Source organism: Alphaproteobacteria bacterium, assembly GCA_033344895.1.
GTDB lineage: Bacteria > Pseudomonadota > Alphaproteobacteria > UBA8366 > Aestuariispiraceae > Pacificispira.
This window is the reverse complement of sequence record JAWPMN010000001.1, coordinates 3,608,852-3,724,194: the sequence shown is the minus strand read 5'-3', so window position 1 is coordinate 3,724,194 and position 115,343 is coordinate 3,608,852. Positions and strand designations below refer to the sequence as shown.

General features: G+C 61.3%; 82 protein-coding genes, 1 tRNA gene and 2 pseudogenes (2 of these 85 running past the window's edge). 28 read left to right on the top strand and 57 right to left on the bottom strand.

Annotated elements, in window-relative coordinates; all coding sequences use genetic code 11:
* A protein-coding gene (gene gcvA / locus R8L07_17810; protein MDW3207397.1) for a transcriptional regulator GcvA crosses the window boundary here: on the top strand, positions 1 to 112 show its final stretch. The gene continues 824 nt to the left of window position 1, outside the view; the window shows 112 of its 936 coding nt (coding positions 825-936); its start codon lies beyond the left edge, outside the window; its stop codon occupies positions 110 to 112.
* 115 nt (positions 113 to 227) lie between these two features.
* Complete coding sequence (locus tag R8L07_17805; protein ID MDW3207396.1) at positions 228 to 887, top strand: NAD(P)H-dependent oxidoreductase; 660 nt, start codon at positions 228 to 230, stop codon at positions 885 to 887.
* Between the two features lie 83 nt (positions 888 to 970).
* On the opposite strand, the gene R8L07_17800 is transcribed toward R8L07_17805, so the two are convergent.
* The 5 genes from R8L07_17800 to R8L07_17780 all read right to left on the bottom strand — a co-directional run bounded on the left by R8L07_17800 (position 971) and on the right by R8L07_17780 (position 8,510).
* The gene (locus R8L07_17800; GenBank protein MDW3207395.1) at positions 971 to 3,421 is read right to left on the bottom strand and encodes an FAD-dependent oxidoreductase; all 2,451 of its coding nucleotides are present in this window, start codon (positions 3,419 to 3,421) and stop codon (positions 971 to 973) included.
* A complete protein-coding gene (locus tag R8L07_17795; protein MDW3207394.1) occupies positions 3,418 to 4,314 on the bottom strand; it encodes a phosphotransferase in 897 nt (298 codons plus the stop codon). The genes R8L07_17800 and R8L07_17795 overlap by 4 nt, the downstream gene beginning before the upstream one ends.
* Before the next feature lie 19 nt (positions 4,315 to 4,333).
* Entirely contained in the window at positions 4,334 to 6,337 is a 2,004-nt protein-coding gene (locus R8L07_17790; GenBank protein ID MDW3207393.1) for an ABC transporter permease subunit, read from the bottom strand.
* Positions 6,334 to 7,368 carry a betaine/proline/choline family ABC transporter ATP-binding protein gene (locus tag R8L07_17785; GenBank protein ID MDW3207392.1) on the bottom strand — a complete coding sequence of 345 codons (1,035 nt, stop codon included), beginning with the start codon at positions 7,366 to 7,368 and terminating at the stop codon, positions 6,334 to 6,336. The genes R8L07_17790 and R8L07_17785 overlap by 4 nt, the downstream gene beginning before the upstream one ends.
* 188 nt (positions 7,369 to 7,556) lie before the next feature.
* On the bottom strand, positions 7,557 to 8,510 hold the full coding sequence (locus R8L07_17780) for an ABC transporter substrate-binding protein (protein MDW3207391.1): 954 nt from the start codon (positions 8,508 to 8,510) through the stop codon (positions 7,557 to 7,559).
* A gap of 264 nt (positions 8,511 to 8,774) precedes the next feature.
* Here R8L07_17780 and R8L07_17775 point away from each other — a divergent pair, with 264 nt between their 5' ends.
* Both R8L07_17775 and R8L07_17770 read left to right on the top strand, forming a co-directional pair.
* Positions 8,775 to 9,542: a DeoR/GlpR family DNA-binding transcription regulator gene (locus tag R8L07_17775; GenBank protein MDW3207390.1), complete on the top strand. Its 768-nt coding sequence runs from the start codon at positions 8,775 to 8,777 to the stop codon at positions 9,540 to 9,542.
* Positions 9,543 to 9,549: 7 nt separating this feature from the next.
* Positions 9,550 to 10,332, top strand: coding sequence for an inositol monophosphatase family protein (locus R8L07_17770; GenBank protein ID MDW3207389.1), 783 nt, complete (start codon positions 9,550 to 9,552; stop codon positions 10,330 to 10,332).
* A gap of 45 nt (positions 10,333 to 10,377) precedes the next feature.
* Here R8L07_17770 and R8L07_17765 read toward each other — a convergent pair whose 3' ends face one another.
* Positions 10,378 to 11,355, bottom strand: coding sequence for a GlxA family transcriptional regulator (locus tag R8L07_17765; protein MDW3207388.1), 978 nt, complete (start codon positions 11,353 to 11,355; stop codon positions 10,378 to 10,380).
* Positions 11,356 to 11,447: 92 nt separating this feature from the next.
* Here R8L07_17765 and R8L07_17760 point away from each other — a divergent pair, with 92 nt between their 5' ends.
* Entirely contained in the window at positions 11,448 to 12,233 is a 786-nt protein-coding gene (locus tag R8L07_17760; GenBank protein MDW3207387.1) for a hypothetical protein, read from the top strand.
* A 2-nt stretch (positions 12,234 to 12,235) separates the two neighbouring features.
* The gene (locus R8L07_17755; protein ID MDW3207386.1) at positions 12,236 to 12,769 is read left to right on the top strand and encodes an SRPBCC domain-containing protein; all 534 of its coding nucleotides are present in this window, start codon (positions 12,236 to 12,238) and stop codon (positions 12,767 to 12,769) included.
* A gap of 67 nt (positions 12,770 to 12,836) precedes the next feature.
* On the opposite strand, the gene R8L07_17750 is transcribed toward R8L07_17755, so the two are convergent.
* From R8L07_17750 to R8L07_17740, 3 genes are all read right to left on the bottom strand, one after another.
* On the bottom strand, positions 12,837 to 17,276 hold the full coding sequence (locus R8L07_17750) for a translocation/assembly module TamB domain-containing protein (GenBank protein MDW3207385.1): 4,440 nt from the start codon (positions 17,274 to 17,276) through the stop codon (positions 12,837 to 12,839).
* On the bottom strand, positions 17,276 to 19,075 hold the full coding sequence (locus R8L07_17745) for a BamA/TamA family outer membrane protein (protein MDW3207384.1): 1,800 nt from the start codon (positions 19,073 to 19,075) through the stop codon (positions 17,276 to 17,278). Before R8L07_17745 ends, R8L07_17750 begins: the two co-directional genes overlap by 1 nt.
* A 356-nt stretch (positions 19,076 to 19,431) precedes the next feature.
* Positions 19,432 to 21,723: an arginine/lysine/ornithine decarboxylase gene (locus R8L07_17740; GenBank protein ID MDW3207383.1), complete on the bottom strand. Its 2,292-nt coding sequence runs from the start codon at positions 21,721 to 21,723 to the stop codon at positions 19,432 to 19,434.
* Between the two features lie 356 nt (positions 21,724 to 22,079).
* Here R8L07_17740 and R8L07_17735 point away from each other — a divergent pair, with 356 nt between their 5' ends.
* A complete protein-coding gene (locus R8L07_17735) occupies positions 22,080 to 22,625 on the top strand; it encodes a GFA family protein (protein ID MDW3207382.1) in 546 nt (181 codons plus the stop codon).
* A gap of 191 nt (positions 22,626 to 22,816) precedes the next feature.
* Positions 22,817 to 24,148 (top strand): mechanosensitive ion channel, encoded by a 1,332-nt coding sequence (locus tag R8L07_17730; protein ID MDW3207381.1) that lies wholly within the window; start codon positions 22,817 to 22,819, stop codon positions 24,146 to 24,148.
* A gap of 128 nt (positions 24,149 to 24,276) precedes the next feature.
* On the opposite strand, the gene R8L07_17725 is transcribed toward R8L07_17730, so the two are convergent.
* Positions 24,277 to 24,351 (bottom strand) — tRNA-Asn (locus R8L07_17725).
* A 252-nt stretch (positions 24,352 to 24,603) separates the two neighbouring features.
* On the opposite strand from R8L07_17725, the gene R8L07_17720 reads away from it, so the two are divergent.
* The gene (locus tag R8L07_17720; GenBank protein ID MDW3207380.1) at positions 24,604 to 25,344 is read left to right on the top strand and encodes a protein phosphatase CheZ; all 741 of its coding nucleotides are present in this window, start codon (positions 24,604 to 24,606) and stop codon (positions 25,342 to 25,344) included.
* A 74-nt stretch (positions 25,345 to 25,418) separates the two neighbouring features.
* Here R8L07_17720 and R8L07_17715 read toward each other — a convergent pair whose 3' ends face one another.
* The 6 genes from R8L07_17715 to R8L07_17690 form a co-directional block, all read right to left on the bottom strand.
* Positions 25,419 to 25,790, bottom strand: coding sequence for a helix-turn-helix transcriptional regulator (locus R8L07_17715; protein ID MDW3207379.1), 372 nt, complete (start codon positions 25,788 to 25,790; stop codon positions 25,419 to 25,421).
* A gap of 50 nt (positions 25,791 to 25,840) precedes the next feature.
* Positions 25,841 to 26,008, bottom strand: coding sequence for a cbb3-type cytochrome oxidase assembly protein CcoS (gene ccoS, locus R8L07_17710; GenBank protein ID MDW3207378.1), 168 nt, complete (start codon positions 26,006 to 26,008; stop codon positions 25,841 to 25,843).
* Entirely contained in the window at positions 26,005 to 28,341 is a 2,337-nt protein-coding gene (locus R8L07_17705; protein MDW3207377.1) for a heavy metal translocating P-type ATPase, read from the bottom strand. Before R8L07_17705 ends, ccoS begins: the two co-directional genes overlap by 4 nt.
* Positions 28,338 to 28,859: a FixH family protein gene (locus R8L07_17700; protein ID MDW3207376.1), complete on the bottom strand. Its 522-nt coding sequence runs from the start codon at positions 28,857 to 28,859 to the stop codon at positions 28,338 to 28,340. Before R8L07_17700 ends, R8L07_17705 begins: the two co-directional genes overlap by 4 nt.
* Entirely contained in the window at positions 28,856 to 30,355 is a 1,500-nt protein-coding gene (gene ccoG, locus R8L07_17695; protein MDW3207375.1) for a cytochrome c oxidase accessory protein CcoG, read from the bottom strand. Before ccoG ends, R8L07_17700 begins: the two co-directional genes overlap by 4 nt.
* 155 nt (positions 30,356 to 30,510) lie before the next feature.
* Complete coding sequence (locus R8L07_17690) at positions 30,511 to 31,185, bottom strand: hypothetical protein (protein ID MDW3207374.1); 675 nt, start codon at positions 31,183 to 31,185, stop codon at positions 30,511 to 30,513.
* 138 nt (positions 31,186 to 31,323) lie between these two features.
* Between R8L07_17690 and R8L07_17685 the strand changes: the two genes are divergently transcribed.
* Positions 31,324 to 31,989 (top strand): class I SAM-dependent methyltransferase, encoded by a 666-nt coding sequence (locus R8L07_17685; GenBank protein MDW3207373.1) that lies wholly within the window; start codon positions 31,324 to 31,326, stop codon positions 31,987 to 31,989.
* On the opposite strand, the gene R8L07_17680 is transcribed toward R8L07_17685, so the two are convergent.
* On the bottom strand, positions 31,990 to 32,463 hold the full coding sequence (locus tag R8L07_17680; protein ID MDW3207372.1) for a DUF192 domain-containing protein: 474 nt from the start codon (positions 32,461 to 32,463) through the stop codon (positions 31,990 to 31,992). It lies immediately after the preceding gene.
* A gap of 44 nt (positions 32,464 to 32,507) precedes the next feature.
* Complete coding sequence (locus R8L07_17675) at positions 32,508 to 33,635, bottom strand: acetoin utilization protein AcuC (protein ID MDW3207371.1); 1,128 nt, start codon at positions 33,633 to 33,635, stop codon at positions 32,508 to 32,510.
* Between the two features lie 137 nt (positions 33,636 to 33,772).
* On the opposite strand from R8L07_17675, the gene R8L07_17670 reads away from it, so the two are divergent.
* The gene (locus R8L07_17670; protein ID MDW3207370.1) at positions 33,773 to 34,435 is read left to right on the top strand and encodes a peroxiredoxin; all 663 of its coding nucleotides are present in this window, start codon (positions 33,773 to 33,775) and stop codon (positions 34,433 to 34,435) included.
* A 135-nt stretch (positions 34,436 to 34,570) separates the two neighbouring features.
* The gene (gene trmFO / locus R8L07_17665; GenBank protein MDW3207369.1) at positions 34,571 to 35,956 is read left to right on the top strand and encodes a methylenetetrahydrofolate--tRNA-(uracil(54)-C(5))-methyltransferase (FADH(2)-oxidizing) TrmFO; all 1,386 of its coding nucleotides are present in this window, start codon (positions 34,571 to 34,573) and stop codon (positions 35,954 to 35,956) included.
* A gap of 2 nt (positions 35,957 to 35,958) precedes the next feature.
* Here trmFO and R8L07_17660 read toward each other — a convergent pair whose 3' ends face one another.
* Together R8L07_17660 and R8L07_17655 are read right to left on the bottom strand one after the other, a co-directional pair.
* Entirely contained in the window at positions 35,959 to 36,822 is an 864-nt protein-coding gene (locus tag R8L07_17660; protein ID MDW3207368.1) for a squalene/phytoene synthase family protein, read from the bottom strand.
* Entirely contained in the window at positions 36,819 to 37,760 is a 942-nt protein-coding gene (locus R8L07_17655; GenBank protein MDW3207367.1) for a squalene/phytoene synthase family protein, read from the bottom strand. Before R8L07_17655 ends, R8L07_17660 begins: the two co-directional genes overlap by 4 nt.
* Positions 37,761 to 37,896: 136 nt before the next feature.
* On the opposite strand from R8L07_17655, the gene R8L07_17650 reads away from it, so the two are divergent.
* A complete protein-coding gene (locus R8L07_17650) occupies positions 37,897 to 39,447 on the top strand; it encodes a PAS domain-containing sensor histidine kinase (protein MDW3207366.1) in 1,551 nt (516 codons plus the stop codon).
* Here the strand turns inward: R8L07_17650 and R8L07_17645 are convergent.
* Genes R8L07_17645 through yajC form a run of 4 tightly spaced genes read right to left on the bottom strand, consistent with a single transcriptional unit; the run spans position 39,444 to position 42,858 of the window.
* Positions 39,444 to 39,818: an Mth938-like domain-containing protein gene (locus tag R8L07_17645; GenBank protein ID MDW3207365.1), complete on the bottom strand. Its 375-nt coding sequence runs from the start codon at positions 39,816 to 39,818 to the stop codon at positions 39,444 to 39,446. The two genes, R8L07_17650 and R8L07_17645, sit on opposite strands and share 4 nt — an antisense overlap.
* 43 nt (positions 39,819 to 39,861) lie before the next feature.
* On the bottom strand, positions 39,862 to 40,788 hold the full coding sequence (gene secF / locus R8L07_17640) for a protein translocase subunit SecF (GenBank protein MDW3207364.1): 927 nt from the start codon (positions 40,786 to 40,788) through the stop codon (positions 39,862 to 39,864).
* Between the two features lie 3 nt (positions 40,789 to 40,791).
* On the bottom strand, positions 40,792 to 42,402 hold the full coding sequence (secD, locus tag R8L07_17635; protein MDW3207363.1) for a protein translocase subunit SecD: 1,611 nt from the start codon (positions 42,400 to 42,402) through the stop codon (positions 40,792 to 40,794).
* A 51-nt stretch (positions 42,403 to 42,453) separates the two neighbouring features.
* Entirely contained in the window at positions 42,454 to 42,858 is a 405-nt protein-coding gene (yajC, locus tag R8L07_17630; GenBank protein MDW3207362.1) for a preprotein translocase subunit YajC, read from the bottom strand.
* A 207-nt stretch (positions 42,859 to 43,065) separates the two neighbouring features.
* On the opposite strand from yajC, the gene R8L07_17625 reads away from it, so the two are divergent.
* The 3 genes from R8L07_17625 to ggt all read left to right on the top strand — a co-directional run bounded on the left by R8L07_17625 (position 43,066) and on the right by ggt (position 46,234).
* Entirely contained in the window at positions 43,066 to 43,920 is an 855-nt protein-coding gene (locus tag R8L07_17625) for an ATP-binding protein (protein ID MDW3207361.1), read from the top strand.
* A 141-nt stretch (positions 43,921 to 44,061) separates the two neighbouring features.
* Positions 44,062 to 44,310 carry a hypothetical protein gene (locus tag R8L07_17620; GenBank protein MDW3207360.1) on the top strand — a complete coding sequence of 83 codons (249 nt, stop codon included), beginning with the start codon at positions 44,062 to 44,064 and terminating at the stop codon, positions 44,308 to 44,310.
* Positions 44,300 to 46,234, top strand: a complete 1,935-nt coding sequence (gene ggt / locus R8L07_17615; GenBank protein MDW3207359.1) for a gamma-glutamyltransferase — start codon at positions 44,300 to 44,302, stop codon at positions 46,232 to 46,234. Before R8L07_17620 ends, ggt begins: the two co-directional genes overlap by 11 nt.
* Here ggt and R8L07_17610 read toward each other — a convergent pair.
* From R8L07_17610 to R8L07_17590, 5 genes and pseudogenes are all read right to left on the bottom strand, one after another.
* A complete protein-coding gene (locus tag R8L07_17610) occupies positions 46,231 to 47,076 on the bottom strand; it encodes a hypothetical protein (protein MDW3207358.1) in 846 nt (281 codons plus the stop codon). The genes ggt and R8L07_17610 overlap by 4 nt on opposite strands.
* Positions 47,077 to 47,300: 224 nt before the next feature.
* Positions 47,301 to 58,787, bottom strand: a complete 11,487-nt coding sequence (locus tag R8L07_17605; GenBank protein ID MDW3207357.1) for a S8 family serine peptidase — start codon at positions 58,785 to 58,787, stop codon at positions 47,301 to 47,303.
* A gap of 48 nt (positions 58,788 to 58,835) precedes the next feature.
* Positions 58,836 to 62,860 (bottom strand): annotated as a pseudogene (locus R8L07_17600) (S8 family serine peptidase).
* A 620-nt stretch (positions 62,861 to 63,480) separates the two neighbouring features.
* Complete coding sequence (locus R8L07_17595; protein ID MDW3207356.1) at positions 63,481 to 64,821, bottom strand: aminotransferase class III-fold pyridoxal phosphate-dependent enzyme; 1,341 nt, start codon at positions 64,819 to 64,821, stop codon at positions 63,481 to 63,483.
* Positions 64,818 to 65,657: a carbon-nitrogen hydrolase gene (locus R8L07_17590; protein ID MDW3207355.1), complete on the bottom strand. Its 840-nt coding sequence runs from the start codon at positions 65,655 to 65,657 to the stop codon at positions 64,818 to 64,820. The genes R8L07_17595 and R8L07_17590 overlap by 4 nt, the downstream gene beginning before the upstream one ends.
* 122 nt (positions 65,658 to 65,779) lie before the next feature.
* Between R8L07_17590 and R8L07_17585 the strand changes: the two genes are divergently transcribed.
* On the top strand, positions 65,780 to 66,727 hold the full coding sequence (locus R8L07_17585; protein MDW3207354.1) for a LysR substrate-binding domain-containing protein: 948 nt from the start codon (positions 65,780 to 65,782) through the stop codon (positions 66,725 to 66,727).
* An 87-nt stretch (positions 66,728 to 66,814) separates the two neighbouring features.
* On the opposite strand, the gene R8L07_17580 is transcribed toward R8L07_17585, so the two are convergent.
* From R8L07_17580 to R8L07_17560, 5 genes are all read right to left on the bottom strand, one after another.
* Positions 66,815 to 67,630, bottom strand: a complete 816-nt coding sequence (locus tag R8L07_17580) for an FCD domain-containing protein (protein MDW3207353.1) — start codon at positions 67,628 to 67,630, stop codon at positions 66,815 to 66,817.
* Complete coding sequence (locus tag R8L07_17575) at positions 67,596 to 68,564, bottom strand: ATP-binding cassette domain-containing protein (protein ID MDW3207352.1); 969 nt, start codon at positions 68,562 to 68,564, stop codon at positions 67,596 to 67,598. The genes R8L07_17580 and R8L07_17575 overlap by 35 nt, the downstream gene beginning before the upstream one ends.
* On the bottom strand, positions 68,561 to 70,426 hold the full coding sequence (locus R8L07_17570) for a dipeptide/oligopeptide/nickel ABC transporter permease/ATP-binding protein (protein MDW3207351.1): 1,866 nt from the start codon (positions 70,424 to 70,426) through the stop codon (positions 68,561 to 68,563). Before R8L07_17570 ends, R8L07_17575 begins: the two co-directional genes overlap by 4 nt.
* A gap of 10 nt (positions 70,427 to 70,436) precedes the next feature.
* On the bottom strand, positions 70,437 to 71,384 hold the full coding sequence (locus tag R8L07_17565) for an ABC transporter permease (GenBank protein MDW3207350.1): 948 nt from the start codon (positions 71,382 to 71,384) through the stop codon (positions 70,437 to 70,439).
* 87 nt (positions 71,385 to 71,471) lie between these two features.
* Positions 71,472 to 73,034 carry an ABC transporter substrate-binding protein gene (locus R8L07_17560; GenBank protein ID MDW3207349.1) on the bottom strand — a complete coding sequence of 521 codons (1,563 nt, stop codon included), beginning with the start codon at positions 73,032 to 73,034 and terminating at the stop codon, positions 71,472 to 71,474.
* 116 nt (positions 73,035 to 73,150) lie between these two features.
* On the opposite strand from R8L07_17560, the gene R8L07_17555 reads away from it, so the two are divergent.
* Together R8L07_17555 and R8L07_17550 are read left to right on the top strand one after the other, a co-directional pair.
* Positions 73,151 to 73,819 carry a DUF1028 domain-containing protein gene (locus R8L07_17555; GenBank protein MDW3207348.1) on the top strand — a complete coding sequence of 223 codons (669 nt, stop codon included), beginning with the start codon at positions 73,151 to 73,153 and terminating at the stop codon, positions 73,817 to 73,819.
* Positions 73,813 to 75,051 (top strand): M20 family metallo-hydrolase, encoded by a 1,239-nt coding sequence (locus R8L07_17550; protein MDW3207347.1) that lies wholly within the window; start codon positions 73,813 to 73,815, stop codon positions 75,049 to 75,051. The genes R8L07_17555 and R8L07_17550 overlap by 7 nt, the downstream gene beginning before the upstream one ends.
* 133 nt (positions 75,052 to 75,184) lie before the next feature.
* Here the strand turns inward: R8L07_17550 and R8L07_17545 are convergent, their stop codons facing one another.
* The 11 genes from R8L07_17545 to R8L07_17495 all read right to left on the bottom strand — a co-directional run bounded on the left by R8L07_17545 (position 75,185) and on the right by R8L07_17495 (position 89,230).
* Complete coding sequence (locus R8L07_17545; protein ID MDW3207346.1) at positions 75,185 to 75,802, bottom strand: DUF6655 family protein; 618 nt, start codon at positions 75,800 to 75,802, stop codon at positions 75,185 to 75,187.
* 107 nt (positions 75,803 to 75,909) lie between these two features.
* Positions 75,910 to 77,244, bottom strand: coding sequence for a glucose-6-phosphate isomerase (locus tag R8L07_17540; GenBank protein ID MDW3207345.1), 1,335 nt, complete (start codon positions 77,242 to 77,244; stop codon positions 75,910 to 75,912).
* Between the two features lie 15 nt (positions 77,245 to 77,259).
* Positions 77,260 to 78,153 carry a UTP--glucose-1-phosphate uridylyltransferase gene (locus R8L07_17535; protein ID MDW3207344.1) on the bottom strand — a complete coding sequence of 298 codons (894 nt, stop codon included), beginning with the start codon at positions 78,151 to 78,153 and terminating at the stop codon, positions 77,260 to 77,262.
* A 42-nt stretch (positions 78,154 to 78,195) separates the two neighbouring features.
* On the bottom strand, positions 78,196 to 79,596 hold the full coding sequence (locus R8L07_17530; protein MDW3207343.1) for a phosphomannomutase/phosphoglucomutase: 1,401 nt from the start codon (positions 79,594 to 79,596) through the stop codon (positions 78,196 to 78,198).
* Positions 79,597 to 79,626: 30 nt separating this feature from the next.
* Positions 79,627 to 82,044 (bottom strand): phosphoenolpyruvate synthase, encoded by a 2,418-nt coding sequence (ppsA, locus tag R8L07_17525; GenBank protein MDW3207342.1) that lies wholly within the window; start codon positions 82,042 to 82,044, stop codon positions 79,627 to 79,629.
* Positions 82,045 to 82,206: 162 nt separating this feature from the next.
* On the bottom strand, positions 82,207 to 83,118 hold the full coding sequence (locus R8L07_17520; protein ID MDW3207341.1) for a hypothetical protein: 912 nt from the start codon (positions 83,116 to 83,118) through the stop codon (positions 82,207 to 82,209).
* 1 nt (position 83,119) lies between these two features.
* The gene (locus R8L07_17515) at positions 83,120 to 83,662 is read right to left on the bottom strand and encodes a sigma-70 family RNA polymerase sigma factor (GenBank protein ID MDW3207340.1); all 543 of its coding nucleotides are present in this window, start codon (positions 83,660 to 83,662) and stop codon (positions 83,120 to 83,122) included.
* A 175-nt stretch (positions 83,663 to 83,837) separates the two neighbouring features.
* Positions 83,838 to 85,925 (bottom strand): glucans biosynthesis glucosyltransferase MdoH, encoded by a 2,088-nt coding sequence (gene mdoH / locus R8L07_17510; protein ID MDW3207339.1) that lies wholly within the window; start codon positions 85,923 to 85,925, stop codon positions 83,838 to 83,840.
* A 42-nt stretch (positions 85,926 to 85,967) separates the two neighbouring features.
* Positions 85,968 to 86,414, bottom strand: a complete 447-nt coding sequence (locus R8L07_17505; GenBank protein MDW3207338.1) for a hypothetical protein — start codon at positions 86,412 to 86,414, stop codon at positions 85,968 to 85,970.
* 382 nt (positions 86,415 to 86,796) lie between these two features.
* Positions 86,797 to 87,993, bottom strand: a complete 1,197-nt coding sequence (locus tag R8L07_17500; protein MDW3207337.1) for a sugar-transfer associated ATP-grasp domain-containing protein — start codon at positions 87,991 to 87,993, stop codon at positions 86,797 to 86,799.
* A complete protein-coding gene (locus tag R8L07_17495; protein ID MDW3207336.1) occupies positions 87,983 to 89,230 on the bottom strand; it encodes a hypothetical protein in 1,248 nt (415 codons plus the stop codon). The genes R8L07_17500 and R8L07_17495 overlap by 11 nt, the downstream gene beginning before the upstream one ends.
* A 302-nt stretch (positions 89,231 to 89,532) precedes the next feature.
* Here R8L07_17495 and gmd point away from each other — a divergent pair.
* The 5 genes and pseudogenes from gmd to R8L07_17470 all read left to right on the top strand — a co-directional run bounded on the left by gmd (position 89,533) and on the right by R8L07_17470 (position 95,565).
* A pseudogene (gene gmd / locus R8L07_17490) lies at positions 89,533 to 90,543 on the top strand (GDP-mannose 4,6-dehydratase).
* 49 nt (positions 90,544 to 90,592) lie between these two features.
* Positions 90,593 to 91,564, top strand: coding sequence for a GDP-L-fucose synthase (locus tag R8L07_17485; protein ID MDW3207335.1), 972 nt, complete (start codon positions 90,593 to 90,595; stop codon positions 91,562 to 91,564).
* Entirely contained in the window at positions 91,551 to 93,086 is a 1,536-nt protein-coding gene (locus tag R8L07_17480) for a lipopolysaccharide biosynthesis protein (GenBank protein MDW3207334.1), read from the top strand. Before R8L07_17485 ends, R8L07_17480 begins: the two co-directional genes overlap by 14 nt.
* A complete protein-coding gene (locus tag R8L07_17475) occupies positions 93,083 to 94,318 on the top strand; it encodes a polysaccharide pyruvyl transferase family protein (GenBank protein ID MDW3207333.1) in 1,236 nt (411 codons plus the stop codon). Before R8L07_17480 ends, R8L07_17475 begins: the two co-directional genes overlap by 4 nt.
* On the top strand, positions 94,315 to 95,565 hold the full coding sequence (locus R8L07_17470) for a glycosyltransferase (GenBank protein MDW3207332.1): 1,251 nt from the start codon (positions 94,315 to 94,317) through the stop codon (positions 95,563 to 95,565). Before R8L07_17475 ends, R8L07_17470 begins: the two co-directional genes overlap by 4 nt.
* 6 nt (positions 95,566 to 95,571) lie before the next feature.
* Here R8L07_17470 and R8L07_17465 read toward each other — a convergent pair whose 3' ends face one another.
* The 12 genes from R8L07_17465 to R8L07_17410 all read right to left on the bottom strand — a co-directional run bounded on the left by R8L07_17465 (position 95,572) and on the right by R8L07_17410 (position 111,750).
* Positions 95,572 to 96,816 (bottom strand): glycosyl hydrolase family 28-related protein, encoded by a 1,245-nt coding sequence (locus tag R8L07_17465; protein ID MDW3207331.1) that lies wholly within the window; start codon positions 96,814 to 96,816, stop codon positions 95,572 to 95,574.
* Positions 96,813 to 98,081, bottom strand: a complete 1,269-nt coding sequence (locus tag R8L07_17460) for a glycosyltransferase family 4 protein (GenBank protein ID MDW3207330.1) — start codon at positions 98,079 to 98,081, stop codon at positions 96,813 to 96,815. Before R8L07_17460 ends, R8L07_17465 begins: the two co-directional genes overlap by 4 nt.
* Positions 98,078 to 99,481, bottom strand: a complete 1,404-nt coding sequence (locus tag R8L07_17455; GenBank protein ID MDW3207329.1) for a hypothetical protein — start codon at positions 99,479 to 99,481, stop codon at positions 98,078 to 98,080. The genes R8L07_17460 and R8L07_17455 overlap by 4 nt, the downstream gene beginning before the upstream one ends.
* Positions 99,481 to 100,743 (bottom strand): glycosyltransferase, encoded by a 1,263-nt coding sequence (locus tag R8L07_17450; GenBank protein MDW3207328.1) that lies wholly within the window; start codon positions 100,741 to 100,743, stop codon positions 99,481 to 99,483. Before R8L07_17450 ends, R8L07_17455 begins: the two co-directional genes overlap by 1 nt.
* Positions 100,733 to 102,220 carry an undecaprenyl-phosphate glucose phosphotransferase gene (locus R8L07_17445; GenBank protein ID MDW3207327.1) on the bottom strand — a complete coding sequence of 496 codons (1,488 nt, stop codon included), beginning with the start codon at positions 102,218 to 102,220 and terminating at the stop codon, positions 100,733 to 100,735. Before R8L07_17445 ends, R8L07_17450 begins: the two co-directional genes overlap by 11 nt.
* A gap of 39 nt (positions 102,221 to 102,259) precedes the next feature.
* Positions 102,260 to 103,570: a glycosyltransferase gene (locus R8L07_17440; protein MDW3207326.1), complete on the bottom strand. Its 1,311-nt coding sequence runs from the start codon at positions 103,568 to 103,570 to the stop codon at positions 102,260 to 102,262.
* Positions 103,560 to 104,798, bottom strand: a complete 1,239-nt coding sequence (locus R8L07_17435; protein MDW3207325.1) for a glycosyltransferase family 4 protein — start codon at positions 104,796 to 104,798, stop codon at positions 103,560 to 103,562. The genes R8L07_17440 and R8L07_17435 overlap by 11 nt, the downstream gene beginning before the upstream one ends.
* Before the next feature lie 9 nt (positions 104,799 to 104,807).
* Complete coding sequence (locus R8L07_17430; protein ID MDW3207324.1) at positions 104,808 to 107,069, bottom strand: polysaccharide biosynthesis tyrosine autokinase; 2,262 nt, start codon at positions 107,067 to 107,069, stop codon at positions 104,808 to 104,810.
* Between the two features lie 68 nt (positions 107,070 to 107,137).
* On the bottom strand, positions 107,138 to 107,725 hold the full coding sequence (locus tag R8L07_17425; GenBank protein ID MDW3207323.1) for a polysaccharide biosynthesis/export family protein: 588 nt from the start codon (positions 107,723 to 107,725) through the stop codon (positions 107,138 to 107,140).
* Between the two features lie 18 nt (positions 107,726 to 107,743).
* Positions 107,744 to 108,748 (bottom strand): UDP-glucose 4-epimerase GalE, encoded by a 1,005-nt coding sequence (galE, locus tag R8L07_17420; GenBank protein ID MDW3207322.1) that lies wholly within the window; start codon positions 108,746 to 108,748, stop codon positions 107,744 to 107,746.
* A gap of 4 nt (positions 108,749 to 108,752) precedes the next feature.
* Positions 108,753 to 110,228 (bottom strand): mannose-1-phosphate guanylyltransferase/mannose-6-phosphate isomerase, encoded by a 1,476-nt coding sequence (locus R8L07_17415; GenBank protein MDW3207321.1) that lies wholly within the window; start codon positions 110,226 to 110,228, stop codon positions 108,753 to 108,755.
* 220 nt (positions 110,229 to 110,448) lie between these two features.
* Entirely contained in the window at positions 110,449 to 111,750 is a 1,302-nt protein-coding gene (locus R8L07_17410; GenBank protein ID MDW3207320.1) for an outer membrane beta-barrel protein, read from the bottom strand.
* Between the two features lie 544 nt (positions 111,751 to 112,294).
* Here R8L07_17410 and R8L07_17405 point away from each other — a divergent pair.
* From R8L07_17405 to R8L07_17390, 4 genes are all read left to right on the top strand, one after another.
* Positions 112,295 to 112,795, top strand: coding sequence for a hypothetical protein (locus tag R8L07_17405; GenBank protein MDW3207319.1), 501 nt, complete (start codon positions 112,295 to 112,297; stop codon positions 112,793 to 112,795).
* Positions 112,782 to 113,549, top strand: coding sequence for a response regulator transcription factor (locus R8L07_17400; protein MDW3207318.1), 768 nt, complete (start codon positions 112,782 to 112,784; stop codon positions 113,547 to 113,549). The genes R8L07_17405 and R8L07_17400 overlap by 14 nt, the downstream gene beginning before the upstream one ends.
* A gap of 6 nt (positions 113,550 to 113,555) precedes the next feature.
* On the top strand, positions 113,556 to 115,043 hold the full coding sequence (locus R8L07_17395; GenBank protein MDW3207317.1) for a HAMP domain-containing sensor histidine kinase: 1,488 nt from the start codon (positions 113,556 to 113,558) through the stop codon (positions 115,041 to 115,043).
* A 103-nt stretch (positions 115,044 to 115,146) separates the two neighbouring features.
* Positions 115,147 to 115,343 carry the 5' portion of a DUF4168 domain-containing protein gene (locus R8L07_17390; protein ID MDW3207316.1) on the top strand. The gene runs 160 nt beyond the window's last position, so only the first 197 of its 357 coding nucleotides appear in the window; its start codon is at positions 115,147 to 115,149; the stop codon falls past the right edge of the window.

Genomic DNA, 115,343 nt, shown 5'->3' with positions numbered 1-115,343 from the left:
ACAGGACCGAGCCGATCTTCCCGCCTATGTCGCTTTCCGGGAATGGCTCCTGGAGGAAGCCGACCTGTTTCGCGACAGTCGAGCCGGACGCCTTCTGGATTCCGCTCTCTGACGGATGGCCCATAGCTGAAGTAGCTTCACCCATTCCCTGCAGACTCCTCGTTTGTTCCCTCTCTGCTTCGGACCGAGATTTCCCTTACGAAATCTCGTGAAAAGGAGAGTGCGATATGACGACCCTGCTGCATCTGGACGCCAGCCCCCGAACCGAACGATCCCTGACACGCACCTTGTCCGCCGCCTTTGTCAGTTCGTGGATGAAGAGGCGACCGGACGACCGGGTAATCCGACGCGATGTCGGGTTGCAACCGCCCCCTGCCTTGACGGAAGAATGGATCGCCGCGGCGTTTACGGCTCCTTCGGAACGCAGTCTGGCCCAGCAGCGGACACTCGCTCTCTCGGACACCCTGATCGACGAACTGGAGCAGGCGGACGTCGTCATACTGGGCACGCCGATGCACAATTACGGCATGCCGACCGCCCTGAAAGCCTGGGTGGATCACGTGGTCCGGATCGGCAGGACCTTCTCTTTCGATCTGGCGCGCGGCGATGCACCGCTTCGCCCCATCATGGCTGGAAAGCAGTTGGCCCTGCTGACATCGGCCGGAGAGTTCGGCTTCGAGCCCGGCGGTATGCGGGAGACCATGAACCATCTCGACACGCATATTCAGGCAATCCAGCATTATCTGGGAATCGCGGAGTGTCACCACATCGCCGTCGAGTATCAGGAATTCGGAGACGACCGTCACGAAAGGTCAGTGGTCGCCGCCAAGGCCTCCATCGTGACCACGGTAAACACGATTGCGGCGCGACTGAAGATCGCGGCCTGAGCAGAAAGCCGCCACGTCGATAAAACGTGGCGGCTCTTTCAAAGATGGTGCTGCGGCCCTAAGCGGGCTGCCGCTCTTGCCTCCTATGCCTTAACCTTGGCCATGTCCGGATCATAGAGCGGTTTGAGATGAAGCGTGGCCGGGACCTTCTGGGCCGCGACTTCCAGTTCGTACTCGCCGGATTTCAGGAAATCCGGATCCACACCGCCCTTGTTACGAACATATCCGTAGCCGATCGAACACCCCACCGTATGGCCATAGCCGGCACTGGTCAGCCAGCCGACGCGTTCCCCGTTGCGCAGTATCGTCTCCCGACCCAGAAGGGTAATCGAAGGATCATCGACCGTGAAACAGGCCAGACTCTTGCGGACGCCTTCCCGCTTTTGCGCCTCGATGGCGGCGCGTCCCCGGAAATCAATGTTCGACTTGAGCTTCACCGCCCATCCCAGGCCGGCCTCGACAGGCGTGTGATCCGGTCCGATATCGCTGCCCCAGGCGCGATATCCCTTTTCCAGGCGCAGGGTTTCAATGGCCCGGTAGCCCGCATTGCGTAGACTGTGCACACGGCCAGCCGCATGCAGGGCTTCGTAGACCGACACCGCATACTCGACCGGCATATGCAGTTCCCAGCCCAGTTCGCCGACATAGGTGACGCGCAGCGCAAGAACGGGACAGCCGGCAATGCCGATCCGCTTCGCAGTCCCGAACTTGAACCCCTCGTTCGACACATCGTCCCGGGTCACGGCCGCAAGAATGTCGCGGGCGCGCGGGCCCATCAGCGACAGAACCGCATTGGACGACGTAATGTCGAACAGTTGCGCATTGGCCCCTACGGGGATGTTGCGGTTGATCCAGTCGAAGTCGTGCGTCGCAAACCCGGTCCCCGTGACGATGTAATAGCTGTCGGTCCCGGTACGGGCGATCGTCAGGTCGCATTCGATGCCGCCATGGTCGTTCAGCATCTGCGTGTAGGTCAGCGACCCGACCGGCTTGTCGATGCGGTTGGCACAGATCCAGTCCAGTGCGCGACCGGCGTCAGGCCCCTTCAGTTCGAATTTGGCAAAGCTTGTCTGGTCGAACAGGACCGCGTCTTCCCGCGCGGCCTTGTGCTCCCGGCCGACGGCGTCGAACCAGTTGGGGCGCTGAAAGCTGTATTCGTCCTTTGGGGTCTCCTCCGCATCCCGGTCGGCGTACCAGTTCGGCCGTTCCCATCCCAGTTTTTCACCGAAACAGGCACCGTCCTTCTGAAGAATGTCATAGAGCGGCGACCGGCGGCACGGCCGGCCGCTATCGTGTTCTTCCGACGGCCAGGCGATCGTGTAGTGCTTGCCATAGGCCTCCAGCGTGCGGGTGCGCACCCAGTCCGTGTCGAAATGCGGACGGCCGAACCGTCGAATATCGACCGGCCACAGGTCATAGGGCGGCTCCCCGGCATGGACCCATTCCGCAAGGGCCTGGCCGGCGCCTCCGCCCGCGGCGATGCCAAAGGCGTTGAAGCCTGCCCCGACATAGAAGTTCCGCAGTTCCGGCGCCTCCCCCAGGATGAAGTTGCCGTCCGGGGTAAAGCTTTCCGGTCCGTTCAGCAGCTGTTTGACGCCGGCGGTTTCCAGGGCCGGCACGCGTCCCAGCGCCAGCTCCATCAACTGTTCGAAATGGTCAAAGTTCGAGTCGAGCAACGAATAGTGGAAGCCATCGGGAATCCCATCGACCGCCCAGGGGATCGGATTGGGTTCATAGCCGCCCATCACCAGGCCGCCGACTTCTTCCTTGTAGTAGGTCAGTCGATCCGGATCGCGCAGCGTCGGCATGTCGGACGTAACACCGTCGATCTGTTCGGTGACCATGTACTGATGCTCGACCGAAACCAGCGGCACGTTGACGCCGACACTTGCCGCAAGAGTGCGGGTCCATTGCCCGGCACAACAGATCACCTTCTCGCAGTCGATCCGGCCGGCGCTGGTCTCCACACCCGTGATGCGGCCATCCTCTACGACAATGGCATTTACGCCGACATCCTCGACAATGGTCACGCCCGCATTCCGCGCGCCGCGGGCCAGGGCCTGGGTGATATCCGACGGGTTCGCCTGTCCGTCGGTCGGCAGATAGGCCGCGCCGACGACATCGTCGACATTCATCAACGGCCAGAGGTCCTGCGCTTCCTTCGGGGTCAGCAGATGCATTTCCAGGCCGAAGGACCGCGCGGTCGTGGCCTGCCGCTTGACCTCGGTCCAACGCTCCTCGTTACAGGCCAGACGCAGCCCACCATTCATCTTCCAGCCGGTCGACAGGCCGGTCTCCGCTTCCAGTCGGTTGTACAGATCGACGGAATTGCCCAGCAATTGGGTGATGTTGGCATTGGAGCGCAGCTGACCGACCAGCCCGGCCGCATGGAATGTCGTGCCGGAGGTCAGCTTGTGACGCTCCAGCAGTACTGTGTCCGTCCAGCCAAGCTTGCCCAGGTGATAGGCCGTCGAACAGCCGACAATGCCACCGCCGATAATGACCGTCCGCGCGGATTGAGGAAGTCCCGTCATTTCTGTTTTCCTTGAACTTGAACCGACCGGAAGGTCGCCAGGGCGGCGTTGAGCCGCGAAAGGTTCTCTGAGGTGTAGGCGGAATAGTCGAAGTCGATTTCCGAATGTATCTCGGAGACCATGCTCCACATGGTCTCGCGCAGCAGGGAGGCGCATTTCATCGCCTCGTACCGGCGGCACAGATCCGGCGTCGGGTCCTCCCCGAGATAGAGCCGCAGGAGCTCCCTTTCCTGGTCGCCCTCAATACCGTTGTTGGAGGCAAGGCCGCCGAGATCGAACAGCGGGCTGTTGAACCCCGCATAGTCCCAGTCGATCAGCCAGATCCGGTCGCCGTCGTCGATGAAGTTGCCGCACAGCAGATCGTTGTGGCCGAACACCACGTCGACCGGCCCCACGGCGCGCTCCAGATCCGCGGACGTACGTAGCAGATCGTCCAGCTTTTCGGTATGGCGGCTGCCGCCGTCGCGCAAGGTGGCGGCATAATCGCGAATGACATGGAAGACCCAGAACATCAGGACCGGGCCGCGCACGGCCGCCGGCATCTCCTGATGGCAGCGCCGGATCAGCGGCACGATGCGGGAAAGGGTCGCCGGGTTCCGAACGTCCTCCTCCGTCAGCGTACGCCCCTCGACGAAATCGATCACAAGGGCACCGGGTTCGTAATGCCGTAGGGCCGGCGACAGGCCGATCGCTTCCGCGGCGCGACTGGCGGCCAGTTCGTTGAACCGCATCACCTGGTGAACCGGGATGTCGTTGCCGACCCGTACGACGTATTTCCGCCCGGCATCCTCCACCACGAAATTGACATTGGTGATCCCGCCACCGAGAGGCTGGGGATCGACGGGCCCGGTCCAGAAGGACAGTCGGCTGGCCTTGGTCAAGGCATCGGTCATGCTTCGGTCCCCCTGCATCTCAGTTCAACCCCAGCCGTTTCCGGGCCCGGACAGCACCGGCGGAGATCAGCCGGTCGGCAATGATGGCAATGAAGGCAACGGACAGGCCCGCCACGACCCCGCGCCCGGTATCCGCCTTGGTCAGGGCGATGTAGACTTCCTGGCCCAGGTCCCGCGTACCGACCAGGGCGGTAATCACCAGCATCGACAGGGCCAACATGATGGTCTGATTGATGCCCAACATGATTTCCGGCATGGCCAACGGCAGCTTGATGCGGGTCAGCAATTGGCGACGCGTGCAGCCGGACACGATCCCAGCCTCCAGAAGTTCCGGCGGAATCGAACGGATACCGTGCGAGGCATAACGGACCGCCGGTGCCAGGGCATAGAGGATCACGGCAATCATCGCCGAGAAATCCCCGACCCGGAACAGCATCACCACGGGTATCAGATAGACGAAACTGGGCAGCGTCTGAAGCGTATCGATCCCGGCCTGAACAACGCGATTTGCGCGGTCGTTCTGGGCAGAGAGAATTCCCAGCGGAATGCCGATCAGACAGGCGATGACGACGGAAACGCCGCAGAGATAGACGGTGATCATCGCCTTCGCCCAAAGACCGTTGCTCAGGATAAAGGCGGTCAGTGCAAAGCACAGGCAGGCGAGGCGGAGGCCGCCCAGCTGCCACCCCGCCAGCGTGAGGATGAACAAGACCCAGGGCCAGGGCAGTTCTAGCAGAAGCCTTTTGACCGGCACCATGAAGTGGATCAGGGCAAAGGTCTTCACCGCTTCGATCTGATCGAAGAAGTTGACGTTCAACCAGCCGACCAGATCCTCCCAGATCTTTCCGGTCGTGATCTGGGCCGCTTCCGGATAGCTTTGAACCGCCGGCGCGATCAGTCCCAGAAGCCCTGTTCCCACGATCACCGCGACACAGGTCGTCAGCCAGGGGTGGCGTTTCAGGAATCCCCGGTTGTCCTCGCTATGGGCGGGCGATGCGCGGCTGACCATGGCCTGGCTCAACCGGTCCAGGGCGATGGCCAGCACCACGATCGCAACGCCGGATTCCAGCCCGCCGCCAATATCCAACCGGCGCAGGGATGTCAGGACATCGTAGCCAAGGCCCCCTGCCCCGATCATGGAGGCAATGATGACCATGTTCAGCGACAGCATGATGACCTGGTTCACGCCGACCATGAGGCCCGGAAGCGCCGTCGGGATCAGAACGCGCCATAGTCGCTGCCGTTCCGTGCAGCCGGCCATTCGGCTGAATTCGTCGATCTCCGCCGGGACCGCCCGCAACGCCAGTGTCGTGACCCGGACCATCGGCGGCATGGCATAGATCACCGTGGCGACCAGCGCGGAAACCGGGCCGAACCCGAAGAGAAACAGGATCGGCACCAGATAGGCGAAGACCGGGACGGTCTGCATCAGGTCCAGAATCGGCGTCAGAATTCGGTCCAGCCAGCGCCACTTGAAGCCCGCCACGCCCAGTCCGAGACCGCCCGCAACCCCGAAGGGAACCGCGATGAGAATGGAGGCCAGCGTGACCATCGCACTTTCCCATTCCCCGAATGCCGCGAGGTAGAGAAAGCAGGCGCCGACGAAGCCGGCCAGAATCCAACTGCCGGCCCACCGACCGATTGCGACGACAACGGCAATCACGGCGACCCAGCTGAGCGGCGGCAGTATCTGGACCGCCTCGTTGCCGACCCCGAATACCAGACCGTCGATCAGGAGGCCGCGCATGAACGCGTAAGGCACCTCGATCAGCCAGGCGATCCCGCGGGTCAGGTCGACGAAGCTGAAGAGCCCGAATCCCGCATCCTCAACCAACCAGGCCATGAAACGGCTGATGTCGTCCTTTATGGGGAATGTCAGATCCCGCGGAAACTTGATCAGCCATTTTGCGTCCAGGGCGGCCGCCAGATCCTTGCCATACTGCCCCAGCAGTATCGAGGCCGCGAGAATGGCAAGCCAGAAGGCCGCCTTTCTGGAAATGCTATAGGACCCGAGCGAGATCATTTTGCCGGCACCCGACCGACAAGGACGTCGATCACCTGCTGACGCTCGATATAGCCGATCCGACTGCCATTGCCGTCTTCGACGGCCATGGGACCGTCGGCCGACTCCACGCGATCGGCAATGTCCTCGATCCGGTCGGAGGCCTTGACGGAACCGGCGATCGTGCCTTTCGGTTCCCCGTCCCGGGCCAGGGACCCGGCGGTCAGAACCTTGGCACGCGGTATATGCCGCGTGAACTCGGCGACATAGTCTGTCGCCGGATTGAGGACCAGTTCCTCCGGCGACGCGATCTGGATGACCTCTCCGTCCTTCATGATGGCGATCCGGTCGGCCAGTCGGATCGCTTCGTCAAAGTCATGCGTGATAAAGACGATGGTTTTGCGCAGCAGGTTCTGCAGGCGCAGAAACTCGTCCTGCATCTCTCTCCGGATCAGCGGATCAAGGGCCGAAAACGGCTCGTCGAGGAACCACAATTCGGGATTGACCGCCAGGGAGCGCGCGATGCCCACCCGCTGCTGCTGACCGCCGGACAATTCCCGCGGATAATAGGATTCGCGCCCTTTCAGGCCGACCAGTTCGATGACCTCATGGGCCGCCTTCTCGCGCTCCGCCCTCGAAATCCCCTGAACATCCAGAGGAAAGGCCACATTCTGCAGGACCGTGAGATGGGGCAGCAGCGCGAAATGCTGAAACACCATGCCCATCTTGTGACGGCGAATGTCGATCATCTCGCGTTCGTCGGCGCGCAGTAGGTCGCGGCCGTCGAAGAGGATCTCCCCCGCTGTCGGCTCGATCAGCCGCGACAGACACCGCACCAGGGTCGACTTTCCGGAACCGGACAGTCCCATGATGACGAAAATCTCGCCTTCGCGAATTTCCAGATTGGCGTTTCGGACCGCCCCGATCAGACCGGCCTGCTCGATCTCGGCCATTCCGGGATTGCCCCGGGTCTGTGCCATCACACGTTCGGCACCATTGCCAAAGAGCTTCCAGACATTGTGGCAGGCGAGCTTGACCGGCGAATGTTCCATGACGACCCCGTACGCCGAGACGGCGATATGGCACCCGGTTCCCGCGCAGCCGTGATCCTGCGCGCCGGGCAGCAACGTTTCAGACAGTTCCGATTATACAGAGACGCTTAAAACAGCTCTCGAAGAAAGGCACCGGCCGTCGCCATCGAAACTCAGACAACGACGGCCGGGCAAGGAGACATCACACCTTACTGGCCGATCCAACCCTTCCAAGTCGCTTCATTGGCCTTGACCCAATCGGCAACGACCGCGTCCAGGTCACGCCCTTCCAGGTCGATCTGGGCGATCATGCCCGCCATCTCGTCATTGGAGATCGTGAAGTTCTTGATTGCAGCATGGGCGCCCGGCCACTTGTCCTTCACGCCGGCCCAGGCAACTTTCCAGATCGGGCCGCGCGGCTTGCCGCAGTCATAGGCCATGTCCTCGTTGCTGCCCCAGGACGGGTCATTGTAACACTCGGCCGTGTATTCCGGGAACTCGATCCACTCGCCCTCATACTTGATCTGCGCCCAGTGCGGCGCATAGACCCAAAGCAGGATCGGCGCCTTGCGCTGATAGGCGGATTCCAGTTCGGCAAACAGCGCCGCATCGGTTCCCGCGTGGACGACTTCATAATCCAGTTCCAGCGCCTCGACACGTTCATCGTCGAACCCGCCCCAGGTCACCGGCGCGCCCAGATAGCGGCCCATCGGCGCCGTTTCAGGCGTTGAGAAGACCTCCGCACAATCGTTCAGGGCCTCCCAGTTTGGCAGGCCGGGGCAGAGTTCCTTCATGTAGGAGGGATACCACCACTCCTCGACCGCCAGCATGCCGGTCTCGCCAAGATTTTCCACCTTGCCCGTGGCCGTGGCCTCATCCATCGCCTCGCGGCCTGTGGTTTCCCACATTTCCATCGCGACATGAAGGTCGCCGGTCTTCAGACCCGCAAACTGCGCGATGTAGTCCGCCTGGACATACTCGACATTGTAGCCGGCATTCTGGAGAACGGACCCCATGATCTTCGTCGTGACCAGCTGACCCGTCCAGTCATGCAGGGTGAGCTTGATCGGGTCCTTGGACTCCACTTCGGCCTGCGCAGCGGTCGCTAGACCGATGCTTGCGACGACCGCAAAGGCCGTCCCCAGTAGTCTGCTTCTTTTCATTGATCCCAGTTCCTGTTCCGTCGGTTCAAGCCATGGCCGCCGACTATCGGCAACGATGGACCATCATTGTTATGCGTTACAGGCGGGAATTTTTTGAGAGAAACACACAAATGTCAACAAACGATGTGACTTTTTGTGTGTTTTTGTGGTTCGATATTGCTAATCAGGATCGTGTTCCGGATATTCCGGCCGCCCTAAGGCAGCGTCAGGAAATCCTGAAACTTCGGAGAACGCCCCTTGACGGTTCATTCAACGCACCGAGAAATGGAAATACTCGAGGAACTGAAAATCCTAGGTTCCTGTCGGATTCAGGATCTGGCCCGACGGCTGGACGTGTCCGAGGAAACCATCCGCCGTAATGTCCGAAGTCTGGCCGAACAGGGCATCGTCCGGAAGGTTCATGGCGGGGTCTACCTGGCCGAAGCCGTCCAGGAACCGACTTTCAGCCAGCGGATGAACGTCAACCCGAATGCGAAACGGCAGGTGGCAGAGGCGGTCGCTGCGCGAATCCGAAACGGGGATTCGCTGATTCTGGATATCGGCTCGACCACGGCCTTTGTCGCGCGCGCCCTGCGCAATCACCATGACCTGTTCGTGGTCACTAACTCCATTGCGGTAGCCCAGAGCCTGGCGACGCGGAACAACAACCGCGTGTTCATGGCGGGGGGCGAGCTTCGGCCCCATGATGCGGGCGCCTTCGGCCGGGAGGCGATAAATTTCGTCCGGCAGTTCAATGTCCAGCACGCGATCCTGTCCGCGGCCGCCATCGACGCCACGACAGGCTTCATGCTTTTCGACATGCAGGAGGCTGAGTTTTCGCGGGAGATCATGCGTCGGTCGAACCATGTTCTGGTCGCCGCCGATTCCAGCAAGTTCGGGGGCCTGGCCCCGATCCGGATTGCGCCGCCGGAGGATGTCGATCTGCTGATCACCGACGCCGCCCCGCCAGCCGACCTGCAGGATTTCCTGAAACAGGCAAATGTCGCCGTCGAAATCGCCAGCGACGTCCCTGCCCCCGATATGTCGGAGTAACCGGTACATGTCTCTTTCCCGTGACGACTTTCTGAATGTCAGTCTGGAGATTCTGCATGCCGCGAAAGAACCGGCGCTGCGATATTTCCGAACCGCGCTGCAGGTCAGCGACAAGGCCGACGAGAGCCCCGTCACCGTCGGCGACCGGGAGACGGAGAAAACCCTGAGGGCGGAAATCAAACGGCGATTTCCGGATCATGGGGTGATCGGTGAGGAGTTCGGGTCGGACAATACCGATGCGGAGTATGTCTGGATCGTGGACCCGATCGACGGAACCAAGTCCTTCATCTCCGGCATGCCCCTGTTCGGAACGCTTCTGGGGCTCCTGCATCAGGGACGTCCGATCGTTGGCACAATCGGCATGCCTGCCCTGGGTGAAGACTTTGCCGGGGCGGTCAACGGTCATTCCGTCATGAATGACAAGATCATTTCCTGCCGCGCGACGAAGAACCTTAACGCCGCCTTCGTCTCCTGCAACGAACTGCCAAGTCTGATCACGACGCATCCGCGGCTGGTTTCGGAACTGACCAGCCAGGCGCGCTACCTGCGGCCATCCAACGATTGCTATCCCTATGCCCAGCTTGCCGCGGGCTGGGTCGACGCGGTCGTGGATTGCAACCTTCAGCCCTATGACTATTTGCCCCTGGTTGGCGTCATCGAAGGCGCCGGCGGTGTCATCACCGACTGGTCCGGGGCGCCTCTCACCCTGCATTCGGATGGCCGCGTCATCGCTGCAGCGACGGCAGAACTCCATGCGGAAATGGTTGCCCTCTTCGAAAAGGTAACCTGACCGCAACGCCGGCGCCCCGGATCGTATAGTCTCGGCGCCCTCCCGTCAGACGGCTTGCGAAAGGTCACGGTCCTTGCCGTGGAGTAGCCTGTAATCCGCCGGGGACATGCCGAAATTCGCCGCGAAGGCTGCCCGAAAACCCGAAGTCGAGCCGTAGCCGACCGCGGCTGCGGCTTCCTTCACGCTCTTGCCCTGCTCCATCAGCGATTTCGACTGGTCCAGCCGAAGTCTCTCGAAGAACACGCCCGGCGAGACGCCGGTGGAGGTTCGGAATTTCCGTGAAAAGGATCGCTCCGACATGCCGCAATATTCGGCCATGTCCCGAATGGTCAGCTTCTTCCCGCAATTTGACGTCAACCAGCCGATCAGATCATCGAATCGTCCGCAACCGGCGCTCTGCGCATCGAGAATGCTGCTGAACTGGGCCTGATTGCCGGACCGGTGGCTCAGGATGACAAGGTGCCGCGCGATCCGGTTCCGAACCGGCAGACCGTGATCGCGCGCGACCATTGCCAGACTCATGTCGATTCCGGCGGTCACTCCCGCCGATGTCCATACCTTTCCCGATTCGACATAGATCGACTGCGGGTCCACGCGTACGGTCGGAAACATTTCCGCAAACTGGGCGCAGGCTTCCCAATGGGTGGCTGCTTCCCGCCCGTCCAGCAGACCGGCCGCAGCCAGCAGAAACGAACCCGTGCAGACCGATCCGAACCGTTTGGCCGACGGACACGCGGTCCGCAGCCATTCCAGCATGCCTGCCGCCTGCAGGGCCTGCGGCACAACGCTTTTCTCCGCGCCGACCACAAGCACGGTGTCTGTCCCGGAAACCTCAATCTGGTCGAAAGGAAGACTGATGATCTCGACACCGCTCATGGATCGCACTGACCCGCCGAGTTGGGACACGGGAACCACGCGGTAAACCGACTGTTGGGTCACGAGGTTGGCCCCGTTGAAGACCGACGCGGGGCCTGCAAGGTCCAACAGTTCGAAACCGTCATAGACGAGTATCAGAATGCGCATCTCAGCCATCTTGGCAGAATAATGGCGCAAACTGTCATTTCCGCCAACATGCAGATTTCCGAAACTTTCTTCGGGTGAATGGAAGTGGGGAGATGGCAATCATGGTACAGGTGATCGACTACGTGTTTTCTCCAACAGTGGAAGGCTGGCAGGCGCTTGCCGTTCTGGAAGAAAGCGGCGTTGCCTATCGCATCGTCCTTCCGGATCGGGATCAAGCATTCCGACGATCCCACGATTGCAGCGTCCGGCATGTCGGCGCCCTGCCGGCAATCCGGGTGCTGCACGGCCCGGCGCGATTTACCCAGTTCGAGGACCTGGAGCCGATCTGCCTCTATCTGGCGGAGCATGCCGCACATCTGTCGATTGATCGCAACAGGTGCCACGGCGGCCTCCTCGAATGGATGCTCAAGGTCCCGGGGGAGCAACGCAAACCCTGCCTGGATTGGATCGACTGCGCCCTGAGCCACGGGGGCACACTGGAGTTCGCCTCGATAGAGATGTGGCGACAGAACCTGCTGGCGGTTTCACGGATCGACGAAGCCACCTGCCACCAGCCATATCTCACGGGATCATTCTCGATTGTCGACTTGCTGGTGTTTCCCTGGGTCGCGTCCGTTCTCGCGGCCCACGGGATGTCAGTCCCCTGCCCCCATGCAAAGGAATGGGTTCACAGAATCCGGTCACGGCCGGCGGTCGAGCGCAGCCTTGCATCGTTTCGCGACGCTGGACGTCACTGTGAAATCGCCGCGCATGACCGCGACCGCGTCGTTCTGGGGCTGATCGCTGGTCATCTCGGGCATGTCGCTCGTCACAAACATTCGGATGAAGTAGCCAATGAGAGCTTCCATCGGGCAGCAAATCAAAGACTTACGGGGTAACGATGACACAAAAGCGCATGGTACGGATCAAGGCTAAACCGATTTTTCGGTTGCGATGGCTGCTCCTCCTGGCGGCAACGATGGTCGTGGCGGCCTGCGCCGTGAAGGATATCGAGATCAAGACCAGCCTTGAGATCGACGCGCCACCCGAGACGGTTTGGGAAATTCTGACCCGGTTCGACGAGTACGGCGCCTGGAACCCCTATCACACGGCGGTCCTGGGGGACCTGGCCCCCAATGAACCCATCGACATTCACGTCGTCCGGCCCGACGGAAAAGCGCTTGTCGTGCACGCCGTGATTCAGCAGGTGTCACCAAACCGCCAACTTGTCTGGGGTGGCGGTATTCCCATCATCTTTGAAGGAATGCACGTCTTCAAGCTGACGCCGACCACCGGTGGCGGGACGCTGCTGGAGCAGAATGAAACCTTTTCCGGCGTGATCATTCCATTCCTGGATCTGCCGCCCGATGTCATCGAGCAGGGTTACAGAAGCGTGAACGAAGCCGTTCGTCAGCGCGCCTCTGAACTACGGTGATGTGATCCGGCGCCCTCGTGCAGATGCTGAGACTCGCCCTACTGGCGAGAGCGTGAGCATCCGGAATTCAATAATCCCATTTGAACTGAACGCCTGTGTTGCTGTCGGTGGTGCCGCTTTCCGTGTTCACCGAAATGTTCGGTGTGATCTCGACTTCGACTTCAACGCTGCCTGATCCTGGTGCTGTGCCCTGCTTGGCGCCGACATAAACGCCGTCGGAGATATACCGGCCCGCCCTGACTGCAGGCCCCGATTCCCCCGCATCAACTTGCAGGACATCGACCCCGACAATACGCCGAATGGCCCCCAGAAAATCGGGACCTCCTCCCCCCCCGGACAGTTCTGCGGCGGACACCGCCAACTGCGCCGCCTCCAGCGCACTCAACCGGCCGGTGGACTTGCCGAACAACAGTCGGCTCAAGATCTCGTCACGCGGCATGACAGGTTCGGATTCAAGAATGATCTCCGGGTTGGACGCCGGTCCGGTCAGACGTGCAATCACCGTCAGATTGTCCGATGTCTCCGCAACGCCACGAATGTTCAGGAGCGGATCGATTGGATCGCCGCCAGAAAAACGGATCGCCGAGTCACGGAGTTGAAACGTTCTTCCCAATACGTCGAAGCGCCCCCGTCGCGCGGTCAGGACGCCATTGATACGCGGTGAGATTTCATCACCGGTAACATGCAAGTCGCCGGCCCATTCGGAATCGACGCCGCGCCCCCGCACGAACAATTGCCCCGGAATACGGAGCTTTATGTCCAGGTTCAGGACAGCAGTTTCCGCTTTCCGGGCGGCAGGCTCTTGTGGCGAGGACGATTGGGTTTCGACGTCCAACGTTGGGATGCTGGGGGGAAGCGCCGCAGCCAGGTTCACTTCGCCGCGGGTCAGCGTCAGGTCTCCTTCAAGCGCCGCCGTCGATCGATCCGAACCACCGAACAGGCGCAGGGAAGTATCCGCGCCGAGTGTCATGGCATCGGTCCTGACGAACTGGAAGTTCCTGGCCGTGACAGACAGTTCCGAGGCCTCGAGCGGGGAAAGCACGGAGACTCGCCCTTGCACCTCCAGTCGTCCCGCTTCGAGGTCACTCGCCTCGAGATTCGCGATCTCGATGGCCGGACCGACAAGGTTGATCTGGCCGACCAGATCCCGGAGGGCCGTTCCGAACTCGAGATGCTCGTACTGGATGCCTTGCAAGGATACAGATCCAGCGATCTCTGGAGCCGTCGCGGGTCCGGAGGCGGTTGCGGCGACAACCATCGTCCCGGAAGCAGAATGCTCCGCCAACGGAAGGTACGGCATCAGGGCTTCCAGCTTGATCCGGGCATCGACCTTGCCGTCCAGCGGTGCGTCCTCGCTCAATGTCAGCGCACGATCCAAAAGCGAGAGCTCAACCGGCAGGCCGGCATTGACGGTGAAGGCTTCGATTCCCGGGCCTTCCGCGTTCATGCCGACGGAAACGCGTCCCCCGGACAGTTGTCCGTCTATCGACAGGGCGAGCGAGTCCGGCGTCTCCAATCCCGGGACGGAAATGTCATTCAGTTGCGCGGTAACCTTTGCTGTTGCAGGCTGGGATTCCGACTGCAACGCGGTCAACTGCGCATTGAGCCGTCCCGAAATCTCCGGAACGCCGATCAAGGCGGACAGGGTTCCGACCTCCAGATTCCTGATGTCGAGACCGATCCGGGCCCGAGCTGGACCGGTCTCACCACGGAATGCCACCGTGCCCCCCAAGGCCGAAAAATCAGCTATTACATCCGCTGGCATGCCGTCCTCAATCGAGATGGAAGCCGGCGCGACCAGCGCGATTTCGGTTCCGGCGAGCCCCAGGCGGGCGGCATCGAGTCTGATCTGGCCTTTCGGATCATCGATCCCGATGACTTGCGCGGAAGCCTCCGCCTCGAACCGAGAGGGCGCCCCGTCCGGCGACAGAACCGACTGGTCACCGGTCGCGGCGAGATCGAGGTTGAAATTCGAAAGGGCCCCACGCGCTGTAACGCGCATGTCATCCACGGCGGCGTTCCCGGTACGAAGACCGGAAATATTGGCGAGGAACTCAAGACCGGAAACCGCCAATGCATCCCTTACCGAGCCTTCGAAGGCCAGACGGGACAGTGTCATTCGGCTCTCAGGCCCATCGACAGATGCGACCAGGTCTTCGGCGGTGCCATTGATTGTGAGGTTCTGACGACCGTCGTCGGATCTCGACACCACAACTTCTGATCGGATGCGTGCCGATTCAACATCGACTCCGAATGCGGCGGCCAGAGCGGCGGGGTTATCCAGGACCAGATCGAACCGGCCCTGCACGGGCAATTCGTAGTTCTGAAGCTCGGCGCTTCCGTTGACCGAAAAACCCGTTCCAAGCAAGGCGAGCCGGTCAAGCCGCAGAATTTCCGGCTGTAACGACGCAGCGGCTTCCGCATTGAACCCGATACCGTATGCCGACCAGCCCGCAGCCACATCGATCTTCGGTACAGCACCGTCCCATGCAAGCGCCACCGCGGCCTCACCATTCTTGAACGGAACGCCATAGGCAGTGCCCCCGATGCCCTTCATGCGGGCTTTGACGGCAGGCGCGGAGACGCTTCCTTCGAGATTGACCGACATGACGAGGCGCCGCTTGTCGAAGACGATCTCGTCCGGTGTCGGCACGCTGGCGCCATCGATTTCGACTTCAATGGATGCCTCAACCGTATCGAAAGTCGACGCCACGGATGCTTCCCCAATGACGGTAACCCAGGCCGTGTCGAAAGTCAGTTCAGTGATCTGCAACCCGGTCTCAGGTCCAAAGCGCAGCCTGCCAGTTCCTGTCGGGTTCCCCCCCAACATGGCTTCCAGTTCAGGCGGCCCGATGGCCAACCGCGAGGTTTCCATTGAGAATGCGGCTTCGAGAGTACCGTCCAGCGACAGGATGGCATTCGAGAAGACAACAGAAAGAGCACCGGAAACAGGCTCCCCGACAAGGGCCCTCAATCTGTTCAAGTCCTTCACAGAAACCTGCGCAACCGGGAAGATGACACGGTCGCCTTCAAGTTCAGCGGACGTATCCAAATCGACGCCCAAAGCCGGAAGGCGCAGGCGGATATCATTCGCGCGTGCCAGATCGCCTGCCATCAACGCATCCACGGTCATGCCGGGCGTCGTTCCGACCGCCTCCACAAGGCCCGGTACGGAGGACGCAAAGCCCGTCGTCTCTACCGCCAGAGACAAGGCAATCCCGTCCCCCTGCCCTTCAATCGCGGAGAAGGTCAGGGACATGGTTTTCGCATTGCCGAACTCGGTCGCCACGTTCCGAAGGGTCGCGACGCCCTCGACATCCGGCCTCTCCATGCTCCCGGACACCCGAAGGTCCACAAGCGTCTCCGCGACCGATACACTCTCATCCAGAAAAGCGCCGGACGCGGGCGTCAGATCAGCCGCCAGTTTCAGGTCGACGGTTTCGGCGTCCAGATCGACCGTCCCAACCGCTTCAAGAGCCGCAAGGTCGGGCTTGCGGAGGGTCATGCGCTCTACTGCAACGATATCATCGGGCTCAAGTCGGGCGAAGAAAGAGACCTCGAACTCACCCGGCAGAGGCGGCGACAGGTCCAGGAAGTTCTGCCTCGGAAATGCAAGCGTCCCGGAAAAGTCGATGGCGGGATTCCCTGCCAGAACGTCCAACAACGCGATGTCGCCGTTCAGAACTCCGACATCATCCATTCGAAACGACATGGACCCGCGCCAGTGGCTCGCAGGTCCGGTGCCCTGGATTTCCAATCGGGCCGGACTATTGATTTCATTCGGCAGGCCTACCGTTTTCGCGACAAGGCCATCCGGTGCGATCTCTGACATGACCTCGATCGACAGGTCAGGCTGTTTCAAATCTCCGGCAAATGAAAACGACGCGTCCAGTCGATCCACGGACAGGCCTGCGCGGCTCGCCTCCAAGGATACCGCCCCTTTCGGCAGACCGTTCGACAAGGTTTCCAGTTTACCCAGGACGCTTGCCTCGAAGGCCTCTTCACCGTCCAGCGCCAAACGAATCATTGGAAAGTCCAGTTGCTCGACAGAAATTGCGACGGGAAGATCGAATTCGATTCCCCCCGCCTCCGCCTCATCGACAGTCCCGGCCATCTGGGTTGAGAGGCTGACATCAAGCGCTTCTCCCGACAGCCGGACGATTTCCAGGTTTCCGGAGAACAGGGACAGGGGGCGCCAGTCGAGCGCCACGCCCCGCGCGTCGATACCCACGGTCGACGGTACTTCGATCTGAAGCTGCTCGATCCGCAACCCGTCCAGCAGCGACCCGGAGACCGTGTCGACGGAAAGTGTCACGTCGAACCGATCCTTGAGTTCTGGTGCGACGACCGCAACGGCGGTCGACAGGCCACCGGATGTCCCCAAGACCCAGAACATCAGCCCCGCGATAGCACCGACCGACACCAGCCCGGTACAGAGCAGCAGTACCATCGCGTATCGGACGACGTGAGCTACCTTTCCTGTCTGATTGTGACCGGTATCCGCCATCAGAAGGCCTGCCCCAGACTGACATATAGCTGGAAGGGATCGTCGATATTCTCCCGCTGATCGATGGGTACCGCCACGTCGAAGCGTATGGGACCGAACTCCGTGAAGTACCGGACACCGATACCGGCCCCCCAGCGTAGATCAAACTCGGCCAATGGCGGAACGTCCTCCAGGTAGACATTTCCGGCTTCCACGAAGGGTACTATTCCGAACTCTTCAGTGACCTTGAAGCGTAGCTCCGCGCCGAACTCCAGTATCGATCGTCCGCCGATCGGATCCAGAGAGCCGTCCAAAGGACCCAATCTCTGGAAGCCATATCCCCGAACCGATCCACCGCCACCGGCGTAGAACCGTTTGCTGGCCGGTACATCCGCCAGCTCCGTCCCCAGAATGGCGCCAATCTTTGCACGTCCGGCGAGAACGAAGTCGCCATCACCATCGATCTGAAGATATCTCGACCCGACGACGGCCGCGCTCACGAAGGGATCCGCCGATGACATCACGTCCTGGTAGGGGGACAATGCGAGATCGAGACGCCCGCCGCGGGTCGGATTCAAGAGATTGTCTGTGCTGTCCCGTTTGAGATTCCCCCTGACACCCAAGAGAACGACCTCAGACTCGCTGACCGTGTCAGATTCCTGACTGATCAGATCCAAGGTCGGACCTATCGTGGCAGACCATGTTTCCGACAGGCGTCGCTCGACGCCGACGAAGGCCTCGGCGCGCCGTTCGTCGAATGCATCGCTTGTAACTTCCTTGAAGTCACCTTGCGTAAGGAACGCCTGGTCATCCTGCAGGAAATACGGCTTTCGAAACGTGACATCGACACCACGCTCGATGGGGGACAGGATCAGGGCACTGCGGAAACGCTCCGCCTGACCGAACAGATTCCGATGCTCCCAGAATGCGCGCGCCGTCGGGCCGATGCTCGTCGAATAGCTCGCCCCGAACCCGAGGGACCTGTGCGGACGTTCCTGTACCGTGACGCGAATATCCGTCGATACCGGGCTGTCATCGCTGGAGGTTTCCGAAAAGCCATCGGTTACCGGCGCGACGACGGCGCTCTCGAACAAGCCTGTCTGAACCAGCTTTCTTTGAAAATCTTCAACCAGACTTACATCGTAGTCCTGTCCAGGCTGCCACGTGATCTGCTGTTCCACATAAGCTGTTTCGACCTGCTCCAGACCGTTGAAGAGTGCAGCGCCGAATATGGCCTTCGGGCCACGCTGGACCCTATAGGTCACCCGCATCGTGTGTCGTTCGGGTACGATCGTGGTGGTACGGTCCGTGACCTTGGCAATCGGGTGTCCGTTTCGACGATAATGCCTTTCCAGTGATGTTTGTCCGACGAGAACCGATTGCGCCGTTGCTGGCGCCCCCAGATCCAATCCCAGTTCCGTCAGCAAGGAATCGGACGCATCGTCGGGGGCCTCTCCATCGGCCGCGATCAACACTTCCTCAATTAGAAAGAGCGTCCCGGGTTCGATCCGGAAGACGGCGACAACGTCCGAACCGTCGGCCCCCGCTCTCTCAAGCCGATAGCTCACATCGGCCTGATAATACCCGCGAGACCGGAGCAATCGAACGAACCTCTCGACATCCTGTTCCAGCCGACGATTCAGGGCCGGACGCGTGCGCGGCGGGTTGTCCGACAGACTGACCGATAGACTGACTTCTCTCAGAGGGGCCTCGAATTCGGCCAGGACAGCATCTTCGGCATCGAAACGAAGGGTGTAGGGAATTGGCGCGTCGTCCTTGGAGAAGACCGGTGAAACCCAGAGCGCGGCCTGTACCAACACCAGGAGGACGCCCCAGAGGAGCGCGGGAACGAGCCGACGCCGGATTGCTGACACCTGAAGCCGTTCGTGCAAATAAGCGCTCCCAAGTTGGAAATGCGTCCGAAATCGCCCATAGGCCGGTACCGGGCGGCGTCACGGCGAAACACCGACCCCACTAACTTAACCGCAGTGAAGAACCCGTGGCCGCCAGTTGCAACGCAACAATTATGGCAAAATCCAGCACAATCCAACGCCGTTTGACAGGATTTTCCCGCCGACTGACCCGCCGGTATCCAAGGTCGTTGCAGCCATAGTGCGAATATCAACAAGGCGGCGATACGGGGTGTTCAATCGCCCACCGTCATAGGGCCATCCGGTCAGCCGGCCACGCAATCCGCGAAATACGCCACCGTGCCGTCAGGGCGCCTCTCCTGAACGAGCCCATGAATATCCACCTCAAACCCGGGGCATTCCTGGGAAAACGCGCGATTGAACTGAAGGTATTCCACGATCCTTCGATTGAACTTCTCGCCGGGAATCAGAAGAGGAATGCCGGGCGGGTACGGGGTGATGAGATTTGTCGTGATCCGCCCTTCGAGTTCGTCAATCGGCACGCGCTCGGTCTCCCCCCGCGCGATCTGGGAAAATGCGGCGCCCGGGTTCATCGCCGGTGTCAGGTCGCTGAGATACATCTCGGTAGAAAGCACCGCGACGTCATGCTTTGCGTAAAGCTGATGGACATGATCACACAGATCGCGCAACCCCATGCGCTGGTAACGCGGATGCTTGGCGCAGAACTCCGGCATGCAGCGCCACATGGGCTGATTGCGCGCATGATCGTCCTTGAACTGCTGCAGCGCCGTCAGCAGCGTGTTCCACCGCCCCTTGGTGATCCCGATCGTGAACATGATGAAGAAGCTGTAGAGACCCGTCTTTTCGACCACCACGCCATGTTCCGCCAGATACTTGCTGACCATCGAGGCCGGTATCCCCCAGTCCTCGAAATGGCCGTCCAGTTTCAAACCTGGCGTTATGATCGTGGCCTTGATCGGGTCCAGAAGATTGAAATTCGGCGCAATTTCGCCGAATCCATGCCAGGAATCCTGCTCGGCGGTGGCCCGGGCACTGCCTGAATCCGTCCGGTTCAGCACCCAATCGTCCGTGACACCGAGACCTTCCTCGGCCAATCCCTCAGGCCCCCAGACCTGGAACCACCAGTCGTCCGCGCCGAACTCCTCGTCGACCTTCCGCATCGCACGGCGGAAATCCAGGGCTTCATAGATGCTTTCCTCGACCAGCGCCGTACCGCCGGGTGGCTCCATCATGGCGGCGGCCACGTCGCAACTGGCGATGATGCTGTATTGCGGGCTGGTGCTGATATGCATCAGGTACGCTTCATTGAAGCGATGCCGGTCCAGCCCAACCCCTTGGGAATCCTGCACCAGCACGTGACTGGCCTGACTGATTCCGGCCAGGAGCTTGTGGACCGATTGCGTCGCATAGGTCATCGAATGCTTCATCCGCGGCCGCTTGCGGCCCATGGAATGATAGGTCTGATAGAACGGGTGAAATGCCGCATGCGGCAGCCAGGCCTCGTCGAAATGCAGATTGTCGACATAACCGTCGAGAAGTCCCTTGATGACCTCGGTATTGTACAACACACCGTCATAAGTCGATTGGGTCAGCGTGAGAATCCGCGGCCTGACAGTGTCCGGGTCCACCCCTTCCAGAAGCGGGTTGGCACGGATCTTTGCCTTGATCGATGCCGGTTCGAACTCGGCCTTGGGGATCGGGCCGATGATGCCGTGATGATTGCGTGTCGGCTTCAGAAACACCGGTACCGCGCCCGTCATGATGATCGAGTGCAGGATCGACTTATGGCAGTTCCGGTCCACGACCACGACATCGCCGGGCGCCACCGTATGGTGCCAGACCATCTTGTTGGAGGTCGACGTGCCGTTGGTGACGAAGAAGCAGTGATCCGCGTTGAATATCCGCGCCGCGTTCCTTTCGGAATCGCCGATCGCACCATTGTGATCCAGAAGCTGACCCAGTTCCTCGACCGCATTGCAGACATCGGCGCGAAGCATGTTTTCGCCATAGAACTGGTGGTACATCTGCCCGATCGGACTTTTCAGAAAGGCGACCCCGCCGGAATGCCCGGGGCAGTGCCACGAATAGGATCCGTCTTCGGCATAATCCAGCAGCGCCTTGAAGAAGGGCGGCTGAATCCCCTCGATATAACCCTTCGCCTCGCGAATGATATGCCGTGCAACGAATTCCGGCGTATCCTCGAACATGTGAATGAAGCCGTGCAATTCGCGCAGAATGTCGTTCGGAATATGACGGCTGGTCTTGGTTTCACCATAGACGTAGATCGGGACTTCGGTGTTCTTCCACCGGACCTCTTCGATGAAGCTTCTCAGATTTTCGATGGCGGGGTCGATTTCGGGGCCCGGTGTAAATTCCTCATCATCGATGGACAGGACAAAGGCGCTGGCCCTCGACTGCTGTTGCGCGAATTTCGACAGGTCGCCGTAACTCGTGGCCCCCAGGACCTCGAACCCCTCGTCTTCAATCGCCTGCGCAATCGCCCTGATGCCGGAACCCGACGAATTCTCGGACCGAAAGTCCTCGTCGATGATCACAATCGGAAAACGAAACTTCATGGTGCTTCCCCTGCTGACGGGACTACCAGCCGGAAAGCCCAACCTGTTCACCCGTCTCTACCGAAATACATCCTGCCACGGTTCGAACAGCGTTGCCGCACCATTCGAATTGCCGACGACTTGGCATGCCGACCCGAAATCCCAAGGTCGCTGTTAAGCGCAATCCATCGGACATGAAGCGCAATGAGGCTCCACTCCACCGAAAAAGCGACGTCGGATCGCGATCCTCCGGAAACATTATAGACCGAGACCAAGAGCGTCACGGCCTGTCCCACGGATTGCTCTGCAATCGGATACATTCTTCATGTTGATTTTGGAGACGAACTTGAGCTGGGGGACGAAGGGGCCACGCTCCAATGTCTAGAGGAGCGACGAGATTTGAGTTGTGCAACCAATCGCGTCCCGTTCATTCTCGAACCGAGCTTCAGCCAAAACGATCCGGCGGGTGCGACCACCACTGCGAGTCCGTATCAAACGACTACGAGCATGTTGTTATGACCCCTACCACAGCCGGATCCTGTCTGTGCGGAACTGTAAAATTTCAGATCTCCGGTGATTTTGAGAGCTTCTTTCTCTGTCACTGCAAGCGTTGTCGAAAGGACACGGGGTCCGCGCATGCGGCCAATCTGTTCTCATCGACAGCCACGGTAGACTGGCTTTCCGGGCTCGATTTCGTCCAGACCTATCGGGTTCCGGAGACAAGGCACGAGAAGAGTTTCTGCCTCAGATGCGGATCGGCTCTTCCGAGTGTTCAGATGGAGGGTGCCTTGGTGGTCGTCCCTGCCGGAAGTATCGATGGCGCGATCGGTATTCGACCTAGTGCCCATATCTGCTTCGCAAGCCGCGCTGAATGGGACTCGGATTCGGAAGAGGTTCCGAAAGTGGATGGCCTTCCAGGCTAAGCTCAGCACCACCGAACAATTGCGGTAGACCGCACCGGTCGGGATGACGCCGTCGCGAGGCAGCGCTGCCGCAGGAATCCGGTTTCCGGAGGCATGGCTGCGTCGGATCGAGCCGCACGCGCCGTTGTGGCTTCCACGCGTCGCCGACGCACGTTAAGATATTGGCCCGAAACGCAATTCGAGAGACCACCGTGCCCGAAGGCCTGATTTGGATTGAATCCGTCCGCGACCTCGTCATTGAGACGCTTACGAGACGGACGTTTTACTACCAGGTCGCCACGATCGCGGTGACGATTTTCGTCGCCTGGATCCTGTCCCGGGCCATCCGGCAGCGCCTCCCCGCCCCGGTCGAGACAGACCCGGGTGACGCGCCCGCCGCGCGTCGAATCGTCGACCGCGTCGGCGCGGCGGCGTACTACACGCGCGAGCTTCTGTTCCCGGCCATGAGCGCGGCCCTCTTGGGTGTCGCCGTCGTCCTCAGTGGGGAGTTCTTCGATCGGACATGGCTGGTCCAGCTTGTCCAGGGCATGAACTTCCTGTCACTCCTCTATGTCATCGCAACAAAGGTCACGCGCGACGGCGCAGTGAAATACTTCACGCTGATCATCCTGGTCCCGATCACGATCCTCTATGCGATCGGCCTTCTCGATGACGCCATTGCCGTCGCGGAGGGAATCAATTTCGACCTTGGCAGCATTTCCGTCACCGCATACGGGATCATCCGGACCGTAATTTTCGGCGCGATCCTGTTTTGGCTCGGCCGCCTTTCAAACGCCACGGGACAGAGTTTCATTCGGCGGCGCGTGACCCATGACGACACCACCCGCGAGCTTGCCCTCAAGAGCTTCCAGATCCTGCTGTTCATGGTCGTCGCGCTGCTGTTCCTGCAGATCGCCGGCATCGACCTCACCGCGCTTGTCGTTGTCGGGGGCGCAATCGGTGTCGGTCTGGGGTTCGGCTTGCAGCAGATCGCCTCAAACTTCATTTCCGGCATCATCATCCTTCTGGACCGGTCGATTGCGATCGGCGATTTCATCGAACTGGAAGACGGCCGGTCCGGCGTCCTGCGTGAACTGAGCATGCGCTCCGCGACCCTCCAGACCTTCGACAACAAGGACATTATGGTCCCGAACGAGCGCTTTATCACCACGGCCTTCGTTAACTGGACCCACTACAACAAGAAGCAGCGCTATCCACTCTATTTCTCAGTCGCTTACGGAACCGATCTGGAGAAACTGTTCGAGATTGTGAGAGACGTCGTGGCGTCCCACCCGCAGGTCCTGTCGGGACCGAACCTGCCGATCGAAGAACGACCGGACGCCGAAATCTCGAGCTTCGGCGATAACGGTATCGAAATTCTCGTCGAATTCTGGATGGAGGGTGTCGACGACGGCAAGAACCGCGTCGGCGCCGATCTGCTGTTCATGATCTGGAAGGCGCTGCAGGAACATCAGATCGAAATCCCCTTCCCGCAGCGCGAAGTCCGCATCGTGAGGCCCGACAGGAAGCCTCCCGCCCGCTGAGTCCGGCAGCCAGGTGCCGATCAGAGGGCGGCATAGCTCAATAAGCGCACCTACCACTCCCTTCGCCTTCAAAATTCGCCCTATGGACAAAGAAAAACGCCGCCCCAGAGGGACGGCGTTCTTTGAATTGGCTCCGCGGGTAGGATTCGAACCTACAGCCGATCGGTTAACAGCCGATTGCTCTACCATTGAGCTACCGCGGATCAGTATGCTCTGCCCGGGTCGGGAGCGACCTGAAATCGCCACCGCCCCGCTGCGAGACGGGCTTATAGCAATCGTTCCCGACGTTGCCAAGACGTGAAAATACCCCAATCGGGCATAATTTTTTTCCGCCGCCGGTTAGGCTTCGTTAAGATTTTGGGACGATAGTACCGCGAGACGAAGGGGGCGTCTTCAGGCATGCTGAGGCGGACCCTGGTCCCGTAACTGGATTCAGCGCTGACGAGAGACCCAACATGCCCCATACGTCTTCCCGAAAGCCTTTCTCGGCCGAACGACGCAGCCGCCCGACCACCGTTTCCGTCTCCGCGGCCGGCGCGGCGCCCGCGGGCGACTTCGGTGCGTTGGTCGAGGAAATAGCCGCCTTGCGCGCGGAAATGAGCGAGATGCGCGCGATGATGGGAGGTTCCGTCCCGGCTTCGACCGCCGGCGGCCCGGAGCACAACGACAAGGAAGACATCAAGGCCGTCCAGGTCGAGATCGCCCAGCTGGTGAAGTCCATCGCCAAGGCGAAGGCGGAAATCGCCGCGATCAAGCATCCCATGGCGGAAGACGACCGCCTGTTGGCCGCATCGAACGAGTTGGACGCCATCGTCCGATCGACCGAAATGGCGACCCACGACATTCTGGAAGCCGCCGAGCAGATCGAGGTCGAGGCCGCCAATCTGGCGGGCCTCTGTCACGACGATCAGGACGTCGTGCATGCGACCGAGCGAATCGTCGCGCAGGTCGTGCGTGTCCTGGAGGCCAGCAACTTCCAGGACATTACCGGTCAGCGCATTACCAAGGTCGTCGAGACCGTGCGGTTCATCGAACAGCGCGTCCTTGCCATGATCGATATCTGGGGCGTCCATGCCTTTGAGGACCTGCCGCTGCCCAACCGCGAGACGGTCGACGAGGACGAGGATCTACTCAACGGTCCGCAACTCGAGAACCAGGGCATTTCACAGGCCGATATCGACGCCCTGTTCGATTGAACGCTTCAAGAGGTTTATCAGGCTGGCGCAGGCAAACCCGGGTCCCCGATCCGCGATCAGAGACCCGTCTGGCGCTACATTGAATCCAGCTGTGCTTCCAGGTCGTCCATCAGCAGCTTGAGTTCATGCACTTTCAGGCGGATGGAATCCAGTTGCGCCCGCGCTGCGACCGCAGGATCTCCGCCATCTTCCGGCGGCGCAAATTCGGCACTGCCGTCAAGCAGCCAGTGGGCACTGACCCCCAGCACCCCGGCCAGCATCACGATGCGGTTCGACCGCGGGTCGCGCGCGGACGTTTCCCATTCGGTTACGGTTTCCGGTGTCACGCCGAGCCGGTGCGCAAGATCCTGTTCGGACCATTCCAGGGCTTCGCGAGCCTGTCTGATCCGTTGACCGATGCCCGTATCCAAATCGTTTCCGGCAGAAGCCGGCTGCGCGCTGCTCATAATCACCTCTCGATTGTTTAACCTGACGGGCCGCCTTCCGCGGGTCCGTCTCAGCGCCGGTGGTCTGGCGCTTCCGCCGGTTCGTCGTCGAACAGGACACGGTGCGCGGCACCGTCCAAGTCGTCGAACTGTCCGGAACGCATCGCCCAGAGAAAACCTCCAAGCCCGCAGACACCGAGGAACAGGGCGATGGGGATGAGATAGAGCAATCCCGTCACGTTTCGACCTCCCTCGACGCGCCGCCCGTCGGGGCGATGCCGGATTCGATGGGTCTTAGCCTATCGGAGCGCCCGGAGACCGTCCACCCCAACCTCAGGGCGTTCAGGATAACAATCACGGATGACGAGGACATTGCGATGGCGGCGATCAGCGGCGTCACGAAACCGGCCACCGCCAGGGGCACCGTCAGCACGTTGTAGACGAAGGCCAGGGCGAAATTCTGCCTTACCAATCGTTCCGCCCGGCGCGCAACGCGCCAGGCCTCCAGTACACCGCCCAGCCGGTCGCCCTGGAACACGATATCCGACGCGGTTCGGCTGATATCGGCGCCTCCGGACGGAGACAGGGACACCAGGGCCGAGGCCAGGGCCGGAGCATCGTTCAAGCCGTCACCGACCATTGCCGGTCGGTGACCGGCGCCGCGCAACGCCTCCAGATAGTCGACCTTCCCGTCCGGCGTCACACGGGCCGACCAGGTTGCGATTCCGAGACGGCGTGCCATGGCGGCGACGACCGGCTCCCGGTCACCGGACAGCAGCCGAACATCCATCCCCGCCTTCTTCAACGCGTCGACGACCGACACGGCATCGGGCCGCGGTGTATCGGCGAAACGGAAGCATATCGGGGCGCGGTCCGGACTCCGGTACCAGATTTCCGGGCCCTCCGCATCCGATGCGGACGGACCATCTTCCGGCAGATCAAGGAAGCGGCGGCTGCCGAGCCGGTGCAGGCCGTCCGTGCCCTGCCATTCCAGGCCGGCACCGGGTATCTCCCGGACATTTTCAGCGGCGACAACCCCGTCCCCCGCTGCAGCGACCAGCGCGCGCGCCAGCGGATGCGCACTGGCCGCCGCGCCCCCGGCCGCCGCACGAAGCATTTCGATATTTCGGTTCGGATCCGGCTGCAGAACCGGGCGTCCGAGCGTGAGGGTTCCGGTCTTGTCGAAGACCACGGTATCGATCTGCGACAGCCGCTCGAGGGCTGATCCGCTTTTCAACAGTATGCCGCGCCACATCAAGCGTGCACAGGCGATGACCTGCACCACCGGGACCGCGAGACCCAACGCACAGGGGCAGGTCACGATCAGGACGGCGATCGCGATCAGCAAACTGTCCTGCCATGCCGCGTCGCCGACAAAGAACCAGCCGCAGAAGGCCGCGAGCGCCAGAAAGTGCACGACAGGCGCATACCAGCGCGATACGGCGTCGGCCAGCCCGACATACCGGGCCCGTCGCTGTTCGGCGGCATCCATCAGCCGCGCAATCTCCGCCAGCAGGGTACCCTCCCCGGCTGCGGTAACCGTCAGTTTCAACGGTGCGCTCAGATTGACTGCGCCGGCATAGACGATATCGCCCGGTTCGACCGTTTCCGGAAGGGTTTCCCCGGTGATCAATTGCGTGTCGATCTCCGACCGTCCCTGCAGGACATGTCCGTCAACGGGGACCCGTTCGCCGGTCGTTACAAGCACGGTCATGCCTTTCGACACCGCCGACGGCGCAAGCGAATGCACGCTGCCATCCGGCGCCACGACGGTCACGGCGACGGCATTCAGTCCGGCAAGCTGTTCCGCCGCCGAACGCGCCCTTCCCCGAGCCCGCCTGTCGAGATAGCGCCCGACCAGCAGGAAGAACAGCAGGGTAACGGCGGAATCGAAATACGCATGCTCCGCGCCGCGCAATGTCTGCAGAACACTCATCCCCGTGGCCAGAACAACGGCGAGCGATATCGGGACATCCATGTTGGTCCGCCCCGCACGCAGGGCCGCAAGCGCGCTGTCAAAGAACGGCCGTCCGGCATAGAGGACGGCGGGAGTCGCAACGAGTGCTGAAATCCAATGCAGCAGGGTCCGGGTCGCCGGCCCCATATCCTGAAAGTTTCCAGCCCAGACCGAAACGGAAAGAAGCATGACATTCGCGGCGGCGAACCCGGCGACCGCCAGTGCCCGCAGCAACCGCCGTTCCTCCAGATCGCGGCCGGCCTTCAATGCCTCCGGATCATAGGGAACGGCCCGATATCCTTGCCGGTCCAGGGTGGCGATCAGTTGCTCCGGCCTTACGGTCGCTTCTTCGTAGACCACCCTCAATCGGCTGCTCGACAGGTTCACGCGCGCCTCACGCACCCCCGCCAATGCCTCGAGGGCCCGCTCGATCGTCGAAATGCAGCCGCCGCAGGTAATGCCTTCCACCATCAGGTGGATGTCCGCAGTGCCATCATCCGAACGCCGAATATAAGGGGCAAGCGGCCCGACCCGGTCGCGCACCGCGGCCTCCCCGTCGGCAGGCAGTTCCGGCAGGATCGGGGCGCAGCAATCGCCTGCCAACAACCCCGTCATTGGAAGGCGTCCGGTTTCAGGAACACCCGCTCGACGGTCTGGTGCGTTTCCGTGCCGAACCAGACAAGACGCCGCACGTTCCACTGCCCGGCAATGGGGATATCGACCGTTGCGCCGTATCGCCCATTCGAAAGTTCCATCAGATCCGTCCGGATATCGACACCGTGATGCGTCGGACGTTCCAGCCGAACCACGACTTTCGCCCCGACAATCGGGGCTGCACCATCATCCGCCAGAGTAACGTCGATACGAAACCGACCGGGCCGATCCGTCGGAAGGATTTTCGAGGCCACGGACCACCCCAAGGCATCCTGCGCCTGAACGTCACGAAGCGTACTGTTGTAGTCAACGCCCTTGAGGTAGTGATTTCGTGTTTCCAGCCCTGTCCAACTGCTGAGGGCAATCCAGATCATGGTCGCATTGGCGGCGATCACGACGGCAAAGAATGCAAAGAACAGCAAGGGAATGCGGCTTCGCTTCACCGCACCGGCGTGATTATCCAGGCTTCCTATGCTCATTCGCTGGGTCCTCGGAATCGGGTTTCGAATTCGCTATCGACGGGATGGCCGAGAATGGAATCCTCATTCGCAACGTTCTCGATGAGAACAAAGCTGAAATCCATCACCTCCCCATCCATTGCCTCAGGCGGCACTGAAATGAAGGCCTTGACCGTTCGCACGCTGTCGGGCCCGACAGACAGCAGGACCGCCTGCTCCTCGAGGTCCCGCCCCTGCAGAGCCAGGGTGAAGTCCTGCAATCCGCGCGCGGTCAGAACAAAGGTTCGGGGCCGCAGCGTCTTGTTGAGGACACGCAGCTTAAAGCCGTTCCGGATTGAGCCATCCTTCAGTGTCACGAAGATCGGGTTGCGATCCGGAATGACGCTGACATCCAGATGCGCACGCGTCGTCAGGGCATAGAGAAAGATCGCTCCGACAAGGGCCATGAGACCGGCATAGATGATCGTCCGCCCCCGCACGAAGCGTCGTCTCACCGGCTTGCCCGCCGACCGGGCATTCTGGCGATTGATGGAATCGTAGGTGATCAGTTCCTGAGGCAGACCGATGCGCGACATGACGGTGTTGCAGGCATCGATGCACAGCGCGCAGCCGATGCATTCTAGCTGATTGCCGTCCCGGATATCGATCCCGGTCGGGCAGACCGCGACACACTGTCCGCAATCGATGCAGTGACCGCGGTCGTCATAGTTGCCGTCCCTGGCCGGCTTGGCCCGCGGCTCTCCGCGCCACCGCTCGTAGGTCACGATCAACGTGTCCTCGTCCAGCATCGACGCCTGGAAACGCGGCCAGGGGCACATATAGGTGCACACCTGTTCCCGCGAATAACCCGCCAGAAGGTAGGTCGTGAGGGTGAACAATCCGATGAAGAACAGTTGATTGCCGGTCAGTTCCAGCGCGAGCACGTCACGGGCCAGTGTCGGTGCGTCGTTGAAATACATGACCCAGGCACCGCCCGTCAGCAGCGCAATCAGCAGCCATGACACATGCTTGGCGCTGCGCTTCCAGAGCTTCTCCATGGACCATTTCGCCTTGTCCAGGCGGATTCGCGCGCCGCGATCCCCTTCGATGAGGCGTTCGACCCACATGTAGAGGTCTGTCCAGACGGTTTGCGGGCAGGCGAAGCCGCACCAGACCCGGCCCAGCAGTGCCGTCGCGAAGAAGAGCCCCACCGCGCCGAGGATCAGGAGTCCGGCGATGTAGTAGACCTCCTGTGGCCAGATTTCGATCCAGAGGAAATACGCCCGGCGGTTCGGCATATCGATCAGGAAAGCCTGATCCGGCGCGCCCGGCCCGCGGTCCCAGCGCAGCCAGGGCGCGATGTAGTAGATCGCGAGAAGCAGGACCAATGCGGCCCATTTCAGTTTCCTGAACCGGCCGTGGACGGTTTTTGGATGAATTTTCTGACGTGCCGCATAGAGCGGCTGATTTTCAGGATCGGGTTCCGGCGGTATCGGGCCGGGATTTGGAACCATCAGATCCTTGGCAACATCCGCCATGACCGGGTTTTCCCATCGCAAACAGTCTTGTTTCCGGGCCGCTGAGACGTGCCCGAGGCTGTTCTACCGACCCCATGACGGGTCGGCATTGCGATGGATCAAATCGGGGAACCAAATTCGGGATGGAAGGTAGACGTCCCTCCCCGTCCTTGAGATCAGGTCATGACTTCGAAGGAAGCCTGTGCGTCCGACTGAAGCTTGTTGACGATTTCCTGGCTGGACGGGCTGGGCGATATCAAGTCGCCGATACCCTCACACGTGTAGCCGAGCCGGACGATGTCGCGCGCATAGATGATATCCGTCCGCTCGCGCCCTTCACGTTCGTCCCTCAGGACATATCGACGGATGTAGAGATCGGTGGACAGCGGATGGCCGAGTCGGAACAGCGATTCGACAATCGGCAGCAGTTCCGGCGGCACAGGGTCCTTGGTGAGGTCCAGGCAATAACTCTGCGCCGTATAGCTGGTCCTTGACAGTTTCACCAACTGGCCAGGCGCTTCCTTGTATTCCTCGGCACGGGTCAGCAGTTGAATGCCGACGAACTGCTCGGGATTCTCGGCCGTCCGTTCCTCATACCACCAGAGGGTCCCGTCGTAGATGCCGGGGGCTTCGGTCTCGAACCCCTTGTCCCAGGCTTCGACAAACTCATAGGAAATATTGATACGCTCGGCGACCGGCAGCGTTACGGCCAAGTCATTCTGAAGATCGAAGGTGTTTCCGCCGATCTTAGGCACATATTCAGACTCGCGCGGGTTGATTTTGAACTCGCACCCGGCAACAGCCAGACCACCGGCCATCACCAATGCCAAAACCGCTTTCCCGTGTCGCATCTTCCCTGCCGTCCTATGTCGAGTACCACAATATGTCGAGACCGTATGCCGATTTGCCCACAGCCGCTAGCGGATTTGCCGCGCGGATGCGACAATCACATCCGGCACAAACAGCCCAAGACTTGCGAAAGGCCATTCATGTCCCGAAAAACCTTAAATCTCGATTCGTCCCTCTATGACTACCTGATTTCCAATTCCCTGCGCGAAACGCCGCTGCAGGCACGCCTGCGGGAGGAAACCGCGGCGCTGGGCGGTCCGGCGGGCATGCAGGTATCGCCGGAACAAGGGCAGTTCCTGGCCCTGCTGGCAGCACTGATCGGGGCGCGACGCGTGGTCGAAGTCGGCACCTTTACCGGCTACAGCGCATTGAGTGTCGCCTCAGCCCTGCCCGCCGACGGGCGCATGACCTGTTGCGATGTGAGCGAGGAATGGACCGACATCGCACAGCGCTACTGGTCCGAGGCCGGTGTCGCCGGCAAGATCGAATTGCGCCTGGCACCGGCACTGGAAACGTTGAAAGCCCTGGTGGCGGAGGAAGGCGTCGACAAGGTGGACATGGCCTTCATCGATGCGGACAAGGAAAACTACGATTCCTACTACGAGACCTGCCTGACTCTCGTCCGTCCGGGCGGGCTGATCGCCATCGACAATGTATTGTGGGGCGGTTCCGTTGCCGACCCTGAAAACACTGAGCCATCGACGGTGGCGATCCGGACCCTGAATGCAAAACTGAAGGGCGACAGCCGCATCGATCTGTCCCTGGTCCCGATCGGGGACGGCCTGATGCTGTGCCGGAAGCGTTAGTCAGTCGTTCTGGAAAATCTCATGGCGGACGGTGTCGCCCGGCGCAATTCCAAGCCGCTCAACCGTCCCGCCTGCCAGTTCGAGAACGCCCCGGACCCGCCCCTTGGAGGAGACTGCCTCCAGGGAATGCGGGATCGTTCTTTCGCGGATATTGACGATCGTCCCGTCGGCCCGAATGAACAGCATGTCCAGCGGGATCAGCGTGTTCTTCATCCACATGCTGACCCGGCGCGGACGTCCGTAGTCGAACAGCATCCCCTTGTCGCGATCCAGCGACTGCCGAAACATCAATCCCTGACTGCGTTCATTCGGCTTCGAAGCGATCTCGACCGTGAATTCGTGCACGGAACCGTCCGCGGTCTCGACGGCCAGGGGCGCGGTCGGCAGGTTCATTTCCGGTGCGGACTGGGCCTGTGCCGGACCAGCCAGCCCAAGCACCACCAGAATGGCGAGAAGGATCGTGCGCGTCTTCATGGTTAGGCACATAGCGTGAAAGCCGTTCCGAATAAAGTCCGGCCTTAGGCTAATCTCGCGGCGCGGCGTACCACATCGCGGACCTCTTCCCGGACCGGACCGGAATTCGGCGGGTCGGCCAGCGTCTCGAACCAGCGAGTCGGTGCCTCACGGGCCCGGCTGTGGCGCCATTCAATCGCCTCCAGCACCGCGCAGGCATCCGGCGGCAGGTGATCGGGAACGGAATGACCGTCAATCATCGCCCAGACGCCCGCCCAGGCGCGCGCCACGGCAAAGGGATTGTACCCACCGCCGCCCAGAACGATGCACCGAGGTGCCGTCCGCAACAGCAGGTCTACGGCCCGCCAGTAAACCGTGTTCGACAGCGACAGCCTGGACATCGGATCATCCTGCAGCCCGTCCACGCCGCCCTGGACCATGATGGCGGCGGGCCCCACTGCGTCCACCTTGGGCAGAATCGCGGTTTCCAGTACGAAGAGAAACTCATCATCATTGAAATCCGGCGGCATCGGCAGATTGGTGACCGTCGGCCCCAGACCATGATCCAGAATGCCGGTGCGCGGCCAACGGTCTGCCTCATGAACGGAAATCGTCGTAACGCGCGGGTCTCCGGCAAAGGCCGCTTCCACGCCGTCGCCGTGATGGGCGTCCAGATCGACATAGACGACCGGCTCGATCCCCAAATCCAGCAACCGAAGAATGCCGAGCACCGGATCATTCAGGAAGCAGAACCCGCTTGCCCGGTCCCGTCGTCCGTGATGGGTGCCGCCGGCGGGGCTGTAGACCGTTCCACCCCCTGCGACCAGCTCTGCCGCCAGGATTGAAGAACCCGCCGCCGTCGCGGGCCGCCGGAAGACTTCACTATAGATCGGGTTGCCGTTGCGGCCGATATTCCAGCGATCCCGCTCCTCCTCGCTCAACCCCTCCCGTTCGGCCCGCTGAAGCGCAGCAACATAGTCCGGCGCATGAAACCGGATGAGTTGCTCCGGCGTCGCTACCGGTCCGTCCACATAGCGCGCCTCATCCAACCATCCGAGCGCCCGGATCAGGTCCACGGCCAGGGAGACACGCGGTATCGATAACGGGTGTTTCGCACCATAGCGCGATTTGCGGTATATTTCGGATGCGATCAGTCGCGGCGCCTTCACCATGGCTGCAAAGCTAACGCGCACGAAGCGCCGGTCAACGGTATCTGCGTACTTGCAATTGGGGGATGCGTCGTTAACTAGGGTAGCGTGTGGGTCAAACGAAACGTCGCCTGGGGACGCCGTCCCGGATCATGGCGCAACGACAGTGAGGGGTATTCCTGATGACACTTACGATCGGTTCAGTGGCACCGAATTTCCGCGCCAACACCACCCAGGGCGAGATCGATTTCCACGAATGGATCGGCGATTCCTGGTGCATCCTGTTCTCGCACCCGAAGGATTTCACGCCGGTCTGCACCACCGAGCTCGGCTACATGGCCCGGCTCGAGCCGGAATTCGCAAAGCGCAATGTGAAGATCATCGGCCTGTCCGTCGATCCCGTTGACCAGCATTCGAAATGGGCCGACGACATTGAGGAAACCCAAGGTTTCCGCCCGAACTATCCGATGATCGGCGACACCGACCTTGGCGTGTCCAAGCTTTACAACATGCTGCCCGTCGCAACCGAAGGCACGTCCGACGGCCGCACGGCAATGGACAACAAGACCGTCCGCAATGTCTTCGTGATCGGACCGGACAAGACGGTCCGCCTGATCCTGGTCTATCCGATGACCACAGGCCGGAATTTCGACGAAATCCTGCGCGTCGTGGATTCGATGCAGCTGACGGCGGAGCACCAGGTCGCGACGCCGGTCAACTGGAAGAAGGGTGACGATGTCATTATCGTTCCCGCGGTTTCCGACGAAGATGCCGAAAAGAAGTACCCGCAGGGCTTCCGCAAGTTGAAGCCGTATCTGCGCTATGTGAACGACCCGACGCAGTAACACGCCGGACAATCGACCGGTTTTCAGCGCCCGGCCGCCCCACGCGGCCGGGCGTTCCGTTTGAGGTACGGGTTGAACGGCGCTGCGCCCAAGATTAAGAAACGGGGAGAAACGGCATTTCGAACGGATTGAGACATGAGCAATACGAACGGGCGCGTCCTGGTCATCGGCGGCGGACTTGCGGGCAGCGAAGCCACATGGCAGATCGCCCAGCGTGGGATTCCGGTCACCCTGTGCGAAATGCGCCCGATTCGCGGAACCGATGCGCATCAGACGGACGGGTTCGCGGAACTGGTCTGTTCCAATTCGTTTCGGTCGGACGACCCTACCGGAAACGCAGTCGGGCTTCTTCACGAGGAAATGCGCCGTGCCGGATCCCTGATCCTGGCCATGGGCGATCGTGCAAAGGTCCCTGCCGGCGGGGCGCTGGCCGTGGATCGGGATGAGTTCTCACGCCTCGTGACCCAGGCGTTGGAAGGTCATCCGAATGTGACCATCGAACGCGGTGAGATCACGGATCTGCCCGCACCAGAGGAATGGGACAGCGTGATCGCGGCCACCGGCCCGCTGACCTCTGCCAAGCTGACCCAGTCCATTCTGTCGACGACCGACGAAGCCCAACTGGCATTTTTCGATGCCATCGCGCCGATCGTTCATCGCGACAGCATCGATTTCGACAAGGCCTGGTTCCAGTCACGCTACGACAAATCGACCGATGGCGGCGACGGCAAGGATTACATCAATTGCCCGATGACCGAGTCGGAATACGAAGCCTTCATCGACGCCCTGATTGCCGGCGACAAGACCGAATTCAAGGAGTGGGAGAAGGACACGCCCTATTTTGAAGGCTGCCTGCCGATCGAGGTCATGGCCGAACGCGGGCGAGAAACGCTACGCTTCGGGCCGATGAAGCCTGTCGGCCTGACGGACCCGCGGACCGACAGCCGCCCGCATGCCGTCGTTCAACTGCGCCAGGACAACAAGCTGGGCACGCTCTACAATATGGTCGGGTTCCAGACCAAGTTGAAATACGGGGCCCAGACCGAAATTTTCCGCATGATCCCGGGTTTGGAGAAGGCAGAGTTTGCGCGCCTTGGCGGTATTCATCGCAACACTTTCCTGAACAGCCCCCGACTGCTGGACACCGTGCTGCGCCTGAAGGCCCGGCCCAATGTGCGCTTCGCCGGTCAGGTAACCGGGGTCGAAGGCTATATCGAATCCGCTGCGATCGGGCTGCTTGCCGGGCGGTTCGCGGCGGAGGAGAAGCTGGGAACCGAGCCTTCCAGACCGCCGGAGACCACGGCCCTGGGCGCCCTGCTGGCCCATATCACAGGCGGCGCAGAGGCCGAGACCTTCCAGCCGATGAATGTCAATTTCGGACTGTTCCCGCCGCTGCCCGGAGACGAGACGAAGAAGACGCGCAAACGCGGTCGAGATCGCAAGGCCGCCATCTCCGCACGCGCGCTCGAAGATCTGGCGAAATGGGTGGGGTCCGTCGACGGGCTGAAGGCCGCGGAATAGATTCAGGACAAGCGCCCGAACATGGTTACCCCGGCCAGGGCGACCGCACGACGCGCCTGTCCCATCGCATTAATTTTCGGGCTGAATGGATTGAAATCATTGCGCTCCAGACGGGACGCATAGACTGCCGCCAGACGGGCCTGTGCCAGGGCCGGTCTGAGGTGGCGCGGGTGTCGAGTGGCGGCGACCGTTCCCAATTCGTCTCGCGCGTACTCGACAAGCCTGGCGACCCAGTCTCGCACCGGCTCCCCCATTTCAGCCCGCTCAATGGCGGAATCAAGATTCGGCGCGGCCTTCAGGACGGAGGCCGGCACAGTCCTTCGTCCCATGCGGCGATGGGGGTGCAGTCCGCGCGCCAACCCGATCCAGGCCCAGGCCCGCCCGGCGGCACGGCCGGCGGCCAGCCCCTGCGCCGTGGGTTCCTTGGCGGATACGCAATGTACGGCCATCTCCCCGATGCTGCCGCCGCTGGCATCGACATAGGCCTTCAGGGCCGCCTCATTCGCCGGCGGCAATTCGTCGAGATCGGCCGACCGGATGTCGATCGCCTGCAACAGCAGATCCTGCGGCAGGCCCGTTGCTGCCAGGGTGACCGCCAACGGATGAACCACCTGATGGCGGCGCGGCGTGCCGGCGACACATTCGGCGACGGCATCCCGCCACCACTGCAGGCGAATCTCGCCCAGCATGGCTTCCCGAACTGTTTCACGCAGTTTCGACACCTCCAGATTGAAGGCGTAGAGGCTGACGAGATAGGCCCGCGCCGGCATCGGGGCCAGCATGGCGGTGGCGAACCGGTCGGGATCCCCGTCCCGGACCAGGCGCGCACAATATTCCAGGTCATCGTCGTTGAACGTGAGAGTCACGGCAAAGCCAGTCCCAACTGACTCGCCAGCGTCGCCCGCAAGGTCGCAATCAACGGTTCGCGGTTTCTCAGCGGCGACGGATCACTCTTCAGGCTGTCATGGAGACGCTCATAGATCGACAGCAGGGCGTTCAGTATGCGCCCCTCCACCGGAGCCAGGGAGGGTATGAGACTGTCTGCCATGGCGCGCGCGGCGACCCGCCGACGCTCTGCGCGCGCGGACAGATCGCCCAGCAGCGCCGTGGCCCGTTCGGGCGCCGTTGACAGTGCCTCGCGGTTCGTCCCGTGTTCGGCGAAACAGACCTCCGGGATCGTCACCAATTGACCGCCCCGCGCCGCATCTTTGGCGAAATCCCGCATGATGTGGACCAGATAGCAGAACACGGCCATGTCACGAGCCTGATCGGTCAGCGCGGTTGCCGAAAGCCCTGCCCGCAATCCCTCCCCGTCTTCCGGGTGGGCCTGCAGGACATAGAGGAATACGATAGCAGGGGCGACAGTGGCCCCATCGCAATACCGTGCAAAATCATCCCAGGTCTCAAGGGTTCCTTCCGCAACATCGAAGGCCATGGCCTCCGCCAGCCTGTGCCACGGAAAGTCCGGCAGATCCGTGGAACGTGCCGCCTGTCGCAGGGCGGCCATGACCTGGGTATCGCGCGCCGACAGCCCGTCCACGGCCGCTCCACCCGCGATGCTGCCGACGGCGGCGTCCCGCCAGAGATCAATGTGTCGTTGTGCGGAATCTCTTCGGGCCGCCCGCTCATCCGGACCGGCGGTCAGAAAGTCGTCATCCACAAAGTCGTCGATAATCCGCATGCTGGCATAGGCAGCTTCAAAAAGTCGCCGTTTGCGGGGCATCAGCGCCTGCCCGACGAACCAGAGATTCGACGCGCTGTCGCGGGTTATGCGTGCGGCCAACTGCTGCGGATCAATCGTCATGGCGGGCTCCGGACTCATGGCGGCAATGAACGCGATAAGCTTACAATTGGCAAGGTTGCGGTTTGCGGATACTACTGTGTCGCCGCCCGACCTCGGGCGGCAAACGGTTGGGGGACCGTTCGGGGGATTGAGGGTCATGGACAAGCGCCAGGAACTGGAAGACTCGACCGTTTCGCGCGATCCGCCTGCATATCGCAATCTGCGCCATATGATCGATCTGGCCGGTGTCGGCCTGTTCGAGACCTCGACGACCGGCGAATATCGTTTCGTCAACCTCTCCCTGGTACAGATGTTCGGCTATGAATCCGCCGTGCAGATGCTGACCGAAGGACGGACATCCGAGAGCTTCTACCACGATCCGATGGATCGGGACCGCTTTGTACGGCGGATTGCCAAGTCCGGCACAGTGCGCGGCTTCGTAAGCCGGGCCACCCGACGGGATGGATCCCTGTTCTGGATCAGCGAGAACGCCTCGGAACTTCGCGACGATCAGGGCGCGCTGATCGGGTATGTCGGCTCGATCACCGATGTCACGGAACTGCTGGAAACACAGGCCAAGCTCTCGGAAACCGAGGCCGATTATCAGCGCATGTTCGAACGCGCCAGCGAAGGAATCTATCGCTCCTCACTGGAGGGGAAGCTGCTTCGCGCCAATCGAGCGCTGTATCAACTCAACGGGTATGAAACCGAAGAGGAAAATCTGCGCGGTATCCAGGATATCGGCCGGGAATGGTATGTCGAACCGAGCCGGCGGGCGGAGTTCAAGCGCCTTCTCGACCAGCACGGTTCGATCAGAAACTTTGAATCCGAAGTCTATCGACACAATACCCGGGAAAGGATCTGGGTCTCAGAAAACGCGCAACTGGTCTGCGACGATGACGGTATCCCCATGTTCTATGAGGGAACCGTCCAGGAGATCACGGCCCGAAAGCATGCCGAACAGGAACTTCACAAGGCCAAGGACGCGGCAGAATCCGCAAACCGGGCAAAATCACGCTTTCTGGCCAATATGAGCCATGAGTTGCGTACGCCTTTGAACAGCATCATCGGGTTCACGGAACTGATCCAGATGGAGCCGCATGGCCCACTGGGGGCGCCGTCCTATTTCGACTATCTGGGCGACGTCCGAAAGAGCGCGGTGATGTTGCTGCAATTGATCGACGATATTCTGGACATCGCGAAGCTGGATGCCGGAAAGCTGGACATCGCAAGGGCCCCGATGGATCTGGCGGAAATCGTACAGGACACGGTGGCCATCCTGGCCCCGAAAGCAGGCAAGGCCACCCTGTCCCTGACCACGCAGATTGCCAAGGATATGCCGCCGCTCATCGGTGATGCCAGACGCATTCGCCAGGTGCTGATCAATCTGGTCTCGAACTCGGTCAAGTACACCGATCCGGGAGGGGAAGTGTCGATTTCGGCCCGCCGAGAGCGCCCGTGGATCGTGATTCAGGTCCGCGACACCGGGGTCGGTATTCCCGAGCAGGATCTGGCGCGCGTCTTCGTCCCGTTTGAGCAGTCACGCTATGCTGTTGGAAAGGCCAAGGACGGTACCGGCCTGGGCCTGCCGCTGGCGCGGGAACTGGTGAACCAGCACGGCGGAACGATCGATCTGGAAAGCAGGGTCGATGTCGGCACGACGGTGACCGTCAAGCTTCCGGATATAGCCGATACCTTTGAAGGCTAGACTGCGATCAGCGCCGCCGCCGCGCGACGCCCCTCAACCATCAGGACATTGAAGGTCCGGCAGGCCGCCCCCGTATCCATGATATCCATGGAAATCCCGGCAGCGCGGATTTCCTTGCGCAGAGTGGACGGTATCAGTTCCATCCGGGCGCCGGTTCCGAGCAACAGGATATCGAGGGGCGGTTCCGCCTGCCGGATCGCGTCGAGCGATTCAAGCGTGAGGTCTGCCGCCTTCTCGACCGACCATTCGAGAACTTTCCCAGGCAGGACGATACGTGAACCGGAAAAGGCTTGCCCACGGACCTGGAACCGACCGGGCCCGTAGGAATCGATCATCATGCGGCTTTCGGGAACCGCGGGGGTAATGTCCATCGCTGCGTCTCCCTTTCGTCGGACGTGCGGGACCGGACGGTCCTCAGGCCGTCTGCGCGTCGTCGGTGCCCACCTCTTCGCCGCGATGCGGTTCCAGCGTCAGCAACAGCGGCACCGCCACCAGAATGGATGAATAGGTGCCGACAACAACCCCCCAGATCAGCGCGATTGAGAAATCACGAATGACGTCACCACCGAAGAAGGCCAGCGCCGTCAGCGCAATCAGGGTGGTTACCGAGGTCATCAAGGTTCTGGACAGGGTCTGGTTGATGGCCAGGTTGGTCAGCGATTCGAACGGCATGGTCTTGTACTTCCGGATGTTCTCGCGCACCCGGTCAAAAACAACGACCGTATCGTTGATCGAATAGCCCGCAATGGTCAGCACTGCCGCCACCGTTGCCAGATTGAATTCCAGCTGTAGGAGCGCAAACAGGCCAACCGTCGCGATCACATCGTGGACCAGCGCAATAATGGCGCAAACGCTGAACTGCCATTCGAACCGGAACCAGATGTAGATCAGGATCGCCCCGATAGCGAAACAGATGGCATAGATTGCCGCCTCCTGTAGTTCGCTACCGACCGTCGGCCCGACCACTTCGACACGGCGATACTCGATCACCATGTCATCGATGGCCTGCTTCGCCGCCGCAAGGGCAGCCTGCTGTGCATCATCGTCTCCCGGCTGACGCTGGATGCGGATCAGCAGATCGTCGACGGCCCCGAATTCCTGGATCTGGACATCGCCGAGTCCGAGATCGGACATGGCGTCGCGGAACTCCTCTACCCCCATGCCCTGTTCGGTCTTTACCTCGATCATCGTGCCGCCCAGGAAGTCGATTCCCAGATTCAGCCCGCGTGAGGCGAACAGCGCAATGGACCCGGCAACCAGCAGCAGAGAGAAGGCAAAGGCAATCTTGCGTCGGCCGATGAAATTGACGTTCACGTCTTCGGGAAGCAGTCGCAACAACATGGTTCAGGCCTCCCCGGCCTTGGCGCGCGGCGCGATCGGAAGTTCCGACAGGCGCTTTGCGCGTACATGGGTAACAACGAAGAACCGCGTAACCATGATCGCGGTGAACATGGACGTCACCAGACCGATGGCCAGCGTGATGGCAAACCCACGGATCGGACCGGCCCCGAAGGCAAACAGCAGGACCGCCGCGATCAGCGTCGTCAAGTTCGCGTCGATGATGGTGGTCAGGGCACGCTTGTACCCCGCCTCCACCGCATTCATGACCGTTCGGCCCAGCCCGGCCTCTTCCCGGATGCGCTCGAAGATCAAGACATTCGCATCAACCGCCATACCCACGGTCAGCACGATCCCGGCAATCCCCGGCAGGGTCAGCGTCGCCCCCAGGGCGGACAGGATGCCGATGATCATGGTCAGGTTCAAAATCAGCGCGATATTGGCATAGACGCCGAACCGGCCATAGCTGAGCGTCATGTAAATGATGACGAGGACCAGACCGACGATGGAGGCCAGACTGCCGGCATCGATGGAATCCTGACCAAGCCCCGGACCGACGGTGCGCTCCTCGACCGGATCCATCTTGGCCGGCAGAGCGCCGGCACGCAGCAGCAGCGACAGTTCCTGGGCGCCCTGAAGATTGAAGCCGCCCTGAATGATCCCGCTCCCCCCCAGAATCGCGGTGTTGATCCGCGGGGCGCTGATGACCTCATCATCCAGCACGATGGCGAGGTATCCGCCGACATTCTCCTGCGTCACACGGCCGAAACGCTGACCGCCTGCCGCATCGAATGTGAAGGAAACAACCGGCTGGCCTTCCTGGAAGGTAGCCTGCGCGTTGTCCAGATTTTCGCCCGAAACATAGGCCTGCTTGGTCACCAGATACATCTGCGCCGGGCTGCCATCCACGGTCTTCTGCTGCGATGGCACCAGCATGTAGCCGGGTGGCGCACGTCCGGTCTGCGCGGCCGACGCCATCCGTTCCAGATCGGCGAGATGGAAGGTCAGCTTGGCCTGGGCATTCAGGATCGACTTCAGCTCTTCGGTGTCCGACAGGCCAGGCACCTGGATCAGAATTCGGTCCTGCCCCTGCCGCTGGATCGTCGGCTCGGTCAGCCCCAGGGCGTTGACGCGGCGGGTCACGACCTCGAGAGACTGGGACATCGTCCGCTGATTGATGATCTGCGCTTCCGATTCCGGCAAGGTCAGGCGGAACTGCTTCTCGCCGACCAGGGCCACCTCATAGGTCGGCGCGTTTTCCGAAATGACTTCACGGGCCGCATCCACATCAGCCGCATCCCGCAACCCGAAGGAAATCGAGAGATTTTCCCGGTTCTGCGTGAAGTTGGTCGTCCGGATGCGCGCTTCACGGAAGCCGAGCCGAAGCGATTCCTCGGTCGATTCCATGCTCTCCCACAGAACCGACTCCGTCTGGACTTCGACCAGGATATGGGCACCGCCCTTCAGATCCAGCCCAAGGCTCATCGGCTTGCCGGGCGCCCAGGTCGGATACCCGTCGAATTGCCACGGTCCGGTTACATTGGGCGCGGCATAGACGATGCCCAACAGGGCCAGAATTGCGATCAGAGCCTTCTTCCAGGCGGGAAACTGCAACATGCGGAAAGTCCGTCAGTCAGTGGATGGGATGCCGGCGCGGATGACCGTCGGTCACTTCTTCTTGCCGAACAGAGATCCCATCAGACCCTTTTTCTCTTCGCCGGTTTCATTGGCCGGCTGTTTCGGCGCGTCCTTAGCCGGTTCGGTCTTGGAGAGGACGTCCATCAGAGTGTGCTTGAGGACCTTCACCTCTACGTTTTCGGCAATCTTTACCGACAATTCGTTGTCGTCGACCACCTTTGTCACCGTGCCCAGCATGCCGCCGCCGAGGACGACCTTGTCACCACGGCGCGCCGCAGCCAGTTTGGCCTGGTGTTCTTTCTGACGCTTCTGCTGCGGGCGGATCAGCAGGAAATAGAAGATCGCGAAGATCAGAATAAGCGGCAGGAACATCTCCAGAAGGCCGCCGCCGGCTGCTGCTGCCTGATCCTGCGCGTAAGCGGTCGAAATGAACATTGGATACGCTCCCAATCGTCAAGGAAATCGCCGGACCATCCCGGCAAACAAGTCGCCCGGGACTATACGGACCGCTGGCGAAAGTGCAATGCCGCGAAACGGTCCAATCGGCGGTTTTCCGCGCGATTGACCGGGCATGGGTACGGCGATAGGCTCGCCGCCCTTCCCGCCCGATTCCGGCGATGCAACAACATTCGGACATGAGCCATGACGGACCGCGAAACGCTGGACACCCTGAAACGCATTGCCGACGCGCTGGATCGCCTGGCCCCGGAACCCCGCCCTCCCTTTGAGGTGCCGGACGCGGAGGCCTTTGTCTGGAACGCGGAAACGGAACGCCTGGACCCGGTCGAGAATGTGAACCGGGTCGATATTGCCCTGCTGCAGGGCGTGACCCTGCAGCGCGACCAGATGCTGGAAAACACGCGGCGTTTCGCGCAGGGCCTGCCGGCGAACAATGCCTTGTTGTGGGGCGCCCGCGGGGCCGGAAAGAGTTCCCTGGTCAAGGCCGCCCATGCGGCCGTCAATGCAGAGACCGACGGCACCCTCGCGCTCGTGGAACTGCATCGGGAAGACATCCCCACCCTGCCGAAACTGCTGAGTCTTCTGCGCGGGTCCGCGAGGCGCTTCATCCTGTTCTGCGACGACCTGTCCTTCGACGGTCAGGATGCCGCCTACAAATCCCTGAAGGCCGTCCTTGAAGGCGGTGTCGAGGGACGGCCGGACAATGTCCTGTTCTACGCCACGTCGAACCGGCGCCACCTGATGCCGCGTGACATGATCGAGAACGAACGCTCGACCGCGGTGAACCCGTCGGAGGCCGTGGAGGAAAAGGTGTCCCTGTCGGATCGCTTCGGTCTCTGGCTCGGCTTCCATTCCTGCGATCAGCAGACCTATTTCGAGATGATCCGCGGCTATGTGGCGGCATATGACCTGCCGATCGAAGAGGATGAATGGCGTCCAATGGCGGTGGAATGGACCGTGACACGGGGCGCGCGATCGGGTCGGGTCGCCTGGCAGTTCATTCAGGATCTTGCCGGCAGGCTGGGGGTTTCTCTCTAGCCGGCGCAATCCAGGACCCAGTTGCCCTGGCCACTTGCCCAATTCCTGCGGCTTCCCTTACCATACTGGTCGAGGGGAGCTACGGCAGGAACCATGACGCAAACGAGGGTCATTTCGCTGAAGGACGTAAAGCCGACCGCAATGCGCGGGGGGGCAAGGCCAACCAAGGTGCAGATGGCCTATCTGCGGCGCGGATTGCGACAGCCCGGGGGCAAGCTGCCCCTGTTCGATGACGAAGGGCAGCGCATCAGCGACAGGACCGTTCGCAGTTGCATCGAACAGGGCTGGGCCGAGCCCTGGTTCAACAATCCCCTGAAGCCCGACTGGCTGGTCTGCAAGCTGACCGACAGCGGGCGTGATCTGGCAACGCCTGACCCGAATGACGAATAGAACCGGACGCATTGCTGCCCTGTTTCGTGCCGCCGTCGGCGTAACTGCAATCGGCGGTGTCGTGATGTTGGGCGGCGGTGTTCTGGCGCTGCTGTTCGGCGATCCCGGCACGACGGATGACCGGCCGGCGATTGTCGCAAAATCCCCTGCGCCCCAGGGCCGCCCGCCGGCCTCCGCCGAGGGCATTGCGCCGGAGGCAGCAACCGGCGTTTTCTCCAAGAATGCCGTCTACGCCCACGACTACATGATGGTCGCGGCCCATCCGGTTGCGGCCCAGATTGGTGCGGCGGTCATGGCCGATGGCGGAACGGCGGCCGATGCCATCATCGCCGCGCAGATGGTGCTCAACCTCGTCGAGCCGCAAAGTTCGGGCATCGGCGGCGGCGGGTTCCTCCTGTATTGGGACGCGGAACGCGATGACCTCTATTCCTATGACGGGCGCGAAACTGCCCCCATGGAAGGCAGTGACGACTATCTCCGCAACAGGGACGGCAGTTTCAAGTCATTCACGGAGGCCCTGACAGGCGGCGCCTCGGTCGGTGTGCCCGGGCTGCTGCGCATGCTTGAGATGGTCCATCGCGACCACGGCGCCCTGCCCTGGGCCGATCTGTTCCAGCCCGCCATCGAACTGGCAGAGGACGGATTCCCGGTCAGCCCGCGCATGCACACCCTGATCGGCGAAACCGCCCTGCTGGACGCGATGGAGCCTGCAGCATCCTATTTCTTCGATCCGGAATCCGGGCAGCCCCTGCCGATCGGAACCCGTCTTCGCAACCCTGCACTGGCGGCCTCGTTTCGAACCATTGCGGAGGATGGGGCCGACGCCTTCTATCAGGGCCCGATCGCGCAGGCTATGGTCTATGCCGTTCGCAACGCCGATCGAAACCCGGGCGCGCTGAGCCTGGATGATCTGGCCGCTTACAAGGCCGTGCGACGGGACAACCTTTGTCTGCATTACCGCATCTATCGGGTATGCGGCATGGCACCGCCCTCTTCAGGAGGGTCAACCGTCCTGCAGATCCTGGGAATGCTGGAATATGCGCCGCAGGACATCCGGCGGGAGCCCCCCGGTTCGGCGGACGGTATCCAGATTTTTGCGGAGGCGATGCGTCTGGCCTTTGCGGACAGAAACCGGTACCTGGCCGACACCGATTTTGTCGACGTGCCGCTTACCGAGATGCTTGCGGTGCCCTATCTGTCACAGCGGGCCGCATCCATGGACCTCGGCAGCGACGGCAAGGTCGACCGGGAACCCGGCGATCCCGTCGGGGACCGCGCGATGCTGGATACCCTGTCGTCCGATCGCAGTCCCGAGCTTCCCTCGACGACCCACCTCGTCGCCGTCGATCGAAACGGGTCGGTCGCCTCGATGACCAGTTCCATTGAAAACGGCTTCGGATCCCGTGTGATGGTCGGTGGGTTCCTGCTGAACAATCAGCTGACGGACTTTGCCTGGCGTGCGGAAAATGACGGCGTGCCGGTTGCCAACCGTTTCGAACCCGGAAAGCGCCCGCGCAGTTCCATGGCCCCGACCCTGGTCTTCGGACCGGGCGGAGAACCGAGGCTGGCCTTGGGATCGCCGGGGGGGAGCCGGATCATCGGTTATGTGGCAAAGACGCTGGTCGGTGTCCTGGATTGGGAGTTGTCCATCCAGGAGGCGATCGAACAGCCCCACTTCCTGAACCGCAACGGCGCCATGGAACTGGAGGACAGCAGCGTCCTGGACAGTGCTGCGCATGTTCTGGAACTGCGCGGCTATGACGTTGCCCGCCGGTCCATGGCCAGCGGCCTGCACGGCGTAGAATTCTCCGGCGGCGTTCTGGTCGGCGGGGCGGACCCCAGACGCGAGGGCATGGCGGTCGGGGAGCGCAATCTGAACCGGGATCTGGACGCCGTCTTCCAGTCCCTGCTGGACGGGTCCTAGCGATCGTCCTCCATCATCCCCGTCAGTGACTGCAAAAGCGGTTCCGCGTCGCGTTCGGCAGGAACAGCCAGCCGCAGATCGACACGAAAATAGTCATCGACCGTGCACTCTTCCGCCGCGATGCCGTTCTGAAGTCCGGCCGCCAGTTCCTCCCGCATTTCCTCGGGCGAGAAGGCACGGCGATATCGTATGCCCGGCACTGCCGTCCGCAATTCGTACTGGCGCGCATCCAACGCCTTGCGAAGCGGCCCGAGATTGACCCGAGGCCGTGGGCTCAACACCAGGACGGGACGGTTCGGACTGGCCGCTTCGATCAGGGCCGTCATAGCCGCGGCGACATGATCGCCGATCGCGCCGCATTCATAGACAAGGTCGGCCTTCGACAAGACAGCCTTCAGTGCTTCGCCCGGCGGGTGCTCCATGAGATTGTCGGTATGTCCCTGGTCGATCACGCCGCAGGCGCGGGCATAGTCCAGAGCCCGGTCGGCAATGTCGATTGCATCGATCCGGTGCGGTTCGATGGAAAAGTCCCGTCGCCACCCGGCGAAATGTGCCGCATCCCCTTCCGGTGCGGCATCCTTGGCAAAATAGGCGTAGAGATCCGCCATCTCGCGCCCGGTCCGCAGGCACATCCCGACCGCCCCGTACCCGGACGCGAAGTCAACGAGCCGGGCCGGACGGTCGTTGCTTGCCCGCAGGGCCGGGATGAGGCGACGCAGCGCTGCTGCCATGACGCCGGGCATCCTGTAGTCGCCGGTCGCCACGCCCCGGAAATAGGGACGCGGGTCCGGCAGGTTGTAGAGCTTGTCGAATTCCGTCCAATGCGTCGGCGCCTGGCTCATCCTATCCCCCTTTGGAACAGCTTAGGACGATGTGCCATGGACCGAAAGGGTATCGGGAAATGGTCCGGCCCCGCCAACGATCTGTTCGACGGGGCCGGTGAGGATCCCGGGCGGCGTCCCATGCTTCCCGGTTACCGGGTCGGTATGTGCCGGAATCCGGTGACGGGAATTGGACCTGTCGATGAAGAAACCGTGACGTTGCGTCGGATTGGTTTGGGGTTTGGTTATGCGGTGGTCCAGGCCGAAGCGAGGACGGATTGGAGGTTGTCTTCGGTATCTTGGGGCATGGTGATGTCGCCGTCGCCGGGTTTGGTTTCCTGGGCCATGGCCTGGACCAGCTGCTGCACGCTCGACGCGGTCAGTTCGCGCCCGTCGCCGGCGACGAAAGTGTCGACCTGGGCGGTTTCCGTCGCATACCAGTCGGCGATGGTGGCGCTGCCCTGATTGCCGATGATGGAGACCAGAAGATCGTCGCCGCTGCGCTCGAACCAGAGCTGATCATGGGCGACGCTGGCGTCGAACACGAGGCTGTCATCCGTGCCGCCGGCGTCCAGGATCGTGTTGTCGCCGCCGTTCCGTGCCATCTCGTACCGGTCGTTTCCGGTCCCGCCCGACAGCGTGTCGTCGCCCGCGCCGGCGATCAGCACATCGTCGCCGCCGGTGGCCGAGACCGCGCGTCCGGTCGTGCCGGTATAATCCGAGGCGACACCGCCGCTTTCCACCTGCAGGCCGGACAGCAGCAACCCGTTGGTCACATCGCCGTCATAGACATGCGTGCCGCCATTGTGCAGGTAGACGTTCACATAGCTTTGACCGGCGGCCATCTCCATCCTCGCCGAGATCCGATACCAGCCGTCGCCGACATCCTCGACATCCGCCCCCAGCACACTGGCCGTCGTGCCTGCCACACTGCCCTGCCCCAGATCGTAGACCGCGGTCCCGTAATGGGCGAAGCCCGCGCCATCCCAGCCGCTCGCCAGTTCGAAGCGGAGATGGTCGACCTCTTCCGCCTTGGCATAGATCGATGTCACATGAATCCCGGCCTCGGCGACATTCACGACACGGCCGATGCGATGCGGCGCGATCGTGTCGGTCTCCAGGATACGGTCGGCCTGCATGCCGGGCGCCGGTCCCTCCGCCGCGTCGGCCTCGACCGTGGCGCCGCTCTTGAAATACGCCGCGTTGTCGAATGCGTCCGACCAGTTTGCGAGGTTCTCCTGACCGTCGCCGATCAGCACATCCCCCGACGCCGCGGACCGTATCACCGTCTGGGTCGTCTCGGCATAGGTGCCGGCGGTCGTGCCCCGCTCGAACTGGGCACCGGCGATCATCAGGCTCTCCGACCCGGTGCCTGTGAAGTAATGGGTCCCGCGGTTCATCATGTAGACATTGAGATGCGAGCCGCCGGCGGCATGATCCATCGTCGCCGTGATGCGATACCAGCCATTGCCGACATCCTCGACACTGGCATCCGAGATCGCACTGGCGGAGCCGAGGACCCGGCCGCCGGCCAGATCGAAATCCGCCGTGCCGTAATGGTCGAACCCGCCGCCGTTCCAGCCGCTCGCCATCTCGAACCGGAGGCCGGATACGGATTCCGCCTTGGCGTAGAGCGATGTCGTATAGGTCCCGGCCTCGGACACGGTGATCCGCCGGTTCATGCGATGGAATCCGGTGCCGGCGCTGGCCGTCAGGCGCGATACGGACGCCCCGACCGCGAGACCGTCTGACGAGAGGGCCGTGGCCCGGGTTCCGTCCTTGATGTACTGCGCGCCAGAGAAGGCGGCCGACCAAGTCATCAGGTTCTCGCGCCGGGCGGCACTGGTCGCCTCGCCTTCGGTCCCGGCCAGAATGCGGTCCGCGCCTGCACCGCCGATCAGCCTGTTGATCGCGGCCGTCCCGGTGATGACATCATTGCCCGTGCCGCCGACCGCATTCTCGATCCCGCTGAACACATCGGATCCGGCATCGTCCCCCGCGGCGGTGCCGTTCACCAGATCGATCGTCACGCCCGCCCGGTCGTCGCGATAGTCGAGCGTGTCGACACCCGCGCCGCCGAAGATCGCGTCATTGCCCGCCCCGGCCAGGATCCTGTCATCCCCGATGCCACTGATGGCGTTACTGCCACTCTGGGTCGCGTGATAGGACGACGCCGCAGGGCCGGATTCGAACTGCATGCCGGTCAGATAGAGCCCCGACGTCCCGTCGTCACTGAAGGCATGCGAGTTGCCGTCGTGCAGGTAGGTGTTCACATAGGATGTGCCGGCGGCGAACGGCATGGTCGCTTCGACGCGATACCAGCCATCCCCCGCATCCGTGACCTTTGCGGCGTGGATGGCACCCTGGCTGCTGTGCACGCGTCCGGTCCCGGCGTCGAACACGACCTGGCCGTAATGGTCAAATGCGGAATTGTTCCAGCCGCTGGCAAGTTCGAAGCGCAGATGCGACAGCTCGTCGGCCCGAACATAGGCGGAAAGGGTATGCAGCCCGTCCGTCGCGACGGATACCGCGCGGGTCATCCGGTGTATCACGCCGGCATCGCTGCTGACGACGCGGGTCGTCGTCATCCCGAAGGCCGGGCCGATACCGTTCTGCGTCTCCAGATCGACGCCGTCCTTGCGATAGGCGCCGTTGGAGAAATCTTCCGACCAGGTCATCAGGTTCTGGGTCGTGTCGCCGGACAGGATGTCGTCGCCGTCGCCGCCGATGATGAGGTCGTCCCCGGCGCCGCCTTCGATCCGGTTCGCATCCGACGTGCCGCTCAGACGGTCGCTGCCGGCGCCGCCGACGACATGTTCGATCCCCGACAGAGTGTCGCGATCGATATCCGCGCCGCGGCCGTATCCCGCATCCAGGTCGACATCGATCCCGGCGACCGCGCTGGAATAGACAATCGTATCCTCGCCGGACCCGCCGCTATAGACATCGTTGCCGCGCCCGGAGCCGCCGACGATCGTATCCGCGCCGGCGCCGGCATAGACCCGGTCGTCGCCGTCGCCGCCGACCAGATGATCGCTGCCGTCCTCCTGGCCGGTCAGGACAGGGCTGTCTTCCGTCCCGACATAGGCGCCGACCGAGCTGCCCATTTCCAGCTGAGCGCCGGCGATCAGCAGGCTGTCGCCCGGGCGATCGCCGAAGGCATAGTAACTGCCGTCATGCAGATAGACATTGAAATAGGACAGGCCGGGATCGAACGCCATCTGCGCCGAAACGCGCAGCCAGCCATTGCCGACATCCTCCACCGCCGTCCCGCGGACCGCGCCGCTGCGGCTTGCGGTCCGGGCTTCCCCCAGATCGAACACAGCCGTGCCATAGTGGTTGAAGCTGGCATTGTCCCAGCCGCTCGCCAGTTCGAACCTGAGATGATCCAACTGATCGGCGCGCACGAAAATCGACGCCGTGTGGACCCCCGATGCATCGACGCGCACCTCGCGGCTCATCCGATGGAAGCCGTTCGCGCCGGACGCCGACAGGCGATAGGCCTCGACACCGCCTTGCGGCCCCTGATCCGCGGCCTCGACGGAAACACCGTCCTTGATGTAGACGCGGTTCTCGAAATCCCCCGACCAGGTCAGCTGGTTCTCGGCGCCACCGCCGATCAGGATATCGTTGCCCGCCCCGCCGTTCAGGACGTCGTTGCCGCCGCCGCCTTCCAGATGATCGTCGCCATCGGGCTCCAGCGACGCGGTGGCCCGGGTCGCGACATATTCGCCCGCGACCTCGCCGCGTTCCATCTGAAGGCCGGACATGTACAGCCCGGTCGCGGTATCTCCGTTGAAGACATCCGCGCCGCCGTTCCGGACGTTCACATTGACATAGGACGTTCCCGGCGAGAACTCCATCCGGGCGGAGACGCGATACCAGCCGCCGCCGACATCATCCACCTGTGCCCCGCTCACATCGCGATTGGTCCCGACCACGGAGCCGTCCTCGATGTTGAAGGCGGCGGTGCCGTAATGGGCAAAGTTCGCGCCGTCCCAGCCGCTCGCAAACTCCAGCCGCAGGCCGTCCAGCTCGTCGGCCATGGCATAGACCGATACGGTGTGGACCCCGGCCTCCACGACCTCGACCGTGCGGATCAGACGGTGCATGCGCGTCCCGTCCCCCGGCGACAGGCGCGTCACCCGGGCCCCGTCGACCGGGCTGTCGACATCCCCCGCCGACGGCGAGAGGTCATCCTTGTAGTAGACGTCCTGGGCGAAGTTCTCCGACCATGACAGCAGGTTGGTCGGGCCGCCGCCGTCCAGCCGGTCATGCCCGCCGCCCGCGATCAGGATATCGTTGCCCGTCCCGCCGCTCAGCGTGTCGTCATTGTCACCCGTGACCAGCCGGTCGGCACCGCCGCGTCCGAACAGGCTGACCGCCGCTTCGGTCCAGGTGAAGTCCTCGTCGCCGCTGCCCCCGAAACGCGACAGCATCTCGGACGCGCTGAGTGTCCGTCCCGGCTGGTCCTCGAAGGTGAAGCCCTCGATCCGCGCCGCACTGTCCAGCCAGTTGCGCAGGCGCAGCACGTCCCCCGCCGCCTGTACCCCGGCCTCCGATCCGTCGTCATCCGAGACAAAGCGAAGGACCAGATCCCGGCCCTCGATCTGCGCTTCCACGCGTTCGGCGGTGATGCCGGCTCCGAAGCGGAGCGTATCACGCCCGCCGTCCTGGCCGTCCGCCACCGTCTCGTCGAGAATGTCGGCACCGTCGCCGATACGGTAGACATAAAGGTCGTCCCCGGCACCGCCCATCAGGACGTCATTGCCCTTCCGGCCCATCAGCGTATCGCTGCCATCTCCGCCGGACAGCGTGTCATGGGCCGAACCGCCGCGCAGGGTATCGCTGCCGTCGCCGCCTTCGGCCACGATGGTCTGGGCCGCCACGTCCAGGCTGACCGTGATGGTCGACGCCGCGCCATGGATGTCGGTGACGATGTAATCGAAGGTTCCAGTGCCGACGAACTCCTCGTCGGGCGTGAAGACGATCTCCGTGCCGTCCTGCATGACGGTGCCGCCGATCGCATTCTCCACACCGCCGAAGGAGAAGACGTCCCCGTCCGGATCAGCGTCGTTCGACACCAGCTGCATCACATCCAGCGTGATCGCGGTCTCCTCGGCGGTATCGAACCGGTCGGCGCCGCTCACCGGCGCGTCGTTCTCGTCCGTCACCGTCAGCGTCGCGGAACCGGTCGTCGACAGGCCGCCGCTGTCGGTCGCGCGTACCTCCAGGACCGGCGCGGCATCAGTCTCGTAGTCCAGCCCACCGGCCAGGGTGATGACACCGCTCTCCGCGTCGATCGCGAAGGCGCCGCCATGATCGTCGACCAGCGCAAAGCGTAGGCTGTCCCCGGCATCCTGATCATGCGCCGTCGCCGTCCCGACCACCGCCCCGATCGTCGCGTGCTCCCCGATCGAGTCCACCAGCGCAATCGACGGCACATCCGGCGCGTCATTCGCATCCGATACCGCGATGGTCACATCCCAGTCATTGCTGAGACCGCCCGCATCCGTCCCGCGGACCGAAATCACATGCGACGGGGCCCCCTCGTAATCCAGGGCGCCGGCAACCCGGATGACGCCCGTCTCGGCATCGATCGAGAAGCGGCCCTCCGCATCCTGCGTCAGCGCAAAGGAATGGCTGTCCCCCGCATCCGGATCATTGACCGACAAGGTCGCGAAACCATCTCCGGGCGCCGCATCCTCACTCACCGTGAAACTGGAAACACCAAGATCGACAGGCGCCTCGTTCACGTCGTCGACCGTCACCGTTACTGACGTTTCCTCGCTCCCCCCGAGATCACCAGTGGCAACCACGGTCAGCGTATAGGCGGCGACCGCTTCATGATCCAGATCGCCCGTCGTGGTGATCACGCCGGACGACGGGTCGATCGAGAACAGGCCGTCGAAATCATCCGCCAGAGAAAGCGAGAAACTTTCACCACCCAGCGAGAGCAACCCGACATGCGCAACCGAGAGGCCCGCCCCGGCATTCTCTTCCGCCGATCCGTGCGTCGGCAACAACACGATACCGGATCCCGCCGTAATGGTCCGGTCGGAGAACACAATACTTTCGACGCCACTGATCCGGTCGGTACCGTCGCGCCCGGACACCTGGTCGGCGAGAACCAGCGTTCCGACGTCCGAGGAGAGGAGGTAATCCGAATAGGCACCACGCAAGGTCAGGGTATCGGAACCCGCACCGCCGATGATCGTGTCATTGCCGGCAGAACCGCGGAACGCGTCGTCGAAATCCGACCCTCTGACATGGGTCATACCCTGCACGAGATCACCTTCGGCATATCCGCCGCTGGCAATGCCAATTTCCAGATCAAGCGAAACCGCGCCGTCCGAGCCGGAATAGTCGACCATGTTCCCGTTTGTCGAGGCGAAGAAGTCGGCGTCGGCTGTTGCCGTAACGGTCCCGTTCTCGGCGATGGAATAGGCAACTTTTTCGATGTTCAGGAAGGTGATCGTGCCGGAATCACCGAAGAAAACGGTTCCGCTATCGAAGTCGACAGTCGCGTCGCCGGAGATATACCCCAGATCGAGCGTGTCGGACCCGGCCCCGCCATTCACGTAATCGCCGGCGCCGGCATATATGACGTCGTCGCCATCGCCGCCATACAGGCTGTCCGCACCGGCGCCACCGGCGAGCGTATCATCGCCGTTCATGCCGAACAGCGTATCGATGCCGGCGCCCCCGAGGATCGTGTCGTTTCCGTCTCCGCCCTGGAACTCGTTGCCACCGGCATCGCCGATCAGCAGGTCATCCCCGCCGCCGGCTATGACACCTTCGATATCAATCAGGGTATCAACCGCCGCGGCGCCCGTTTGTGTTCCGTCGGCGAGAGATATCGTGACACCGGACTGGTCCCAGGTGTAGGTCGCGAGGTCCGCGCCCTCTCCACCGATCAAGGTATCGTCGCCGACCCCGCCATCCAGCACATCGTCTCCGGCGCCGCCGATCAGGACATCCGCGCCGCTGCCGCCATCCAGAACATCATCCCCGGCACCACCGGTCAGGGTGTCGTCCCCGCTGGATCCGCTCAACGTGTCTGCAAAGTCGCTCCCCACCAGGGCTTCGACATCAAACAGGATGTCGTTACCTCCGGAATTGGAAGCCAGACTGGCGACAATGCCGGTCGTCGCATCGGCGAAGCTGACCGTATCGATGCCGTCGCCGCCATAGATCGTGTCGGCTCCGTCCCCGCCCATCAGCAGGTCGTCGCCCGCACCACCGACGAGGTAGTCGTTACCCGCGCCGCCGGAAATCGTGTCGGCGGAATCTCCTCCGAAAATGGCTTCGTCGGATGCGTCCCCCGTCAGTATCGCGCCGCCGTCATCCGTGACCCGTGTGACCCGCATGTTCTGCGTTGCTGCGTTATCCGACAGGTCACGTGCAGTAACAGTGAAGTCGTCAATATAGGCGCCCGTTCCGGCCTGATATGTGAGGGTCTGAGTATTGACGTTGAAACTGATGCTGCCGTAATCGACGCCATCCGTTGTGACCGTTATCTCTTCGCCGTAGTTGTCCGAAACGACGAAGCCGATGCTCACCGCCTCGACATCCGACGACAGGATCAGATTTCGAACCGAAAGCTCGGGCGCGCTCGTATCGCCGAGAGAATCGATCGCGGCCGCCACGTTCAATCGGCCGCCTGTTACGGATCTACCGGATAGGCTCGAGACACGATCGACGTTATCGAGGATTGCATCGATCGCCTCACTGTAGGTCAGTTCCGGATTTTCCGACAACAGCAGTGCGATGGAACCGGTCACATGGGGCGCCGCCATGGAGGTTCCGGAAAGCGTTCTGTATCCGCCGCCCCGATAGGTCGAATAGATGGAATGCCCGGGTGCCCCGAGGTCTACCGACGTGGCTCCATAATTGGAGAAATAGGACAGGGAATCCGTACTGGTCGTCGACGCGACCGAGACGATATTGGCATGCGTGAAACTGGCAGGATAACTGGCGTAAGAGTTTTCGTTACTGCTGCCGTTGTTGCCGGCTGACGCAACGAAAATAGAGCCCGCATCGCGCGCTTCGCTGATGGCGGTAGAAATAGAGGTGTAGTAATGACTGTAACCACGCCCGCCATAGGAATTGTTGCTGACCCGCGCGCCCATCATCGTGGCATAGCGGATGCCTTCGACGATGTCGGCGATTGACCCGCTGCCACCCCCATCCAGCACCTTGACCGCCATCAGGCTGGCGTTCCACGCAACGCCGCTGATGCCGATGCCATTGTTGCCCTGCGCCGCGATTGTACCGGCGACATGGGTGCCGTGACCGTTGTCGTCGTCTCGCGAATAACCCGGCCCAATTCCCCGATTGTTTACAAAATCGTAGCCGTTGTAATCGTCGATATAGCCATTGCCGTCATTGTCGATCCCATCGCCCCAGATCTCACCCTCGTTGACCCACAGATTGCCCTGCAGATCGGCATGGTCGAGATCGATGCCGCTATCGATGACCGCAACGGTGACATCCGCGCTGCCGGTCTGCTTGTCCCAGGCATCATAGGCACCGATTCTCTGCAGCCCGTAGAGCGAGCCGACATTGGGATCATTCGGAATGGCCCGCGCTTCAAAATCGGAACCCGAGACTTCCTGTGATAGCGCGTTCGCGGGCAGGACATCGGATTCGAACTGGAAATCGACACTCAGTTGACCGTTGAGTTCGGCAATCCCCGTCAGGCCGAGTTCCTCGAACAAGTCGACGCCGGCGGCGGCATCGCCTTCGATGTTCCAGAACTGGATGGTGCCATCGGCGCCATAAACGATCTCGGCGCCAAGGTCCTCCTGTGCTTTCAGAAGGGCACCGCGCGCATAGCCGCGCGAAAGATCAACCAACAGGTCGACGCCTTCGTCATTTCCATCGTCCGACGCCTCGGAAAGACTGTCGGCATCCTCCGCGACGTATGAAATCTCGACCCTTTCCACGCCCGAAAGTGACGCGGCACCAACCTGGTCGGATCCGATCGCAACGGAACCAGTCTCTACGTCCAGGCGCACAATGTCGAAGCCCGCGCCGCCGCTCAGTTCTGCGTCAAGTGTGTCTGCCAGCAGGATATCGTCCCCGGCACCGCCATTGAGGATATCCGCGCCGACACCGCCATCCAGCGTATCATCCCCCTGAGCACCGACCAGAACATCGTCCCCGGCAAGGCCCTCGACCGTGCCGCCTTCGGTCCAGGCGAACAAGGTGTCGTCGCCGGCCGTTCCCGCCACATCGATCACTTCCCGATAGGACAACTGCGTGACGAAGATGTCGAAACTGGGACCATCGCGCCAGGAAACGAGGAACTGTTCTGACGCCTCATCGAATACCAATGTGAGGTCCCTGAGACCCATATTGGCGGATTGGTGAACGATCTCCGGCTCACCCAGGAGGTCACCATTTTCCGACATGACCTGTACCAGGACCTGTTCCCGATACGCCCCGCCGCTGGGCAAGCGTTCGGTCCAGCCAACGACATACGAATTGTTCGGGAGGTGCGTTATCTGGGCTTCGTTAAGATAGAGTGACTCGCCCTGCTGTGTCGCAACCGTCGTGACATCGCCCAGAAGTGCGCCATCGGCTGAGACCACGGCGGTCTCGATCGTCTGGTTTGGTCTCGGAAAGGCGGAATGCCTGGGCTGCCAGGCAAGCGATACATTGCCGTTCGACAACTCGGTAAGTTTGGCAGGCGTTGTTACGCTGAAAGTGTCGAGTACTACGGCATCTGCCCGAGCCGTCCCATCCGCATCGAACAATTGAACCTTTACGGTCGTATCGTCCTCAGCAGGGGTTCCCAGACTATGGTCTTCTGACCAGGTTAGTGCATACCCGCCGTCCGAGAGGGCCAGGACCTGCGGATAGCCGACAATGTGTCCTGGTGTGGCGGAAAGCAGTTCGACCGGCTCGCCAATAGTGGCGCCGTCGGATGAGAATCTCTGAACATGAAGCTCATGGACTTCCGGACTTCCCGCCTTCGAATGACGCAGGAAAACAAATCCCCCATCCGGATGAGCCTCCAGATCGAAGTAGGAAGGCGTATTTCCTTCCCACATGACGATCGGCTCACCGATCGGTTGTCCGTCCGATCCGACAATGACGGCAGTGGCATTGTAGTCCTGAATGTAGAACGGATTGCCTCTCCAGGCGACGACCGCATTACCGCCCGCGAGCTGCACCGCATCGATACCGCTTTTGAATTCAGGTGATTCAAACAGCACGACTTCATCGCCGACCAGGGTCCCGTCAGGCTGATGGGCTCTGAAATGAATGGATTTCGTCGGCGCCTCCACCCAGAAGGTACCGATATTGCCATCACCGAACTTCGCCGATGCTTTCGATTCCGCCTGCGAATACCGGCCCGTTGAATCGAAGGCCTCCCCGGAACTCTCCAACGTTGCTTGCGGCCCCACGACCTCCAGCGAAACGGTTCGGTCCACATGGGCCCCGGAATCGTCCGTCAAACGGATCGAAAAACTGTCGGAACCGAAGTATCCGGTGTCAGGTTGATATTGGACCTGGCCGTCCGCGTCGACCGTCACGGTGCCGTGCGAAGGCGCGCCGGCTACGGAGAATGTGGACCTTTCGAAATCGGATACCGTCGTCTCCAGTGACCAGTTGGCAACGGAGTCTTGGGCCAGACGCACCGTCCGGGCGACCAGGTCCGGAAACTCGAATACATCCTGCACCTGGACCGTAAGGGTCGTGGTGTCGCTGGCCGACGCGGAATCGGTGACGAGGGCAACGATTTCGTGCGATTCCGCCGTTTCGAAATCCAGCGTGCGGGCAACAGAGACGACACCCGTCGAGGCGTCGATGGAGAATCGACCATCCGCATCGTTGACCAGGGAAAAACTCAAAACATCCCCGAAATCCTGATCCGTGCCGGACAGTGTTCCGACGACGGAGCCGACACTGACATCCTCGGAGACGCTCAACGTCGCCGGGTTGAACACCGGCGCATCGTTCAGATCGTCCACCGCAACGGTGAAATCCTGCGTCAGAGTGGCCCCCGTGCTGCTCACTGCAACCGCCGTCAGGGTGTAGGAAGCCTGTTCCTCGAAATCCACGGCACGGTTGGTCGTGACCGCGCCGCTGGTCGCGTCGATGGAAAACAGCCCATCGTGATCGCTCATCAGCGAATAAGTGTATGTCTCACCGCTAAGATCCAGCACGGAAACATCGGCGGCGGCCTGGACCTGCGGATTGTTTTCGTCGATCGATTGCGGCGTTACATGCAGTTCAGGCTCACCGGAGGCCGTCACCGTTCCGTCGGCAAATGCCAGATATTCCGTGCCGGTGAGTGCGGTTGTCCCGTCCCGCCCGGCCACGCTGTCCGTGACGGTTACCGTGCCATCGACAACGCTGATGGCATAATCGGCGAAGTTCGACGTGAAATGCGCCGTATCAATGCCATCGCCACCATGGAAGGTCTGGTCGCCGATCGATACATGGAGAGAATCCGCGTGGCTGGTTCCCCGGATCGTCAGATCTCCGTAAAGGAGATCCCCTTCGGCCAAACCACCCGCCCCGGCTCCCGTCCGAAGATCAATGGTGATCCCTTCATCCGACGCGCTGTAATCGACGACCGCGCCATATGTATCGACAAAGACCTCAGCGCCCGCCCCGGCCGAGATGGTTCCGCCGCTGGCATCCTCGTAAATGATGGTTTCGATGCCCGTGAAGGTAATCGTTCCAATCTCTGCACCGGACACGACCCCGTTATCCATGTCGACGTCGACCGACTGGGACAGATAACCGAGATGCAGGGTATCGCTGCCGGCGCCGCCGTAAACGCGGTCGGACCCGGCACCGGCGAAGATGAGGTCGTCGCCATCGCCGCCATAGATCGTGTCGTTACCATCGAGACCGATCAGCGTATCGTTGCCGGCATCGCCGCTCAGGAAATCATTGCCGGAATTGGCGACGGTCGACCCGGACTGGCCGATCAGGACATCGTCACCACTCTGGCCGAACAGCGAAAGGGTCGCACTGGAGGTCAGTATCCTGTCATTGCCCTGACCGCCGATCAGCCCCTCGATGCCCTCATACGTGTCGCCTTGCGCATCGCCGTTCGCGATCCCGTGCGGCAGTGCGATGGTCAGGTTGTCGGTTTCCGACTGGTAGGAAGCGTAATCGGTGCCGTCGCCGCCGATCAGCGTGTCCGCCCCGCCGCCGCCAACCAGCGTATCGTTGCCATCGCCACCGCTGAGTCGGTTGTCGTTTCCATCGCCGGTGAGCCTGTCGGCATGATCCGACCCCGAAAGTGCCTCGACATTGCTGAAGGAATCGACGGATCCGCCGCCGTCCGCCAGCGACACTGTCACCCCGGTCTGGCTGTCCTGATAGGAGACGGTATCGTACCCGTCACCGCCATCCAGGATGTCGACGGCACTGCCGCCGATCAGCGTGTCGTCGCCCCCGCCGCCGCGCAGAATGTCAGCACCGTCGCCGCCGATCAGCGTCTCCGACAGGGCGCCGCCAAGGACCAGATCGGCAGCCGATGACCCCTGAAGGGTGGCGCTGCCGACATTGAACTTGTTGACGACGAAGCTGACCGTGGCGGCAATTCCATAGGCGTTTTCGGCCCGTAGGTCGATGCGCTCGCCGTACTGACCGGCACCGGGCGTATAGTCGAAATAGCCCGTTTGATCGCCGACGATGTCGATCGTGCCGATAGATGGCGCCAGCGCGACGGACATCGTGATGCCCGCAGGATTCGCAATGTCGATATGGTGCCTGAAACTGCCCACATCCCCGGCCATATAGATGTTGCGCGCGGCCAGGATCGGGATGCTGCCGGTCGACACCGCTTCCAGGGCCGCATCGAGATTCAGCCGCCCGCCGGTGCGGGTGATGCCGTTCAGACTGGACAGGGAATCGGTGCTGTCCAGCAGGGCCTCGATGATCTCGCCATAGGACATGTAAGGGTTTTCGGCTCGCATCAGCGCGATGGCACCGGTCACATGAGGCGTCGCCATCGACGTGCCGTTCATACTGGCGTAGCCGTCATTCAGATAGGTGCTCAGGATCGATGTGCCGGGCGCTCCCAGGTCGACCGTGGTGGCACCGATATTCGAGAACGAAGACAGATTGTCGTTCGAATCCGTCGACGCCACGGCAACGATATTGTCCAGGTTATAGGTCGACGGATAGTGCGGGACGGTGTCGTTGTCTGTCCGGTAGTCATTGCCCGCCGCGGCCACAAAAATGCTGCCCGCATCCTGTGCCTGTTGAATGGCGGCCAGGATCGAAGAATTGTAAGCCCCCCGCCCCAGGAATTGTTGGTAACCTGCGCGCCCATCATGGTCGCGTATTGGATTCCGGCAATGATCGCCGACGTGTTCGTTCTGCCGGCGTCGCTGAAGATCTTCACGGCCATCAGGCTGGCGTTCCAGGCAACCCCGGAGACACCGATCCCGTTATTGCCCTCCGCCGCTATGGTCCCCGCGACATGCGTGCCGTGTCCGTGCCCGTCGCTGTTGGAGCCCGGGCCGATACCCCGGTTATTGTAAAAATCGTAGCCGTGGTAATCGTCAATGTAGCCGTTGCCGTCATTGTCGATCCCGTCGCCCCAGATCTCGCCTTCATTGACCCACATATTGTTGACGAGGTCGGGATGGTCGACGTCGATTCCGGTATCGATGACCCCGATGACCACACTCGATGCATCGGTGCGCCGCTCCCACGCATCGGGCGCCGATATCCGCTGCATGCCGTAAAGCGACCCGAAGCTTGGATCGTTGGGCGTGGCCGCCGCGGAAAATTCCGTTTGCGCGTCGGCGAGCAATTGCGCACCGATTTCCTGACTGCTGACGACGTCGGGCGCTTCCACATCGAGGGAGATTTCAGCATTTAGGTCGACATTCTGCGCGAAATCGTATTCCGCCAGCACCGCATCGACGTCAACTGCCTCGTCCAGCACGTCCCAGAACTGGATCGCCTCGCCCGCGCCATAGGTCACGACCGCGCCCAGCCGGTCCATGACCTGCGTCAGATCATGCTGTGAATACCCATCGCTCAGATTCACAATCAGATCGGGTCCGGCGACACCGCTCTCGCCACCCGAACCCGGTTCCGCGGAATCGGAAAGAGCACCCGAGAGCAGAATGCCGAAACGCTCTACACCGCTCACCGCCACGCTCTGGCCGCCGGAGGACACGGTTCCCTCGGCCGCCGACAATGTTATCGTCCCGCTGCTCGCGTCGATCAGCAGGGTATCCAGCCCGGCACCGCCGGACGCGGACGCATCGGCAATATCGGCGATCAGGACGTCGTCGCCATCTCCGCCATCCAGCGTGTCCCGACCATCCCCGCCGGTCAGCGTGTCGTCCCCGTCCCCACCGATCAGATGGTCATCGCCACCAAGCCCGGAAATCTCGTTGGCTTCAGCATTGCCGAAAACGGTTTCGCCGTCTTCGGTGACCAGCCCACCCTGATTTACAAAGTAACGGAAATTGGCGCCCCATTGCGCTATCAACGAGCCGTTGGCCGAACTCTCAAAGTACACATTTGTACCGGTCGGAGTGGCCGGGTCCGTTATCCGAATAGGGTCGGAAACGGGAATACCGTCCGAACTGTAAGGCTGCATGAAGGAGCCGACAGCACCCGAGTCAGGCGCATAATCCGCCCAGCCAAATACAAACCCGCCACCAGGCAAATCGACAACTTCGAAATTGCCGGTTTGGTTGGCATCTCCGAGCAAGACAATCTGTTCGCCGATCAAGCTGCCATCGGCCGCTACTCTCTGCGCAATCGCGCGATAGTTCCCGCTGCTACCTTCCTGCCAGTAGGCGACAAACCCACCGTCATCCAATGCGGCGACCTCGAGATAGGTCACATTGGTTTCGGTCAGCTCGATTTCGGGCGTCAGCGCCTGACCGTCTTTATCGTAGACGCGGGCGAAAGCCCCGCGCCCTTCCCAGACCAGGACAACACCACCATCCGGCAGCGGCTTCGCCACGGACAGAAATTCAAGTCCACTATGCGCCGTCACCGCAATTCGTTGCGTACGCGCCGATCCGTCGGCATTAAAAATCTGAAGGGCGATATCGCCAATGTTTCCATTAGGGCGATCCGTCCAAGTGACCGCATAGGCGCCATCGGACAAGACCGCGAAACTGTCATCCTGAGGCGACCACGTACCGCCGTTATCCTCGTCCAACCTGAGCTCGATCGGCGCAGCGGACGTTGCGCCACTTACATCCACCCGCTGAACAATACGCGAATATCCGATAGTAGATCCACTGCTCGACCTCCGACGTGCCATCCAATCCAGCACGGCACCTCCGTCGGGATGAGCCCGCAGTCTAAAGTTGTAAATATAGTAAGTTGAACTGAACGTTTCCGGCGGCAGTGAATTCACCCCCCCCACTTCCGAACCGTCCGGTGCATAAACTTGCGTGAAGTACGTTGCCCCCTGACGCCAAGACGCAAGAATCTGGCCGTTTGCAAGCAGCACGGCCCTGTCGGGTACGCGTCCGAGCACGCGCCACTCCGCGCCCCAATCCATCTCGCCACCTGAATTCCCGACATCCAACTGGATATCGCGTTCTATGGCAGTGCCAGAGCCATCTTCCACGCGAATCCGGAAAGAATCGCTGCCCTCATACTCGGCGTTTGGCGTGTAGGAGTAAGTGCCGTCCGCGTTCACGACCGCCGTACCGACCCCGGCTTGCCGCGTTAGCGAATAGGTCAATTCGGCGCCGCTTTCGGATACGGCCTCGAAGCGCGATTCCGCGACGGCACCGACCAGAAGCTTCAGATTTGGGGCGGTAAAGTCGATTGCGGCGGTGGCGCCCATGCCGCCGGAGGGGGTCGATTTTCCTTCCGACATGCCCTCAGGCTCCGAGCCGTGGCGTCAGAATTAGGGAAATACCCAACACAGGCTCTGGATACAGGCCTGACGTTTCCGATACAAAATCGGTCAAGTTTCCCGCCTCGCCGCTCGAATCTTGCCCCGAAACTCCCCCAGTCTCGAAACGACGATCCGCTCCACCCATTCACATATCCTAAATTTAATAGTTGCCTTGTGGGCCTTCAACTAAAAAGAGATGAAAAATTTCGGAAACCGCGCAGCGATCCGACAGTCTATCCATCCAGGATAACAATTTGATTTAAAACACTTTATGAATTGTCTCGACTTCTCCGGCGGAGGCGTCGGTATCTCAATACCCAGCCTCACTCGGCCGCCGATACCAACGGCAGCGTATTCCCGCCCTCATAAAGAGACGGTTTTGGGGTCGATTCGGCATAAGATTGTATGTCAGCGCGCCATTCGGGTCCGGCGGCAGCTACTCGGGGCCAGGGTTCCACGGTGTTGGACATGGAACGGTCTCAGGCAAACCCGGACATCGGACAGTGGTCCCAATGTGCCCCTTCTGGCGATTGCCGGCCGCGCTTATCTGACTTGCGGTTGTTCCGTCAGCCGGAACGCGCCGGAAGTACCCCTGCTTCGATCCTGGACGCACCCGGTTTTCCGGCAACATTCCCTATGGATGCCTCCGCGGTTTCGGAAATCCGAGTCAGATCCTCCGCGGTGACGATATAGGGGGGACAGACCGCCAGAATGTTTCCGATGACACGAAGCAGCACACCATGTTGCTCCATATCTTTGGCGACCGCGGCCGCATGATCCGCGCGATGAAACTCGATTGCGCCGACAAGGCCCACGGAGCGGACTTCACGAACGATATCATAACGTTCCAGCGTGATCAGGCGGGAAAACAGCGACCGCCCCAGCCGGGTCACATGAGAGGGAAGGTCCATCTCCTCGTAGATCCGCAGAGCCTCAAGCGCGACCGCCGCGCCCACCGGATGCGCGCCGAAGGTCACGCCGTGACCGAATGTGCCAAGGGCATGTGATCTCTCGGCAATGACGTTTCGGACCTTGGTCGTCATGGCAACCGCCGACATGGGAAAAACGGCACCGGTCATCTGTTTGGCCGCCGTGAGCAGGTCGGGCCTGATGCCATAGGTCTCGCACGCGAACCAGGCCCCGGTACGCCCGAAGCCGGTAATGATTTCGTCGGCGATCAACAGAATGTCGTTCTTGGCCAGGATCTCCTGAACACATTGCCAGTATCCTTCCGGCGGCAGAATGACCCCACCCGATCCCATCACAGGCTCCGCAATCATGGCGGCGATCGTCCCCGCGCCATGTTCGTCAATCGTTGCCGTCAGTTCCCGCCCGAGGCGCCGAACGAAGTCGGCTTCCGACTCCCCCGGTTCGTGCTCCGTGAGGTAATGTGGACGGCCGACACGAATGACATCGCTCAAGGGCAGATGAAATCCTTCGTGGCAGTAGGCCATACCGGTGAGCGCCGCACTGATATGGCCGGAGCCATGATAGGCCCCTTTCCTGGCCAGGATTTTCGACTTTCCGGCCTTCCCCCGGGAGATCTGGAAGTACCGGGCAAATTTGATTGCGGTCTCAACAGCCTCGGATCCCGACGTCCCAAAGAATACATGCCGCAGACCGCCCGGCAGTTTCTCGATGAGCCTTTCGGCAAGGGCGTTTGCCGGTGCGCAGGTTCGCCCCATGAAACTGTGGTAGTAGGCCAACCGGCCCAGTTGGTCGGCGGCGGCACGTTGCAGGCGCTCAGGGTTGAAACCCAACGATGCGCACCAGAGACCGGACACAGCGTCGAGATACTTCCTGCCCTCGGTGTCGAAAACATACGGCCCCTCCCCGCGAACCATTTCCTTCGGCTGGTCGGTCTCAGCGGCGATCAGATCCGTGAACGGGAGAATATGTGCCGTCATTGTGCGACTCGCGTTTTTCCGTCGAGTGTCAGAAGCGGCGCGTAGAGATCGGGTCTTCTGTCACGGAACAGGCCCCAATGCGCGCGCAGTTCGCGGATTTCCTCCAGATCGAAGGTGTGGGTAACGAAAGTATCGGAGCTGGTATCCGCCCGCTGAACCACGTCGCCCCTGGGGCCAGCGATGAAAGCCTGACCGAAATAGGTAACCTCTCCGAGGGAGCCCTTCTCCGTACCGACCCGATTTGAACAAACCAGCGGCATGATGTTCGCTGCCGCGTGCCCGCGCATGACGGTTTCCCAGTGATCGTGGCAGTCCGAACCGATCGCGGAGGGATAGAACAGGATTTCGGCGCCCTTGAGCGCCATGATGCGCGCGGCCTCCGGAAACCACTGATCCCAGCAGATCGCAGCGCCTATCCGGCCGTAAGCCGTATCGAAGACCTGAAAACCGGTATCGCCCGGATTTGAGTAGACCTTCTCGTAACATCCCGGCAGACCAAGCGGGATATGGCTCTTGCGGTAGATGCCCAGAAGCTCTCCATCCGCGTCGATCATGACGATCGTGTTGTAGTAGGCATTGTTCGCGCGCTCAAAGATGTTGGTCGGCAGGACGACCGACAGTTCTTTCGCAACCGCCCGCATCCGGGTCACTGTCGGCCCGTCGAGCCCTTCGGCCAGGGCGAAGAACTCCGGCCCCATCTCCATGAACTGGAACTCGTGATGCGAGAAGACCTCCTGCGGCAGGATGATCTGCGCGCCGGCCGCCGCCGCCTGTTGGATCAATCCCACCGCCTTATCGATGTTTTGCTCGACGTCCCTTGAACAGGACATTTGCATGGCTGCGACAGTTACCGGCATCGGGCCCTCTTCTCCAAAAAATCAGGTTGCTGACTGGAGAGTTTGCCATTTAAGAAATTCGGTCAAACGCCGAATTTTCAGAATTCACATGAGTGTTTGGAATGCCAATCGATATCCTATCCAACCTGAACGCCTTACGGGCCTTCGAGGTTTCCGCGCGACGGTGCAGTTTCACGCAGGCGGCCATCGAACTGAATGTCTCGCAATCCGCTATCAGCAAGCACATCAGCAATCTGGAAGCCGCCTTGGGGCGCGCGCTTTTTGTCCGCCACTATCGGCAGATCAGCCTGACAGAAGCGGGTCACGAACTGGCCGCGGCGACTACGGAAGCTTTCAGCCTGATCCAGCACGCGGCCAGGTCCGTTCCCGACGTTGAACCGGGACAGGTCAACGTTTACTGCGACGCCGATTTCGCTCAGCTCTGGCTGTTTCCCAGATTGCCTGACTTCGAATCCCGGAACCCGGCGGTTCGCGTCAGGATCAGAAGCGAGGTCGGACTGAACCATCCGCCGAAAGAGGCTTTTGACTGTGCCATCGTCTGGGGACGTGGCGATTGGTACGGCCATCGGTACACGCCCTTGATGACCAATTCTGTCTTTCCGGTCGCGGCACCGGACTTCTTCGAGGCGATTGCGCGTCCCGCAACCTTGAATGACGTTCGTTCGGACATGCTGATCCATGACAGATCGAGCCATTGGTGGTCAGCATTCCAGAATCTGGCCGACAGACCTTCTTTCGATCCACGGAAAGGAAGGGTCTATGATCAAACGGTTCTTTGTCTCGAAGCCGCGGCGCGGGGCGACGGTGTAACCGTCGGCGATGAGGTCACAACCCGGCCCTATCTTGAGAGCGGCCGCCTCACGATCCCGGTCAACGTGAAGCTGCCGACGCCGGATTCCTACTATCTGTTCTTGCCGGCATCCAGGGCACTTCCGGCGACCGCAATCGGCTTCATAGAATGGCTGAAGGCGCAGACCGAAAACCATAAGGGGTGGTGGCAAAGGTTCTGGGAAACCGGGAAAGACACACCTTGCGATCCGAAGAAATAGAGGATGCGGGAGGCAGCCAATCAACAGGACGGTCCGCATGGATGATGGAAGTTCCTGCGCCGCCAACAATATGGCCGCGTCGGAAAGTCAGCTTTCGGATTCGAGGAAGCCTTTCTGAACCTCCGCTTCCTGTTCCAGCATGATACGCTGGGCCGCGCGCATATGGGCTTCCATCGTGGCGCGCGCCGCCTCGGCATCACGGGATCGGAACGCCTCGATCAGCTGCTCCTGATAGGATACGCCGCGCTCCCGAAGCTCCGGGTTCGATCGGCCATAGATGCGTTTGCAGACGGTCAGGTCCTTCAGCAGCCGCACAAGGAACATGCAATAGAAGGACAACAACGGATTGCTGGAAAACCGCGCCAGGAATTCATGAAACTCCAACTCGGCATTACGCTGGCGCCGCTCCTCCTCGATCGAATCCGGCGGTTCGGAATACGCGCTCATCACACTACGCAGTTCGTCGATCTGTTCCGGCGTGATTGCCAGGGCCAATTCGTGAACCAGCTGCGGCTCCAGCGCGATACGGACCTCGTAAATGTCCGCGATGGAAATATCCTTGAAGAAGAAATGATTGGCCAGCAGGGCCCCGGCCTTGTCCTCGCTCACCTCGGTGATGAAGGCCCCGCCCCCCGGCCCGGTCCGGGTCCGGATCAGGCCCTGGGTCTCCATGACTTTCAGCGCCTCACGCGCGGTCCCTTTCGAAACCTGCAGCTGTTCGATCAGTTGATGTTCCTGGGGCAGCCTGTCGCCGGGCAGAAGGCCGCGCTGAATGATCCATTCCTTGATCGTTTCGGCCACCTGCTGCGGGCGGCTGCGCCCTTTCGGGTCCGCGCCGTCCGCCGGTTTGCGGCCCCTTCTACCGGGCTTAAGAGACGAGAGGATGGAAACAGGCTGCTTCATGATCGTCGGAAAAGCACCTCATACCGGGGGAATGTTCCCTGCATTCCCGAGTCGCATATGCACATCGCGCAGCGAATGCGCATCCGGGCGGCGGATGCAGCGGATCGGGCAATTCAGCCGTCGCCGCTTCCTTGCGATTCAGACCCCGCCCGACAACCGGTGCACTTTCCGCCAAGAGACATGTATAGGGGTGTTTGGGCTCACGGAAAATCGATTCCGCTCTGCCGACCTCCACAACACGACCGAAATACAGAACCGCGACACTGTCGCTGACCGCCTCGACCACGGCCAGGTCATGACTGATGAACAGATAGGTCAGGTTCATGGCGGACCGCAATTCCGCCAGCAGATTCAGCACCTGCGCCTGGACCGACACGTCGAGCGCGGATACCGGCTCGTCCAGCACCAGAATGCGCGGCGAGGCGGCAAGTGCCCGGGCAATGCCGATGCGCTGCGCCTGCCCGCCTGAGAATTCATGCGGATAGCGTGTCAAGAATTCCCGGCGCAGATTGACCGCGTCGAACAGTTCGGAAATCCGCGCCTTTCGCGCCGCCTCGTCGAGCCCCAGCAGATGGATCAGCGGCGCCTCCAATATCTCCCGGATCGTCTTGCGCGGATTGAGAGACGAGATCGGATCCTGGAAGACGTACTGGATCAACCGGCCGAACGCCGCCGGGTCACCCGCCTGGTCGGCCAGGCTCCGTCCCTCGATGACAATGTCACCCTCCGTTGGCTCCAGCAGCCCGACCAGCATCCTTGCCAGGGTCGACTTTCCGCAACCGGATTCCCCAACGATTCCCAGCGTCTCGCCCCTTGGAACCTTCAGGGAGACGTCGCGCACGGCGTGGACCGACGGTTTCGCGCGCCCCATCAGGGTACGCCCGCCGCCGAAGGTCTTCCTGAGGTCTGTGACTTGCAGTGCCAGTTCCGTCATGCCGCATTCTCCGGATACAGGCAGCGGACCGCATGGGCCTCACCGTCCAGGTCGATTTCGCCGGACCGGCAGACCTTGGTTGCCTTGTCGCAACGCGGCGCGAAGGCGCATCCCGCCGGGAGACGGTCAACCGGCGGCGGCAGGCCGGGGATCGCCGCCAGTTCACGTCGCCCACCGCCCAGTTCCGGCACACAGGCGATCAGCCGTTTCGTGTAGGGATGGCGCGGATCGTCCAGCACATCGTCGGTCGCCCCGGTCTCGACGATCCGTCCCGCATACATGACCGCCACCCGATCGCACAGTTGGGAGACGACACCGAAATCGTGTGTAATGAAGACTAGGGCCAGTTTGCGTTCCCGCCGCAGATCGTCCAGCAGGGCCAGAATCTGGGCCTGAACGGTCACATCCAGGGCCGTCGTCGGTTCGTCCGCGATGATCAGGTCCGGATCGTTTACCAGCGCCATGGCAATCCCCACCCGCTGACGCATGCCGCCGGACAGTTCATGCGGATAGCATTTGGCCCGCGATGCCGCGTTCGGGATACGGACCTTCTCCAACAGGGACACCGCGTGATCCCAGGCCGCCTGTTTCGACATCGACTGATGGCAGGCAATCGCCTCCACCATCTGATCGCCGATCGTGTAGAGCGGATGCAGCGTCGCCAGCGGATCCTGGAAAATGTAGGCGACCTTTCCGCCGCGCAACCGGCGCAGCCCCTCTTCGGTCATGGACAGGGTGTCTTCGCCTTCGATGCGGACCGCCCCGCCGGTCACAACGCCGGGCGGCGACGCGACCAGTCCCAGAAGCGACAGGGCCGTGACGGACTTTCCGGACCCGGATTCACCGATGATGCCCAGACACTCGCCGGCTCGCACCGTCAGGTCGACGCCGCCAACCGCGCGGTAAACACGTTCCCCGACATGAAACTCCGTCCGCAGACCTTCGACGGACAGCAGCGCATCGGCCCCGGCTTCGGCCGGCGGCGGCACGTCACGCTCGACACGGGTGGCGGCGGCGGGCCGCAGCAGCGCGCCGGATCGCAGGCGCGGGTCCAGCGCATCCCGGATACCATCGCCCAGCAGGTTCACGCTCATCACGATGACGAAGATCATCACACCTGGCACGATGGAAGCATGCGGCGCGTTGATCAGAAGCTTGCGCCCCTCGCCCAGCATCGACCCCAGGTCCGCTTGCGGCGGCTGCGACCCCAATCCAAGGAACGACAGGCCGGCCGTCTCAAGGATCATCCAGCCGATGGTCGTCGACATGGCAATGACGATGACCGGCAGGACGTTGGGCACGATTTCCGACCGGATGATCTGAAAATCGCTCATCCCGGACAGGCGTGCGGCATCGACGAATTCGCGATGGGCCAGGCTGACGGTCACGCCGCGGATATTGCGGGCAAAGAAGGGAATGTTCACGACCGCAACGGCGTAGAGGGCGTTCAACAATCCGGGCCCGAGCACGGCAACAATCGCCAGCGCCAGCAGGATGTAGGGAAAGGCCATCAACATATCGATGCCGCGCATGATCAGCCCGTCGGTGCGGCCGCCAAAATAGCCGGCGACGATCCCGATGGCGGACCCGATCACCGCCGCGATGACGGCAGCGGCAAAGCCGACCGCAAGGCTGAGCTGTGTCCCCCAAAGAAGGCGAGACAGCAGATCGCGTCCCAGATGATCCGTTCCCAGGAGCGCGCGTTCCGAAAGCGGCCGCATCAGCCGGTTGGCCGGGTCGGTGGCATCAGGATCGGCAATCGGCAGGATCGGTGCCAGTAACGACAGCAGGACCACGACAAGGAGAACGACCCCTCCGAACGCAGCCAACCGGTTCCGGGCGACGAGTTTCAATCCAGTCATCGTCGCCCCCTCAGGTCTTGACCCGGGGATCGAGCCAGCTTTGCGCCAGATCCGCCATCAGGTTGAACAGAACATAACTGCCCGCGACCACGACCACACCGCCCTGCACCAGCAGGATGTCCCGAGTGGAAATCGCCTGAACCAGCATCCGGCCCACCCCGGGCCACTGGAATACCGTCTCGATATAGACCGCGCCGCCAAGGACAAACCCGGCCTGGACACCGATGACCGGGATGACCGACACCAACGCCGCCTTGAAGGCGTGGCGGTACAGGACACGGGATTCACGGACACCCTTGGCGCGCGCCGTACGCACGAAATCCTGACGCAGCACTTCCAGCATGGCGGAGCGGGTCAACCGTGCGATGACGCCGGTCGCCACGACGGACAACGTGATGGCCGGCAGTAGCAGGTGACGCAGCAGATCCGGCAGGTCGCCGCCGCCATAGATTGCAAACATGCCGCTGGCAGGCAGCAAACGCAGTTCGACGGAAAATAACAGGATCAGCAGCAGGCCCAGCCAGAAGGACGGGATCGAGATACCGATCAGCACAACGAAGGTCAGTATCTTGTCGGTCCAGCCGTATTGCCGCGCCGCTGTCCATATCCCGATCAGCAAGCCCCAGACAGTGCACAAGATCAACGCCGCACCAGCCAGGATCAGGGTTGCGGAGAACCGCTCCAGCACCTCATCCAGAACCGGGCGGTTCAGACTGTAGGACCGCCCGAGATCGCCCTGAAGCAGATTGCCAAGCCAGATGAAGTACTGTTCGGGCAAGGTCCGGTCGAGGCCGAGCTGCCGGTTCAGTTTCTCGACATTCTCCGGAGTGGCGTAGGAACCGAGGATCGCCGTGGCCGGATCGCCCGGAATCAGCGCCATGATTGCAAAGACGATGACCGTAAGGCCGATCAGGACGGGCACGATCGCCAGGAGGCGTCTCAGAACATAAAAATGCATGCCGGGCCCCCGTTTGGCGGAGTGCGGGCCTGATAGCGGACCGGAACGACACCCGGCGGGTGCCGCCCGGTTCGCCACCTCGGGACGTCAACCCTTTTCCACGTCCTTCAGAAGCAGGAAGAAGGACGGTTGCAGGCTGAAACCGGACACCAGATCGGACGTCGCGGCATTCTGCTTCCAGTTCGCGATGAAAGCCCACGGGGCATCTTCATACACGATCTCCTGCATCTCTTGATACAGTTGCGCCCGCTTTTCCTGATCGGTCGCGCTGCGCGCCGCTTCCAGCAGCTTGTCCACCTCGGGATTGGAATAATAGCCCGAATTGAACCCGCCCTTGTCCGGCCAGGCATCGGTGCGCAATGCCAGATATGGCAGCGTGTCCGGATCGTTCGTCATCCAGGCCATCTCGGCCATGTCCGCCTTGCCTTCCAGACCGGGATTCACCTTGCCCAGGAAGGTATTCCACTCATAGGTCTCGATGGTGACATTCAGACCGATCTTGGCCAGATCCGCCTGGATGGCGGAACCCATCGGCACCGGATCCAGCATGCCGGACCCCCCTTCGGTGACATAGAAGGTCAGATCCGCGCCGTCATGGCCGGCTTCCTTCAGCAGCGCCTTCGCCTTTTCCGGATCGTAGGGATAGGGCTGAAGCGACTCGTTATACGCCCAGGAGAATGCTGGCGGCGTCGGACCCGACGCGACCTCGGCGGTTCCCTGCAGGATCTGATCGACCAGCGCCTTCTTGTCGATGGCGTAGTTGATCGCCTGGCGCACACGCTTGTCGGCGAAAGGCCCTTCCTTCGCGTTCAGGATCAGGAACCAAAGATGCGGGCCCGCCTGCTCATGCAGCCTGAAACCGTTGCCGTCGAAGGAAGATACGGAATCCGGCGGAATCTCCACCATCACATCAATGCCGCCGGACAGCATTTCAGCAACCCGGGTATTGGCATCGGTGATCGGCCGGAAGACAACCGCCTCCAGAAACGGTGCACCATCCCAGTATGCCTCGTTTCGGGTTACCACGACCTTGGCGTTGGACTCCCACTCCGCGAATTTGAACGGACCGGTCCCCACCGGCGCGCGTCCGAAATCCTTGCCCTTCTCCGCGATCGCCGCCGGAGAAGCGATCAGACCGGTCGGATAGGCCAGGTTCGACAGAAACGGCGCATAGGGCGCATCCAGCGTGAACTTGACCGTATCGGAATCCACGGCCTCGACATCCTGAACCGCCGAGAAGAAGAAGGACAGCGGGAACGGCCCCGTATCGTGATACGGGTGGGTCTCGTCCAGCATGCGGTCGAAATTGAAGACGACCGCCTCGGCATTGAAATCTGTGCCATCGTGGAAGGTCACGTCGTCCCGTAGCTCGAACGTGTATTCCGTGCCGTCATCGCTGATCGTCCAGCTTTCCGCCAGGGCCGGCTCGACCTCCAGCGTGCCGTCCTTGTAGCGGACAAGACCGTCATAGACGTTCATCAGAATCCGGAAATCGTTCACCGCGGTGACCGCCGCTGGATCCAGCGATTTCGGCTCCGCGATCTGCCCGACGACCAAAACACCGGGAGGCGTCTGAGCCTCCGCAGCCTGTGCGGCGAAGGCGGCCGCCGCCAGCCCCACCCCCAGCCGAAACTTCTTTAGAAAGGCCATTTTCGTCTCCTGTTAGCACACCCTGTTATACTTTTTAATTATCATAATAAATTTGCATCGACAAGTTTATTATGATAAATTCCAACAAAATGAAATTGCGGTTGGAAAGCATAAACGTGACCTTCTCAATTCTTGCGATGGATCAGGCTACAGGCATGATAGGCGGTGCCGCGGCGACCGGTAATCTTGCCGTGGGCGGATGGGTCCTGCGGGCGGCATCCGGCACAGGAGCCGTCGCGACCCAGGGATACAGTGTCAGCCCGCTTTGGGGGGACCGCGCCCTGTCCCTTCTCGGGGACGGCGTATCGGCGCAGGAAGTCGTGGACAGAGTGACCGGTGAAGATTCCGGGCGCGAATATCGACAACTCTCCGTACTGGACCGAACCGGCGGTGTCGCTGCCTGGACCGGTCAATCCAACAATGACGCGAAGGATCACATTCTGGGTGCCGGCTTTGTCGTCGCCGGCAACTGGCTGACCAATTGCACACTCCTGGAAAAGATGGCCGAAACCTACATCTCCACCGATGCAACGGTCTCACCGGAATTCGGATGCCGTCTGATCGACGTCTTGCGCGCGGGTACATTGGCCGGCGGCGATGCACGGGGGATCATGTCGGCTGCAATCCGGACCGTTCATCCGAAATGCCCGCCGGTCGACCTGCGTGTGGATTATGACGACGATCCGCTGAAGCGGCTGCGCATGATCTACGACATGGTGATGTCGGAACCGTATCTCGGCTGGACCAAGGGGGTGCCGACCGACGAGGACCCATACCGATGCTGAACAGTAATATTTTGCCTGACACTGTCGGCCAGGAACTGATGCGACGCCTTGATGCGATCGCCGAAATCTCTGAACCCGGCCCCGGCGTGACCCGCCGCCCCTTCACGGCGGAACACCGGCGCGCGGCCGCCATGATCGAAGACTGGATGACCCGGGCCGGAATGACCGTCCGGACAGATGCCGCCGGCACGATTGTCGGCCGCAGGGAAGGCCCACCAAACGCGCGAACCCTTCTGGTCGGGTCCCATCAGGACACGATCCGGAGCGGCGGGAAGTATGACGGCATGTTCGGTATCGCCCTGCCGATCATTGTGCTGGAATGCCTGAAGGACGCGGACCTGCCCTGTTCGGTGGAGGTCCTGGCCTTTGCGGATGAAGAAGGCGTGCGCTTTCCGACCGCCCTGATGGGGCCGCGCACGCTGGCCGGCACATTCAATAAGGCCGATCTGGCCGGCAAGGACAAGGATGGGATCGTACTGGCGGACGCGCTGAAAGAGTTTGGCGGCGATCCGGAGAACCTGTCCGCGAACCGCCGGAACCCGTCTGACCTGATGGGCTATGCCGAGGTTCACATCGAACAGGGACCGGTACTGGAATCAAAGGGGTTGCCCGTCGGTGTTGTCACCGCCATCTGCGGCATCGAACGCTGGACCATCGAAATCGGCGGCCAGGCGGCCCATGCCGGCACCACCCCGATGGAGCTACGACGGGACGCCCTGGCCGGCGCGGCGGAAATCGCCCTGTCGATCGAAAGCTATTGTCGATCAGTGGACGGTCTGGTCGGGGTCGTCGGCGCCATGACCGTTACCCCGAACGTCCCCAATGCAATTCCCGGGTCGGCGCGGTTCACCATGGAACTGCGGGCCGCGCAAGATGCTGTACGGGAAGAAGCTGCGGGCCTGCTGACGGCCAAGGCCCGCCGGGTCGCGTCCGAACGCGGGCTGACGATCGAACTGAACAAGACCTATGCGCAGAAGGCTGTGCCCTGCGACGCCACCTTGTCAGACAGGCTGGCCGACGCCCTGACGGATAGCGGCTACGAGCCTTTCCGGCTGATGTCAGGTGCCACGCACGACGCGTCCGCCATGTCGGATTTGTGCCCGGTCGCAATGTTGTTTACGCGCTGCACGAACGGTCTCAGCCACCATCCCGCAGAGGCGATTACCATTGAGGACGCCCAGGCCACCGCCGAATGCTTCGCGCATTTCCTGATGTCGGCCGATGCCGACTGAGCGCCCGACGTGGCGGAATAACCGCGGCTCCGGGTGGCGCAGATCGTCAGCATCAGAAACAAGGTCTATCTATTTGATTTAATGAGAAATACACGAATGTTCCGAACTGCAATTTGCGGTTCGGTAGCCGGCTTCACTCTTTTGGTCGCAGATTGTTTTGAACATCCTTCGGCAAGGTGTTCGCCGTATCCCAGCCGAGGCCCAGAATGGCGTCCTGGTCGATCCAGGCAAGCCCGTAGACCGGCCCGACCTTCTCGATTAGGCGGCCCTCCTCCGCCGACAAGGTAACCGCCGCGAACTTGGCTATCGCGGTTCGATTGAAATCCTCATAGATCGTTGCGAGCGGCAGATCCACGGCCTCGGAAAGTGGGACCGGAACCTCGAAACCACCGATGCCGACATAGAAAAGTTCCTGGTTGATCGACAGCGCACCGGACCGGATTTCGACGACAATGTCGGCCTTGCGTCTTTCCGACGCCAGGTTACCGCCCAGTTCGGCGATCCGGGAGCGGAATGTCCCGACCACATAGGGCTTGTCATAGCTTTCGAAGAATTCCGTATCCAGGAAAACAGACCTGCCGCCGAGACCGGAGAAATCCATTTCGGCGATGGCTTTGTCGGCAGCCGTCGAGATCAACAACTGTTCGTTCGCGGTCCGGTCGGGATCGGTTTGGCGGATGTCGGTACAACCGGCCAGCCCGACCGGCAGAACGAGGGCGGTAACAAGGGCAACAAGTCTTATATTCTGCATCTCTCCGACATGACGATAATCCACAGGGATTCAAGATCCGGCACGCCGCAACGAAAGTTGCGACGTGCCGGCACCGAAACGGGCCTGGGAGGAGCGGAGGGTAGTAGCTACGCGGCCCGTTCCGGAAGGACTTCCGCAGCCGCCTGCTTGCGTTCCAGCAGCATCCGTCGGGCCAGCGTCTTGCCATGTTCCACAGCAGGCTGGTCGTACGGATTCACACAAAGCAGATCGGCGGCGAGGATGGTTTCAAGCATGTAATGCATCATCAGCGCCCCCATGCAGCGCTCATCGATCGCATCCATATCGATCGTGCGCACCGGACAGCCATTTGCGATCAATGTTTCGGTGGTGGCCTGACGGGAAACCTCCATGAGATCACCCAGCGAGACCTGATCCAGGAAATCGAGGCGGGGATCCTCCAATTCGGCGCAGTCCACCGGACGCGCCAGCGGAGCGACCGGACCGCCAAGCACGGTGAACATCTTGTCACGCGGACCATCCAGCCACAGCTGCAGCTGGCTATGCTGATCGACAGGTCCGGCAGCATAGATCGGCGTCGTGCCCTTGCCTTCCTTGCCGAGGCTCTCCGCCCAAAGCTGGCGATACCAGCGCGCCAGCGAGCCGAGACGGTCGGAATAGGCCAGCATCATGGAGCAGCTGATCGAATGGTAGCGTTCCAGGCCGACGGACACCGCTGCGCCGACCGCCGGTGCGCTGTCCATGGGACGTCCGGCATCAAGCGTACGGAACAGGATCTCGCGGGCCCCTTCCCGCACTGCTTCGGCATCCAGCCCTGCGATCAGCGACGGCAGCATGCCGACGGTCGTCAGCACTGAGTATCGGCCGCCGACGTCGGAATCATGTTCCAGCACCGGCAGACTGTATTTGTCCGCAATGCGTCGCAGCGGGCTGTCGGCGTTCTGGGTCACCACGCTGAACGCCTTGCTGGTCCGATCCGGACCGACGGACCGCAGAAGCATCGGCAGGACGGTCAGCGTCTGAAGCAGCGTTTCGGACGTACCACCGGATTTGGAAATCGCGATGAATCCGGTCCGGGACAGGTCCAGGGAATGCAGCAATTCGTCGAAGCTGTAGGGGTCGATATTGGTGACGATATGCATGCGCGGGCCACGCTTGCGCTCTGTGAAGCCAATGTTCGACATGTTGTAGAGCGCCCGCCCGCCCAGGCTCGAACCGCCGGTCCCTAGGATCACGACATCGCTGAAACTGGCGCGATAGCGACCGGCAATTTCCTTCAGTCCTGGCCAATCATCCTCGCGTTCTGGAACCCGCAGCAGGCCGATGCTGCCGTCATGATAGGCCTTGCGCAGGCGCCCAAGGGCCGGGTCCAGTGCGTCGAGGAAGAAGGACAGCTCACTTTCGCTCAGTCCGAGTTCGACCCGGTCCCGTAGGCAGGCGGAAATATCCTGATGGTATGGCATTCGCCGACTCCCTAGTTATCCAGCCCGGCTCCATGCCGAGTGCTGCCCGTAAGACGAAAGAATGCGCTGCATGGTTCCCGCGGTATCGTCGCGTGCGATCGCGAAGGCGACCGTCGCTTCCAGGAGCCCCTCCTTCGTGCCGCAATCAAAGCGCTGACCATCGATCCGGACCCCATGGAACGGGGTCGCTGCCATCCGATCGCGCAGCGCGTCTGTCAATTGAATTTCAGAACCACTACCCGCCTTCGTCCGCTCCAGCGCGTCGAATATCCCGGGCTCCAGCACATAGCGTCCGATGATGGCGATGTTGGATGGCGCACGGTCCGGGTCCGGCTTCTCGACCAGATCCGAGGCCCGAACCATACGCCCCTCCTCTCCATCGATGGTCAAGACGCCGTACCTCGCGGTGTCCCGCCTTTCCACGTCGATCACTGCGGCGACATTGCCGCCCACCGCATCATGCGCGCTGATCAGATCCGCCAGGGACGGAGTGGATGACAGGATCACATCATCCGGCAGAATGACGGCAAAGGGTTCGTCACCGACCGCATGGCGGGCACACCAAATCGCATGTCCCAGCCCCAGCGGCCGGTCCTGGTAAACGAAGGTGGCCGAGCCTTCCGGAATAGTTGATGCTTCAACGATTTCAGCGAGGTCCAGCTTGCCAGACCGTTCAAGCATGCGAACCAGTTCCGGCTTGTGACCGACCTGGCTGGCGATGCTTTCCTTCCCGCGAGAAATCACAAAGATGAACTCCGTGATCCCGGACCGGACGGCCTCCTCGATCGCATAGCTGAGGATCGGCGTGTCGATGATCGGCAGCAGTTCCTTCGGAACCGCTTTCGTAGCGGGCAGGAAGCGTGAACCGAGCCCAGCCACGGGCAGAACAAGTTTTCGTACCGGTTTCATGGCCGTTCCTTTCTCGTCGCAGCAGCGTGCTTGATGAACATGTCAGGCACTTTCACGAACTGGTTCGACTTCCTGGCTCAGTCCGGATCGGGCCAGGGCGTCGTTTAACTGGTCCTGAAGTCGCGCCAGGGCGTCGGCATCGACCCCTTCACATCGCGCGACGAGTGCCGGTTGCGTATTCGATGCCCGCAGAAGCCACCAGCCGTCGTCGCCAACGACCCGGACCCCATCGATGTCGATCACCCTGCCGGCACCCTTTTGCAGACCACGTCCAACCGACTCGACGACATCGAATTTTGCTTCATCCGGGCAATCGATGCGGATCTCAGGGGTCGCCACGGTTACCGGCAACTCGTCTACGATTTCGTGCAGCGCCCGACCGTCTTCGGCCAGCGCCTCCAGGGTGCGCAGACCGGCATAGACCGCATCGTCGAAACCGTACCAGCGGTCGGCATAGAAGATGTGCCCGCTCATTTCCCCTGCCAACGGGGCGTTGGTCTCCTGCATCTTGGCCTTTACCAGGGAATGACCGGTTTTCCACATCAACGCCTTGCCGCCAGCGCGGGAAACCTCATCGAACAGCGTCTGGCTGGCCTTCACGTCCGCGATAATCGTGCGGCCGGGCAGTTTTCCCAGAACCTGTCGCGCGAGAAGCACCAGCAACTGATCCGGCCAGACAATACGGCCGTTCCGGTCGATCACGCCCAGCCGGTCGCCATCGCCGTCGAAGGCAAAGCCGATATCCAGCCCCCGATCGCCGACCAGGCGCTGAATCTGTTCAAGGTTCTTCGGCTCGCTGGGATCCGGGTGATGGTTCGGGAAACTGGAATCAACGGTGTCGTTGATGGCGAAGTTGCGCCCGGGGATGGCTTCCAGCAGGGCCTCCAGGATCTCGGCGACCGCACCGTTTCCCGGATCCCATCCGCAAGACAGGGTATCGTCCAGCCGGATGTCCCGGGTCAGCCGCTCGACATAGGCGGAACAGATGTCATCCCGATCGGTACGGCCGCGCGCCGAGACATAATCGCCCCGCATGGCACGCCGGCCGATGGCCTGAATTTCCTCCCCGAAGATCGCGGCCTTTCCCGCCACCATCTTGAACCCGTTATAGTCCGGCGGGTTATGTGACCCGGTCACCATGATGCCGCCATCCGTCTTCAGGTGATGGACGGCGTAGTAGAGCATCGGTGTGGGACCACAGCCGATCTGTCTCACCGTCAGGCCGCATTCGGCCAACCCGTCCGACAGCGCGCCGGACAGTGCCGGCGACGAGGAACGACCATCCCATCCGACGGCGATGGATTTGCCCCCTCGTTCCGCGATCTGACTGCCGAAGGCACGGCCGATCGCATATGCGTCGACGTCCTTCAGGGTCTCGCCATAGACTCCACGGATGTCATAGGCACGCAGAATGGAAGGGTGAAAGGTATGATAATCGGTCATCGGAGGCTCCCGAATTGAATGGCGACTTGATTACTCGGCGGCGCTGACTCGCGTGGCCGGCTCCGGCTGTTCCATCTGCCAGACCAGTTTCTTCACCCCCGCGAAACTGTCCGGAACGACCGAGACTGAATCGATCCCGGCCTCCACGAGAAATCGCGCGAACTCCGGGTTGTCGCTGGGGGCCTGCCCACACAAACCAACGGTTCTGCCATGGAGGTGCGCCCGCTGAATAACGGTCTCGATCGCGGTCCGCACGGCCGGGTCGTTCTCGTTGAACAGCGACGACAGGCGACCGCTGTCGCGTTCGACCCCCAGTATCAACTGGGTCAGGTCATTACTGCCGATCGAGAACCCGTCGAACAGTTCGCAGAAGGCATCGACCTGAAAGACGTTTGATGGGACTTCACACATGACGAGGATTCTTAGGCCCCGGTCACCGCGGGACAGGCCGCGGCGACGCAGCAGGTCCAGGACGTCACGTGCTTCACCCGTCGTCCGACAGAATGGCAGCATGATGTGAACATTCTCGAACCCCATATCGGCCCGTACCTTGCGCAGCGCCTCGCATTCCATGGCAAAAGCGTCCGCGTAGTCCGGATGCAGATAGCGGCTCACGCCACGCCAACCCAACATGGGGTTTTCTTCCGCTTGCTCGAAGACACTGCCGCCCAGCAGATCGCGGTATTCATTGGTCTTGAAGTCGCTGGTTCGAACGACGACAGGGTTTGGCCAGACCGTCGCGGCGATCTTTGCAATTCCCGTGGAAAGTTTTTCGATGAAATAGGCGCGACCGTCCTCGTGGGACCCGATCAGCGCCTCGACCTTCTCCCGGGTTGCCGGACAATCGACCATGGCAGGGTTCAGCAAGGCCGATGGATGTGCGCCAATCTGATTGGCGACGATGAATTCCAACCGCGCCAATCCGACCCCATCCGCCGGCAGGTTCCACCACTTTGGGGCACGCGTCGGGTCCGCCAGGTTCAGCATGACCTTGGTACGGGTCTGCCGGCAGTCGGACAGATCGATTTCTTCGGATTGAATCTCCGCGGCCCCGTCATAGACGCGGCCGACGGCACCTTCGCAGCAGGATACCGTAACCCCCATGCCGGTTCTCAACGTTCGCATCGCATTCTGCGCGCCGGTGATCGCTGGCAATCCCAGTTCCCGGGCCACAATTGCCGCATGAGAAGTCCGTCCGCCGTTTTCGGTCACGATGGCCGACGCACGGCGCATGACAGGCAGCCAGTTGGGATCGGTCATTTCTGTGACCAGAATTTCACCATCCCTAAAATCGTCTTGAAATTCCGGCGAAACCAGATGGCGCACACGGCCGGAAACCGCACCGTCCCCAATAGCGACACCATCGGCCAGAACCACACCAGTTCCGGCAACTCTGGTCCGCCGCAGAGTACTGCCGCTTCGCTTCGACACCACGGTTTCCGGTCGAGCCTGAACGATGAAAAGCTCGCCGGTCTCTCCATCCTTTGCCCATTCGACATCGACAGCATGTCCGTAATGGGCCTCGACCGCCTTCACCCAGCGGGCGAGCTTCAGGATGGATTGGTCATCCAGGCAGGCGCGACTGGACTTCTCATCAGGCGTATCGATTGCGCGCACAGTGAAACCAGCGTCGGACCAAACCGGCACGACCATCGATTTCTTCGATCCGATATTGCGATGAACGATCGGGGAGACATCGCGATCCAGCAGGGGCGCGAAGACCTGAAACTCATCCGGATCAACGCTGCCTTGAACGACGGCTTCGCCAAGTCCCCAGGCAGCAGAGATCACAACCGTATCCGGGTTGCCGGTTTCCGTGTCCAGCGAGAATGCGACACCGGCGGATCCGCTGTCCGACCGGACCATGCGCTGCACCGTGACAGACAAGGCCAGGTCCGGATCGTCGACGCCGTTTTCCGCGCGATAGGCGATGGCGCGCTCATTGTAGAGAGATGCAAAGCAATCCTTCACACGGCGCAGAATTTCGTCACAGCCACGCACATAAAGGTATGTGTCTTGTTGCCCCGCGAAGCTGGCATCCGGCATATCCTCCGCCGTCGCGCTGGACCGGACGGCGACCGGCAAGCTGCCATCGCCGGCCGCCTGCATCATGCCGTGATACGCATCGCAGATCTCGGCGGAGACACTGTCCGGCATCTCACCGCGCCGAAACGCTGCCTGTATTTCCGCGGAGACGATCTTTGCGTGATGCGCCGTAGCATCGATCATTTCGGTCAATTCCGAGATCTGACGCGTGAGGTCATTGTGTTCGACAAAGGCGCGATATGCCGCCGTCGTCACCGCAAACCCGCCCGGCACCCGAATTCCCGCTTCGCCCAGCTTGCCGATCATCTCTCCCAGCGAGGCGTTTTTGCCACCCACCATCGCGACATCACGCATGGAAAGATCGGACAGGGCGATTACGAGATCTTCCGTAGAATTGCGCATCGGCATCGTTCATTCCTTGGTCTTCGAGGCGGGAGTCCATGGCCGCAGGGCACTCAACACCCGACGGTTCGGAGACTCTCCGTTGCGTCCTCGCTGGTTCGTGTTGAATTCGGCTCCGGAAGCGGGCTTATCGCCCTAGTGCTGATTCCGGCTCGCTTTCGCTCAGGCGTCGGACCGGGCCTCGACACTGCCTTCCTGATCCAAAGACGGCTCGTCCGGCGCGTTGGTTCCGTCCTGAGGGGAACTTTCAGTACTTTGGTCGAGCGAAATCCCCTTGGTCACCAAACGCGCCATGTTCAGGAGTTCATTGCGTTGGACCTCGCCGATCATGCTGAAGGAACGCCCATCCGCATGCCAGAACAGAAGCGCCAGCGGCCCCTCCTGCCGAACGGAGACCTGCTGCTTGTCGGCACTTTCCGTGCCGCTGTAGTAAAGTGACAGCCGACGTCCTCTCTTCCCTTCATAAAGCAGATGCACGGCATCCACCGGGTCGCCGGACACCATTCGGGTCTCCACGAGGTCGAAGCCGAATTTCGTAAAGTCCGGCACGATTTCCGGCATCGCATCGCCGGACACCTGTTCGGCCCGGTCCGACGACCTGGTGACAGGAACGGCCTCCGCTACGGCTTCCTGGGACTTGGTCTGCGACACCCGCTCCGGCGACCCAGGGCGCAACAGCGACTGGACCGCAGCCTGCTGCAGGCCCAAAGGCTCGGACCGGAACAGGCTTTCCTCATGGACGAAAACCGCCAGCGCAACCGCGGAAGCAGCGACCATCCCGAAAGGTACGATCCGCATCGCCGCTCCACGTTTCGGCTGATCGAGCTGTCGCTCGATGGCACGGCCGAGTTCCCAGGTAAGATCGTGTTTTGGCTCTCCGGCCCGTGTGGCGACCTCGCATTTGATTGCTTCGCGCACCGCGATCATGCGCAGCACATTTTCACGAAGGTCTCGGTCGTTTGCGATAATCCCTTCGACCCGCCTCTCAGTCTGGGGATCCAGCCGGCCGTCCGCGTAATCCTCCAGCAACTGGTCACTGACCAAGGGTATTGTATTGCCGGCCTGGTTTTTCATTTCACGCCTTCCTCACCATCGAAACGGAATCTGTCTCTACTGCGGCCGGCGGCATGCCGTACCGGGGCGGGTCGAGGGCATCACGCAGGGCAGCTCGCGCCCGATGGAGCCTCGAACGCACCGTGCCGATCGGGTTGCCGGTGACCTCGGCGACGTCTTCGTAGGTCATCCCCTCCAGGCAGGACAGCAGGATGACCTCGCGCTGCGATGCCGGCAGGGCATCCAAAGCCGAGGAGATTTCCGCGCATCTCAACCGGTCCTCCTGACTCGGGGGAACGCTCAAGTATTCGACACCGTCGGCGTCCGAATCCACTTCATGGCCACGCGTCTTTTCCTTGCGGCACTGATCGATATGAACATTGCGCAGCGTCCTGAACAGATAGGCACGCAGGTTCGTCACCGTGTTGTTGCCCTTCAGATGCGCCAGCACCCGGCGCAAGCATTCCTGGACAAGGTCCTCGGCATCGACCGGATTGCCGGTCAACCCGGTAGCAAATCGGTGAAGGCTTCGAATATGGGCCTGCAGATCTTCCTGCCGATTCACGATGTTTCTCCCATGAAATGAAACTGCCGGAAACGGGACCTCCCGCGTCCGGGGCTGACCTGGCCAGCCTGGTACTGGGGGAAACTTGGCAATGTCGGGGAGACATTTCTGGGGCAAGGCCGTGACCTTGTTTGTCACAGCCCTGCCCCAGGCCTGTTGCGCGGATTTCCGGGGGTCAGGCTTGTTTCACGCGTACCGCGCGTTCGGCCTGCAGGCGTCTTAAGGCTACCGGATTGGACAGGATGGAACGTTGTTCCTCGCCATTCAGCGAGCGGCCGTCGTCATGCACCTTGGCCAGGATGCCCCCCTCGACACTTTGGCAAGCGTCATCCCCCGGCTCGGTTGCCAGCATGTAGAGGTGCAGTGAGGCCAGTTTCGGATCGTCGAGGATTCGGTCAACCGGATCGCCGGATTGCAGTCGACCCTCGTAGTTCCGCCGCAGGTCATTGGTCCGTGCCATGACAGGCGGCAAGACAGTCTGGTCCGTCGGAAGCAGGAGCGCCCGCCTGTCCCTGGGGACCCGACCGGTCCAAACGGCCAGAGGAATAGAGATCATTAAACCGGCCAGGATCGGAGACAGCCAAAGGTGCACACCCGTCGGCCAAATCACGCCGGAAACGGCAATGCCCGCTGCCAGAACCGTCTGAAAGGAGAAAGCCCGCGTCGCCTCCCCCCAGGACAGTCGGTCCTCATCGCGTTGCTGCGGATTCCAGTTGACGCCTCGGCCGAGCAGCAGACGAAAGATGAACGCACTGTGCCGCAACATGACGGTAGGTGCGATCAAGACTGAAAGTACCGTTTCCGTAAGGAAGTTGCCGACCAGGCGCGGCGCGGACTCCCGTCGTCGCATCAAGGCGGCACCGATCCCCAACAGCTTCGGAGACAGGATGAAGGTCAGTGTCGCGCCGAGCAATCCGACAACCAGCAGACTTTCCGTAGAACTGGCCCGTACAGACCAGGTTTCCCCGACATCACGCATCAGAACCGTTGCCGGGGAGAAAAGTGAATGGTCCAGAAAGGAGATCACCGCCGCGACGATGACGAACAGAAGCCAGATCGGGCTGGTCGCATAGGCCAGAATGCCGGTCAGGAAGTTGATCCGCGAAGCTGGGTGCATGCCACGGGCTGCCAGGAGCCAGGCATGCTGAAGGTTTCCCTGGCACCAACGCTGATCCCGCGCGATGTGCTGTACGATGTTCGGCGGCATTTCCTCATAGCTGCCGTCGATATCAGGGGCCAGCAGGACCTTCCAGCCGCGTCTCACCAGGAAAGCCGCCTCGACGAAATCATGGCTAAGAATTTCTCCACCCATCGGGCCCCGGCCCGGTAGCCGCGGTAGTCCACAGCTGTCCATGAAGGCCCGGACGCGGATGATCGAGTTATGCCCCCAGTAGTTGCCATGCGGATTGATCAGCGTGGCCATTCCGAAGGCGAGAATACGCCCGTAAACGCGGGACGCGAATTGATGCAATCGGGAAAACAGGGTCCGACCATTGGTTATCTGCGGCCAGGTCTGGATCAGGCCACATTGCGGGTCGGCCTCCATGCGGCGCACCAGTTCCGTGACACATCCGCCGGTCATGACGCTGTCAGCATCTAGCACGATCATGTACTTGTAGGCGTGCCCCCAGTTCTCGAGAAAATCTTTGATGTTTCCGCTTTTTCTCTCGGTTGGGTTTGAACGGCGGCGGTAGAATACCCGGTTCCGAAATGACGGATTGGAGATCAACTCCAACCACGCCATTTCCTCACGTACCGCGATGTCCGGATCCCGGGTATCGCTTAGAATGTAGAAATGAAACTTGGCGAGGGCACCGGAAGCGGCGATCGATTCGAGCGTCGCCTGAATGCCGGCCAGCACCCGTGCCGGATCCTCATTGTAGACGGGCATGACAAGCGCCGTTACCGGCCAGTCAACGAGGTCTGGTGCCGTGTTTTCGCCGGATCCCGCTTCGGCACGTCGCCCCCATGCGTCGCCTGCCATACGGCCGATGCCGAACACCATCATCCAGAAATTGCTGGCGATCCAGGTAAACAGCAGGGCAAACAGCGTGACCAGAGCTGCCGCGGCGATATAGGCCGCCACGCTATCCGGACGAAGCAGCGACACCACGATACCGATCCCGCCCGTGGCGCAAAGGGCGACCAGGCACAGATAGGTCCGGCGCAGCCAGATTGTGGCACGGTTCGGAAGCACCCAGTTCGCGGGGTCCGGGTCATGCGGTACAGCCGCCAAACGGCGGGCCTCATCGCTGGAAGTCATGCCACGCTCCTTTCCCGATCGCAGAACACTGGGTATCCGAAGTCAGCCTCCAGCCACGCGGGGAGTGTCCGCCGGCGCCGAGACACCGGGCGGCAGACGAAAAGAGACCTCCTGGACCGGCATCGGAACACGCCTTTCGATTGTCGGAATTCGTACCAGATCATCATCCGCCTCCAACCGGCTGCGCGGTCCGACCGAACCGAGCAGCAGGCGCATCTGGCTGTCCGTCGAAGGATTGATAGAAAACATCAAACGACGCCGCGCGGTATCCGGGTCGGTCGTGTCACTGCCCGGTTTCGCGCCCAGACGATCACACAGCACACGCTCGACGCTCGCCAGCATGCGAACGGCCAGCACGCGCTCGTCCTGTGAACGTTGGTCGGTGTCGATCCGATCCGCGGCGGCCCGTACCAGTTGCTTACGCACATAGGGGATGGTCACGCCGACTGTCTTCAGATACCGGTCCGCCGCACGATGTGCTCGGGTCATTGCGTCCCGCGTTCTCGGACGATAGCGGGGTTCCGAATTCATTGAGGTCGTTATCGACAATTCGTCCTCCACCTTCGAAGTGGGTGAATGGGTTCCGCAAGCAGTTGAGTTTGCGGGCTTTCCCCAATAGACGGTTGCCGTAACGAATGGTTCCAGATGACGCTGCAAGTCCTGGAATGGCGCGTCTTTCAAACAAATCGGACGCCTTCCCGAAGGAAGGCGTCCAGTTTTGGAGGGGGTGCCAAGTAGGCACTGGACTTGGGGATACAGTCCATCGGACAGAGACACGCTGGCGATAGGGAGGAGGGAGAGAGGGGCTGCCTAGCGCATCCTGTCGACCATATAACGCGCGACACCGAACAAAGGTTCCATCCGTGCAGAATTATTTTCCACTTTTCTGAATGACACCCTGCCGAATGAAGAAATCTCTGATCTCCGGGGTTGTCAGCAACGGTGCATGGACCTGAAAGAGGTTTACGCCGGAGTAGCTGTTTCCTTCGATGAGGACCGGCCCCTGCTCGGACAAGGCAACATCCCATCCGACATAGGGGGCGGAGGGAACCAAACCCGCCGCCTGTAAAGCGAGTTCCTTGACCGCCGACCATTGCGGGACGTCCTGGCCGGATATTTCCACTCCGGTATCCGGGTGAACCGTCAACCAATCGAGGCGATCGGAACGCGCCGGAAAGCGAACAGCCGACCCCAGCCTCCCCTGGTCGAGCTCGACCGCGGCACAGAGACCGCCGCGTATCCAGTTGTCCGTTGGTCGGGAGACGTCCGTTCCCAGTCGGAGCACCGCACGGGCGACGAATGGCCTGCCGTCACGATCCGTCATCGTCAGGACGCGAATGGTATTCAGGCTGTGCGGATAGATCTGTGACAGAGCATTGTGCTGGCGAACGCGGTCATAGACCAGCACAGTCCCGTCACGGGTCACACGTTCCAGAAACTCGCCAATATCCACCGGATAACCATTCAGATAGATCGCATCCCCGTCACCGACCTGAACCAAGTGGACGCCTTTGCCACCACCGCCCCTGGCAGGCTTCAGAACCAGCGCCCCCTGGCGATAGAGAAGTTGAGTCAAATCCCGGGGTTCATCGTCGGGTCTGAACGGATCGACCCTTGTCCCGTGCAGAACACCGTGTAGAGCCGGGCGCGGAATTCCGCCCTGATCCATCAGACGTTCGAATACCAGTTTGTCGTCGAGCACGACGCCGTAATCCCGGTTGATGCGCCGAACCGACACGGAACGATCAAGATCGCTGAGATAGTCAGCCCAATCGTTTCGCGACAAATCGTAGAGCACGAAGGATTCGCTCAAGAATCCGCGGCGCCACAATTTCGGCTTACGCCACCAGGCAACCTTCACGGTGGACGACAATTCCCGCTCGACCGGAAGCAGGGCAAATTCAAGCCCGCGCAGCCGCCAGACAATCCTGCGGATCATCCAGCGCGCGACACGGTACAATCCGGGCAGTTCTTTGAAGGCATCCCATCGGTCTGCCGAATTCGCATCGGTTTCGATAGGATCTGCGGTTCGCGATGGCTGACGGGTTGCAAGCGTGTCAGTCGGCACCGGATTCCTGCCTTTGCTCCACTGTCTTCATCGCTACACTCCGGTTTGGGCGAAGCGAAGCAGGTTGCCGCCCACCGGGGCGTCGAAGGGCCCGAAAGCCGGATGCAACCGCGCGCTCCACCGAAAACCGGCGGCCCAGGATAACTTCCAGAACATTGACCATTTCCCGATTGCCAAACTCCTGCGCCGCCTCCAGCAGAGCCTCGTAGTGATGAAGCAGATGGGGCGGCACATCGAGCCGGTGAAGCTTGGCCAACGCATGATGATCAGGAAAGGTCGTCGCCAGATGCAGCGCGCCGCAAAGCTTCAGCGCGATCATTGTCCGAATGCACTTTTCACACCGGCAGCAGTTCAATTCGTCGGTGTTGCTATGGCAAACACGCAGGTTCTCGACGGCAACCGCATGTTCGGCAATTTCGAACACCTTTCGAACCCGGTCCAGTTCGCACCCATCATGAACGATGTTGAGATGCGCCCCGGACCACTGCGGATCCAGAACCGGGGATGACCCCCAGGGTTTGAACTGCTGAACCGTATGGGTTGCCGGCACGATCAGGGTGCCGATTGTGCCCGCAGCCGCATGGGCGACGGCGGCCAGTGCGGCGCCATGGAGCGCCTGGCCCCAGAAATCGCCGTCGAACTTCGCCCCCCAATGCCGATGGCGGGGATCAGCAATCATACGCAAATTTGTTTCGCAGGTAATCAGACCAAGCCCGAGAGCATCGGCGACGCGGCGCGCATGATCCAGTGCCTGCTCCCAGAGATTTCCGTTCTCAAGGTCAATGTCAAAACCGCGCACAAGCAGCAGATGCGTGATGCTCTCGCGGTTCTTGATCAGCGAATACCAGGAATCGACGCCTCCTGAAAAACAGCAGGCCACGCCCCTTCCCGGCAGCAACGCGTTTCCCCCTTGGTCCCCCAACCGTGCTTTGTCGGAGCCGGTGATCGGCACCTGAGTCAAATAGTCGAACCATTCGGACTGAATTTCCTGCCCCCGGGCCACTCCGTCCGTCAGCCCCGGGTCCAACCGGCCCTCGTGCCGGACGGCTTCCCCCTCAAGCATCGAGGTCTGCAAGCACGCCAGGACGAAGGGGGTGGCTGCGGACCGGATCGGGATATCCAGTCCGGTGAACCGGAAAAACAACATCATGGGTTCGCTTGTGGAATCCGGCTGGATATGGGCGGAAATCTCCGACCAATCGCCGGTATCCAACGTGGTGATATTGGAGATCTGCACGGCTGTCTTGCTCCATCATCAGGGCCTCGGGTTTGTTGGTGGTCTGAAATGTAGATGCACGGCAGGGGCATTACGCGTGACCAAGCTGTGACCTCCAGATTTCCGCGCGGATCATGGCAGAACGGTCCGAAAGTGATCGGCGCCACGTCCCGGAACGCCCCCCCGACCACACGAAGTCCCCAGGGGTCACAGTTTGGTCACTGGAGAACGGGCCCGGCTTTCCCTTGATTAGGTCCAGCCCAAGACGCGGTGAGCATGCATTCCTCACCTCGCTCAAAGAGCACCACTGTGGAGAACGGAGAATGGCAAGCAAACGCGCCCTGATCACCGGGGTGACCGGTCAGGACGGTACCTATCTGTCGGAACTGCTGCTGGAGAAGGGATACGAGGTCCACGGCGTGAAGCGCCGGTCCTCGTCATTCAATACCGGTCGCGTCGATCATCTCTATGCCGACCCTCATCAACAGGGCGCCCGGTTTCATATGCATTATGGCGACCTGACGGATCCAACGAACCTGATCCGACTGGTGCAACAGGTTCAGCCTGACGAAATCTACAATCTCGGCGCTCAGAGCCATGTTCAGGTCAGTTTCGAAACTCCGGAATACACCGGTAATGTCGACGCGCTGGGGACGCTGCGCCTGCTCGAAGCAATCCGGATCCTCGAGATGACCGACCGGGTGCGCTTCTATCAGGCCTCAACGTCGGAACTCTACGGCAATGCCCCCGCGCCGCAGTCGGAGGAAACACCCTTTCAGCCGCGCAGTCCCTATGCCGCAGCGAAACTCTATTCCTACTGGATCACCGTCAACTATCGGGAATCCTATGGAATTCACGGGTCGAACGGGATTCTGTTCAATCACGAAAGCCCGATCCGCGGCGAGACGTTCGTTACCCGCAAGATCACGCGGGCGGTTGCCGCCATCGATGCTGGACTCCAGGACAGGCTATATCTCGGCAACTTGGATGCACGCCGGGATTGGGGCCATGCCAGAGATTACGTCCGCGGCATGTGGGACATTCTGCAACAGGACACGCCGGACGATTATGTCCTGGCCACGGGCGAAACGCATTCTGTGCGCGAATTCGTCGAACTGGCCTTCGCCCGGATCGGACATGAGATCGAGTGGCGTGGCTCAGGGGTTGAAGAGAAGGGGTTCTCTCGTGAGACCGGCAAACTGCTGATCGAGGTCTCCCCGAAATACTTTCGACCCGCCGAAGTCGATCTGCTCCTCGGTAACCCCGCCAAGGCGATGAACACGCTCGGCTGGCGGCATGAGACCACTTTTCCGCAACTTGTCGCGGAAATGGTCGATGCCGACCGCGCCGCCCTTCACGATAACAATGCAGCGAGTCACAACAATGATCGGAACACAGACGAGACTGGCCGGGAAAAGGATCTGGGTGGCCGGTCACCGTGGCATGGTCGGAGCAGCGCTGTCGCGTCGCCTGCGCGATGAAGATTGCGAAATTCTGACCACGTCGCGCGAAACAGTCGACCTGCGCGATCAGGTCGCCACGCAGGACTGGGTTGCGGATGCCAAGCCCGATCTGGTCTTCTGCGCGGCGGCCAGGGTCGGCGGCATTCACGCGAACAACGAAATGCCGGCGGACTTCCTGTGCGACAACCTTCGCATTCAGCTCAACGTTATCGATGCCAGCCACAGGGCAGGCGTCGAAAAGCTGCTTTTCCTTGGATCGTCCTGCATCTATCCGCGACTGGCGGAACAGCCGATCCGAGAATCCGCCCTGCTGACCGGCTCGCTGGAACCGACGAACCAATGGTATGCGGTCGCCAAGATCGCCGGAATTCTGCAATGTCAGGCCTATCGACGGCAGCATGGCAGCAACTTCATTTCGGCGATGCCGACCAATCTCTACGGTCCCGGCGACAACTACCACCCGCTGAACAGCCATGTGGTCGCCGCCCTGATCCGAAAGGCGCATGAAGCCAAAATTCGAGGCGAGGACAGCATGGTGCTATGGGGCACGGGCGCACCGCGCCGGGAGTTCCTGTTCGTCGACGATTGCGCGGACGCGCTGATCTTCCTGATGAAACATTACGATGGGGAAAGCCCGGTTAATGTTGGCGTCGGCGAGGACATCACCATCGCCGAACTGGCGCAGCGGGTTGCGCAGACCGTTGGCTTCACGGGTCAATTCAAGCTGGATCGGTCAAAGCCGGACGGCACACCGCGAAAGCTTCTGGATGTCAGCCGATTGAACGCGCTGGGGTGGCATGCCTCGACATCGCTGGAGACGGGCCTGAAGATCGCATACCGCGATTTCTGCGACCGAATTCCGGACATGGCGAAATCCCATGGCGCCCGATAACGATCGAAACGGCCCGGAACGCCCGGGGCCGCTCAGCGTCAGGCACCTGAAGCGCGACCTGGCAAGCCGGTCGATTTCCGGCGGCGTCGTCACCTTGATCGCGCAGGGGATCAAGGTGGCCGTTCAAGTCGTGTCGATCGTACTTCTGGCCCGGCTGCTGTCGCCGGACGAGTTTGGCCTGTTCGCCATCGTTCTGGCCTTCCTGACCATCCTGGAACTGTTCAAGGACATGGGCTTGTCCGGGGCCACGGTTCAGCGCGCCGAGGTCACCCACCGGCAACTCAGCACCTTGTTCTGGCTCAACGCCGCACTCGGTGTTTCGGTGGCCGCATTGTTCGCCTGCATCGCCCCCGGATTGGCCTGGTTCTATGACGAACCCGTGTTGAGGGATGTCGCCGCGGCGGCCGCCCTGACCATGATCTTCACCGGGTTCAGCGCCCAGCATCTGGCATTGCTGCGCCGTCAGATGCGATTCAAGGCCCTGTCCGTCGTGCAGACCGGTTCGGAGATCGTGGCCCTGGGGGTCGCCGTCACGGCGGCAGCATCGGATCTTGGGATTTGGGCCCTGGTGTTTCAGCGCCTGACCTGGGGCTTCGCGACGCTGGCCGGGTCTTGGCTTACCAGCGGCTGGCGGCCCGGACGGCCCGGCCGTCTGTCCGAAATCGGCGATCAGATCCGGTTCGGCACGAATGCCACCGGTGCCATGCTTCTGGGACGTTTCGCCAGTAGTGCCGACAAGATGGCGATCGGCTGGCTATGGGGCGTCGGGCCTCTCGGTCTGTTCGAACGGTCCCAGAAACTGACAATGATGCCGGTCGTGAACATTTGCACGCCCCTTGCCTCGGTCGCTCTACCGATGTTGAGCCGCCTTGTTGACGAGCCGGATCGCTACCGTACCGCATACCAGGCGGTGGCCCAGCGCATCTGCATGCTGACCGCGCCGGTCTCGGCCCTGGTCTTCATGTCGGCGGATACGGTGACTGCAGCGGTCCTGGGCGAACAATGGTCCCGCGCCGCCCCTATTCTGTCCTGGTTGGGCCTGTCCCTGATGTACGCCCCACTGACCTACACCTTGAGTTGGCTGTATATGAGCCAGGACCGGACGCCGGAGATGCTGCGCGCCAATATGGCCAATGTCGGTCTGAATCTGATTGCCCTGGCAATCTCCCTGCCGCTCGGGCCGGTTTTCATCGCCATGGCATATGCCCTTGGTGGCATCTTCGCACGAGCGCCCTTTTTATTGTGGTACGTCGGTCGCAAGGGTCCGGTCGGCTTCGCAACATTCCTTCGGATTCTGGCTCTACCTGTCGCCGCGGCCGCCCTGAGCGCCGGCCTGATTCATTTCCTGGGCAGCGACGCGATGCTGACGGAGCCCGGTGCCGTACATGCCCTGCTCCACGATGCCGGAATTTCCGTCGTCGGCGCCCTCCTTGTCTATCTGATCGCCCCGGGCGGGCGCCGAATGCTGATCGAAACCCTGACTTTTCGTAAGCGTATGATGCAGATGAGGGTCAATCCTTGAAGATCACGGTTACCAACACCGCACTCCTGAATGCGGGCGACGCGGCCATCATGGTCGGTACTGAGGCCATCCTGCGCGATGCCTTCGGCGAACATGTCAGCCTTGGCGTCCGTGACCAACAGGCCCGCGACAGTGCGGCCGCCTACAGGCCGGATCGGGTCGAGGCAACGCTCTACCACGCCTTGGAGTCTCTGCCGCCAGAAACCAAGCGCCCGGGCCTTGTTCGGTTGCTCGCCGCAGCCGCGCTCTGGCGCACCCCACTGGCAGGCCTGATGCGACGCGCACTGCCCCCTCAGATCCGGTCCGTGCTGGATGCCTATGCCGAAAGTGACCTCATTGTATCCGCCGGCGGAACCTATCTGGTTCCCCACTACCGCATCCGTCCCAAACTTCTCGAACTGCTGGTCGCGCGCCTTCTGCGCCGGCCCTATGTCCTGTTCACGCAGAGTTTGGGGCCCTTTCCGCACGACCGCACCTTGCTGCGGATCATATTCAGCGGCGCCAGTGCGATCCTTGTGCGCGACTCGCGCTCGGTCGAGCATCTACTCGATCTTGGAGTGCGCAGCGACAAGATCGCGATCTGCGCCGACGCGGCCTTCGCACTCGCCGGACGACCCACACCTGTGCCGTCCCCCCGCAACAAGTTGCGGATCGGCATTTCCGTGCGCGACTGGCCTCACGGTGGAGAGGAGTCGGCCGCGGAGATGCGTGCCTACATCTCGGCAGTCGCCAAGCTGGTGCGCCACTTGACCGACGGTTCAGGGGCTGAGGTCACCTTTGTATCGACCTGCCAGGGCGCAGGATCTTACTGGACCGACGATTCTGCCGTTGCGGACCAGGTCCTGGCCGAGGCAGGCCCCGGCTATCATGATCGCGCGCGGGTCGACCGCTCCTTCCGGACGCCGCAGCAACTGATGGATCATTTGTCCCAATACGACATGTTTGTATCGACCCGAATGCACGGGGCGATCCTTGCCCTCTGCGCCGGCGTCCCGGTTCTGCCGATCGCCTATGAATTCAAAACGAACGAGTTGTTCAGGAGGCTGGGCATGGAAGAAATTGTCCAGGATTTGGCGACGATATCCGGGACCGCGTTGTGCCGGACCTGCAAGACGATCCTGGACAACCGCGGGACCTATCGGGACCGAATCCGAGCGATCCTTCCGGACCTGCGGGAAAGCGCCTATGCCGCCGGACAGACCACCGCCATCGCGATGGAGCGCAACAGATGATCCCAAGGCTAAAAATCGCCGTCTTCACGACCGAGTTCCCGGCCCTCAGCGAGACTTTCGTGCTCAATCAGGTTACCGGGCTTCTGGATCGGGGGCATGACGTCACTGTCTATTCGAACGGTCCACGCGACGATGGAATGGTGCATCCGGACTTTCAGCGCTACGCCCTGACCTCCCGGTCACACCACCCCCGCATGCCGCGCAACAAGGCGCTGCGCCTCGCCAGGGCCCCTTGGCGCATTCTACGGCTTGCCTGCCGCAGTCCACGCCATCTGGGTACCGCCATGAATGCCGCGCGCTATGGTCGGGAGGCGACGTCTGGGCGGCTTCTTTACTGGGGGGCCATGATCGGTCGTCCGAAGCGGTTCGACGCCATCCTGGCTCATTTCGGGCCGGTCGGAGAATTCGCCGACACGTTACGGCAGGCGGGCATGATTGCCGGACCGCTGGCAACCGTCATGCATGGGGTGGATGTCAGCGCCTATCCCGATTCAAATTCGAATGCCTATCGTGACCTGTTCCGCCGCGGAGAATGCTTCCTGCCGATATCGGAGCATTGGCGGCGCAAACTGGCCAGGCTCGGCTGCCCGGAGAAACGGATGGAGATCCACCATATGGGCGTCGACACCGCGCGTTACACCTTTCGTCCGCGCGATCGCGATCCGGAACGCCCTTTGAAACTGCTGATCGCCGGCCGTTTGGTGGAGAAGAAAGGTGTCGACGATGCCCTGCACGCGTTTTCCGGGCTGGTTCAATCAGGACACGCGGCAAAACTGACCATTATCGGAGACGGCCCGCTGCGCGAGGCGCTGGAACGGACCCGGGATGCACTTGGCCTCGCGGACCGCGTCGATTTTCTCGGCTGGCGCGATCAGAACTTCATTGCCGGCGCCATGCGGAAGGCGGATATCCTGCTCGCCCCCAGTGTCACGACGGAGAGCGGCGACCAGGAAGGAATCCCCGTGACAATCATGGAGGCCATGGCCTGCGGTATGATCGTCGTATCCACCTGGCACAGCGGGATCCCGGAACTTGTCGAGCACGGCCGGACCGGCCTGCTGGTACAGGAACGCGACCGCAACGCCCTCACCGGCTCCCTTGTCGAACTCGCCCGTGACACAAGCGGGCGATGGAGAAAACTCAGTCAGGCGGCACGGCTCAAGGTTGAAGCCGATTTCGACATTGCGTCGCTGAATCTGGAGCTCGAGCGCAAGCTGAGGCGACTGGCGATCACGGAACCTGCCTGACCCGCGTTACGCCCCGACCACGCTTCCATCCTTGTCGCTTTCAGGGCGTCCCCGGACAATTCGGAGCTGACCATCGGCATCGACCCAAAGATGATAGTCGCCCAGTGACAGTTGGTTCGAACTGTCCCAGCCCCCCCCGACGGAAACACCGCTTCGGCCAATCTTGTTCCGGGCAATGCCCCTGCCTTGCCTGACCCTGCCGTGACAGCCGATCAGCGTTGCGGCGCCCCGCCCGTCCCCGTCGATATCCGCGAGCCCAGCGTCATCGGCGTCGCCGGAACCGGCCCCCTGGCAGCCGACCATGGTCAATTCGTTGGTAATGTATCCGCGAAGCAGGCCCTTCTGCCTGTAGATCGAGTATGCGGTGCAGCCCACCAGCGTTCCTGCAACGAACAACCGAATTCCGTAATCCCCCTCATCAAAAGAAGCAGCGTTCTGATGGTTGTTTTCGAAGCCGCAATGCGAAAGAAGCGTAATGCCGTGATCGGCTGACAATCCATGGATCCCATTGAGCAGGAAGTAGCAGCCGTAGCAGCTTACATCGGTCGCCCCCTGCTTCAGCAGGAGCCCGACACTTGCATTTCCACCGAAGACACAGCCGAAGCAATGTACCGCTGAAAAAACCGTGTCTTCGGCACCATGCGCGAAATAGGCACCGTGCCGCCCGTTGTCGCGAAAGTAGCAGTTCGAGATCTGGCCCTCGAAAATGTTGCCAACCAATTCCAGGCCTGAACCGCCACACCCCTCGATTACACAGTCTCGCAAACTGAAATTGTAGAAGTAGGCGCCACGTTTCTGACAAGAGACACGCAGTCCGGCCCCTTCTTTGCCATTTCCTTCGAACGAGACCCCTTCGATCCGGATGAACCGCAACGTTGCCTTAACATCCAGGGACATGATCGGCGCGTCGCGTTCCACTTCGGAAACCAGAACCGCCCCTTCGCCGACAATCCCAGCCGGATGGGTAATATTGCCATCCGGCCGGTCGGCCGTTTCGACATGGAGCGGCGCGGTCACGCGGTAGCGCCCAGCCGGAATACGGATCAGCCCTGCATCCTGTCCGTCGAACGCTGCATCCAGAAGCTTCTGGAGCGCCAGCGTATCGTCCGCGACCCCGTCGCCAACGAGGCCGAATTCCGTGCTGTCGTGGGCCCGAGCCGGACCAGCAGCCATCGATTGATGGGCCACCGCGAATGCTGTTGCCCCTGCCGCCGCGCCGGACAGCAGGGATCGTCGGGCGATAGGCGTCATTTGGACCTCCTGAGAATGTTTTCGTATAGCGCCCGATAGCGCGCGGCGATGACGGCAATGTCGTAATGCACCACCGCTCTGTGGCGCGCTGCCGACGACAGGGCGCCTCGATCTCGTTCAGGATCCAGGCACCAGTCCATTCCGGCCGCCAGATCGCTCTCGTCGAATGCCGTGGCGAGATAACCGGTTTCCCGATGCGTGATGATTTCCCCTGGACCGCCGCTGTCATATGCCACCACGGGTGTGCCGCAGGCCATGGCCTCGACATGAACCTTGCCGAACGCCTCCTGCAAAGATGGGGCGACCACCAAATCTGCCGCCGCGTAGGCCGTTCGCAGCCGGTCATTGTCCTGAATTGTACCCAGGAACCGAACCGGCACGTCCAGCCGCGGCAGTTTTTCGGGCTGGACATCACCGGCGATCAGCAATTCAGGCGGCTCAGGGTCGGTCGCGCTGCGTAGCTGGCGTAATGCGGTTATCAGATGGCCGAACCCCTTTCGTTCGTCGCTCAAGGCATTCAGGGCGCTGAACAAGATGAAGCGGCCATTCTCAGGCAAGTCCATTTCCTGGCGGGCCACTCTTTTGTCGATCGGCCTGAACCGGGTCGTATCGATGCCGTTCGGAATGACCTTGATCCGCTCCTCAGGGAAAAGGCCATCGCTCAGAACACGGCTTTTCCGGGCGCAATCCGCCAGCCATCCACTGATCGGTACGAGCCATAGATTTGATTGCTGCAGCGCACTGGTCTTGCGGCGGGCAAGCGAGCGACTGATGTCGTCCGGATCCTCGGACCTCAACTGCGGACATTGGCCACATCCGGCGGAATACCGCGTGCAGCCGGACGTGTAATGGCAGCCCCCGGTAAAGGGCCACATGTCCCGCATTGTCCAGACGACCGGGACCTCGATGTCCTGGATCGCCTCAATTGGAAGAAACCCGCCCCCGGTCCATTGGAGGTGGACGATATCCGGCTGAAGCCTGGCGATGACGCTTTTCAGGCGGCGCGGCTGCCACCCCGTCGTCCAAAAGGATTCGCTGGTCTTTCGGTAGCGCCGCAGCGGCAATTGATCCAATCGGCCGCGGATCCGTTCTGTCACGGGGGCCAGCGCCCCATCCAACTGAACGACCCTTTCGCTGTCGGAATACTGCCGGCCCACCAGCATGAGAGAGTCGACACCGATCTCCTGAAGTTTCTGATGCAGGAAGTAGGCGCCGCGCGCCGCCCCGCCGCGCGTATCGGACGTGCCGAGATGAAGAACCCTCATCGCGACATCCCTCCCGGGTGCGAGGGCCGATGCCCCGGCGACGGGAGCGCGAAATGGGGCTCTGCGGGCAGGACAAGCCGGCGCGGCACCTGACCCGGAAGACGGCGACGCTTCTCATGCAGAACGGATATCAAGGCGGCGAGCACGAGTACCGCCCAGGTGCGCGGCGTGACGAACCCGCCGGCTGCTTGACCGAATACGATCCAGACGCCCCAGCAGAAGGCCAGACTTGGAACGCCCAGATGTCGCAGCAGGCAACTCATGGCAATGACAAAGGCCAGCCCGCCGAACAGTCCCATGAAGATCCACAGGGACCAGAAGTAATTGGTCAGGGACTGCGACGCGCCGTCGAATTGCACGTCATAGGCCAAATGGTCCGTGGTTGCGTAGAGTTGGACAATCCGTTCCTCCAGCACTTCCCAACCGGTCAGACCAACACCGGCGATCGGAAACTGGATCAGGACATCCCGTGCGATCAGCGACGGTGCCAGAATTCGGGCAAAGAAACTGGGATCGCGTCCGGAAATAATGCCCTCAATACGCGGTTCCAGGACTTCCCAGCCGATCAGGACGCCAAACCCCACCAACAGGCAGGTCGCAACGGCTGCGACGGCTGCGCGGCTGAGGTCAAGGCGCGCGTGCCCCGCATTCATGCGCCGACGGGAGGCCAGAAAGATTTCGTAGATCGGGATCAGCGCAAGGCCCAGAAGGATCGTCGGCCCCCGGATCAGGAAATATCCCATCGCCAGCAGAGCGACGTAGCAGACGATCTTGCCGGCTTGCCGGGACAGAACGTACCAGCAGAACGCAAATAGCGTGTAACCAAAGGCAATGAAGGACGGTTCGGAGGTGAAGAATTTCGGCCGAACGCGACCATAGAGCGCCAGATCGCGCTGGTCCGCGGAATAGACACCGGCATCGAACACAAACCCTCGGAATGCGTCACTGACGGCCTTCATAGCTGGAACGAAGGTTTCCAGGGCACTGCCTGTCAGGATCGTCATTGTGAGGACAAGGAACACCGCCGCGAAGCTACGTCGCGTGTAGCGCCGCGCCGCCAGGAAGAATCCGAATGCCACCATCAGCGAATAGGTTAACTGCACGAAGCCCTTGAACTTTTCGCCGATCAGGGTGACTTCCGCGGAAAACAGGACTGAGAAAAACGCGGCCGCCAAGGCGCATCCTGCGGTCAAGGCATGGTTCGATCGAACGGCTGCGACATGGCGCGCCAACAGCAGCAGACCGGCCAATCCTGCCAGCACCGCCGGCAGGGGGATTCCGCCGGGAAGCGGCAGAGCAATCCCGAGATAGATCCCGATCAGAAACAGCAGGCATAGCGCGATGTCCGCCATGTCCACAGATGCGGTCGAACGCGTTTCAGGGAGCGTGACGTACGACATCAGGCGGCAATTGCCCGAACCAGCGCGGCGCCGCGATCCTCCCAGTCGAATTCGCTTTGGCACGCCTCGAAGGCGCGGTTCTGATAGGTATTGAGACGGTCGGTATCGCCCATGGCGCTGACCACGCCATCGGTCAGTTCCTCGAAACTTCCGAACTCCATTGCAGACCGCCCTGACATCAAGGGGGATCCGCTGAGGCTGCCGGCCATCGCGAAGATCGGCACCCGGTGGAAGACATAGTCCAAGAGCTTCAGCTTGAATCCGCCGCCGGTTCTTTCCGGTACGACAGCAACACGTGCACCCTCCAGATACGGGGTGACATCGTCAACCTCACCGATCACGTTCACGCAGCGACTGTTCCGTCCCAGTTCGGACAGGAAATCGCGGTCGCCGCGCCCGACGAGCGTCAACTGGATACCGGCATCCGCGAACTTCCGATCAGCGGCGTCCAGAAAGGCCTTCAGGTTCATCTTCTTCGCGACCCATTCGAAACTACCGACAATGACGGCATTGCGCGGCGTCGACCGGGTGATATTCCGACGGTCGACACGATGGCCGCCATATCCCGGTGTCAGCACCAGAATGTTCCGTTTCGGATGGTCCTGCTGGTACCGTTCAGCGTCATCCTTCGTAATGGCGGTCACAATGTCGGACGCCTCAACCACCCGCCTCTCGAGTTGACGGGTTTTTTCGGCATCGCGACTCAGCGCAATCCAGATTGCGGGATTGCCGGAATAAGACCTGGCTACGGCCCGTCGGGTCGAAGCCTCATGATTGTGCGAGACGTAGATGATCTTCGGCGCACGACCGGAAACCTGTCTTCCCCGGACCATTTTAAGGACAATCGGCAGAGCCCATCCGGCTGAAATTCCGTCCAGCACGATGGCATCCCAGTTGCGACCGGCCAGCATGATGGTCAGGGCCTTGTCCATTTCACGCCCGCCGGCGCGATAGGCCATGCTTGGCAAACTGGAGAAAACACTGCGCCAGCGGGCTCTTCTGCCGCGATCCACCGTATGCCAGGTGATGTTGCCGGGCGGCGCAGATCCCCAGCCTTCCGCACCCTCGTCGGACAGACACAGGACATGGACAGAGGCTCCAGCCCGGGCAACAGCATCGATCAGTCGCCCGGAATACATCCTCTGCCCGTCCCGTTCCGGAAAGGGCGTCACCCAAGTAATCCAGAGCACGCGTTTCAGATTGGACTGCGTCACATGGGTCATCGTGCCGGTGTCCGTCACGACTTCGTTTTCAGAAAGCATTCTCTGATTTGAACCCCGTAAAGGCTGTCACGAAGATGATCTTGAGATCGAGCCACAGCGACCAGCTTTCGATGTAGCGGATATCATGCTCAACCCGCTTCCGGATCTGCCGCTCCGTTTCCGTTGGCCCGCGCCAGCCGTTGACCTGCGCCAGACCGGTAATGCCCGGCTTCACCCGGTGACGGGCATCATAGCCCGGCACCGCATCACGATAGAGCTTGCCCGCCGCCTTGGCCGAAAGTGCGTGAGGGCGCGGGCCGACGATGGACATGTCGCCACGAAGCACGTTCAGAAACTGCGGCAACTCGTCCAGGCTCCATCGACGCAGGAACGCGCCGACCCGGGTGACGCGTGGATCGTCCCGCTGGGTGAGCTGGTTGCCGTCGGCATCCGTGCGGTCGACGAACATGGTCCGAAACTTCAGGACATCGATCAGTTGATTGTTGTATCCCGTCCGCCGCTGTTTGAAGAAAACCGGCCCCGGGCTGTCCAACTTGATGGCGATCGCGATCGCCAGAAGGACCGGTGAAATGCACAACGTGATCAGTGCACCAATGGCCCGGTCTTCAAAGTCCTTCACGATACGCCGCCAACCGGCAAGCGGCCGCCGGCCGACCTCCATAAGCGGCACACCGCCGGTTTCAGCCACCTCATACCCGGTATCCAGCATTGCGTGACCGCCGGGACACAGACGGACATCGACCGGCGCCTCCTTGAGGCGCGCCCGAAGCGCCGCAACTCGATCCGGCTCATCTTCCGGAACCGCAATGATGACCGCGTTCACGGGCTGCGCACGAAGGTCGGCCAGAAGGTCGTCGCAATCGCCCCTCACCGCCCCCAGTGTCGTACTGCCGGAGGTACGATCTCCATAAAGCCCGACTATCTGGGCCGCCCCTTCTTCGGATCGGGCCAGGCGCGCATACAGACGTCGGACATGAAGCGGATCGCCGATAATCGCGACCCTTTCACCAAGACGACCCTCCAGAGCCCAGCGGGTCGCCAGCGCCGAGAAAATCAGACGCGTACCGGACAGGGTTGCCAGAACGGAGGCCGCCCAGAGCGCAAGCCAGGGTGTCCATGCGAATCCAACCGATCCGCTAGCGACACCGACAGCAAATACGGATAGGGCGACCGCCCCCCAAACCAGCGCCACACGCGGCACTGTCGTGCCGGCCCGCATGACCTTCTGAGGATCGTATGAACCTGTGTGACCGTTCAGAAAGACGGTCAAAACGGCAGCAAGAACCACCAGTGGCAGTTGGATCGAAAATCCGTCAAGTGACCCGTTCCAGCTCGTCATCCCGAATGCCAGAGGCGCCAGCGTCAGGACAAATCCAAAATCCGTCAGCGCAAGGCTGCGGACGATCTGTACTCGGGAAATCGGGTCCTGTGCGAACTTCACCCGCCCGGCAGTTCCGCGGTCGAGACGACCCGCGACAGCAGTGCCGGCCGTCGCATTGTGAGGACGGTCATACATCGCAATCTCCTCTGAACTGTCGTGTCGTTTCAGGCCGTATCATTTCACACGGTGGACGCCCGATCGTGTGACCAACCGGGGACCCGCTGTGACCATTTTTTTCTGTCCGATTGCAAACGCGTCCAGGCTTGCGAGTTCCCCCTCGAGACGCGAGCGGAATAACGCTGCCTGAAGCACCTGGTTCCCGAAGCGGTTGGCGTCCCGACCCTTCAGGAATTCGTCGAAGCGGGCGGCGCCGGCGGCGCCAAGCAGGCGATCTTTTGCCGCCAGTTCCAGCGCCTGTGCCAGCTTTGAAGGATCGGATGTATCCGTCGCGAGACCCAGGCCGAAATCCCTGACGAACTGTCCCAACAGCCCGAATTCCTGGCAGATTACGGGCTTTCGATATTGCGCAGCGCGAATGAGAACACCGCTGGATCCGACAAAGGTCTGATAGGGCGCCAGGACGACATCCGTCTGTGTCAGAAGTGCCGACAGGTCTTCATCTGATATCCAGGCGTCCTCGACACGGATATGCGTTTCTGGGCGCCCCCACTCCAGTTCCCGAAGGTGGCGATAGAATCGTTCCTGAATATGCGGATCGACGCGACCGGCGATCGTGACCTCGATCGACCTCAACAGACTTATCGGCACCTGTTTCAAGGCTTCGATAAGTTGCACAGCCCCCTTCCGTTCCGTGATCTCACCGAACAGCAGAAATCGGGTTCTGTCCTCCAAAGGACCGCAGAATGTCTCGGCCGTCGCAAGACGCTCCGGCGCCGGATCATCGACGGAAACGACTTTGCCTCCGCCTGGCATCGTCTTTTGTGCATGATCGGGAAAATAGGGATCCAACGACATCAGCGAAGTCAGACCCGGATTTCGCAATGCGCGCAGGACGAGATCCCGTTTGAACTTCTGCTTCAAGCGCCCTTTCACAGTCTCCCCATGGCCTTCAAACTCGTCGTAATGCGCGGTTGGCCGAAACAGAATGCCTGATACCGGGGCCGCGCGGGGCATTCTGCAATCAGCTGCCAGAGGCGCCAGGACGTGATCAATTCCCAGAAAGAACACGCTGTCCGCCGCTAACCGGGTCAACCGTCGTCGCGCCACCAGCCATTTGGCAAACCCTTGCTGAACGGCCGATCCGGAAGTGCACCAAAGCTGTTCCATCGGGGTCAGGGGGACGACATCTGCGCCCCCTGTCAGCGTCGCTGGCAGCGCTTCGGCCAGGTCTCGGGCGACCAGCAGGACGAGACGGTTCCGAACCCCCTGCCGGCCCGCGGCCGAGAGGATATGACGAATCCATTCGCGGGCGTGGCCGCGCGGATCGGATTCGAAGATGATGGCGCGTCTTGGATCAGTTTGCATCGAGCCGCGCCCCCACTTCCGTGTCCAGCAGCCCCATGAAGTCATCCAGCACCCGATTGCGGTCGTGGTTATGAACGACGTAGTTCCTGCCGTTTTCCCCAAGTCGGGTTCTTGCCTTGCGATCCCGCGCCAGGCCGTCGACCGTCTCGATCAGTGCTTCGACGTCACCGGATGGCACACAGATGAAGGCGCGGGAACGATCACTCATCTGCCACAACAGGCTTGCTTCAGGAGCGGCCGCGACAAAGGGCCGTCCCGCCGCCATTATCGTGTAAACCTTTGACGGGACGGCAAAGTCAGCAATGTCCGGATGCTGGGAAACAATGTGGATATCTGCCTGCCCCAGACTGTCCGCCAACTCCTCCGGCGACACCAGGGATCCGAAACTGACATTCCCGAGGCCGAGTTCCCGCACCTTCTGTTCCAGTGCCAGGCGCTCGCCACCCTGACCGCGCAGAACGATGCGTATACCGTTACGCTTCCGCTGCAATCCGGCCGCCATTTCGATAATCTGAGAAAGGTGCTGTTTGCGACCGAAATTGCCGCTGTACATCAGCGTGATCTCATTTGAGGGCGGGACGGGTTTCGGCAGGACCTTTTGCGTGTCGATCCAGATCGGCAGGATTTCAATGCGCGATCTCACGCCGATCGCACGCAGTTGCGCCTGCATCTGTTCGGACAACACCAGCACAATGTCGGCCCGGTTCAGCGCAAATGCTTCCAGCTGCTGCAGCCATCGAAGCAGTCTGCCATCGCCCAGGAAACTGAGCCCCGCCGCCAATCCGGACTGTATATCGTGCACCAGCGCTACATGAGAGGCCCGCCGGCCGGCCGCCACCCACCCCAGCAGGACGGTGAAGATCGACGGACAGAGAGAGACGACCACCGTCCGGTTGCGACGCCGCAGAGACATCAGCGCCCGCAATCCGCGCAGCAGGAACATGCACTCCGCAATCAGCCGTGCCTTTGCGCCACGCCCGGTCGCCAGCGTCGGCTTCAATCGATGGATCGTGACGCCGTTGCGGATCTCAAAGTCCTTCTGCCCATGCCGGTAGTTGGTCGGGACGTGACCTTCCGGATAGTTCGGCCGGTTGGTCACCACATCGACCGTCATGCCATGGGCGACCATATGCTCGGCCATGTCGGTCAGGTACGGGCCGGACCCGATCAGTTCCGGATGATAGTTCTGCGACAGAACCAACGCATTCGTGTGTCGAATATTGGACATGACCCAACCCTAGGCGGCATTCCGCAATACCGGCGGATTGCGCGCGTAATAGCTGGTGCCCTCGCTGTAGCGCCGGTACTTCTTCGGCTCTACCTGGGTGATTACCGTTCCTGAAACATGGACCCCGACGCGAAGCAGATTACGGATTTCACTGACCACGGCATTGCGTCGGGTGCTGCCCCATTTCACGCACATCACTACCCTGTCCGCGGCGCGGGCCAGATGCAGGACCATGGGCGTTATCTGCAGCGGAGACGTATCCACCACAACGACATCGTAGTATCGCGACAGGGTCCGGAGCAGCGCGAGAATACGATCCAGTTGAACCGCCCTTCCCTGCGATTTCCCCAACCGCCCGTTGAAAATGACATGCAGACCCGTTTCTCGATCGACAAACACGGCCTCCTCCGGCGAAACATCCGCATTCAACAGATCCAGCATGTCGGTGCGTCGGAACTTCTCACCGAACAACCGGTGCTGTGTCGGCTGACGCCAGTCGAGATCGACCAGTACGACCTTCTTGCCCTCGGCGGCCATCAGGCGGGCATAGCTGCAGCTGGTGTGCGATTTTCCCTCACCGGATGTCGCTGAGGTGAAAAGAGTCACGCCGGGCAGATCGCCCTGGCGGTTCTCCAGGGAAAGCTGCGCCCAGATCATGCGCAACGCGTCCGTATATGGCGAAAGAGGACGGCGGATGACTTCGTCACAAAGGCCGGACCAGCGACGCGTGGCCCGGGGCAGAACGGCAAGGTTGGGGATGCCCGTGTGATCCTCAAGGTCTTCCGGTGTGCGGAAGGTATTGTCCAGCTTTTCCATCACCAGTGCGATCACGACTCCAATGACGGCCCCCGCCAGAAGTCCGACCACCAGAAGCATCTTCTTCGGCGGGAAGGAAGCCGACCCCGGCACAACGGCCGCACTGAGAACCTTGGCGCCGGGTTCCAGGATACCGGCCTGAAAGGCGGTTTCCTTGGAACGCATCAGGAGGCTCTCATACATTGCACGCGTCGCTTCGGCCTCTCGTTCCAACTGGCGCAGTTCGACGGTCTGAGCATTTGACGTCCCCATCTGCGACTCGACCTCCGCCATACGCGCATCAACCCGTTGCAGCCGTTGACGGGCAATGTCGGCCTCCTGACGGAGGCTGGAGACAATGCGTCCAATCTCTGCCTCGATGCCACTTTGGATGTCGGACAATTGCGCCAACATGGCCGCCATTGTGGGATGCTTATCGGTGTATTCCGACCTCAACTCGGCGATCTTGCGTTCCAGCCCCGCTTTCTCCGTGCGCAGAGAAATGATCAGTGGCGATTGCAGAACCGTCGGAAGGGATTCCGCATCCCCGGCCGATCCGGCAGTGGCCTCGGCATGTGTTAGTTTGGCCTCCGCCTCCGCCAGGTCCGAACGCGCCGCCACAAGACGGCTGTTCAGTTCCGCCATCTGCTGCCCGATCACGGTTTCGGAGCGAACGGAGAACAGGTTGTTCTTCCGGCGGTACGCCTCGACTGCGGCCTCCGCCTCCGCAAGTTGGGTTTGGAGATCGGTCAGGCGTTCATCCAACCAGACGTTTGCACGACGAATTGCGCCCTCCTGCTCGTGCAGGCGATGCACGACATACTCATCCGCAAATCGGTTGGCGATATCGGCGGCCAGTTCCGCGTCTCCGGTCTGCACGCCGATCCGAAGAACATGGCTGCGCGCCATCGGTTCCACGGTCAGTTGCGACAGCAATTTCGACACGATGCGGGTTTCCATGTCGACGGCAGGCACCACCTTTTCATCGGCTTTCCCGCGACCGCCAGCGGATTCTTCCCTGTCCTGAAATTCGACCAGGGATTTGCCATATTCCACGATCGAATCGACAACCTCCGCGACGCCAAGTTTTTCGACCATCGACGGCTCCCGGTTCAGGGCCGGGTTGAACTCCGGATGGCTGCTTAAGGCCAGGGACTTAGAGACCCGTTCGGCCATGGTTCGCGAAGCGATGATATGGCCTTCGGTTCGGATCGCATCGGAATCCATTGTTGCATGTTCCAGTTCGGCTGCATCGCGCGACACTTCGGGACGCAATCCGCCAACAAGAACACGGGCCTCTGCCTCGTAGCGCGGTGCCATGCCATGGCTTGCCAGGACGGCAACAGCGCCACAGCCGGCGACGATTCCAAGGATCAGGAACTTCCTTCGCCAAAGCTTGAGGAGCAGTTCCCATCCGCCGTCCTGCGGTTCCGGATCGATGTCATGAGGCGGCGGAAACGCGGCGAGATATGACATCTGCGGCTGCCCGACCGCCGGGTCGGGCCGATGACGGGTCATGTTTCGATCTGGTTCAATCGGCTGCATCAGAAATAGCGCTCCTGAACCGTGATCACGTCACCCGGGCGAACCGGCGTCAGGTCACGGGCCAGCAGGTTTTCCTGATCACGCTGAAGGATGAATCCGTCCTTCGCCGCGCGATAGGTATAGCCGCCTGCAAGCGCGACCGCGTTCACCACGGTCATTCCGTCGACATAGGAGTAGCTGCCAGGATTCCGGACCTCGCCCACGATATAGAACGGGCGATACTCGATAACCCGAACCGTCACATTCGGTGACTGCATGTACTCGCTGAACTCTTTCTCCAGCGTGGACTGCAGTTCCATCGGGGTTTGGCCGGCCGCCGGCACTTCGCCGACCAGTGGCAACGACAGCTTGCCGTTGCCATCAAGACTTTGCTCGCCACTCAAGGATTCGTCGCCGAAGACATTGATCGCAATCAGGTCCCCGGCGCCCAGCTTGTATTCGTAGCTACCCGCATCAGGCGCCATGCCGGTGGGCGTTGGACCGCCGGTGCAGGCTGCCGTCAGACCGGCAACGACAATCGCCGACAGGACAATCCGAACAATGGTTCGAAGGGGCGATACGTTGGAGCGAAGGTCGATTTTCCGCATAACTCTTCCTGCCTTCCGTCAACCGACGGATTCCATGAGTTCGGGACGGCGTTTCCTCAGGAAGGCCCAGGCATGGGCAATCTGGGATTCGAGATCGGAATACTCCTGGCGCCATCCCAGCATCCGTTCCGCCTCACTGGAGTCCGCGACCAAGCGCGGGGGGTCCCCTGCGCGCGCAGGCTTGTGTCGCGCCGGGACGCGCCTGCCGGTCACCGCCTCGACCACCGCGATGACTTCATGAACGCTGTATCCCTTCCCGTTCCCGAGATTGTAGGCAGCGGCACCCTCGACACGCCCCTCCAACAGGGCGCGCAAGGCCAGGACATGCGCCTGCGCGAGGTCTTCCACGTGGACATAATCGCGGATACAGGTTCCATCGGGCGTCGGATGATCTGTGCCGAAAATATCGATGGTCGGACGCAGGCCGGCCACGGCTTCCAGGATCAGAGGGATCAGGTGGGTTTCAGGCTCGTGCAGTTCGCCGATATCCCCATCCGGGTCGGCTCCGGCAGCGTTGAAATATCGCAACGAAACGGAGTTCAGACCGTAAACCGCATAATCCCGTAACATCACCTCCGTCATTGCCTTCGTCCAACCGTACGGATTGGACGGGCCCATGGCAGCACCTTCACGGATCGGCATTTCCTGTGCGTCGCCGTATACTGCGGCGCTGGACGAGAATACGATCGACTGAATGTCGTGACGGCGCATGCCGCCCAACAGGGCCAGCGTGCCGCCAATGTTGTTATCGTAGTATTTCTGCGGGTCCGTGACCGACTCTCCGGCCGCGATAAAGCCTGCCAGATGAACGACCGCCTGCGGCCGGTACTGCCGAAAGGTTCTGTCCAGAGCCTCAGCATCCCGGATATCGCCAACAACCAACGGCCCCCACCGAACCGCATCGCGATGGCCACCGGACAGATCGTCGAAGACGACCGGCAAGAAGCCGGCTGCCGCCAGCGCCTTGCACACATGGCTGCCGATAAACCCGGCACCACCCGCTACCAGAATCCGATCCACCATAGGCTCAGGCCCTCCCATAGCGGTCGTCGAAGCGGACGATATCGTCCTCGCCAAGATAGGATCCGACCTGCACCTCGATGAGATGCAACGGAATCTTGCCGGGGTTTTCCAATCGATGTGACGCGCCGAGCGGGATGTGAACCGCCTGGTTTTCATGCAGCAGTTCCGATTCTCCATCTCGCGTGATGCGCCCGGTGCCGCCGACAACGATCCAGTGCTCAGCGCGATGATGATGCATCTGGAGGCTCAGTTCCTCGCCGGGCTTCACGACGATATGCTTAACCTGGAAGCCCTCGCCCCGCTCGACTGTCTGAAATGTGCCCCAGGGCCGAATGACCTGAACATGCTTGTCCGCAGCGCTCTGCCCGGACAGGCGCAGTTTACCGACCAGCCGATCGACACTGACGGTTCGATCCGCCGCACTGATCAATGTCGCATCCTCGGTATCAACGATAACAAGGTCTTTCAGGCCGACCGCGGCAATCAAGCGACCGTTGGCCTGGATCAGGCAGTTGCTGACATCTTCGACCACCGTGTTGCCTTCGATGACATTGCCGTCCGCGTCCGGCGCCCGCATGCGCCTTACCGCCGGCCATGTACCGATATCGCTCCAGTCAATATCAGCCTTCACAACCGCGGCCTTCTGTGTCCGCTCCATGATCGCGATATCGATCGACAGGTCGGGCGACCTCGCAAACGCCGCCTCGGAAAGGGTGACGCCACCCTCTTCCGACGTGGCATTTTCCACCGCCGCCAGGCTCGCCGCGTGAATTTCCGGCGCCAGCCGTTCGAACTCCTTCAAGAGCGTGCAGACCGGGAAGACGAACATGCCGCTGTTCCAAAGAAAGCCGCCTTCCGAGATCAGGCGCTCCGCTTCGGTCTCTGTCGGCTTTTCGATGAAACGTGCGATGGAAGAAACATGCGGTGCGCCGGAGACACTGCCGCCTTGTTCGATGTAACCGTAGCCGGTTTCCGGCCGTGTCGGCTCAATCCCGAAAGTCACCAGAAAGCCGCAGCCTGCTGCCGACTTCGCCCGCGCGAAAGCATCCTCAAACGCGCCGGCATTGCCGATGTAATGATCTGAAGGCATGGCCAGCATGATCCCGTTCGGATCCTGCTCCTTCAGAATGGCGGCGGCGGCGGCCATCGCGGCACCGGTGTTGCGCGATACAGGCTCGCAGACGATCGCAAACGGGGTGACGCCGATTTCCGTCATGTGGTCTGAAACCATGAAGCGGTGCTCCTCATTGCAGAGAATGATCGGTGCACCGAGCCCCAGGACATCACGCGCCCGCAGTACGGTTTCCTGGATTAGGCTGTGTTTTGACGTCAGGCGCTGAAACTGTTTCGGACAGTCGTGCCGGGAAACCGGCCAGAGGCGTTTCCCGCTGCCGCCGCACAGAATGACCGGGTATACGGTCGCCTGACGCTCCTCGATGGCGACAGGATACGCGGGTTCGTCTCGAACAATAGTGTTCATCTCGGTGCTCCCTGGTGAACCGTTGGGGCGAAACCTTCAGACCCAATTGGCAAGCCGTCGGCGGAATTGCCGACGAACCGTCCATGCGATCGAACCGGGCCGACGGTTCAAAATGACCGTCCGGCGCCGATTGTCGTTAAGACGAAATCACCCAGAGAGAATTCCAATTCTGCGGAGGCATTGCTGTGACAATCCCGTAGCCGTGTTCGGCAAGGTTGCCTCAGAGCCGTCCCGTCACTCGAAAGCGGACGGTCTGCGTATTGTAATCGGACGCATTGGCCGTCGAGTTCCGATACGCATTGGCGTAGGACAGATCGAGTTTCAGATACTCGTTTGCCAAATAGGTGGCCCCCAGTCCGGCGGACGCCAGATCGTCGTCCCGGCTGACATCCTGATACTCGATCAGTGAATAACCTGCGAAACCGAACAGGATGACGTTACGACGCAACTCGTGGTCGACACGCAGATCGAAGGCGGACCGTAACGCCCCCGAGGCACCGGACAGGGTGGTCTCTTCGACGGTCCGCTCCGCACCGGCCGATACCGTCGTCAGACCGGTGGGATTCCAGGTCAGTTCGCCGCCGAAACTGAAGCCATCGATCGTGTCGAACCCGTCGCGGTCGTAGTCCTGGGACAGATAGCCGACATAGAACTCGCCATAGGTCACTCCGGACAGGTCGAACGTGGCCCCGGTCGTTGCCTCCCAGCCTTGCGAATCCCGCTCGAAGCCGCCGTCGTCAAATCTCTGATCATAGTGCCGATCATTGGCCCCCAATTCGACAAAGGGCTCAAACCGCGGCGAGATCGCATAACCGCTTCTGACACTACCAACAATCACACGCCGATCCCGGTCCGAAGACCGGAATGTCCCCCCTCCCGACGCAGCGACATTGTCATAGGAAAACCATTCAGATTCCAAATCAGCCCGCACATAAAGGCGATTGAACCGCTTTGAACCGCCGGCGCGAACGCCATAGGCGTGATAGGTCACGGGCTCCGAAGCACCGACCTGGTCGACCGATCGGCGGTCTTCATGGCGCCGTGCCAGCCAGAGGCCGCCGGTGACCGCCGCTCCTCGTTGAATGTCGACCCGTCCGTCAGCGCCGATATCCCAATCCAGATAGTTCTCACTCGTATTGTCGAGGTAGCGACCGGCCTCCATGCCGCCGCGAATCTCAAGACTGTGCGACTCCCAATTCGATTTCAGGCTCGCCCGCGGCTCAACTACCGTAACGAAATCGGCTTCCTCTCCGGCATCCGAGTAGAAAATATTGTCGCGGTAGATCTCTTCGAGCCCGACCTCCGGATAAAAGAAAAAGGAGCCGACGCGAACACCAGCAGGATCGTATCCCGGGCGACTGCGCTCTCTGACGGTTTCGCCGCGTTTGGGATCGTCGTAAAGGGCATCGCCCGCATTGGACGGGGCCTCGGGAACGGTCTGGGCGAGGGATTGCGCGGACGCATATACCGTGATCAGCGACACGGCGAGCCCGGCACCGAATATGCCTGCGATGAGCGACATATTATGCTTCATGCACTGCAACTTTACCCCCACCATTCATGGCAATCGCCCGATCCGCTTGAAATGGAACCGGTGTTCAGCTTTCCGAAGACGATTCATGACTGGAATGGTTCCGGAGTCTCTACCACCCACGATTCTAACAAATACATTCTAAGCCCTGCAATAACCAGGCCGCCGAATACACCAGATCTGGATCCGGGCATCATATTGCATTTTAGTCGAATTAACTAATCGACATCACCAATTTCCAACTACTTAGGGCACTTCAATAAAGCGGATTGAAACCCGCGGCGGCTTGGGTATCATCGTACCAGAGCCGTGACAAAAAACGGAACCTTTTTGCGATCGGTACGTTTTACGGATGAGCCCCAAGCGACTGGCGGCCTGAAAACCGGTACTTCGGATGCATGTGCCGGGTCCGGGTCGAGATAACAGTGAGGAGCCGATCCAGGCATGTCCTTCAGGCATGCCTGTTTCAGTCATTTGGCAATTTTGCCTACAGACCGGGGCTTCCACCTTTGAGAATTAGAGGATCTGCAACTCCTTGCCCAAGACGCACATCAAACCGCTGCTCCTGCTCCTCCTGTCGGGATGCGTCAGCGCAGAAAATGACGTAGCGGTCGCACCGGCCCCCGTGCCAGCGACTTCGGAAGCCGCTCAAACGGTAGAGCCTCCGCAGCCGGCCCTGCCCTATCCGGAGAAGCCCCCGGAACCGCAGAAGCCCGCGACAGAGGTCACGATCGCCGCCAATGCGCGCACTGACCATGGCCCTGAGCCAGGCAAGGAAGCAGAAGTCGATAAAGCAGCATCCAGCGCCATCATTGGTGAAAGTGAGCAAGGCATCGAGAGCATGTTCGGGCCACCACACGACATACTGCCCAAATTTCCGGGTCATATCTGGAAGTACGTATCGGATGTCTGTGATGTGGAGATCTTTTTCTATCTCGACATCGCGTCGGACACCTATCGGGTTCTGACCCTGGATGTCACCCCGGAAACCGAGTCGGAAAACTGCTATGGGAGCTTGGCAAATGCTAAAGGCTGAAACGGTGGATTCCATCGCCCCCAACACCTGCCGCAACCTCGCAATCGTCGACGATGATCCGTTGTTCCGTGAATCCCTCGCCCAGAACCTTGTCGGCCGGGGCTACCAGGTTGAGGAGTTCTCGGACGGCGAAAGCTTTCTGGCGCGGTTGCGCGAACCCCATGACATCCACCTGATCCTGCTGGACTGGAAGATGCCGCGCATGAACGGTATCGAGGTTCTCGGCAATGTTCGGCAGATAGCCCCCAACATGCCGGTGATCTTTCTGACGGTGCTTAGTGATCAGATCTACGAGGAAGCCGCGTTGCTGGGCGGCGCCGTGGACTTTGTAGAAAAGTCGCGCAGCTTTTCGATCATTGTCCGTCGGATCGAATTGGCCCCGTTCACGCCGAGGAATGCCGCTAATTCCCCGGAAGTGGAGGAAGAACAGTCCGACTTGAGCGTGGGTGCTCTACAGCTCGATCTGGAATCCCATCGCGCCTACTGGAAAGGGGCACAGGTGTATCTGACGCTATCCGAATTCGGTATCGTCAAGGCCCTGGCCAGCAAGCCGGGTACCGACCTCCCCTATCGACGGATTTACGATGTGGTGCATGGCTACGGCTTCATCGCCGGAGACGGTGAGAATGGGTATCGGGCCAATGTCCGGTCCCTGATCAAGCGAATTCGACAGAAGTTTCGATCCCTGGACCCGGATTTCGATCACATCGAGAACTATGCCGGCTTCGGCTACAGATGGCAGGCGCCCCGGTAACGTCGGATGATCCGTTCCGGCAGCAACATACTTCGTTCGCTATCGATCAAGCTGGCGATCATCTGTGTCGTGCTCGGCGCGTTGCCGATATTGGTCTACATTCCTCTCGAGGAAGCGGATAACCAGAAGAACCAGCTTATCCTGCGGTCCGTCCAGCAGGAAGGGCGCATTGTCGCAAACTCGCTGTTTCCGGACCTCGAGCAGTTCTCACCGGAGATCGCGGAGAACCTGCAGTTCCGACTGGCGGAACTGACGCCTGAAGACACGATGGTCGCTGTCTTCTTCCGACCGGCGGACACGGCCAGCGGCGATGCGTTCCTGTTTGTCGCCCGCCACCCGCGCATCAACCCAGGTCGGATTGATGCGGAACTGAAGGAATTGCGCAGCACGGGCCTGCTGGACGACGTCACGACCGCTTGTGACCGTCGACGCCCCCTGTCGCTGCGTCAGGACCGTCCGGACGGCTCCCGTCAGATCCTGACCTATTTTGGCACGCGCCGCAGCGAAGCCGGTTGCTGGGTGGTGATATCCTCCACCAACAAGGCAGCCATTCTGGGGACATCGGAAGACAGCGAATACTGGCGGCGGGACGAGATCCAGATCGCCGCGGCAATCTACGCCGCCATGGCCGTCCTGATCCTCTCGGTCTTCCTGTCGCTTCGAAACAATCTGAAGCGCTTTGACGGTGCCATAGCCGACATTCTGCGCGGCCGGGACACGGCGGTCTCGTTCCAGGACCGCAACCTAATTCCGGAATTGTCCAATGTTGCCGGACGTTTCGACCGGCTGGTATCCGCTCTGCGCCGATCGGAAAGCCAGATTCGGCAGGCTGCTGAAGACAATGCCCATGCCCTGAAGGCCCCGCTGGCGGTCATCTCGCAATCCATCGAACCCTTCCGGAACTTTGTCGTCGACCAGGATGGGCCCGCCGCCCGCAGTCTGGACCGGATCGAGCAATCCATCGCGAAGCTGGACGGATTGATTTCCGCCGCCCGCCAGATGGACGAATCCACCCCGGCCGCCATCGATGAACCGATGTGCCCCCTGGAGATCGATGGCGCCATTTCCTCTGTTCTGGAGCAGTACAGACCGGTTGCCTCCGCACGGGACATCCGGATCGATGCGGTCGTCCCGACCGGAATCCATGTCATGGCCAACGCGGACCTGCTGGCACGATCCCTGGAAAACATCCTGAGCAATGCCATGGACTTCTCCCCTCCAGGCGGTGTCATCCTGGTATCCACCCGGGAATCCGGTCCTGGACGTCTGACGATCTCGATCACTGATCAGGGCCCGGGGGTCGACGAAGACATCTTGGAGCGTCTATTCGACCGCTACTACTCGACCCGGTCCGGTACGCCCAACGGGACCAATTTTGGCATCGGATTGTGGATCACCCGCCGCAACGTCACCGCCATGCATGGTCGGGTCCAGGCCTCCAATGCGCCCGATGGCGGGTTGCGGATCGAGATCGAATTGCCCGTCGTCTCGTGACACGACGGAACTATGTCGCGGCTTTTCAGTCTTCTCTGATATCAGGCGTCACCGGCCGCAGGTCGGTGGCGTCCGCGGACCCTATGCGAGAAGGAGCGATACAATGAAACTCTCAACCGCCGCCGCAACCGTCGTTACCGCAACATTCCTGACGGTCGGCACCGCCTTTGCCCAGCAGGGGCAAGAGGTGACCGAGGATAAGATCCAGAGCTATGTGGTCGCCTATATGAACGTCCAGGAAATCGTCCGTGAATACGAGACGAAGGCCAATGACGCGAACTCCGATGCAGAAGTCGAACA

Coding starts and splice junctions, on each gene's coding strand:
- R8L07_17805 (MDW3207396.1), top strand. CDS start 228: ATGACGACCCTGCTGCATCTGGACGCCAGCCCCCGAACCGAACGATCC.
- R8L07_17800 (MDW3207395.1), bottom strand. CDS start 3,421: ATGACGGGACTTCCTCAATCCGCGCGGACGGTCATTATCGGCGGTGGC.
- R8L07_17795 (MDW3207394.1), bottom strand. CDS start 4,314: ATGACCGATGCCTTGACCAAGGCCAGCCGACTGTCCTTCTGGACCGGG.
- R8L07_17790 (MDW3207393.1), bottom strand. CDS start 6,337: ATGATCTCGCTCGGGTCCTATAGCATTTCCAGAAAGGCGGCCTTCTGG.
- R8L07_17785 (MDW3207392.1), bottom strand. CDS start 7,368: ATGGAACATTCGCCGGTCAAGCTCGCCTGCCACAATGTCTGGAAGCTC.
- R8L07_17780 (MDW3207391.1), bottom strand. CDS start 8,510: ATGAAAAGAAGCAGACTACTGGGGACGGCCTTTGCGGTCGTCGCAAGC.
- R8L07_17775 (MDW3207390.1), top strand. CDS start 8,775: ATGGAAATACTCGAGGAACTGAAAATCCTAGGTTCCTGTCGGATTCAG.
- R8L07_17770 (MDW3207389.1), top strand. CDS start 9,550: ATGTCTCTTTCCCGTGACGACTTTCTGAATGTCAGTCTGGAGATTCTG.
- R8L07_17765 (MDW3207388.1), bottom strand. CDS start 11,355: ATGCGCATTCTGATACTCGTCTATGACGGTTTCGAACTGTTGGACCTT.
- R8L07_17760 (MDW3207387.1), top strand. CDS start 11,448: ATGGCAATCATGGTACAGGTGATCGACTACGTGTTTTCTCCAACAGTG.
- R8L07_17755 (MDW3207386.1), top strand. CDS start 12,236: ATGACACAAAAGCGCATGGTACGGATCAAGGCTAAACCGATTTTTCGG.
- R8L07_17750 (MDW3207385.1), bottom strand. CDS start 17,276: ATGGCGGATACCGGTCACAATCAGACAGGAAAGGTAGCTCACGTCGTC.
- R8L07_17740 (MDW3207383.1), bottom strand. CDS start 21,723: ATGAAGTTTCGTTTTCCGATTGTGATCATCGACGAGGACTTTCGGTCC.
- R8L07_17735 (MDW3207382.1), top strand. CDS start 22,080: ATGTCTAGAGGAGCGACGAGATTTGAGTTGTGCAACCAATCGCGTCCC.
- R8L07_17720 (MDW3207380.1), top strand. CDS start 24,604: ATGCCCCATACGTCTTCCCGAAAGCCTTTCTCGGCCGAACGACGCAGC.
- R8L07_17715 (MDW3207379.1), bottom strand. CDS start 25,790: ATGAGCAGCGCGCAGCCGGCTTCTGCCGGAAACGATTTGGATACGGGC.
- R8L07_17705 (MDW3207377.1), bottom strand. CDS start 28,341: ATGACGGGGTTGTTGGCAGGCGATTGCTGCGCCCCGATCCTGCCGGAA.
- R8L07_17700 (MDW3207376.1), bottom strand. CDS start 28,859: ATGAGCATAGGAAGCCTGGATAATCACGCCGGTGCGGTGAAGCGAAGC.
- ccoG (MDW3207375.1), bottom strand. CDS start 30,355: ATGGCGGATGTTGCCAAGGATCTGATGGTTCCAAATCCCGGCCCGATA.
- R8L07_17690 (MDW3207374.1), bottom strand. CDS start 31,185: ATGCGACACGGGAAAGCGGTTTTGGCATTGGTGATGGCCGGTGGTCTG.
- R8L07_17685 (MDW3207373.1), top strand. CDS start 31,324: ATGTCCCGAAAAACCTTAAATCTCGATTCGTCCCTCTATGACTACCTG.
- R8L07_17680 (MDW3207372.1), bottom strand. CDS start 32,463: ATGAAGACGCGCACGATCCTTCTCGCCATTCTGGTGGTGCTTGGGCTG.
- R8L07_17670 (MDW3207370.1), top strand. CDS start 33,773: ATGACACTTACGATCGGTTCAGTGGCACCGAATTTCCGCGCCAACACC.
- trmFO (MDW3207369.1), top strand. CDS start 34,571: ATGAGCAATACGAACGGGCGCGTCCTGGTCATCGGCGGCGGACTTGCG.
- R8L07_17655 (MDW3207367.1), bottom strand. CDS start 37,760: ATGACGATTGATCCGCAGCAGTTGGCCGCACGCATAACCCGCGACAGC.
- R8L07_17650 (MDW3207366.1), top strand. CDS start 37,897: ATGGACAAGCGCCAGGAACTGGAAGACTCGACCGTTTCGCGCGATCCG.
- R8L07_17645 (MDW3207365.1), bottom strand. CDS start 39,818: ATGGACATTACCCCCGCGGTTCCCGAAAGCCGCATGATGATCGATTCC.
- secF (MDW3207364.1), bottom strand. CDS start 40,788: ATGTTGTTGCGACTGCTTCCCGAAGACGTGAACGTCAATTTCATCGGC.
- secD (MDW3207363.1), bottom strand. CDS start 42,402: ATGTTGCAGTTTCCCGCCTGGAAGAAGGCTCTGATCGCAATTCTGGCC.
- yajC (MDW3207362.1), bottom strand. CDS start 42,858: ATGTTCATTTCGACCGCTTACGCGCAGGATCAGGCAGCAGCAGCCGGC.
- R8L07_17625 (MDW3207361.1), top strand. CDS start 43,066: ATGACGGACCGCGAAACGCTGGACACCCTGAAACGCATTGCCGACGCG.
- R8L07_17620 (MDW3207360.1), top strand. CDS start 44,062: ATGCGCGGGGGGGCAAGGCCAACCAAGGTGCAGATGGCCTATCTGCGG.
- ggt (MDW3207359.1), top strand. CDS start 44,300: ATGACGAATAGAACCGGACGCATTGCTGCCCTGTTTCGTGCCGCCGTC.
- R8L07_17610 (MDW3207358.1), bottom strand. CDS start 47,076: ATGAGCCAGGCGCCGACGCATTGGACGGAATTCGACAAGCTCTACAAC.
- R8L07_17605 (MDW3207357.1), bottom strand. CDS start 58,787: ATGGATAACGGGGTCGTGTCCGGTGCAGAGATTGGAACGATTACCTTC.
- R8L07_17595 (MDW3207356.1), bottom strand. CDS start 64,821: ATGACGGCACATATTCTCCCGTTCACGGATCTGATCGCCGCTGAGACC.
- R8L07_17590 (MDW3207355.1), bottom strand. CDS start 65,657: ATGCAAATGTCCTGTTCAAGGGACGTCGAGCAAAACATCGATAAGGCG.
- R8L07_17585 (MDW3207354.1), top strand. CDS start 65,780: ATGCCAATCGATATCCTATCCAACCTGAACGCCTTACGGGCCTTCGAG.
- R8L07_17580 (MDW3207353.1), bottom strand. CDS start 67,630: ATGAAGCAGCCTGTTTCCATCCTCTCGTCTCTTAAGCCCGGTAGAAGG.
- R8L07_17575 (MDW3207352.1), bottom strand. CDS start 68,564: ATGACGGAACTGGCACTGCAAGTCACAGACCTCAGGAAGACCTTCGGC.
- R8L07_17570 (MDW3207351.1), bottom strand. CDS start 70,426: ATGACTGGATTGAAACTCGTCGCCCGGAACCGGTTGGCTGCGTTCGGA.
- R8L07_17565 (MDW3207350.1), bottom strand. CDS start 71,384: ATGCATTTTTATGTTCTGAGACGCCTCCTGGCGATCGTGCCCGTCCTG.
- R8L07_17560 (MDW3207349.1), bottom strand. CDS start 73,034: ATGGCCTTTCTAAAGAAGTTTCGGCTGGGGGTGGGGCTGGCGGCGGCC.
- R8L07_17550 (MDW3207347.1), top strand. CDS start 73,813: ATGCTGAACAGTAATATTTTGCCTGACACTGTCGGCCAGGAACTGATG.
- R8L07_17545 (MDW3207346.1), bottom strand. CDS start 75,802: ATGCAGAATATAAGACTTGTTGCCCTTGTTACCGCCCTCGTTCTGCCG.
- R8L07_17540 (MDW3207345.1), bottom strand. CDS start 77,244: ATGCCATACCATCAGGATATTTCCGCCTGCCTACGGGACCGGGTCGAA.
- R8L07_17535 (MDW3207344.1), bottom strand. CDS start 78,153: ATGAAACCGGTACGAAAACTTGTTCTGCCCGTGGCTGGGCTCGGTTCA.
- R8L07_17530 (MDW3207343.1), bottom strand. CDS start 79,596: ATGACCGATTATCATACCTTTCACCCTTCCATTCTGCGTGCCTATGAC.
- ppsA (MDW3207342.1), bottom strand. CDS start 82,044: ATGCGCAATTCTACGGAAGATCTCGTAATCGCCCTGTCCGATCTTTCC.
- R8L07_17520 (MDW3207341.1), bottom strand. CDS start 83,118: ATGAAAAACCAGGCCGGCAATACAATACCCTTGGTCAGTGACCAGTTG.
- mdoH (MDW3207339.1), bottom strand. CDS start 85,925: ATGACTTCCAGCGATGAGGCCCGCCGTTTGGCGGCTGTACCGCATGAC.
- R8L07_17505 (MDW3207338.1), bottom strand. CDS start 86,414: ATGACCCGAGCACATCGTGCGGCGGACCGGTATCTGAAGACAGTCGGC.
- R8L07_17485 (MDW3207335.1), top strand. CDS start 90,593: ATGATCGGAACACAGACGAGACTGGCCGGGAAAAGGATCTGGGTGGCC.
- R8L07_17480 (MDW3207334.1), top strand. CDS start 91,551: ATGGCGCCCGATAACGATCGAAACGGCCCGGAACGCCCGGGGCCGCTC.
- R8L07_17470 (MDW3207332.1), top strand. CDS start 94,315: ATGATCCCAAGGCTAAAAATCGCCGTCTTCACGACCGAGTTCCCGGCC.
- R8L07_17465 (MDW3207331.1), bottom strand. CDS start 96,816: ATGACGCCTATCGCCCGACGATCCCTGCTGTCCGGCGCGGCGGCAGGG.
- R8L07_17460 (MDW3207330.1), bottom strand. CDS start 98,081: ATGAGGGTTCTTCATCTCGGCACGTCCGATACGCGCGGCGGGGCGGCG.
- R8L07_17455 (MDW3207329.1), bottom strand. CDS start 99,481: ATGTCGTACGTCACGCTCCCTGAAACGCGTTCGACCGCATCTGTGGAC.
- R8L07_17450 (MDW3207328.1), bottom strand. CDS start 100,743: ATGCTTTCTGAAAACGAAGTCGTGACGGACACCGGCACGATGACCCAT.
- R8L07_17445 (MDW3207327.1), bottom strand. CDS start 102,220: ATGTATGACCGTCCTCACAATGCGACGGCCGGCACTGCTGTCGCGGGT.
- R8L07_17440 (MDW3207326.1), bottom strand. CDS start 103,570: ATGCAAACTGATCCAAGACGCGCCATCATCTTCGAATCCGATCCGCGC.
- R8L07_17435 (MDW3207325.1), bottom strand. CDS start 104,798: ATGTCCAATATTCGACACACGAATGCGTTGGTTCTGTCGCAGAACTAT.
- R8L07_17430 (MDW3207324.1), bottom strand. CDS start 107,069: ATGTCATATCTCGCCGCGTTTCCGCCGCCTCATGACATCGATCCGGAA.
- R8L07_17425 (MDW3207323.1), bottom strand. CDS start 107,725: ATGCGGAAAATCGACCTTCGCTCCAACGTATCGCCCCTTCGAACCATT.
- galE (MDW3207322.1), bottom strand. CDS start 108,748: ATGGTGGATCGGATTCTGGTAGCGGGTGGTGCCGGGTTTATCGGCAGC.
- R8L07_17415 (MDW3207321.1), bottom strand. CDS start 110,228: ATGAACACTATTGTTCGAGACGAACCCGCGTATCCTGTCGCCATCGAG.
- R8L07_17410 (MDW3207320.1), bottom strand. CDS start 111,750: ATGTCGCTCATCGCAGGCATATTCGGTGCCGGGCTCGCCGTGTCGCTG.
- R8L07_17400 (MDW3207318.1), top strand. CDS start 112,782: ATGCTAAAGGCTGAAACGGTGGATTCCATCGCCCCCAACACCTGCCGC.
- R8L07_17395 (MDW3207317.1), top strand. CDS start 113,556: ATGATCCGTTCCGGCAGCAACATACTTCGTTCGCTATCGATCAAGCTG.